This is a genomic window from Labrys sp. Lb11 (assembly GCF_057554225.1).
This window is the reverse complement of sequence record NZ_BAAJOT010000010.1, coordinates 114064-226803: the sequence shown is the minus strand read 5'-3', so window position 1 is coordinate 226803 and position 112740 is coordinate 114064. Positions and strand designations below refer to the sequence as shown.

Here is a 112740-nt window from a genome sequence, read left to right as displayed (position 1 = left end):
CCGGCTGACCGCGCCGGTCGACGGCACGATCGGCATCCGCGCCGCCGAGCCCGGCGAGATCATCGGTCCGGGCAAGCCGGTGATGACGCTCGATGTCGAGGGCCGGCGCTGGTTCACCTTCACCCTGCGCGAGGACGGGCTGCGCGGCCTGGCGATCGGCGCGGTCGTGCCGCTGGAGACCCAGGACGGGCGGCGCATCGACGCCCGCCTGACCGAGCTGCGCCCGCTCGGCGAGTTCGCGACCTGGCGGGCGGCCCGCGCCGTCGGCGACCACGACCTCAACGCCTTCCGCCTGCGCTTCGAGCCCGATGGTGCGGCGGAGGGCCTCGAGCCGGGAATGACGGTCTGGCTGTCGAAGCGGACATGACCCGCCCCGCGCGCCCCGCACCCGCCCGCCGGAGGCCGCGATGATCGGCGACGGCGGCATGACGGCCATCATCCTCGATCCCTTCGTCCAGACCGGCGTGCTGGCCGTCGTCGGCGCCCTGGTGACGCGCGTGGCGTTGCGCCATCATCCGACCCGCCGGCTGGCCGGGCAGTTCGTGTTCTTCATGGCGCTGACCGGCCTCCTGCTGTTCCACGGCATCGTGCCCTACGAGACCAGCCCGGACGCATCCAGCCTGCAGCGCGTCTTCATCGGACTGGCGAAGATCATCTGGTGGATCAACGCGGCCTGGTTCCTGATCAGCATCGTGCGCGTCTTCCTGATCTTCGAGCGCACGCCGCGCGAGGGACGGCTGCTGCAGGATCTGGTCGTCGGCGTCATCTATGTCGGGGCGCTGCTCTCGGTCATCGCCTATGTCTTCAATGCCCCGGTCGGCACGCTGATCGCGACGTCGGGCGTCTTCGCCATCATCCTGGGCCTGGCCCTGCAGAGCACGCTGAGCGACGTGTTCTCGGGGATAGCCCTCAATCTCGGCCGTCCCTACGCGATCGGCGACTGGCTGGTGCTCGCCAGCGGCATCGAGGGCCGCGTCGTCGAGACCAACTGGCGTGCGACCCATCTGCTCAACGGCGCCAACGACCTGATCGTCGTCCCCAACAGCGACCTGGCCAAGGCGCGCCTGACCAACCTCAGCAGCCCCGAGCGCAGCCATGGCGTGACGCTGACGGTGCGTTTCCGGCCGACCACCGCGCCGTCGGCGATGGTGGAGGTGATGCGGGCGGTGCTGCTCAGCAGCGACACGATCCTCGCGAGCCCGGAACCGGGCGTGCTGGTGACCGACCTCGACGCGAACGCGGTCACGCTGGAGCTGTCCTTCCGCGTCGTCGACATCGGAGCGGCCGGCCGGGCCAGGAGCGAGATCCTCGACCTGATCTACCGCCACGCCAAGGCGGCCGGGCTGGCGCTCTCGCCGCCCAAGGGCGTGGCCTCGGCGGCGCCGAAGGCCGAGGACGCGGCGCAGCAGGGGCGCACGACGCCGCTGCGCCTGCTCGACGCCATCGCTCTCTTCGCCTCCCTGACCGAGGACGAGAAGGAGACCCTGGCCGCGACCATGACCCCGCGCACCTTCCGAAAGGACGAGGTGCTGGTCGAGCAGGGCGTGGTGCTGGCCTCGCTGATGATCGTGCGCAGCGGCGTCGCCGTCGTCACGCGGCGCGAGGACGCACGGGAGATCGAGCTCGGCCGCCTGGCTCCCGGCAGCTTCTTCGGCGAGAGCGGCCTGCTGACCGGGGCCGGCGAGTCCGGCACCGTCCGGGCCCTGACCTTCGTCGTCGTGTACGAGGTGACCCAGGAGGGCCTGGCGCCGCTGCTGCGCAACCGGCCCGCCATCGCCGAGGAACTCGGCATGCTGCTGGCGCGGCGCACCGCCCGCGAGCAGCACCTGCAGGACCAGGGCGGTCGGCGGGCGGCCATCGAGACGGTGCCGGGCCTGGTCGCCCGCATCCGGCATCTGTTCGACGTCTGACCGCGGGGCCGCCCGCCGTGTCCGGCGCGGCCGGGACGAGGCCGTGCGCGACATCGCGGCGACGCGCAACGGCTATCGGATCGGATTGCGTCCGGGACGGCAGCCGCCGAGAATCCCGCTGATTCTCGGCGGGAGCAGGTGATGGCGCGACAGGCAGGAAAATCCGCGAAATCCGGCCGCAAGGCCAGGCAGGTGCAGGAGAGCAATCCCGGCTTCGTCGGCTGGATCACCACGGATGCGGAGGAGGTCGAGCGGCGGCGCTGGCGCGGCCTCACCGATATCGTCGCCTTCGAATCCCTGGAACCGGACCAGCCTGTCTTCGGCGCCTTCAGCGTCCGCTCCACCAGCGGCGGCAGCTACGAGGTCGAGATCCGCTCGCTGCGGCAGCGGGAGAATTCCTGCGGCTGCGCCGACTGGCGGGTCAACGGCCTGGGCACCTGCAAGCACATCGAGGGCGTGCTGGAAGCGCTGCGCCGCAAGGGCAAGCGCGCCTTCGCCGCGGCGGCGGAGGCCGGCAGCCCGCGGCTCGAGCTGTTTCCCTCCGTCGACGGCACGCCCCGGGTGCAGGTGCGCCTGCCCCGCGGCGGCAGCGCCGCCGAGGCCGCCATCGCCCGCCATGGCGTCGTCGACGGCGTGTTGCCGGGCGATCCGCTGGCGGTGGTGCCGGCGCTGCGCCGCGAACTCGCCGACCTGCCGCCGGGCGCCGTCCGCTTCTCGCGCCACCTCGACCGCCTGCTGGAGGAGGAGGGACGCCGGCGCCGGCGGGTCGAGGACCGGGCCCGGTTCGAGGCGGAGGTCGAGGCCGGCGCCGCCTCGCTCGACATCGTCAAGCATCCGCTGCTGCCCTACCAGGTGGAGGGCATGCTGCACCTCGCCTTCGGCGAGCGGGCGCTGCTGGCCGACGAGATGGGCCTGGGCAAGACGGTGCAGGCGATCGCCGCCTGCGAGTTGCTGCGACGCCTGCGCGGCATCGAGCGCGTCCTGGTGGTGCTGCCGGCCTCGCTCAAGGCCGAGTGGGAGGACCAGATCGCGCGCTTCGTCGACCACACGGTCACCGTGGTGTCCGGCCCGCGCGCCGAGCGGCTGCGGCTCTACCAGGCCGACAGCTTCTTCATCCTGGTCAATTACGAGCAGGTGCTGATCGACCGCGACGACATCAACCGCCTGGTCGGCGCCGACGTCGTCATCCTGGACGAGGCGCAGCGCATCAAGAACTGGCAGACCAAGACGGCGCAGGCGGTCAAGGGCCTGCGCAGCCCCTATGCCTTCGTGCTCACCGGCACGCCGCTCGAGAACCGCATCGACGAGGTCTACTCCATCGTCCAGTACCTCGACCCGCGGCTGCTCGGACCGCTGTTCCGCTTCAACCGCGACTTCTACGTCCTCGACGAGCGCGGCCGCCCGACCGACTACAAGAACCTGGCGGAGCTGCGCCGCCGCCTGGAGCCGGTGATGCTGCGCCGGCGCAAGGACGACGTGGAGGGCCAGCTCCCCGGACGCACGGTCGACACCTATTACGTGGCGATGGCGGAGGAGCAGCGCCTGCGCTACGCCGACTACGAGGCCCAGGCTTCGCGCCTGGCCCATGTGGCCGAGCGACGCCCGCTGACCAGGGAAGAGTCGGACCGCCTGCAGCTGCTGCTCGCCTGCATGCGCATGATCTGCGACACGCCCTACATCCTCGATCCCGGCTGCCGGGTTTCGCCCAAGCTCGACGAGCTGGAGACCATCCTGTCGGACCTGATGGCCGACCCCGAGCGCAAGGTCATCATCTTTTCCGAGTGGGAGCGCATGCTGGAGCTGGTGCGCGAGCTGGCCCAGGCGCTCGGCCTCGAATTCGCCTGGCACACCGGCTCGGTGCCGCAGGACAAGCGGCGGATCGAGATCCGCCGCTTCAAAAACGACCCCGGCTGCCGCCTGTTCCTGTCGACCGATTCCGGCAGCGTCGGCCTCAACCTCCAGGCCGCGAGCGCCGTCGTCAACGTCGACCTGCCGTGGAACCCGGCCAAGCTGGAGCAGCGCATCGCCCGGGCCTGGCGCAAGCACCAGACCCGGGCCGTGACGGTGATCAACCTGGTCTGCGAGAATTCGATCGAGCATCGCATCGAGCACCTCTTGTCGCTGAAGCAGGGCCTGGCCGACGGCGTGCTCGACGGGCGCGGCGAGATCGAGGCGCTGCGGATGCCATCCGGCCGGGTCGCCATGGCCGAGCGGCTGGCGGCGCTGCTGCAGCCGGTCGAGACGGTCGCCCCGCCCGCGCCGGCGGCCGAGGATCCCGGCCGGCGCTTCGCCGCCGAACTGGTGGACCGCCTGTCCGATGCGGTGCTGCTGGTCGAGCGCCATCGCGGCGCCGATGGCGGCGAGACCCTGATGATCGTCATCGACGGCACGCCGGCGGAGCTGGAAGAGGAACGCCGGCGCGCCGCAGGGCAAGCCGGCGCCGTCGCGGTGGAGGTCGTCGACCGCGCCGCCTGGGAGACCATGCGCCGCCTGGCAGCCGCCGGCATCCTGCGCCTGGGCGAGGCGGGCGAGGCGCTGCACCGCTCGGCGCGCCTGGAGGAGGCGCCCGAGCCGGCCGAGCAGGCGGCGCTGCGCCGCAACCGCCGGGCGGCGCAGGACTGGCTGGGCCAGGCCGAGCGCAAGCTGCGCATGGCGATGCTGCTGGTCGAGGGCGGCTTCCACGTCGAGGCGCTGCCGCCGCTCGCCGAGGTCGCCGCGCTCTCCGTCCGGGGCATCGCCGTCGCCGCCGACCCGACGCTGGATCCGGACATGGCGCGGGGCATCGGCGAGGCCGAGCTGGCCGAGCGCGACACGGTCCGCACCCGGCTGCCGCCGGGCAGCATCGCCGAGCTCGCCATGCTTCTCGGCGCCGACGGCGCAGCCGATGTCGAAGCCGGCCGGGTCGCGGCCCAGGGCCTGCTCGCCGCGGCGCGGAGCGCCATCGGCGCGGCGTGAGCGACGGCCGCGGACGGGCAGAAGGCGCAAACAAGGCGGCCTGTCGTCCGGCCGGCCTCAGAGCAGCGCGACCTTGCCGCTGGCGAGGTCGTACTGTGCGCCGACCACCTTCACCGTCCCGGCCCTGACGACCTGGGCCAGGATCGGCTTGGCCGTTTCGAGACGATGCACACCCAGGCGGACGTTCTCGGTGATCGAGGCGGCCAGGAGATCCTCGGGCTTTTCCTTCTTGGCCGCCTGGACGGCCGGCTTGATGTCGCGGATCATCTCCTGCAGATGGCCCGGCAGCTTCGCGCCGTCCTTCAGCACCTTGATGGCGGCGTCGACCGCGCCGCAGTTGGAATGGCCGAGCACCATGATCAGCGGTGTGTTCAGCACCTTGACCGCATATTCCAGGCTCGCCAGGCCGTCGTCGTTGACGAAATTGCCGGCGACCCGCACCACGAACAGGTCGCCGGGCGCCTGGTCGAAGGCGAGCTCCGGGGCGACGCGCGAGTCGGCGCAGCTGAGAACCGCGGCGATCGGATGCTGGGCGCCGACCAGCGCGGCGCGGCCGGCCGAATAGTCCTGGCAGGTCGGGGTGTTCGCGGCATAGCGGGCATTGCCGTCCATCAGCCGCTTCAGCGCCTCCTCCGGCGGGACCGCGTTCTGCGGCGCCGCGGCCTCCGCGTAGGCCCCGCGCATCGGCAGCGCCATGGCGCCGGCGAGGGCGGCACCGCCCCACAGCAGGCTGCGGCGGGATAGCCCCGCTCCGGATTGAGAACAACGATCGCACATGATGGAGCCCCTCGACCTTGCAGGCCTGCCACCTCATGCGAGGACTGCCCCGGTTGCCGTAGACATCGGCGCACAACCAGTCCGGCCATTTCCCGCACCTGGCAGGCCGACGATTATTGCCGCGCCGGCCGGGCGGCTGCAAAGTCCAAACTTTGCAGGGATTCGCATGAGCAACGGGACAGGGGCGGATGAGGGCACGACCGGGCTCCTGCATCCGGCCGTCGGCGCCTACGCGCAGACGCAGACCTGGATGCTTGCCGCGCAATTGATTCAATTGCCCGCCTTCGCCCAGGCCCTCGCCTTTTACTGCGAGGCGATGACGCGGCCGTCGCAGATTTCCTGGCCCGCCGACAAAATATTCGCGCAGAAGCTGCGTTACATCGTCTGCTACACCCTGATCGGGAACGAGGCCCGCTGGCGCCGCGATGGGACGGAGCCGCCGACCCTGGCCGCCCTGCAGCGCCGGGCTCCGGCCAGCGCCCGGCAGGTCGCGGGCTTCGTCCACGGCCTGCGGCTCGGCGGCTATGTCCTCGCCACGCGCGCCGAGGGCGACCGCCGCGCCCTGCACCTCAAGCCGGCGCCGGCCCTGCTGCAGGAGATCGGCCGCTCGCCCCTCGCCTTTCTCGCCGCCTGCGAGCACCTCCAGCCTGCGCCGGCGCCCCTCTCCTCCGGCATCGCCGCCGATCCCGGCCGGCTCGCCGACTGGCTCGGCCGCTCCACCGACCGCTTCCACGGCGGCGACATCCTGTTCGCGCCCTTCCCGACCGTCGTGCATTTCACCGCGCACGACTGCGGCTATCCCCTCCTCACGGCCGTGATGGGCGCGCGCTACGCCGCCCTCGTGCCCGGCGCCGCCCCGGCACCGCCGCTGACCTATGCGGCTCTGGCCGAACGCTTCCGGGTGTCGCGCCAGCACATCGGCAACATGCTGACCGAGGCCGAGCGCCACGGCTGGTTCGCGGTCGCCCAGGGCGGCCGCTCCCTCGAGGTCTCCGCGGCGCTGGTCCGCGAGTTCGAGACCTGGGCGGCCGGCCAGATGGCGCATTACCGGCTGCTTGCCGAGGAGCTCTTGCCCTTCTGCGGCACCGTCGCCTGAAAGCCCGGAAACGGCGTCCGCCGATGCTCGCCGCCGCCCGGCGGCGCAAGCTGGCGGCGGCTGCCGCATCGGTTGACAGAATTGTTCTATATGGTACTAATTTTCTGTCTGCAGTCGCTCTAAAGAAGCGTCGGGAGCGGCCTTGGGCCAGCGGGAGCGCACCGCTGCGCCGGCACGGCGCCCATACAAAATTCGTCATCCGGAAGAGGGAGTTAACGTGGTCAACAGTATCATCAAGCCGGCGCGCCGTGACCGGCGCGGCTTCCTTGCGGGCGCAGCCCTTGCTCTCGCTGTCGCCTGGTCCGGACTTCAGCCTGCCGCCGCCCAGGACAAGGAGCCCGTCGTCCTCGGCTTCGTCACCGGCCTCTCCGGCCCGCAGGCCCAGTACGGGCGCGACAACGTCAAGATCGGCGAGTTGTTCGCCGAGCAGATGAACAGCCAGGGCGGCATCGACGGCCGCAAGGTCTCGGTCGTCTCCGGCGATACCCAGGACCAGCCCGACATCGCCATCTCGCTCGGACGCCGCCTCATCCGCGAGAACGGCGCCACCGCGCTGTTCGGCCATGGCGGCTCCGGCCTGACGCTGGCGCTGTCGCAGGCGCTCAAGAGCACCAAGGTGCCGCTGCTGCTCAGCTACATCTGGGGCAACACCAACACCGGCCCGTCCCTGCCCTCCGTCTACCGCATCGGCCCGTACAATGCCTACGTCGCGGCCCTGATGGCGAACTACCTCAAGCAGTCGCCCTACAAGAACGTGGTCATCCTGGCCGAGGATACGGCCTACGGCACCGACTTCGCCAAGGACCTCGCCGAGAAGGTCGGCGGCGCCATCAAGATCGAGACCATTCCCTTCCAGGCCAAGACCCAGGATCTCAGTCCGGTGCTCGGCAAGCTCGCATCCGGCACCCAGCCCGACGCCATCGTCGTGGCCGGCAACTACCAGATCATCTACAGCCTGCAGAACCAGATCCCGGCCGCGGGCCTGAAGAGCCAGATCATCGGCGCCTGGGACTATCCGACCACGCCGGAATACTGGGAGACCGCCGGCAAGAACGGCGTCGGCATCATCTACGCCACCTTCACCGGCCCCTCCGTGAAGCTCACGCCGACCGGCGAGGCCTTCCGCGCCAGCTACGCCGCCAAGTTCGGCCGCGACCCGCTCTTCTACGAATACTTCCTGTGGGACTGCCTCAACGCCCTGCGCCAGGCCGTGACCGACGCCAAGAGCGTCGATCCCGCCACCCTGACCGAAACCCTCGCCAAGGTCTCGTTCGAGGGCAGCACCGGGCCGATCCAGTTCAAGCAGGAAGAGGGCACCACGGTGTGGAACCAGGCGCTCAGCGGCACGCTGTTCATGAAGCAGTACACGGCGGTCAACCAGAAGGACGCCGAAGCCAAGGTCGTCGGCGAGATCGCCCCCTGACATGCAGGCCGCGGTCCAGACACTCATCCTCGGCACGGCCATCGGCGGCGTCTATGCGCTGATGGGTGTCGGACTGAACCTCATCTTCGGGGTGATGCGGGTGGCGAACTTCGCCCACGGCGCGCTCTACATGGTCGGCGGCTATGCCGCCTACTACCTGACCCGGGCCACCGGCGCGCCCATGCCGGTGGCGATCCTCGGAGCGATGGCCGCCGGCGCCGCCGGCGGCTATCTCATCAACGCCGTGCTGCTGCGTCCGGTCTACCGCTCGCGGATCGAGCGCCCGTCGGAATTCACGCTGATCGTCACCTTCGCCCTCAGCCTGATGGCGACCTCGGCGGCGGCGGTCTTCCTGACGCCCAACTATCGCAAGTTCGACGGCATGTGGCCGGACACCCTGACGCTCTTCGGCGTCGTCAGCCTGTCGGGCGACCGCGTGGTGGCCTTCGCCGCCGCGCTGTTGCTGCTGGCCGGCCTGCTCTGGCTCGTGCACTACACCGATCTCGGGCGCGGCTGGCGGGCGCTGACCCAGAACCGCACCGGCGCCGACGTGGTCGGCGTCGACGTCTTCCGCCTCGCCAATCTCGCCTTCGCCACCTCCGGCGCGCTGGCCGCCGCCGCCGGGGCTGTGCTGGTTCCCCTCTACCTCGCCTATCCCACCATGGGCGAGAGCGTCGTCATCAAGAGCTTCGTCATCGTCGTGCTGGGCGGCCTGGGCTCGATCGCCGGCAGCCTCGCCGGCGGCTTCGTCCTCGGCTGGGCGGAGGCGTTCGGCTCGGTCTATCTCGGCTCGGGCTACACCGACATCTACGGGCTGGTGATCATGCTGCTGGTTCTGCTGGTCCGGCCGCGCGGCCTGTTCGGCTCGGCGGAGCGGGACGTATGACCATGGCGGCACCGCCCCCGTCTTCCGCCGCCCCGCCCCTGCTGGCGGCCGAGGATCTGCACAAGGCCTTCGGCGGCCACAAGGTCGTCAATGGCGTCAGCTTCCGCGTGGCGCGCGGCGAGATGCTGGCGCTGATCGGCCCCAACGGCGCCGGCAAGACCACGCTGCTCAACCTGCTCGGCGGCCAGCACAAGCCGACGAGCGGCCGCATCCTGTTCGCCGGCGCCGACATCACCGGCAAGGGCGAGGCCGCGGCCGGCAAGGCCATGCTCCGCGCCTACCAGGACGGCGGCACGTTCCTGAAGCTGACCGCGCTCGAGAACGTCATGGTGCCGCTGCTCGCCCGCGGCGGCGGCGTGCGCGAGGCGCGCGAGCGGGCCATGGCGGCCCTGTGCAGCGTCGGGCTGGAGCCGGTGGCGCACGAGCGCGGCGAGCGCCTCTCCGGCGGCCAGCGCAAGCTCGCCGACTTCTCGCGCTGCCTGGCCGCCGAGCCGAGCCTCGTGCTGCTGGACGAGCCCACCGCCGGCGTCCATCCGCACGTGGCCGAGGCCATGGTCGGCCATATCCGGCAGCGCCAGGCCGCCGACGTCGCCTTCATCATCATCAGCCACGACCTGCCCTGGGTCTTCGACCTCTGCCCGAGGGTGATCTGCCTGGCCGCCGGCGAGATCCTCTGCGAAGGCCCGCCGGAGGTGGTCGGCAACGACCCGCGCGTCCACGAGGCCTATCTGTGACCGGTTCCCCCAGCCCCCAGGACGCCGCGACGGCCGCCCGGCCGGCCGTCGACCTCGTCGCCTCCGGCCTGCGCGTCGCCTATGAGCGTGACGTGGAGATCCTGCGCGGCGTCGACATCACCGCCGCGGCGCGGCGCGTCACCCTGGTCATCGGCCCGAACGGGGCCGGCAAGTCGACCATGCTAAAGGCCATCGCCGGCCTGGCGCCGGTGACGGGCGGACGCGTCGCCCTCGGCGGAACGGACGTCACCGGCTGGAGCCCGCGCAACCTCCTGGCGCACGGCGTCGCCATCGTTCCGCAGAGCGGCACGCTCTTCCCGGCCATGACGGTGCGCGAGAACCTGCAGATGGGCGGCTGGCTGCGCCGCCGCGAGAAGGCCTGGCTGGCGCAGCGCATCGAGGCGGTGCTCGATCGCTTCAGCCTGCCGCGCCATCTGGTGGAAAGGCGGGCCGGCGACCTCTCCGGCGGCCAGCAGAAGCTGGTGGAGATCATGCGCAGCATGATCCTGCTGCCGACCACGCTGCTGCTGGACGAGCCGACCGCCGGGCTGTCGCCCAAGATGGCCGATCAGGTCTACGCCCAGATCGCCGTGCTGCCGCGCGAGCTCGGCGTCACCGTGCTGCTCGTCGACCAGAACGTGCGCTCCTCGCTCGCCGTTTCCGACGACGTCTATGTCCTGGCCATGGGCCTCAACAACGACCAGGGGTCGGCCCGCGACATCGCCGGGCGCCTGGGCGAGATCACCGCGAGCTGGATGCGGCAGGGAGTGTCTGGTGCCGTCAAGTCCTGAAAAGCAGAAGGCCGCGCTGGCGGCGCTCGCCGTGGCGGCCGCGGCCTGGCTGGCCTACGCCATCCGCTCGCCGACCGTGCTCGATGCGGTCGTCTATTTCTTCTACTTCCTGATGCTCGCCGCCTCGTGGAACCTGCTGGCCGGCTTCTGCGGCCAGATGTCGTTCGCGCACATGGCCTTCGCCGTCGCCGGCGCCTATGTCGCCGCGTCCACCGCCAACGCCTTCGACCTGCCCATGGCGCTGGCCATCCTGGCGGGCGCTGCGGCCGCCGGAGCCGGCGGCGTGCTCGTCGGCCTCTTCACGCTGCGCTTCCGCGACATCACCTTCTCGCTGGCGACCTTCGCCTTCGCCGGCGTGCTGACCAGCTGGCTGATCGGCGCCAGCGACATCACCGGCGGCAGCAACGGCATGCCGGCGCCGCCGCTCTTCCCCGGCGACCAGACCCGCGCCTTCGTCTGGCTCGGCCTCGGGCTCAGCGTGGTCTTCTTCGTCCTGCAATGGCTGATCCTCTCCAGCCGCTGGGGCATCCTGATGCGGGCGGTGCGCGACCGCGAGCCGGTGGCGCGAGGGCTGGGCGTCAAGGCGACCCATCTCAAGATCGCCGTCTTCGCCTACACGGCCTTCTGGGCCGGCCTGGCCGGGGGCTACTTCGCCGCCTACACCGAATACGTCACCCCGACCATGGCGGGGCTGGAGAACATGGGGCTCGTGCTCGGCATGGCGATCGTCGGCGGCATCGGCACCGCCGCCGGGCCCGTGCTCGGCACCCTCGTCTTCCGCTTCATCGACTTCTTCACGCGCGGCTATGGCGGGGAATACACGGTCTTCGCCTTCGCCCTGATCCTGCTGGCGACCATGCTGTTCCTGCGCGACGGCGTCTCGGGCCTGGCCGCCCGGCTGCTGCAGCGCATCCGGGCGCCGCAGCAGCGCTGGGCCGCGCCGCGGCCGGAGGCGGCGCCGAAAGCCTCGGCGGACCGCTAGGACTGTTCAGACCAAGCAGGCCGTCCGGATCCGCCGCGAGCGGAGCGCGCGACGCCTGCCCAGGAGGCTCGTTTGTCCCTTCCCAACCCGATCGGGCTGCTGCTCCTGGCCACGGGCCTCGGCCTCATGGCCGTGATCGGCCTGCTGGCGCGGCGCTGGGCGGCCGGCGCCCCGGCCCGCATCGCCTGGGTCCCCGCGCTGCTCGGCCTGCCTCGCGGCTATCTCCACACGGTGCATGGCGTCGTCGCCCGCGATCCCGGCGCCGCCCGCATGCACGCCCTGGCTGCCGGCGGCTTCCTCGCCGCCCTGGCCCTGTCCCTGCCGCTGCATTTCGGCCTCTGGCCGCCTGTCCTGGCGGCCGGCGTGTTCGCCGGCATCGCCGCGAGCCTGGCGGGTGTCGGCCTGGCGATCCGTCGCCGGCGACCGGGCCGCGTGCCGCGGCTCAAGCCGTCGCGCAACGCCGCCCTGCCTGCCCTGCTGCTCGCCGTGCTGGCGCTGCTCGGCGCCGCCGCCGTCCTCCAGCTCGTCGGCGCCGGCGGGGCGGCCTTCATCGCGCTCGCGCTGCCCGGAGCGGCGATCATGGCCGCCGTGCTGCGCGCCGCCCATGGCGGGCCCCTGCGCCACGCCCTCGCCGGCGCGATCCACCTCGTCGTGCATCCGCGCTCGCGCCGGGTGCGCGGCGAGCCGGACACCGCGCTCATGCCGGTCGACCTCGCCGCCGATCCGCTCGGAGCCGGGCGGATCGGCGATTTCGCCTGGAACCGTCTGGTGGCGTTCGACGCCTGCGTACAATGCGGGCGCTGCGAGGAGGCCTGCCCTGCCCACGCCGCCGGGCAGCCGCTCAACCCCAAGGCGCTGATCGGCCAGCTCTCTGCGGCCGTCGCCGAGCCGGATGCCCCGGTGGCGGCGGTGATCGGCCCCGAGGCGCTCTGGGCCTGCACGACGTGCCGGGCCTGCGTCCATGAATGTCCGATGTTGATCGAGCACGTCGACGCCGTGGTCGCCGTCCGCCGGCACGAGGTCATGGAGCGCGGCGCGCTGCCGTCCCATTCGGCCGACGCCCTCGTCAACCTGCGCGAGACCGACACGCAGTCGGGCCGCATCCCGGACGAGCGCATCGACTGGGCCGTGGACCTCGCCCTGCCCGTCCTCGCCGAGGGCGGCCATTGCGACGTGCTGCTCTGGCTCGGCGAGCAGGCCTTCGATGCCCGCCACCAGCGCACGCTGCGGTCGCTGGTGGCGCTGCTGCGCCGGGCGCAGGTCGACTTCGCCGTGCTGGGCGCGGCCGAGCTCGACTGCGGCGATATCGCCCGGCGCCTGGGCGACGAGGCGACCTTCGTCGATCTGGCCACCCGCAACATCGCCGCTCTCGCCCGCCGCAGCTTCCGCCGGATCGTCACGGCCGACCCGCACGCCTTCAACATTCTCGGCCAGGAATACCCCTCGCTCGGCGGACGCTACGCGGTGATGCATCACAGCCAGTTGCTGGCCGAGCTGATCGCGGCAGGGCGACTGGCTCCCGCCCCGCTGGCCGGCGAGAGCGTGACCTACCATGATCCCTGCTATCTCGGCCGCTACAACGGCGAGACGCAGGCTCCGCGGACGGTCTTGGCGGCGCTCGGCGTGCAGCTGGTGGAGATGGAGCGCTCGGGCCTCCGGTCGAGCTGCTGCGGCGGCGGCGGCGGCGCCCCGCTCGCCGGCGTGCCCGGGCGGCGGCAGATCGCCGAGAACCGGATGGACCATGCCCGTGCCACCGGCGCGCCGACCCTGGTCGCGGCCTGCCCGCAATGCACGCAGATGCTCGAGGGCGTGCCGGGCAGCCGGCTCGCCGTGCTCGACCTCGCCGAGCTGGTCCATCGCGCGACGGAGATCCCGTCGTGAACGAGGAAAGTGACGACATCCGGCGCACGGACCCCCGCCGCGACCGCGACAGGCGGCGAGCCCGCATGGCCGACGGAGCGGTCGCCGGGACACCGGCGGATCCGGACCTGCCGCGGGTCGATCCCCGCGCCCGCCGGGCTGCGAGGGCAACTCCTCCGGCAGCCCCGCCTCCCGCCGACGCCGGGCCGGCGCGGGTCGATCCGCGGTCCCGCCGGCGGGACCGCGCGCCTCCGGCTGCGGCGCCGTCCCCGGACGCCGGTGGACGCCTCACCATCGAAGCTCCCGCCTTCCATGTGCTGGTCGTGCCGGACCTGGAGCGCGGCCGCCTGTCGCCGGCCGACCATATCGCTCTCGGCGCCGCACGGGTGCTGGCCGGTGCCGGCGGCGGCGTCGTCCTCGCCTTGCTGCTGCCGCCCGGCGGGACCCTCGACGACGACGCCGGCGCGGCCGGCGCCGATCGGACGGTCTTGCTCCACCACCCCGCCTTCGGCCGCTACGATCCCGACGCCCGCGCCGATGCCGCCGCGGCCATGGCAGCGTCGGTCTCGGCCCGCCATGTCGTGCTGTCCGAAACCCCGCTCCAGGGGGCGGACCTCGCCCGCCGCCTCGCCGCCCGGCTCGGCGGCGGCCTGGCGGCCGGGGTGGTGCGCATCGCCGACGGCGCCGCGACCTGCGTCATCGACGCCGGGCGGCGGGAGGCCACCGGCCCGGCGCCTCGGGTCCTGGTGATCGACGCCGCCATCTTCCCCGCGCCCGGCTCCATGCGGGCGCGGGAGGCGCGGGCCCTGCCTGCGCCGCCTTTCGAGCCTCGATCGGCGCTGCAGGATGAAGGCCTGCTGCCGGTCGATCCGCGCAGCCTGCCGCTGGCCGAAGCCGAGCTGGTGCTCGGCGCCGGCGACGGCGTGACGGACTGGGAGGCCTTCCATGCGCTGGCCGATGCCCTGCAGGCGGCCGAGGCCGGCAGCCGCGTGGTCTGCGACGCCGGGCACCTGCCCCGGTCCCGCCAGGTCGGCGCCTCCGGCACCCTGATATCGGCCCAATGCTATCTCGCCGCCGGCATCTCCGGCTCGCCCCAGCACCTGCACGGCATCGCCGAGTGCCGCACGGTGATCGCCGTCAACACCGATCTTCACGCCGCCATGGTCGCGCGCGCCGACCTCGCCATCATCGCCGATGCCCAGGCGGTGATGCCGGCGCTGGCGCGGCTCATCGAAGACAGACGCCATGACCGCTAGCATCGCCGTCCTCGTCTCCGTCGGTCGAAACCCGGTGTCGGGACGGGCGCGCCGGGCCTCCGACGATGCGCGCGCCCTGGCCATGGCGCTCGCCGTCGCGGGCGATGCCGCGAGCCTCGACGTGGTGCATGCCGGCGATCCCGCGGCGACCGTGCTGCGCGACTATCTCGGCAACGGCCTCTCCCGCCTCACCGTGCTGCCCGTTCCGGACGGGGCGGACCCGGCCCCGTGCCTGCTCGCCCATCTCCGGCGGACGCGGCCGGGCCTCATCCTCGCGGGAACGCGGGCGGAGGCCGGCGAGGCGGCCGGCTTCCTGCCCTATTGGCTGGCCGCCGGGCTCTCGCTGCCGCTCTTGCCGGAGGCCGTCGGACTCGAGCGCGACGGGGAGGGATGGCGCGCGCTGCTGGCAGCTCCCGGCGGCAGGCGGCGGCAGGCGCGCACCAGCGGCCCAGCCTTGGTCACCGTCGGCCGCGGCGCACCGGCCGCCCCGCTCGCCGCCCTCGGCCCGGCGCGGCGCGGGACGATCCTGCCGGGCGCGGTCGACGTGCCCGCGCGCCCTTCACCCGATGATCGCAGCATCGTGCCGGCGCGCCGGCGCCCGAAGCGGTTGTCGGCCGCAGCCGCCGCGCAGACCTGCGCCGGGCCGCGGCTCGGCCTGACGCCCGAGGACGCCGCGCGGGCGATCGCCGACTTCCTCGCTCAGCGCGGCTTCCTGGATCGCTGATCGTGAGCGGCGCGGGCCGCCCGGTGGCAGCGCCGCCTCGCCTTGGCCGGTTCCGGCCCGGCTGCGACGAGCCGACGCGGACGGGCCAGCGGCCGGGGGCTCAGCGACCGGCGGCCGGCAGGTTGAACTCGCGTGCGACGAAGTCGCGATAATCCTCCGCCTGCCGGCCTGCCTCCGCCGCAGACCACCCCATCGCGTCGCGGACGCCGTGGGCCACCTCCTCGGCAGCGTCTGCCCCGAGCCGATCGCCCCATCCTGTCCTGACGCGGCGGAACATCAGGTCCGCCAGGGTACGGGCATCCTCCTTCTCGGCGCCATGGCGCAGGGCGGCCATGGGCAGGCCGCCATCCGCCTCCGCCGGCGCGGGCCGCGCGGCATAGGCCACCGGCCGCGACGCGCCTGAGGGACGCACCGAGCGGCCCACCGCCTCGGCGATGGCCCGGCCGGCATGGCGATGCGTCATGATCAGGCCGCCGGAATAGGTCACGTAACCCGGCAGGCCCCTGCGGCTGAAGTCGTGGAGCGCGCTCGCCATGCCGCCGATCGGGAAGCCCGGATCGTAGGTGCGCGGCCGCACGCCCGACCAGGTGTACAGCACGTCCCTGCGGCCGAGACGAAGGCGGGGGAAGAGGTGGTTCATCTCGGCCAGCAGGTGGTCGATCTCCTCGTCCCTGGTCCGGAAATTCTCCGGCGTCGGTTCCACGGCCGCATCCATCGGCCCGAAATAATGCAGGTCGTCCCACGGGATGACATAGAACGGGTCCCCGTCGCGCATGATGGTCTCGAAGCCCTGGCCGCGGAACTCGGGCGGCAGGCGGACCATCACGTTCGTGCCCTTTGCGCCCTGGTTCAGCCGCGGCGTCGGCAGCTTGCAGGCCCGGGCGACATGGTCGATCCAGGCGCCCGCGGCATTGACGAAGGTCCTGGCCTTGACGGTCAGCGCCTGGCCGGTCCTGACGTCGACCGCCTCGACCACCCACATGTCGCCGACGCGCTCGACCGTGTCGACACGGACATAGTTGCGGGCCTCGGCGCCGGCGTCGCGGGCGTGCATCACCGTGTCCAGGCAGATGCGCTCGGGCCAGTCGAACTGATGCTCGGTAAAGCTCAGCACGCCGTAGAGGCCGTCGACGTCGCGCAGGTGCGCCAGGGCCGGATGATGGCGCACCTCGCCCGGCGGGATATGCCGGATGTCGAGAGGAACGCCGCCGGGATCGAGCCTCTCCAGCAGTTTGAGGCCGAGCCTCGCCTTCCACACCGGGATTGATCCGTCCCTGTAGAGCGGCGCGAAGAAGGTCAGCGGCCGCACCCGTTCTGGCGTGGCGCGGATGAACGCCGACCGGTCGCGCATCGCCCGCCCCGCATGGTCGATGGCCTGGGCGGCAAGCCGCGGGTTCAGCAGGAAGTTGGCGAGGGACCGGCCCGGCGAGAAATAGGTCAGGCCGCAATGCTGCAGGCGGCTGGATCGCCCGGAGGTGGCGCCCGCGAAGTCGCCGCGCTCGAGCAGGGCGGTCGAGAAGCCGGCCGCCGCCAGGTGGTTGGCCGCGCTGGCGCCGATGATGCCGCCGCCGACGACGACGGTGTCGAACGCTTGCATGGATCGGTCTCCCAGGCTGGTGTTTCGATAATTCGTACCATATGGAACAATTTCGTCAACGTGCAGGGCTGGCGCCGGAAGAAGCCGCTTGAACCGCCGACGGCCGCCCGCTAGTCGGGAAATATCCCTCAACCACGCAGGCCAGCCTATGGGTGCCCCCCTTCCAGACCAGCCGCCGAGCGATATCGATCCGGGTTTCGCCGACCTGCTCGACCGGATGATGGAAAAGACCAGCACCCGTGACAGCTACCGTTTGAGCCTGTGGACCAACTTCTTCAACGACCCCGTGTTCGCCCATGTCGAGCGCGAGCACGGGCTGCTGCGCGACGAGTTCAACATCCTCGCCTGCCTCGTGACCTATGGGCCGCTCACGGCGAGCCATGTCTGCATGGTGACGGGACGCCCCCGCAACACGGTCGGGCGCGGCGTCGACCGGCTGCTGCGCCGCGGCATGATCTCGCGCCGGATCGACAGGACCGACCGCCGCCGCCTCATCCTCAGCATCGGGCCGGAGGGGCAGCAGGCCTACGAGACGATCATACCGCTGTTCATCGAGCGCGAGCAGTTGATGCTCGGCGCCCTCGACCAGCGCGACCGCAAGGCGCTCCGGCGCATCCTCGACAAGCTGATGGCTTCGCACGAGGCCTGGGCCAAGGAATTCTGACCCGGCGGCGCGCCATCTCGGATCGTTGACAATTAGTACCAATTGGAACAATCTGCAGCCGTGCAGCGCTGGCTCCTGCCAGCCTGTCCCGTGCGTGCAGGTCCGACATGAGCCAATATGACGCCCTTCTGAAGCCGCTTCGCCTGAAGCATCTGACGCTGCGCAACCGGATCATGAGCACGGCGCATGCGCCGCGCTATGCCGAGGACGGCATGCCCGCCGAACGCTACCAGCTCTACCATGAGGAGAAGGCCCGGGGCGGCATCGCCCTGACCATGTTCGGCGGCTCCTCGACGGTCGCGGTCGACTCGCCGCTGTCCTTCAAGCAGGTCGACCTCAGCAGCGACCGCGTCATCCCGCATATCGAGAAGATGGCGGCCGGCGTCCACAGGCACGGCGCCGCCGTGTTCTGCCAGATGACCCATCTGGGGCGTCGCGGCAGCTGGGACGGGCGCGAGTGGCTGCCGCTGATCGGCCCGTCCTCCAACCGCGAGATCCTGCACCGCTCCTTCGCCAAGGAGATGGAGGACTGGGACTTCCGCCGCGTGATCAAGGCCTTCGCCGACGCGGCCGAGCGGTGCCGCAAGGGCGGCCTCGACGGCATCGAGATCATCGCCTCGGCCCATCACCTCATCGACAGCTTCCTGTCGCCGGCCGTCAACCAGCGCACGGACCGCTATGGCGGCTCGCTGGAGAACCGCATGCGCTTCGGCATGGAGGTGATGGAGGCCATCCGCGACCGGGTCGGCTCCGACTTCATCGTCGGCATGCGCCTGGCCGGCGACGAGTTGCTGGAGGGCGGCCTCGACGCGGCCGAATGCCTGAAGATCACCTCCGGCTTCGCCCAGTCCGGCCTGATCGACTATCTCAACATCTACCAGTCGCACGGCGACACGTTCCGCGGGCTGGTGACGCTGATGCCCGACATGGCCTTCGCGCCGGCGCCCTATCTCTATCTGGCGAGCGCCGTGAAGAGCGAGGTCGACATCCCCGTCTTCCACGCCTCGGCGATCCGCGACCTTGCCACCGCCGCCCGCGCCGTCGAGGAAGGGCATGTGGACATGGTGGCGATGACGCGCGCCCACATCGCCGATCCCCACATCGCGCGCAAGCTGATGGAGGGCCGGGCCGACGACATCCGCCAATGCGTCGGCGCCAACCTGTGCGTCGACAGCGAGAACGGCGCTGTCTGCATCCAGAATGTGGCGACGGGCCGCGAGAAGACCATCCCGCACATCGTTCCGAAGGCCTCGGCGCGCAAGCGCGTCCTGGTCGCCGGCGGCGGGCCGGGCGGCCTGGAGGCGGCCCGTGTCGCCGCGCAGCGCGGGCATGAGGTGATCCTGTTCGAACGCGCGCCCAGGCTCGGCGGACAGATCAACCTCGCCAAGAACGTCGCCTGGCGCGAGGGCCTGTCCGGCATCGTGCGCTGGCTGGAGATGCAGCTCGGCCGCAACGGCGTCGAGATCCGCCTCGGCACCCCGGCTACCGCCGAGGCCGTGCGGGCCGCCGCGCCGGACATCGTGGTGGTCGCAACCGGCGGTACCGCCCGGCGGCCGGGCTTCGAGGGCGCCGAATTCGCGACCTCCGCCTGGAACGTGCTGTCCGGCGAGACCGGCCCGGGCACCAACGTGCTGGTCTATGACGAGATCGGCGCCCAGGTCGGCGTCGGCTGCGCCGACTATCTCGGCACCCGCGGCGCCCTGGTCGAGCTGGCGACCCCCGACCGCCTGGTCGGCGAGCAGGTCGGCAGCACCGCCCAGGTGCATCATCTCAGGCGCCTCTACGAGAACGACGTCGTGCTGACGCCGAACACGCGGCTGGTCCGCGCCTACAAGGAGAACAACGGGCTGGTGGCGGTGCTGCGCAACGAATACACCGACAGCCAGGAAGAGCGCGCCGTCGACCAGATCGTCTACGAACTCGGCAGCCAGCCGGCGGACGAGCTCTACCAGGCGCTGCGCCCGGAATCCTCGAACCTCGGCGAGGTCGACTACGACGACCTGATCGCCGGGCGGCCGCAGGCCCTGCGCAGCAATCCGGAGGGGCGGTTCCAGCTCTTCCGGATCGGCGACGCCGTGCATGGCCGCAACGTCCACGCCGCGATGTATGATGCCATGCGCCTGCTGAAGGACCTCTGATCCCGCGGCGGCACCAGCGGAGCCCCCAATGAAGTTCCTGTCGGCCGGCGACCTCCAGCGCCTCCTCGCCTTCCCGGACCTGGTCGAGGCGCTGCGCCGGGGCCATCGCGACGTGCCGCCCCTGACGACGGCGACCCTGCTGCAGGATCCGACGCCCGGCTCGGAGAACCGCTTCAACGCCCTCAATGCCTGGGCGGGCGGGCGGCACATCGGCACCAAGCTGGTGTCGATCTTCCCCGGCAACGACGCCGCAGGCTCCGGCCTGCCTTCGGTCCAGGGCGTCTATGTGCTGTTCGAGGCGGCCGGCGGAGCGCCGGTTCTGGTTGCCGACGGCACGGCCCTGACCCTGTGGAAGACGGCGGCGGATTCGGCGCTCGGCGCCTCCTATCTCGCCCGCGACGATGCGCAGACGCTGCTGATGGTCGGCGCCGGCGCGCTGGCGCCCTATGTCGTCGCGGCTCATCGGGCGGTCCGCCCCTCGATCCGGCGGGTGGCGATCTGGAACCGGCGGCCGGAGCGGGCGGCGGCTCTGGCCGGGCGCCTCGCCGGCGAGGGTGTCGCGGCCGCCGCCGTGGCCGACCTCGAGGCCGCGGCCCGCGAGGCCGACGTCATCGCCTGCGCCACCATGTCGTCGGAGCCGCTGGTCCATGGCGCCTGGCTGCGTCCGGGCACGCATGTGGACCTGATCGGCGGCTGGCGGCCCGACATGCGCGAGGTCGACGACGAGGCGGTGCGGCGGGCCGAGGTCTATGTCAACGCCCGGGAGCTGGCGGCGGCCTGCGGCGACCTGATGCATCCGATCGAGACCGGCGCGTTCGCCTGGTCACGCGTGCGGGGAGACCTCTACGACCTGTGCACCGGCCGCGTCGCCGGCCGGGAGGGCGAGGAAATCACCCTGTACAAGAATGCCGGCGGCGGCCATCTCGACCTCTTCACCGCCGAGCATCTGGCCAGCCTGGCCGGCTGAGCGCGCCCTTCTCCGCCGGGCCTCAATCCGGCAGCGCCAGCGGCTTCAGCTCCTCGAAGCGGTCGCCCGGGCCGGGATTGTCGCGGGCCGTGCCGCCGCCGAGGTGGCGGACGATGCCCCAGACAGCGTTGAGGGCGGTCTGGGTCGCGCCCTCGACCCAGCCCGGGATCCAGCCGACATCGTCTCCGGCGAGGAACAGGCCGCGCTCGTGCGGCGGCAGCTGGTCCTGCATGAAGTGGCAGTACATGCGTCTGTTGTAGCGGTAGTGGCCGGGCAAGGCGCCCTTGAAGGCGCCGAGGAAGTTGGGATCGGCCTCCCAGGACACGGTGATGGGATCGCCGATGATGTGGGCCTTGAGGTCGAGCCCGGGATAGATCTTGCCGAGCGCGTCGAGCGCCAGGTGCACCCGCTGGTCGACGTCCAGCGGCAGCATCTTCAGGGCGTCGCTCATCCAGGAATAGGACAGGCAGATCACGCCGGGCTTGTCGTCGCCGAGATCGAACAGATAGGTGCCGCGCGTCAGCCGGTCGGTCAGCGTCATGCTCATGCGGTCGCGACCGGTGGCCGGATCCTTCTCCTTCCAGAACGGCCGGTCGACCATGACGAAGGTCTTGGCCGACTGCATGTAGCGCGTGCGGTCCATCGCCATCCACATCGCCGGCGAGAACAGGCGCTCCTCGGTCGAGACCTCGGTGGTGAGGATCCAGCTCTGGCAGGTCAGCAGGACCGCCGGATAGGTGCGCCGGTCGCCCCAGCGGTCGGTGACGGCGATGGAGCCGTCGGCCGTGCGCTCCAGCCGCGTCACGCCCGAGCGCGGCGCCCCGGCGTGCAGCGTCTTCAGCGAGGTGCCGGCCGGCCAGTGCACCATCGCCGCCGGCACGTCGCTCCACAGCCGGCGCGGCACCTGCTCGACGCCGCCGACGACGAAATGCTGGTCCTCGTCGCAGTTGCAGTAGACGACCCGCAGGATCTCCAGCATCGAGTTGGGGAAATCGGTGTCCCAGCCGCCGGTGCCGAAGCCGACCTGGCCGAACACCTCGCGATGGCGGAAGCTCAGGCGCGAAAACGCCTTCGACGTGGCGATGAAGCCGTAGAAGGTCCGGTCGTCCCACAGCGGCACCAGGGCGTTCCAGATCTCCTTGATCCGCCCGACGTCGCGGCGGCGGATGGCGTCCTGCATGGCGCCGAAGCTGGCCTCCTGCTCCAGCGCCTGGTGCCAGGCGGCGCCGACCTCGCGCAGCAGCGGCGGCAGGTCCTCGACCCGCTCGACATAGATCGGCTTGCCGTCGAGGTCGATCACCGTGCTCGGCGTGTCCGGCGCCAGCGGATTGGGGAAGGGCCGCGTCTTCAGCCCGAACCGGTCGACATAATGGTAGAAGGAGGTCGAGGACCGCGGAAAGCGCATGCCGCCGAGCTCGGCGACGATGCCCTCCGCGCCCTGGAACGGCTCGGAATGCAGCCGGCCGCCGATGCGGCGGGATTCGTAGACCACCGGCTTGAGGCCGAGGCGCATCAGCTCGTAGGCCGCCGTCATCCCGGCCATGCCCGCCCCGAGGATCGCCACCTCGGTGCCGTGCCGCTCCGCCGGCACGGAGCCGAGGCCGGCCCGGTGCGCCAGCCAGTCGTCGTAGGGGAAGGGAAAGTCGGGACCGAAGACGGTGACCGGTCGCGTGTCCTCCCCCGGGCCGGTGATCGGATTGTGCGGCGCTGACATGACGGGCGTCCTGATGATCGGAGATGGCGATGGGGACGGTGTCGCACCGTTGCGAGCGGGCACGGAGCGACGAAAGCGCCGTGGCGCGGCCGAAACGCGGCATCGCGCCATCGCGATGGTGACGGCAGGGTGTCGGGCTGTTGCAGTTGCTGGGCCGTCGCGCCTCCATGGGTCGCCGGCGCCGCGCCCGCCGCCGGAACGCGGGTGCCGGCGACGGTCGGGCGGACAGGTCGTCGATTGTCGTCGCCGCTCCGGCAGCGTGCGGGAAAGCTGCGCGAAGAGCAAGGCTCCGGCGGGCCGTCCGCCCCGCCTCGAGGCGCGAACACGCGCCGGAGCAAAGAGCGTCCCCCCGGCAAGGCGCCCTGCCCTATGCGTCGCCGGGCTTCTTCCTGCCCGACAGCAGCGCATAGATCGCCATGGCATGGCCATGGCCGAGGGCGAACTCGTCGCGCAGCCATTCGACGATCTGGCCGGCCTTGACGCCGGGCTTGAGGCGGCCCTGCTGCGAAAAGCCCCTGGCGTCGGCGAGGGCCAGAAAATCCTCCGGCCCCTTGCCGGTCTTGCGTCTGATCGTATCGAGATAGGCCTGGAAACTCACCGGATTCCTCCTGTCGAGACGGGATGCGCGGTCAGCCGGCCATGCCCTCGTCGAGCCAATCCTGGACGATCCTGTCGCTGGCGTGGATGCAGACGAGCTCGAGCCGGCCGGAGCCGACATTGCGGAACTTGTGCGGGATGCCGGCGGCGCCGACGAGGATGTCGCCCGCCTGGGCGCGCGTCCGCGTCCCGCCCACGGTGAACTCCGCCTCGCCCGACCGCACGATCCAGGTTTCGGCATAGGGGTGGACGTGCAGGCCCGGCCCCTGGCCGGGCTCGTTGTCGACGAGGAAGAAGGAGACGGCCGCCCCGTGCTCGACGCCGTCGAATTGCACGGTGCGGCCGGTCCCGCGCCTGAGGTCGGTGCTGCGGATCACATCGGGCACGGCCGTCTCCTCCGGCAATTTATCTTCACGAGAAGATATTTATCCGAAACTATCTTCCTGTCAAGATATATGGCATGCGACGGCCGACAGCGCAGGAGAACGCCGAATGCCGCAGACCAGGACCGATCACGTCGCGCGGCTGCGCGCGCAGTGGGCGCGCGAGCTGCCGGATCTCGACACCGAGCCGATGACCATCCTCGGACGCGCCTACCGGCTGTCGAACCTGGTGCGGCCGAGCATCGAGGCGGGCTTCGCCGCCTTCGGCCTCGACCGCGGCGAGTTCGACGTGATCAGCACCCTGCGCCGGGCCGGGCCGCCCCATTGCCTGACGCCGACCGAGCTCTACCGCTCGCTGATGATTTCCTCCGGCGGCCTCAGCCACCGGCTGGCGCGGCTGGAAAAGTCCGGGCTGGTCCGGCGCGAGAAGTCGGCGGAGGACGGCCGCAGCCTGCTCGTCGCCCTGACCGAGGCGGGCCGCCGGCTGGCCGAGCAGGCCTTCCGCGCCGACATGGCCAACGAGCAGCGCTTCCTGGAGGGGCTCGCCCCGGACAGGCGGGTCGCGCTCGCCGGGCTGCTGCAGGAGCTGCTGGCGGCGATCGAGGCCGGTGCCGACGGCTGCGGGCCTCAGGCCGCGCAGGCCGGGGCGGCGAGCGGCACCGGGAAGACCCGGTCATAGGCCAGGTTGAAGACGAAGGCGTAGACCACGTAGAAGACGACGATGGCGATGTCCATCGCCAGGGCCTGCATCAGGCTGACGCCGACATACCAGGCGATCAGCGGCAGCAGCATGGTCAGGAGCCCGATCTCGAACAGGGCGACATGCAGGATGCGCGTGCCCCAGCCCTTGCGGGTGTGGCCGACGACGCCCAGCATCGCATGGTCGAAGCCGAGGTTGAACAGGAAGGTCCAGATCGTGGCGATGGTCGCGCTGGCGACGCTGACGACGCCCATATGCATGGGCTGCAGGCCGAACAGTTGGGCCCCGACGGGAATGACGATCGCCAGGCCGATGGCTTCGAACATCAGGGCATGGCGGATGCGGTCGGGAAGGGAACGCAGGGACATGGGAATGATCCTTGTTCTTGTTGTTGACGGTGGCGTTTCTATCTACCCTGCAGATCGCTTCAAGTTAGATACCATCTCGAAACCAGATAGATGACCGTCTCGCTCGACCAGCTCGAAGCCTTCGTCGCGGCCGCCGACCATGGCTCCTTCTCCGGCGCGGCGCGGGCGCTGCGCAAGGCGCAGTCGGCCGTCAGCACCCAGATCGCCAATCTGGAGGAGGATCTCGGCCTCTCCCTGTTCAGCCGCGAGGGGCGCAATCCCGTGCTGACGCCGGCCGGAGAGCGGCTGCTGGCGGAGGCGCGGGTGATGCTGGACCGGCGCGAGCACCTGATCGGCGTCGCCCGCAGCTTCAAGGCGCATGTGGAGACGCGGCTGGTCGTGGCCATCGACGAGCTCTACCCCGAGCCGGCTCTCGGCACGCTGTTCGCCGATTTCGCCCGGCACTTCCCGCATGTGGAGCTGGAGCTCCTGTTCCCGCTGATGCAGGACGTCGGCCGCCTGGTGCTGGCCGGCAAGGCCGATATCGGCGTGATGTGGCGCCAGGAGGTGCTGCCGGCCGAGCTCGGCTTCCGGACCATCGGCTGGGTGCCAATCAAGATGGTGTGCGGCAGGACCCATCCCCTCGCCGGCACCCGCGTCGACTGGGAGGATCTCAAGCGCTACCGGCAGATCCTGGTGGCGGCGCGCAGCGACGGGCCGGAGAAGCAGCGCCTCAGGGTCGCGGCCGAGGTCTGGTGGGTCGAGAGCCACTGGATCATCCTGCAGATGGTGAAGCAGGGCATCGGCTGGGCCTTCGTCTCCAGCCACGTCATCGCCAATTCGCCGGCCGCCCCCGACCTGGCGACGCCGGACCTGCAGTTCGACGACTTCGACCTGCCGATCGCCCTGGAGCTGGTCTGGCACAAGCAGCGCCCCTGCGGCCCGGCCGCCCGCTGGCTGCGCGAGCGCTTCGCCGCGACCCGGATCGACGCCGTCGCGACTTAGGGGCCGTTCGCCGGAGAGGCCCCGTCCCCGGCGGTGCGCAGCCGCCGCGGCGGATCAGTAGTCGCCGAGCTTCTTCATGTAGCGCCGCCCCGACAGCATCGGCTGCCCGCGCAGGTCGGCGAGCCTGTAGGCGAACGTCCACAACGCGTCGAAGAAGATCAGCGGCACCAGGCAGCCCTTGAAGCGGTCGTCGATGCCGGCGAGGTCGAGGTCGGCGGCGTCGAGGACCAGCACGGTCTCCTCCGAGCCGAAGCGGCGCAGGAAATCGCGGGCGCGCTCGGCGAGCGGACGCGTCTCGTCGAGGCCGATCATGGCGATGAAGCTGGCATCGCGGTCGACCACCTCGAAGGGGCCGTGGAAGAACTCGTTGGCGTGGATGGCCTGCGAGCCGATCCACTGCATCTCCATCAGCACGCAGATGGCGAAGGAATAGGCGGCGCCGTAGACCGGGCCGCTCGCCAGCGTGTAGATCGTCGTCTTGTCGGCGAGGCGGGGCGCATAGGCCGCGAAGGTGTCGGCGTAGCGGAGCTGGGCCTTGTCGATGGCCGGCTGCAGGTGGCTCAGGCTCGCCAGCAGCGCCGGCACATGGTCCCCGTCCCCGGCCCGGCGCACCAGCGCGGCCAGCAGCATCAGGAGCACGGCATAGTTGCTGTCGGCGGCGTCGATCGGGATGCCGGTGGTGTAGGAGGCCTGGTAGCGCAGCACGAAGTCGGACGCCTCGGCCAGCGGCGAGGCCAGATCGAGCGTCATGCCGATCGTCGCCGCCCCGCGCGAGCGCGCGTGCCGGGCGGCGCGCACCGTCTCGCGCGTCGTCCCGGTCTGCGAGCACAGGATGACCAGGGCGTTCGCGTCGAGCTTGCGCGGATCGCGGCAGACGAACTCGTCGGCATTGAGGAGGTCCGAGGCGAGGCCGGCGGCATGGCGGTCGAGGAAATACTTGCCCGCATGCATGATCGACAGGGAGCCGCCGCAGGCGACGAAAAAGACGTGCCGGATGGAGCGGTCCCCCAGGCCGCGCAGGGCGGCTTCGATGTCCTCGTTCAAGGCGGTCTTCATGATGCTCGTCCTCCGAAATCCGATTGCCGGCATCCGGGCGGCCGGCGATGGGCAGGCCCGGTTGCGTTGACAGGTCACCGCCCATGTGCGAACGTTCTCACATCATCGTAGACGGAAAGAACCGAGATGGTCAAGATTGCCGCGATCGGCGACAATGTCGTCGATTGCTACCTCTCCAGCGGCCGGATGTTTCCGGGCGGCAACTGCCTCAACCTCTCGGTCTTCATCCGGCGGTTCGGCGGGCAGTCCGCCTATGTCGGGACGATCGGCCGCGATCCGGCCGGCGCGGTGATCGCCGAGGCGCTGGCGGCGGAAGGCGTCGACACCGCGCGCCTGCATGTCCTCGACGGGCCGACCGCCTATTGCGTGATCGGCCACCGCGACGGCGACCGCGTCTTCGTCGACTTCGACCTCGGCGTGTCGATGTTCACGCCCTCGGCCGAGGACATCGCCTTTCTCGGCGGCTTCGATGCCGTGCATGTCGGCCAGTCGAGCGGGCTTGACGCGCACCTGCCGGCGATCGCCGCCCGGGCGCCGCTGTCCTACGACTTCTCGACCCGGCGCGACCATGCGCATCGCCGCGCCGTCGCCCCGCTCTGCCTGCTGGCGTCGGTCTCCGGCGGCGGCCTTGCGCCGGACGCGGCGGACGAGATCGTCGGCGAGCTTCTGGACGGCGGCGCCCGCTGGGTGCTGGTGACCAAGGGCCGCGACGGCGCCTCGCTCCACGCCCGCAGCGGGCGCTTCGACGTCGCCGCCGCGCCGGTGGAGGTGGTCGACACGCTCGGCGCCGGCGACACCTTCATCGCCCGCGTCCTCTACGGCCTCGTCGTCGGCGAGGCCCCCGACACCTTCCTGGCAGCCGCGGCGGCGCGGGCCGCCGAGACCTGCCGCACCTTCGGCGCCGTCGGCCACGGCGCCCCGATCGCGCTGCAGGTCGACCTCGCGGCGCTGCGCGAGCGGCTGGGGTGACACGACGGCGGCCGGGGCAGCCTGGAGCAAAGCGCGTTTTGGTGGAAACGCGCTTTACTCTAACTCCTTGTTTCGACGCGTCCTTGCGACTTGACGCGATTCCGTCAAATCGCAAAAACGCTTTGGGCCCGCCTCGATGCCTCAGGAGATGGCCGCCCAGCCGGTCACGACAACAAGAGCCAGGGTGACCAACGCGCCCGAGACATAGAGGATCGTTCTGACGCTGCCGCCTTTCGCCGCGTCGCCCCCGCGCAGGTAGATCACGACGTGAGCAAGCCGGATCACGACGTGGGCCCAGACCAGCACCCCCAGCAAAACCGGCCGGACGCCCACCATCATCGCCAGGACGGCCGGTACGACAAAGGGTGCCAGCGCTTCCACGCTGTTCAGGTGCGCGCGGTCGATGCGGTAGAGCAGGTTCCCGTCGTCGGGCGGCAGCACGGGGCCGGAAAGAACCCCGGCACGGCCTTTGGAATAGCCCGAATTGATCGCCAGAACGACGGACATCAGGCAGAGCGCGAGCACCCCGACGATGCTGAACGTGTATGCTTCCATGGGACCTCCGCTGTTGGGCACGCTGTGACAACCGGTCCCGGCAATTCGGCAGCCGGGGCATGCCCGCTACGCCAGTCGCGAAGCGTGCGGCGCTCGGGCGGTTCACCCCCGGAGTTGGGCGCGCTGCCGCGCAGGGCCCTCGACCTTCAGCAGATTGTGCGCCGTATTGATCAGCCCGATATGGGAAAATGCCTGGGGAAAATTGCCGAGCATCCGCCCGCTCGCTCCGTCATACTCCTCCGACAACAAGCCCAGATCGTTGCGCAAGGCCAGCAGCCGCTCGAATATGGCGACGGCCTTCTCACGCTGGCCGCACAGGACGTAGGCATCGGCAAGCCAGAAGCTGCAGACGAGAAACGCGCCTTCAGCGCCGTCCACGCCGTCGTCCGTGCAGTCGGTCGAGTAGCGCAGCACAAGGCCATCCCTGACCAACTCGCGTTCGATCGCAGCAATGGTTCCCGCGACGCGCGGATCGTCCGGCGGCAGAAAGCCCGTCTGCGGTATCAGCAACAGGCTGGCATCGAGCGCGCCGCCGCCATAATACTGGACGAAGCTGTTCTTGCGCCTGTCGAATGCGTTCTCGCAGATCTCGTCGTGAATCGTGGCGCGGAGTTGCTTCCAGTCATCGACCGGCCCGTCGAGGCAGAACGTCTCCGCCGCAGTGACGGCCCGATCAAACGCCAGCCAGACCATCATCCTCGAATGCGTGAATGCACGCACCGGCCCCCTGACTTCCCAGATACCGCGATCGAGGGTCCGCCACTTCCTGGCCAAGGTTGCGAGCAGCACCTTCTGCAGGGGCCAGGCTTCGTCGTGCTGCTGCAATTCAGCGAACCGCGCCGCATGCAGCGTGTCGAACAATTCGCCATAGACGTCGAGTTGCACCTGGTTTGCCGCGGCATTGCCGACACGAACCGGCTTGCTTTGCTCAAATCCCGGCAGCCAGGGGACGTCGACTTCAGGCAGCCATCGCTCGCCTGCGATGCCGTACATGATCTGGAGCTGGTCGGGATCGCCTGCAACGGCGCGAAGCAGCCATTGCCGCCAGGCTTCCGCTTCCTGGCGATAGCCCGCATGAAGCAGCGCCAGAAAGGTGAGCGCGGAATCCCTCAGCCAGCAGTAGCGATAGTCCCAGTTCCTGCGCCCGCCGATCCACTCGGGCAGCGATGTCGTGGGTGCGGCGATGACGGCGCCCGTCGGCTCGAAGGTCAGCAATTTCAGGGTGATGAGGGACCGCATCATGGCCTGCCGCCAAGGCTCCGGCCCGTCGGGGCGACGTCCCCGCTTCGTCCATTCACGCCACCAATTTGCGGTCTGCTGCAAGCTCTCCTGGCTGTCCGCCACAAAGCTCGGGGCAACGGCGGACGCATGGTAGGACAGTGTCGCGGAGATACGCTCGCCTTCCCGAATCCGGAAACGGGAGCGGGTTGTCTTGCCTTCTCCCTTCAGCGGCAACCTGGTGTGCAGGTGAACGGAGTCGGGGCCGGCGACGGCACTCAAGCCATATTCTCGACGCTGCACCCATGGCACGGCCTGTCCATAGGAAAAACGCAAAACCAGCTCCATCTCCATGTCGACATGGCCGGCCTCGCCGCGGACGATGCGGACGAGGTTGGTCTTCCCGGCCTCCGCCGACAGCGGCATGAAATCCGTTATTGCGACCGCGCCCGTGGCGGTCTCGAACCGGGTCTCCAGAATTGTGGTGTCGTCGACATATCGCCGGGAGCAACCGACGGTTTCATCGCCCGGCGCGATCTTCCACCGGCCGTTTTCGGGCGTACCGATCAAGGACGCGAAGCAGGCCGGCGAATCAAAGCGCGGCAGGCACAGCCAGTCGATCGAACCGTCCTTCCCGACCAGGGCCGCGGTCCGCATGTTCCCGATGATGCCGTAATCCGCGATGTTGCGACGGCGTGAGGCGTCCGTAACGGAAGGATGCAGGTCCCCGGCCACCTTATCCGCCATGGGCAAAGCCTGGACAGTCGGTCATGCCGTCTCCGCGACGATCGCCGTGCCCCCGTCGCCACTTGAACTTTTGGGGAAGCCGGTTCGTTCCCTCGTGGCCGGCCCGGCTCTCGGCCACGAGGGCGCACGACGCGTCCGAAGGAAGAGCATCATGGCAATGTCCTGGGGCGAGCACCCGGCCGCCCCTTCCCGGCCATGGGCCCGGTGCCGACGCCCCAAGGGCAGCGCGGGCGCCTGCAAGCCCTCCCCTTTCACCCCGCCGGCGCGGCCACCGAGCCGCGGCGGGCAAGCGAGGGCTCCAGCGCCAGGTGGCGCGGCGGGCCGCCCTCGCCCCGCAGCCGCTCCAGCATCAGCCGGGCCGCCGTCTCGCCCATGGCGGTCAGCGGCTGCACGATGGCGGTGATGCCGGGCCGGACGAAGCTCATCCAGTCGAGGTCGTCGAAGCAGACCATCGACAGGTCCGCGGGCAGTCGCAGCTGCGAGCGCGTGATCGCGTCCATCGCGCCGGCCGACATCAGGCCGTCCGCGGTGAAGATCGCCGTCGGACGATCGGGCCGCGACAGCACCGCCTGCGTCTGCTGCTTGGCGGCAGCCACCGAATAGGTGCCGACGCGCACGATCATGCCGCGGTCGATCTCGAGCCCGGCGGCGAGATGGGCCTCGACATAGCCGTAGAGGCGCTGCCAGCTCGGATAGAGGCTGGCGGGATCGACCCCGCCGGCGGCCACGACGGCGATGAAGGCCTCGACGTCGCCGGCTTCCCAGCGCTCGAGCTCGGCGATCAGCGCGATCCTGCGATGGCCGAGGTCGATCAGCTCCGCCACGCATTGGCGCGCCGCCTGGCGGTTGCCGACGGTGACGCTGTCGGCGGCGAGCGAGCGCACGACGCGGTCGATCTGCACGATCGGGCAGCCGCCCTTCAGCGCGGCGTGCAGGTGCCTGGCGCCCGTCGTGTCGCAGGGCGCCAGGATCAGTCCGTCGACCTGCTTCTCCAGGAGGAGCTGCACCGCCTCCAGCTCCCGCTCCAGCATCTCGTCGCTGTTGGTCAGCAGCACGCCGAAGCCCTCGGCCCGGGCGATGTCGGCGATGCCCCGCAGGATCGAGGCATAGAACGGGCTCTGGATGTCGCCGGCGATCACGCCGATCGTCTTGGTCTTGCCGGTGATCAGGCCGCGGGCGAGCAGGTTCGGGCGATAGCCCAGTTCCTCGGCCGCCCGGCGCACCTTCTCCTTGTTCTCCTCGCTCGTATAGCCGTAGGCGCCGAGCACGCGGCCGGCGGTGGCGGTGCTGACGCCGGCCCGCTTGGCCACCTCGGTGATCGTCACTTTGCCGGCCATGTCCGGAACACCCCTGCTGCAGCGCCGCGTTGCCGGGAACCGGCCGTCCCCGGCGCCATGTCCGTCGACGGGACGCGGCCGCAGCTCGCCATCTGTCTCACCTTGCCGCGGCGCCGTCGACCCGCTTCCCGCAGCTCTCCCAGAGCTTTGCGCTTGACGGCAAGGGCGGCGGACCCGTAATGTGAGAACGTTCGCACATACAAGAGGCCGGACGCAACCCCGTTGGCGACCGGGCAGCGAGAAGGCGGATCGGAGGAAGCAATGACAGGACATGCGAAGAGGACGGCAGGGCTCCTCGGCGCCCTGCTCGCGGGCGCGGCGCTGGCGGCCGCAGCGGCGGCCCAAGCCGAGGCGGCGGGCGTCGACCAGAAGCTGCACGACGCCGTGCCGGCGCAGTACCGGCAGAACGGCCTCAAGGTGGCGGCGTTCAACGACTGGCCGCCGGACGAGTTCGTCGAGAACGGCGAGCTGAAGGGGTGGAGCATCGACATGGCCAAGGCGATGTCGGAGAAGCTCGGCATCGCCTTCGAGTTCACCCCGACCAGCTTCGACGCCATCATTCCGGGCCTGGCCGGCAAGCGCTTCGACGTCGGCTTCTCCTCCTTCGGCGTCACCCCCGAGCGCCTGGAGGTGCTGGACTTCGTGGCGCAGCGCCGGGAAGGCACGGCCTATGCCTATCTCAAGGGCAAGCCGTACAACATCGAGGCCGAGAAGGACCTGTGCGGCCACTCCGTCGCCGTCCTCACCGGCGCCTGGGACTACCAGTACCTGCAGAAGGTGAGCGAGGAGGCCTGCGTCAAGGCCGGCGCCAAGCCGATCGACCTGCAGCAGTTCACCACGCAGAACGCCGCGGAGCTGGCGGTCTCCTCCGGCCGGGTCGAGATCGTGGCCGCCGGCTCGGCCAAGCTGCAGTACCTCGCCAAGGTGACCGGGCGCTTCGACGTCTCCAAGCTGGTCAGCAACGCGGTCTACAACGGCATCGGCCTGCGCCACGACGACCCGATCGGCCCGGTGCTGCGCGACGCGCTGCAACAGATGATCGACGACGGCAGCTACAAGGCGCTGATGGCCAAGTGGGGCATCGACAGCGGCCTGATCGACAAGGCGGTGCTGGTCAACAAGGCCAATCCGGCCGACAGATAGCCGGGCAGCGGGCCCGCGAAGCCTGAGAGCCTGAGCCCGGCGGCTGCCCCCGCCGGGTCGCGGCGCCCGCCATCAGACCGAGGTGCGCATGGCTGAACACCACGATAGCGCGGCGCCGGGCCGTCCCGACATCCATGCGGTGACGCCGGTGCCGCTCCGCCATCCCTCCCGCTGGATCGGCGGCGCGGCGCTGCTCTTGTTCGTCGCCGCCTTCGTCCAGTTGCTGGTCACCAACGAGAACCTGCACTGGGACGTGGTCGGCGCCTACTTGTTCAGCCCGGAGATCCTCGCCGGGCTCGGGCGCACGCTGCTGCTCACCTTCCTGGCCATGATCTTCGGCCTCGCCATCGGCGTGATCCTGGCCATCATGCGCCTGTCGAGCAATCCGGTGTTCCAGGCGGCGAGCTGGGCCTGGATCTGGTTCTTCCGCGGCGTGCCGCCGCTGGTCCAGCTGGTGTTCTGGTACAACCTCGCCCTGCTGATCCCGGACGTCTCGATCGGCGTGCCCTTCGGCCCGACACTGTGGTCGCAGAGCACCAACGTGCTGATCACGCCGCTCAGCGCCGCCCTGCTCGGCCTGTCGCTGACCGAGAGCGCCTATGCCGCCGAGATGATCCGGGCCGGCATCCAGGCGGTCAGCACCGGCCAGACCGAGGCGGCGGCGACGCTCGGCATGACCCGCGGCCAGACGCTGCGCCGCATCGTGCTGCCGCAGGCGCTGCGCATCGTCATCCCGCCGATCGGCAACGACACCATCTCGATGCTGAAGTTCACGTCCCTCGTCAGCGTGCTCGCCCTGCCGGACCTGCTCTACTCCGCGCAGATGATCTATTCGCGCACCTACCAGACCATCCCGCTGCTGATCGTGGCGACGATCTGGTACCTCGTGCTCTCCACTGTCCTGACCATCCTCGAGCACTGGATCGAGCACCGCCTCAACGACGGCAGGCCCCTGGCCGCCGGCTCCGTCCTCGCCTCCCTGTTCAAGAGCAAATTCTGGACCCGGCGCGGCATGGGAACCCCGGCATGACCCCCGCCATGCCGCTGCTGACCGTCGAGAGGCTGACCAAGAGCTTCGGCGCCCACAGGGTGCTGGACGGCATCGACATGAGCGTCGAGGCCGGCGACGTCACCTGCATCGTCGGCCCCTCGGGCTCCGGCAAGAGCACGCTGCTGCGCTGCCTCAACCAGCTGGAGGTGCCCGATTCCGGCGTCGTCTACCTGCAGGGCGAGCCGGTCGGGCTGCGCTGGCGCGGCAACCGGCTCTACCGCATGTCCTTCAACGAGATGGCGGCGCAGCGCCAGAAGATGGGCATGGTGTTCCAGAGCTTCAATCTCTTCCCGCACAAGACGGCGCTGGAGAACGTCATCGAGGCGCCGATGATCGTCAAGCGCGTGGGGAAGGCCGAGGCCGTCGAGCAGGCCATGGCGCTGCTGGACAAGGTGGGCCTCGGCGAGCGCGCCCACTACTACCCGCGCCAGCTCTCCGGCGGCCAGCAGCAGCGCGTCGCCATCGCCCGCTCGCTGGCCATGCAGCCGGCGCTGATGCTGTTCGACGAGCCGACCTCGGCGCTCGACCCGGAACTGGTCGGCGAGGTGCTCGCCGTCATGCGCCAGCTCGCCGAGGACGGCATGACCATGGTGGTCGTCACCCATGAGATGAGCTTCGCCCGCGACGTCGCCGACCATCTCATCTTCATGGACGGCGGCGTCATCGTCGAATCCGGCCCGCCGAGGCAGGTGCTGACGGCGCCGCAGCACCCCCGCACCAAGGCGTTCCTCGCCCGGGTGCTGTAAGGGCAGGATCAAGGCACTTCGACAGGATTCCAGGAGGTGATGCCATGCGCCACGCCGACGCCCAGGCCATCGAACGGCTGCTCGACTATCCCGGCCTCGTCGAGGCCCTGCGCGCCGCCCATCGCGCCGGCCGCATGCCCGACACCCGCGTCCAGGTGATGAGCGACACCGGCGACGACGCCAACAAGTTCGTCTCCCTCCTCGCCTGGGCTTCGGGCGACATGATCGCGGTCAAGCTGGTCGGCGTCTTCCCGGCCAACGCCGCCCTCACGCCGCCGCAGCCCTCGGTCCAGGGCATGGTGGCCCTGTTCAGCGCCGCGACCGGGCAGGCCCTGCTGACGGCCGACGGGGCCGAGATGACCTTCCGCAAGACCGCGGCCGATTCCGCCCTCGGCGCCGACCTCCTGGCCCGCCCCGACACGCGGACCCTGCTGGTGCTCGGCGCCGGCGGCCTCGCTCCCCACGTCATCGCCGCGCACCGGGCCGTGCGCCCGTCGATCGACCGCGTGCTGGTCTGGAACCGCAACCCCGCCCGCGCGCAGGCGCTGGCGGCCCGGCTGCCGCAGCCCTCCGTCGAGGCCGCCGGCGATCTGGACGAGGCCCTGGGCGAAGCCGACATCGTCTCCTGCGTCACCATGGCGACGGAGCCGCTGGTGCGCGGCGCCTTGCTCAAGCCCGGCGCCCACGTCGACCTGATCGGCGCCTATCTGCCGCAGATGCGCGAGGCGGACGACGAGGTGGTGCGACGCGCCGGCAAGGTCTTCGTCGACACCCGCGCCGGCTGCGACAATTCCGGCGAGATCGCCGTGCCGCTGGCCAAGGGCCTGATCACCCGCGAGGGCATCGTCGCCGACCTGTTCGACCTCGTCGGCGGCCGCCACCCCGGCCGCACCGCGCCGGACGAGATCACCATGTACAAGAATGTCGGCGGCGGTCATCTCGACCTGTTCACGGCGCGGCACCTGCTGGCGCGGATGGTGGGCCGAAGCGTCTCGTGATCTGACGGAATCGCCCAAAGCCGCGAGGACACGTTGAAACGAGGCGTTGGAGCAAGGCGCGTTTGCGCCAAAGCGCGCCTTGCTCACATCTAGCGCTGCCCGCCCGAGGCGGTGATGCGCTCGCCGGTCAGCCAGGCGGACTGGTCCGACGCCAGGAACACGGCGATGCGCGCGATGTCCTCAGGCCGCCCGAGCCGGCCCATCGGCAGGCCTGCGCCGATGGTCCTGGCCGTCTCCCCGGCGATGCCCGCGACCGCCAGCCCCTCGGTCTCGGTCATGCCCGGCGCGATGGCGTTGACGCGGATCCGGCGACCGGCGAGCTCGCCGGCCAGGGCCTTCGTCACCGTGTCCACGGCCGCCTTGGACGCGGAATAGACCAGGGAGTTCGGCACCGGATTGACACTGGAAATGGTGCTGAGATTGATGATGCTGCCGCCCTGGGGTCCGAAGGCGCCGGCAGCTTCCTGCGCGGCGAGGATGGTGCCCAGCACATTGGTGTCGAACTGGCGGCGGAACTCAGCCTCCGTCACCTCCTCCAGCGCCCCGAAGCGGTAGACGCCGGCATTGTTGACCAGGATGCTCGGCGGGCCGAACGCCGCCCGGGTCTCGGCGAAGAGCCGCCTGACCTCGTCGCGCCGGGTGACATCGGCCTGGACGGCCACCGCCCGGCCGCCCTCGCGCAGGATGTCGCCGACCACGGCGTCGGCTCCCTCGCGACTCGAGGCGTAGTTGACCACGACCGCCGCCCCGGCCCCGGCAAGCTGCCGGGCGATCTCCGCGCCGATGCCCTTCGATGCGCCGGTGACGATCGCCACCTTGTCCTTGAGGTCGTCCATGACGTCTCTCCTTCGCTGCGCCGCGTGGCGGCGTCCTGGGCAAGGAGGTAAGTCATGCGCGGAAACGCGGGTAGCGCCGGAAACCTTATAGGATATATACAATATCCGCATGAATGATCGGCTTCACCAGCTGGCGGTCTTCGTCCGCGCCGTCGAGACCGGCAGCTTCTCGAAGGTGGCGCGCGAGTTCGGCCTGTCCCAGCCCTCGGTGTCACGCACGATGGCGGCGCTGGAGGAACGGCTGGGCGTCAAGCTGCTGACCCGCACCACCCGCCAGCTCGCGCCGACCGACGCCGGAGAGGCGCTGCTTGCCCGCGCCCGCGACGCGCTCGCCGGCGTGGAGGAGGCCGAGGCGGCGGCGCGCGGCGCGGATCGGCTGTCCGGCACCCTGCGCGTGGCGATGCCGGCGACCTTCGGCGCGCGGCAGGTCGTGCCGGTGCTGCCGGCCTTCCTCGAACGGCATCCGCAGCTCAAGATCGACCTGATGATGTCGGATCGCTACGAGAACCTCGTGGCCGAGGGCGCCGACATGGCGCTGCGCCTCGGCGACCTCAAGGATTCCAGCTTCGTCATCCGCCGGCTCGCCACGGCCCGCCGCCTGTTCGTCGCCGCGCCCGACTATCTCGCCCGCCGCGGCACGCCGGTGCGCCTGGCCGAGCTCGACCAGCACCATCTCATCGGCGGCCCGAGCGACGGCGGGGGGCAAAGCTGGACGGCCCGGCGCGACGGCGTCGGCGAGGTCCAGCCGGTCGAGCCGCGCCTGCGCACCCGCTCGGCCGCCGGCGCGGTCGCCTGCGCCTCGGCCGGCCTCGGCATCGCCATCGTCTCGACCTGGATGAGCGCGGCGGAGCTCGCTTCCGGCGCGCTGGTGGAGATCCTGGCCGAATACAGGCTCGATCCCGCCACGGTCCATGTGGTCTTCCCGGGCGGGCGCCGCCCGTCCCAACGGGCGCGCGCCTTCAGCGACCATCTGCAGCGGGCCCTGGCGGCCGGTGGATAGCCGGCCGATCGATCCCTGCGACGGTTGAACGCTTCCAAGGCGGCTGTCCGACAGGCAAGATGCGGCGGCGCCCGATGTGCGCCGCTGCATCCCCCGGCCACTGCGACCCCGGCGGCGGCGACCACGACGTCCGAAGGCGAGGCGACGGCCCCGGCGAACCGCGTCCGGCCGGGCGCGGCCCGCAGGCGGGATCGCGCTCCACCTCGCCCACGCGGGCGTGAATGGCGCTCGCCGCCGTTGCGTCGTAGCCTGCCGCCAACTTCCCTCGAATCCGAGTGACCCTTGAAAAAGATCGGCTTTCTCTCCTTCGGACACTGGACCCCCTCGCCCCGTTCCGAGACCCGCTCGGCCGCCGACGCGCTCCTGCAATCCATCGACCTCGCCGTGGCCGCCGAGGAACTGGGCGCGGACGGCGCCTATTTCCGCGTGCATCACTTCGCCCGCCAGCTCGCCTCCCCCTTCCCGCTGCTGGCGGCGGTGGGCGCCAGGACGCGCCGCATCGAGATCGGCACCGCCGTCATCGACATGCGCTACGAGAACCCGCTCTACATGGTGGAGGACGCCGGTGCGGCCGACCTGATCGCCGGCGGGCGCCTGCAGCTCGGCATCAGCCGCGGCTCGCCCGAGCAGGTGATCGACGGCTGGCGCTATTTCGGCTATCGGCCGGCCGAGGGCCAGAGCGACGCCGACATGGCCCGGCGCCATGCCGAGGTGCTGCTCGACCTCCTGCGCGGCGAGGGCTTCGCCGAGCCCAATCCCCAGCCGATGTTCCCCAACCCGCCCGGGCTGCTGCGCGTGGAGCCGCATGCCGAGGGCCTGCGCGAGCGCATCTGGTGGGGCGCCTCCTCCAACGCCACCGCGGTTTGGGCGGCCGAGCACGGCATGAACCTGCAGAGCTCGACGCTCAAGAACGACGAGACGGGCCAGCCCTTCCACATCCAGCAGGCCGAGCAGATCCGCGCCTTCCGCGCCGCCTGGAAGGCCGCCGGCCATGCCCGCGAGCCGCGCGTCTCGGTCAGCCGCAGCATCTTCGCCCTGGTGGACGACCGTGACCGCGCCTATTTCGGGCACGGCGACGAGGGCAAGGACCAGATCGGCTTTATCGATGCCAACACCCGCGCCATCTTCGGCCGCAGCTACGCCGCGGAGCCGGACGCGCTGGTCGAGGAGTTGAAGCGGGACGAGGCCATCGCCGAGGCCGACACCCTGCTCCTCACCGTGCCCAACCAGCTCGGCGTCGCCTACAACGCCCATGTCATCGAGGCGATCCTGAAGTTCGTGGCCCCTGCGATGGGGTGGCGGTGAGGCTGTTCCCCTCGGGGCAGGCGATCGCGCCGCTCCCGCGGCGAGAGCTCGGGAGCGGCAGTCGGCCTGGCCGCGGAAGAGATCGTCCCTTGGTTCAGGATTGCGATCGAAGGCGAAGCATAAGCGTCATCGGGTTGATCGACGACGTCTGGAATCCATAGTGTTCGTAGAATTGTCTGGCCCGGTCATTCAAGGCATGAACCAGCAGTGCGCGAACGCCGGCACTTTCCGACACCGGACAGGCGCGGGAGGTGGCGTCCCGGAGCAGCGCGCCTCCGAGTTTCATGCCTTGGGCTCGGAGATCGACAGCCAGCCGGGCCAGCACGATGGAGGAAGCCGGTCCGGCCTGTCGCCTGCCGAGGAGCGACGGCTCCAGCGGCGAGAGCGTAATAACCGATGATATGCTTGTCGGCATCGATCGCGACGAAGACCCGGCTGGCTCCGGCAAGATGGTTGGCCATGGCCCTGCGTTTAAGCCGGTCGTCGAGCGAGGACTCGCCGCAGTCGAACCTGTCCGTCAGAGGCTCCGCCGTCATGGGCTGCGGAGGCGAAAGCATCTTCATGCTCCGGCATCGTCCCAGGGAGCCTTCACGGCCATCAGCCGCTCAAGACCTGGATTGGGTGCGGGCGGGGGCGTCGAGAATGCGCATGAATTCTTCGAATTTCTCGGAATCCAGCTCGAAGTAGACCTGATCGAGAACGACTGCCCGGGCTCGCTCGCACGCAGCCTCGAGCATGAAGTCGGAGCGATTTTTGCCGAGCAGGCTGGCGCCGGAGCGCGAGACCCGCGCACTGCGGCAGGCCAATGAGATCCCGCGCAGGGCGTCGGCCTATTTTGCGATGGCGGAGCTCGACCGCCCGTTCAAGCGATGATCGCCTTCATCGACGATCACCGTGGGAAATACGGGGTCGAGCCGATCTGCCGGGTGCTGCCGATCGCCCCCGTCCACCTATCATGACCATGTCGCCAAGCGTGCCGATCCCTCCCGGCTGTCGCCGCGGGCGAAGCGGGACGCGGCCTTGAAGGGAGAACTGCGGCGGGTGTTCGCGGCGAACTTCCGGGTCTGCGGGGGGCGCAAGGTGTGGCGGCAGCTCAGGCGGGAAGGCTTCAACGTCGCTCGCTGCACCGTCTCCCGGCTGATGTGGGAAATGGGCTCCGAGGGGGCGATCCGCGGCAAGCCGGTGAAGACGACGAAGAGCGACATAGCGGCGCCTGGCCCGCTCGATCGCGTCGCCCGCCTCTTCCAAGCCCGGCGCCAAACAGGCTGTGGGTCTCCGACTTCACCGATGTCGCCACCTGGGCCGGCTTCGTCCATGTCGCTCTTCGTCGTCGACGCCGACGCCCGCCGGATCGTCGGCGGGCGGGCGGGCAGGACGGCGCATGCGGGCTTCGTCCTCGATGCTCTCGAGCCGGCGCTCCATGACCGTCGTCCCGTGCGCGGCGGCGGCCTCATCCATCACAGCGATCGCGCACCAGCCGGTACCTCGCGATCAACCACACTGAGCGCCTGGCCGAGGCCGGGCCGAGGTCATCCATCGGCGTGGACCCTGGCGCTCCTTCGAGGCGGTCGAGTTCACGACGCTGGAATGGGTCGGCTGATCCAACAAGCGCCGGCTCCCGGAGCCCATCGGCAACATCCCGCCGGCCGAAGCCGAGGCGCGTTACTACGCCACGCTGGAACAGCCCGCCATGGCCGCGTGGCTCAAACCAAATCGCCTCCGGCAATCCCGGCGCGGTTCAAGATGGCGCAATCCGCGCCAGAATGAGGCGACGGAAATGCGCCGCCATTGCAGCATCGTTGCAAGGGTTCGGTAGAAAATTCGCGCGCCAGAGTTCTGGATCATCTTGTTCTCGGCGCCAAACAGATGCAGGCAGAGCGTTCCGTCAAAAGTTACATGTTCGAGCGAAACTTTCGCGGTCCGCTGCCGGTCACCCTTCGGAAAGCGCACGCGAAATTGGCTGGGGATGAGTATCCCAGTTCGGCCGACACGCGGGTAATCGAGCCATTCGTATGACGGAGCAGTTCAGCGGCCCGCTGAATCCTTGCGGCGCTCGCCAAGCTGCGAAAGTCGATGCCGGCGCGATTCAACTCACGCTGCAATTTTCGGACGCTGGTATCCATCGATTGCGCGGCACTGTCGATCGACACGCGGCCGGTGAGAACCTGCGCGCGGATCTGCTCCGAGAGAACATTGATCAAACCCCGTGGCGCGCTGCCTCCCCGGTCCCGCGCCACATCCTCGATCGTGACGATCGACCGGAAAGGGGCCTTCGCGGCGGCGGACAGATGATGGCGTTCCGCGACAATGGTCAGCGCTGGTGCGTTGAAAAGGACCGGACACTGGAAGACATCTTCAAAAATGCCAGTCTGGGCTGGCCCGTCGATATCGAGTTCGACACGTAGCGGTCGCCAAGAAGAAGGCAGATAGGCCCTGAAGACGCTCAGCAGGACGCCTGCCGCGGCGCACACTGTGTTGGCATAGCCGGGTCGGCCGGCAAGCGCAAAGATATAGCTATACCGCACCTCGTCGCCGACGATCGCGACCCACATCTTGTCATTCGAGCTATGAAAGCAAAGGCCGCGAATGGTGCGATCGAGGGCCTGCCCCAAGGTGTCGGCTCCAAACACAAAGCGGCCGTAGCTGCCGTAGTTGGCGCCGTTCATCATCGGAGCGATCAGTGCCCCGAAGTTGGCCTCGCCGGCGGCGCGTCCTGTTGCGTCAAGGAAACCGATCACCGCCGCGTGCGGAATAAAGCAATTCCCGCCTTCGATCATTTCGAGATCGAGGCCGATGGCGCGTTTTGCCCGCAACAGTGTCTTCTCCCCCATTTCACGGCGTATGAAGGCCGGGAGCCCATCCAGGATATGGCTGGATATGACCGGGATATCAGCCATTGGTGCAGCGCTCCCGAACGACGTAAGCCTTGTCGCAAAATGAGTGGTTTCAAGTTCCGAATTCAGCCTATTGTAGTACGATATGGGTCTCGAGCGAGCAAGGAGAACGGCCGATTTCGGGCGGGCGGTTCTTTGCGGGCGCTTGCCTGAAACGTTGTCACCGGCTTCGTGACAAATTTGGACATAGCCGCTTTTCAGCTCTTGCTGAGACAAGCCGGCAGAGAAGAAGGAGTATGGTTAATGTTGACGAAGCGGGAACTACTTTGCTCGGCGGGGGCGATCGCCGCTAGCGCCGCGATCGCGAGGCCGAGCCTCCTGATGGCGCAGACGACCCCCGGCATCATCGAGGCCAAGGACATCGCCGAGGCAGGGTTCGTCTACGGCCTGCCTATCGTGATGAACTATGCCGTGATGTACGAGTACGCGGTAGATCGCAATTCTGGGCAGTTCAAGGCGCCGTTCAACCAGATCAAGAACGAACCCAACGTCTTCACCTACAAGGATACGGCAATCGTCACGCCGAACAGCGACACGCCCTATTCCTTTGCCTGGCTGGATTTGCGGGCGGAGCCGGTGGTGCTCTCGGTGCCGGCAATCGACCCGAAGCGCTACTACTCGGTCATGCTCTGCGACGGCAATACCTATAATTTCGGCTATATCGGCACCCGTGCCACAGGGAGCGAGGCCGGCGACTACCTGGTGGTCGGCCCCGACTGGAAGGGCGATACCCCCGCGGGCATCAAGCAGGTGTTTCGTTCGAGCACACAGTTTTCCCTCGCTGGCTATCGCACCCAGCTTTTCGGCCCGGATGACCTTGACAACGTCAAGAAGGTGCAGGCCGGCTACAAGGTGCAGATGCTCTCGGCCTATTTGAAGCAGACGCCGCCGCCAGCCGCGCCAAGCATCGTCTTCCCGAAGATCGACAAGGAACTCGTGAAGACCAACTTCTTCGATTATCTCGACTTCGCGCTACAATTCGCACCCGCTCAACAAAACGAGAAAGAGATTCGCGCCAAGCTAGCACGCATCGGCGTCGGGCCGGACAAGACCTTCAACTTCAAAGACCTCTCTCTGGAGAAGAAACTGGAGTTCGGCCTTGGCATGAAGGAAGGCCAGCGGACGGTCGACGAGGCTGTCGCCAAGGTCGGCAAGACGATCAATGGCTGGCGGGTCAGCGGTCTTCCAGGCGATAGCGCCCACTACAACGGCGACTGGATGAAGCGTGCTGTCGCCGCTCAGGCCGGCATTTATGGCAACGACCCGGAGGAAGCGACCTATCCGTTCACGCGCGTCGACAGCGACGGCCAGATGCTCGACGGCAGCAAGCACAATTACACGCTGACGTTCCCACCCGGTCAGCAGCCGCCCGTGAACGCTTTCTGGTCGCTGACCATGTATGACGGCAAAACCCAGCTCCTGATCGAAAACCCGATCAACCGCTATCTGATCAACTCACCGATGCTGCCTGCCATGAAGACCAACGCGGATGGGTCGCTGACACTCTACATCCAGAACAAATCTCCGGGCGCCGACAAGGAAGCCAACTGGCTGCCGGCTCCGGGCGGCCCGATTTATCTGGTGATGCGGCTTTACTGGCCGAAGACGACGTCGCCTTCGATCCTGCCGGCGGGCGAGGGCACATGGCAGCCGCCTGGACTGAAACGAGTTTCATAACGCACCGAGGATACGGCGCCCGCGGAGAAGCGTAGCCGCGCGAAAGGGCCTCATTGGTTGTGCTCAGTCTGATCTCCGTCAACATTCGAGACGAAAACCGGGGAGCCGCTGGGATTTCAGCGGCTTCCGTTCTGCCCTTGACTGTCATTTTTAGAGGGCTATGGCGTAGGCGAATTGCCCTCCTTCATCGTTCTCGGTCCGTCACGTCTCGGCGCCGTGCCGCCGCCCGGCCGCTGCACTGAATGTCCAGCCCGCTTCGCTCATCAGATCGCCACCGCCTCGCCTGCGGCCCAGCCGCCGGTGGCGTTCTACACCACGCCTCGTGGCGCCCGGTTGCGTTCATGGCCGGAATTCTGGAAAATTCGGCATGGATGATCAATCGTGACGCTTGGAGTGATGCCCAATGCCAATGACACTGGGCTCGATCGACCGAGCGATCCTGCGGACGCTGCAGCACAATGGCCGGATCCAGAACATCGAGCTGGCCGACCGCGTCGGCCTCTCGCCCTCGCCCTGCCTCAGGCGCGTGCGCCGCGTCACATAGGTGGGAGAAAGCGCCATGGAGACGATCCGGATCGGCGGGATCACGCTCGAGTTCATGCACAGCGCCGCCGACACCGCCGGCAGCCTCGACATGTTCGCGATGACCGTCCAGCCCGGGGCGCGGGTGCCGGTGCCGCATTATCACGAGAGCTGGGACGAGGCGGTCTACGGGCTGTCGGGCACGCTGACGTTCACGGTGGACGGCGAGCCGGTCGGGATCGGCCCCGGCCGGTCCGTCTTCATCCCGCGCGGCGTCGTGCATGGCTTCGTCAACGACGGCCCGGAGCCGGCCTCGTGCCTGTGCGTCCTGACGCCGGCCGTGCTCGGTCCCGCCTATTTCCGCGAGATGGCGGCCCTCCTCGCCACGGGCGGCCCGCCCGATCCGGCCAGGGCGGCCGACGTCATGCGCCGCTACGGGCTGGTTCCGGTGCCGCCGGCCGGCTGATCGTGTCGCCGAGATCCCGCCCCTTTCATTCGAAGCGCAGCGCCGTGAGCGGGTCGAGGCCCGCGGCGCGATGGGCTGGGTAGAGGCCGAACGCGATGCCGATCGCGCCGGCGAAGCCGCAGGCCAGCAGGATCGCCAGCGGGCTGATCAGCACCGGCCAGCCGGCCTCCACGGCGATGGCCGTGGCCGCGGCCGCGCCGAGGAGCGCGCCGATCAGCCCGCCGGCCAGCGCCAGGATCAAGGCTTCGATCAGGAACTGCCGGCGGATGTCGCGGCGGCGCGCGCCCACCGCCATGCGCAGGCCGATCTCCCGCGTCCGCTCGGTCACCGAGACGATCATGATGTTCATGATGCTGATGCCGCCGACCAGCAGGGACACGGACGCGACCGCGATCAGCAGATCGTCGAGCGTGCGCACCGCCGCCTCCCGGGTCGCCAGCACGTCCATCGGGTTCTCGATCCGGAAATCGCTGGGCGCATCGGCGCGGACGCGATGGCGCTGGCGCAGCAGCGCCTCGATGTCGCTCCTGGCCTGCGGCAGCGCCGCGGCGTCCGAGACCTTGATCGAGATGAAGTCGACCGCGCCGGGCGTGGCGCCGCGCACCGCGCCGAGCACCCGCGTCCTGGCGGCGGCCAGCGGGATGAAGACGACGTCGTCCTGGCTGCGGCCGGCGGAGCCCGGCCCCTTCCGGTCCAGCACGGCGGCGACGGTAAACGGCGCGGCGCCGATCCTGAAGGTTTCGCCGACGGCCGCCCGCCCGGGGAACAAGACCTCCGCCACATCGGCCCCGACGATCGCGACCTTGGCGCCGGCCTGCAGGTCGCCCGCGGAGAACGGACGGCCGGAGGCGATGCGCCATTCGCGCGCCACCAGATAGTCGGTGTTGACGCCGGCGACCATGCTCACCGCGTTCCTGTCGCCCGCGACGAGCGGCACCGGGCGCGACAGCAAGGGCGCGGCGACCTGCACCTCGGGGATCTCGCGCAGGATCGTCGCGGCGTCGTCCTCGGTGAGGGTGGCGAGCGTCCCCTCCTCGAGCCGCGCCCCGCCGGCGCTGGCCGCGCCGGGCACGACCAGGAGGAGGTTGGCGCCGAGCGTGCGGATCCTTTCCGCGACCTCCGCCTGCGCCCCGGCGCCGACCGATATCACGCACACCACCGCCGCCACCCCGACGATAATGCCGAGGACGGTCAGGCCGCTGCGCAGCAGGTTGGCGCCGAGGGCCCTGAGCGCGATCCGCAGGCTTTCGAGGCCCGTCATCGCCCCGGCTCCCCGGGCGCGCCGTCGGCCGGGAGCGCGTCGGCCGCCGTCCCGCCCTCCGTCACCCGGCCGTCGAGCAGGGTGATGCGGCGCCCGGCGCGCTCGGCGACATCGGCGGCATGGGTGACCACGACGATGGTCCGGCCGTCCCGATGCAGGGCCTCGAACAGGGCCAGGATCGCGCCGCTCGTCCGGCTGTCCAGCGCCCCGGTCGGCTCGTCGGCGAGGATGAGCAGGGGATCGTTGACGATGGCGCGGGCGATGGCGACCCGCTGCTGCTCGCCGCCCGACAACTGGTTGGGCGCGTGGTGGCCGCGATGGGCGAGGCCGACGCGCTCGAGCGCGAGGCCTGCCCGGCGCCGCCGCTCGGCGCCGCGGATGCCGGCATAGGCCAGCGGCAAGGCGACGTTCTCCAGCGCGGTCGCGCGCGGCAGCAGCGCCGGCCACTGGAACACGAAGCCGATGTCCCGGCTCCTGGCGGCCGCGCGCTCATCCTCGCGCAAGGCGCCGACATCGCGCCCGTCGAGCCGGTAGCGCCCGGCATCGGGCCGCTCCAGGAGGCCGAGGAGGCTCATCAGGGTCGACTTGCCCGAGCCGGAGCGCCCGCAGATCGCCACGAACTCGCCGCGCCCGATGGCGAGCGACACCTCGGACACGGCGAGGACGAAGGTCGCGCCCGAGGGGTAGCGCTTCGAGAGGGCGAGGGCCTGCACCAGCGGCGCCATCTCAGAACCCCAGGCGAAGGCCGAACAGGCCGGAGCGGTCCGGCGCACGGGCAACGCCGACGATCACCGGCTGGTTCCGGACGAGGGAGCCTTCCGTCATCTGCGTGCCCTGGTCGTCGCTGGCGCCGAGCTTCACCGCGAACGGAACCGGCGCGCCGTCCCGGCCGACGGCCCAGACCGTCGCCTCCGTCCGGGCAGCGGCAGCGGCCTCGTCCCCGCGCGGCCGGCCGGGGGCCGGACCGGCGCCCTCCGGCCGGAAGCGCAGCGCCTGGTTCGGGATCTTCAGCGTCTCGCCGGTGTCGCTGGTGACGATGCGCAGCGCCGCCGTCATCCCCGGCAGCAGCAGCAGGTCGGGATTGGGCGCCGAGACGATCGCCGTGTAGGTCACCACGTTCTGCACGACCTCGGGGGACTTGCGCACCTGCAGCACGCGGCCGGCGAAGGTCCGGTCGGGAAACGCGTCGACGGTGAAGAGCACGGCTTGGCCGGGCTTGAGCCCGCCGACATCCGCCTCGTCGATCTGGCCGTGCACCTGCATCTCGCGCAGGTCGTTGGCGATGCGGAACAGCGTCCTGGCTTCCAGGCTCACCGCGACGGTCTGCCCCGGATTGACGTCCCGCTTGATGATCGTGCCGTCGATCGGCGCGCGCAGCACGGTGTGGTCGAGGTCGAGCCGGGCCTGGTCGAGGGAGGCCTGCCTCTGCTCGATGATGGCCTCGGCGTTCTGGATGTCGGCCTCGGCCATGCGCTGCTCCGCTTCCGCGATGGCGATGGCCTCGTCCCTCATGGTCACCTGGTCGCCGGCGGCCCTGAGGGCGGCGGCTCCGGCGTCGCGCTGGGCCCGGGCCTGGGTCAGGTCCCGCTCGGTGATGCTGCCGCTGCCGGCGAGCTCGAGCCTGCGCCGGTATTCGCGCTCGACCTCGTCCTGCGTCGCCCTGGCCGCGGCTGCCTGGGCCTCGGCCAGTTGCCGGGCGGTCCGCGCATTGGCCACCGCGGCGGCGGCCCGCTCCAGCGCCGCCTTCTGCACCAGCGCGGTCGCGGCGGCCACCTTCAGGGCCGCCCCGGCCTCCTTGACCCGGGCGAGGACGATGTCTTGGTCGAGCCGGGCCAGCGGCTGCCCGGCCTTCACCGGATCGTTGAAGGTGACGAAGACGTCCGCGATCCGGCCGGAGAGCTGCGAGCCGACGTCGACGGTCAGCACCGCCTCGATCGTGCCGGTGGCCTTGACCTGGACCGTGATCGAGCCGCGCTCGACGGGAGCGGTGATGAAGGTGGCGCCCTGCTCGCCGCGGCCGCGCGCGTAGCCGAGCCCCGCGATCGCCAGGACGAGCACGACGGCCGCAAGGGCGAGGCGCATCCGCTGCCTCCTGCTCCTTGTCCTGTCGCGCCCACGGGGCGCCGGCAGGGGCGCTGTGTCCCCCGTCGGCGCCCCGCCCGCGACGGGGCCTGCCTATCGGACAGCGGCGGGTCCGGACAGGCGTCCGGCCCCGTCGGACTTGGGAGCCGGCCTCACGGCTGCTGGAAGCACGCGACGTCGTACTGGGAGACGGCGTGGACGCTGTTGCTGTGGAGGGCCGACGCGGAACCTGGCGCTCCGGCATAGACGGCGCCCGAATGCCCGCCCGGGTTGAAGGGCGAGCCCGGCGCTGCAACGGCATTGCCGGGCGTGTTCGGGATCTCCTCGCAGGATTTGTCGGGCTGGCCCGTCGAGCCGCCGCCATGGGGATCGGCGGCGAGGACGGGGGCCGGCGCGAGCGCCAGGAGGCACGCGCCGACGAGGAGGGATGCACCGAGCTTCATCTTTCCAGTCCTTCCCTGTTTCCAGTCCTTCCCTGGAGCAAAGCGCGTTTTGGTGGAAACGCGCTTTGTTCTAACTCATTGTTTCGACGCGTCTTTGCGACTTGACGCGAGTCCGTCAAAACGCAAAACGCCTTAGAGCCGTGATGACCGTTCGAGGGCTCCGCGAAAACGAGCCAGCCCCATCGTTTCCGGGCCGAAGCGTCACGGCAGCGCTCCCGGCACGCCCGATCCTGTTCACGCACTCCGGATCAACGCCCCGCAGCGGGTCCCCCCACCCGCCGCTTCGCCTCCCCGCATCGGCGCGGGACGGCTCGCGCCCCGGGGCCTGCCGGGGCGTTCTGCGGGAGAACACCGGAGCGCGCGGATTATTCGGAAGGCGCGAAAATTTTTTTCGGACGATCCGGAAGGGCACGCGCACGGGGCCTTCACGGGCACCGGCGGGCCGGCCGATCATCCGAATTCGGGAGTGCACGGCGCTGTTGTCGCCGACGGCAACCCGACGGACATTGAGGCCTGCGGCACGCGAGCCCGGCTTCGATCTGCCGCCGCAGGAAATCGCGCTGCGCCAGGCGAACTCTGCCGATCCCGTGCCGAGAGTGGCTGCGGCTGTCGCAAGGACCTGGCTTCACGCCCGAAGGAGCGTTTCACGATCATGGAGAGACCGCCCTTTCCCGGCAGCAAGCCCGAGTGGCCGGCCTTCGACTGCTACGGCACCGTGATCCAGTGGGACGAGGGACTGCTCGCCGCAGTCGAGCAAATCCTCGCGCATCGATCGCAGCGGCCCGGAGGGGGCGTCGACGCGGCAACGCTCATCCGCGTCCATGACCGCCACGAGCACGTCCTGGAAGCGGAGCGGCCGCACCGCTCCTTCCGGACGCGACCACGTGCCGGACCGGGTCTTCGACCATCTCGGCAAGGTCCCGGCCTTCCTGGCTTCGGGCGAATGAGCCTGAGGCGGGCCGGTCTCCGGCCGGCGTGCCGCTCCCGGCTCCCAATGACCGCCTCCGGGGGATCGGTGCTGCCCCCTCACCCCTCCGTCCTGTACTCCGTCGTGAAATGGTGGTGCCACTGGCTCCCGCCCGCCTTGCCGGCGTAGAGCTGCTCCTCGACGAACAGCGAGGTCGGCAGGATCTCCACCGTCACCTTGCCGCGGTTGAACCAGGAGACGGCGAATTCGATGGCGCCGCCGCTGTGGTCGTAGGCGGTGCGCTCCACGCGGAAGATCGGGGTGCCTTCGGTGAGGTCCAGCGCCGCCGCGGTCTCGCCGGCGGCGGCCTCGGGGGTGTAACTGTCCTTGGCGCGGAAGGGCGTGGCGCCGAACTCCTGGCGCAGGATCTTATAGAGGCTCTCGTCCGGCGCGCTGATCTGAAGGCCCGGGAAGCGCCAGGCCGGGATGTAGGAGACGGTGAGGACGATCGGCACGCCGTCGATCAGCACCACGCGCGAATAGAAGAAGACGTCCTGGCCGGGCTCGAGCTGCAGGGTGGCGGCGATGTCGGCGGGCGGCACGTCGCGGCTGAAGCGCAGCAGCTGCACCGAGGGCTTCAGGCCCTGCGACTTCATCGCGCCGGTGAAGCTGGAGATCTCGCGGTAATAGCTCTCCACCCGGTCGAGGTCGACGAAGGTGCCGAGCCCGCGATGGCGGTGCAGCAGCCCCTCCTGCACCAGGCCGCTGATCGCCTGCTGCACCGTGCCGCGGCTGGTGCCGAGCTGCTGGGCGAGCTCGATCTCGCTGGTCAGGCGGTCGCGGATCTCGCCGGACAGGATGCGCCGGCGCAGCTGCTCCATGATCTGGACGTAGACCGGCCGCGGGTCGCGCGGATCGTCCGGCCTGCTCAGGGGCATGACGGGCTCGCTCATGGCCGGCTGCGGCGCGGCGCGGTGTCGTCGAAGTCGCGCAGCATGTTGAACCGCCCCCACCAGTCCTCCCGCAGATGCAGGTGGATCGCCCGGTACACCTCATGAAGCCGGGCATAGCGCTCCGTCAAGCGCGGGTCGGGCACGAAGCGCCGGCGCACCCGCCGCACCGCGCTCGCCGCCTCGGCGAGGTCGGCATAGACCCCGGTGGCGGCCCCGGCCAGCATGGCGACGCCGCGTGCGCCGAACTCCTCGCCCTCGGGCACCAGGATCTCCTTGCCGGTGCAGTCGGCGAACATCTGGCACCAGAAGGCGCTGCGGCTGCCGCCGCCGGCGATGAACCACTCGTCCAGGGCCGAGGGGATCGCCTGCGCGCAGTCGCGCATCGACAGCGCCACGCCCTCATAGACCGCGCGCAGCATGTGGGCCCGGGTGTGGCCCATGCTCAGGCCGAAGAACTGGGCCCGCGCCGCCGGGTGGAAGAAGGGCGAGACCACGCCGGCATCGCTGAGATAGGGGTGGTAGATCAGGCCGTCGGCCCCGAGCGGCACGGCCGCCGCCTGCGCCTCGGCCCAGTCGTAGAGGGCTCGGCCGGCCAGATCCGGCCGGGCGCGCTCGGCCGGGCAGAGCTGGTCGAGGAACCAGTCGAGGTTGACCGTGCCGGCGGTGTTGACCATGGCGCGCAGCCAGCAATCGCCGACGGTGCGCATCTGCACGCCGATGCCGGGCGGCTCGAAGGCGGGAGCCTCGAGCAGGAAGCAGTTGAGGAAGGAGGTGCCGACGATCGAGCAGGCCTGGCCGGGCCGCAGCGCCCCGGCGCCGAGGGTGGTGGCCGCCACGTCCATCATGCCGGCCACCACCGGCAGGCCGGCGGGCAGGCCGACGGCGGCGGCGACCTCCGGCAGGAGATGGCCGGCGACCGCGCCGGGGTCGCTCGGTGCGGGCAGCAGGGCCATCGCCTCCCGCACGCCGCAGGCCTCGAACACGTCCTCGGAGAAGCGCCCTTCGCGGATGTCGTAGGGCACGGCCGAGGCGTCGGTATGGTCGGTGGCGATCGCGCCGGTGAGGCGCAGGCGGATCCAGTCCTTGCAGAACACGGAGTGGCGGGCCTTCTCCAGCGCCCGCGGGTCGTGCTCCTTGAGCCAGCGCAGCACGGCGACGGTGTAGCCGGGGAAGACGACATTGCCGGAGACGGCGAAGAGCTCGTCCATCAGGCCGCTCTCCTGCCAGCGCCGGACGATGCCGGCGGCGCGACCGTCGTTCCACAGGATGGCGCTGCGCACCGGCCGGCCCTCGGCGTCGAGCAGCCAGCTCGAGCAGCAGGTGCCGCTGACGCCGATGCCGCGCACCGCCGCCGGCACGACGCCGGGCGCGCGCACGACGTCGCCGACCACGGCGAGCACGTCCTGCCAGAGCGCCTCCATGTCGGCCTCGGACCAGCCGATCTCGGGGTGCTCGAGGCGCGGCACGCGGTGGGCGGCGGCGAGAGCGGCGCCGGCGCGGTCGAACACCACGGCCTTGACGATCGAGGTGCCGACGTCGATTCCGAGGAGCAGCGGATCCATTCAAGCCTCGCGGGACGGTGGGCGGGGCGCCATGACGGCAGGACGAGGCGTCGGGCCGCCCTCTCCCGGCCGGGAGAAGGGCGAGGGGTCGGGCGATCTTCGAACGAGACGGGACGGATCGAGCCCCGGCGAGAGGACACCGCTCCGTTGCCGGAAGGCGCAGTCCCTCGCCGCTGCCCCACTCCCGGCCGGGCGCGAAATTCCTCGCGCCCTCGTCGGCCACCGGTCCATCGCGTCTCGCTCGCCCTCGTTCCCCCTCATCGCCGGAAGGCCCGCGCCTGCGCCACCACGGCGAAAGCCAGGATCGCGCCCTGCACGAACAATTGCCCGCTGTAGGACAGGCCGAGGAACCGCAGGAAGCTGCCGAGCAGGGCCAGGAAGAACACGCCCGCCACGCCGCCGACCACGGATCCCGAGCCGCCCGAGAGGGCGTTGCCGCCGATCACGGCCCCGGTGATGGAGTCGAGATTGTAGCCCTCGCCGAGCGACAGGCTGCCGACGCCGGTATAGCCGACCGCGAGCAGCCCGGCAAAGGCGGCCGACAGGCCGGAGAACACGTAGGCGAGGATGACGATGCGCGCCACCGGCACGCCGGAGAGCCGCGCCGCGCCGGCATTGGCGCCGAGATAGGCGAGCTGCCGCCCGAACATGGTCCGGTTGAGCAGGACGGCGCCGAGGGCGACGAAGGCGAGCGCGCACAGCACCGAGATCGGCAGGCCGGCGAAGCTGCCGTTGCCGAGGGTGCGCAGCGAGTCGGGAATGCCGCCCTTGGGCGCGCCGCCGGTCAGCACATAGGCGGCGCCCTTGAGCATGCCGAAGGTGCCGAGCGTGCCGATCAGCGGCGGGATGCCGAGCTTGGCGACGATCAGCCCGTTGAACAGACCGACCAGGCCGCCGATGGCCAGGCACAGCAGCACCGCCATGACGAGGTGCTCCTCGCTGCCGTTCAGCACATGGGCGGCGACGACGCTGACCAGGGTGATGACGGCGCCGTTCGACAGGTCGAGGCCGCCGGTCATCACCACCAGCACCTGGCCGACCGTGGCAACCGCCAGCGCCGAGGCCTGGCGTGCCACGTTGACGAGGTGGGTCGTCTCCACGAAGCTGTCCGAGACCACGGCGGCGACGGCGAGCAGCGCGGCGATGGCGATCCACACCGCCCCGGTCGGAGCGGTCAGGAACCGCAGGATCTGCCGGGCAGGCCCGGCGTCGCGGGCTGGGGAGGCGGTCGTCATGGTCAGGCCCTCCGCCGTCTCAGGAAGTCGAGCGACAGCGCGCCGATCAGGATCGCGCCCTTCAGGATCCACTGGTAGAAGGGCGAGACGTCGCGCAGGTTGAGCACGGTGTTGAGCATGGTCACCACCACGGCGGCCAGGCTGGTGCCGGCGATGCTGATCGCCCCGCCCAGGAAGCTGCCGCCGCCGAGCACCGCCACGGTGATGCTGTCCAGCGTCACCGGCTCGCCCACCAGCGGGTCGCCGGAGCTGATCCGGGCGGCGAGGAACAGGCCGGCCGCGGCCGAGACCAGGCCGGAGAGGACATAGAGCAGCACCTTCTGGCGTCGGACCGCGATGCCGGAGAGGCGGGCCGAGGCCTCGTTGCCGCCGATGGCGGTGAGCGACACGCCCCAGGCCGTGCGCCGCAGCGCCACGGCGAGCAGCGCCGCCAGCGCCAGCACGGCCAGCGTCGCCCACGGCAAGGCGCCGAGCGCCGCGCGGGCGAGCTGGCGGAAGCCCGGCGTCACCGAGCCGCCCGGCTGGTACATCACCTCCAGCGCCGCGCCCTGCAGGGCGATGCCGACCGCCAGGGTGATGATGAAGGGGCTGGCGCCCGACCAGGCGCAGAGGACGCCGTTGAGGAGGCCCGCGGCCATGCCGATCAGCAGCACCAGGGCGACGATCCCGGCCGCCTGGTCGGGATAGGCAGCCATCAGCACCGCGGCGACGACGTTGGTCAGGCTGATCACCGAGCCGATGGACAAGTCGATGCCGCCGACCAGCATGATCAGCGCCTGGGCGATGCCGGCCAGGATCAGCGGCGTCGCCGAGGTCAGGATGTTGCGGATCGCCCGCTCGCTGAGCAGGTTGGGCTCGATCGCCACGCCCAGCACGAGGATGAGGCCGAGCAGGACGATCGGCGCGCCGACGATCTGCCGCAGCCGGCCGGGATGGGCGAGGCTCGTCATGCCGCGCGGTCCATGCGGCCGGCCTCGGGTGCGGCGGCGGTCGCGGCCGTCATGATCGCCTCCTCGCTGGCCGCGTCGCCGCTCATCTCCGCGACGATGCGGCCATGGGCCATCACCAGCACGCGGTCGCTCATGCCGATGACCTCGGGCAGCTCGCCCGAGAGCAGGATGACGCCGACGCCCGAGCGGGTCAGCCGGCGGATGATGTCGTAGATCTCGCGCTTGGCGCCGACGTCGACGCCGCGGGTCGGCTCGGCCAGCACCAGCACCTTGGGCTCGGTGCCGAGCACCTTGCCGAGCACGAGCTTCTGCTGGTTGCCGCCGGAGAGGTCGGCCGCCTTCTGCCCGGCATGGGCGAGCTTGATGCGCAGCGCCGCCACGAGGTCGGCGACGAAGCGGGCCTCGGCGCGGCCTGCGACCATGAGGCCGGCCCGCAGCCGCCGGCCGAGGCTGGCGATGGCGAGATTCTCGCCGCAGCCGCGGATCAGGGCGAGCCCGTCGCGCTTGCGGTCGTCCGGGACATAGCCGATGCCGGCCGCGATCGCCTCGCGCGGCGAGCGGATCCGCGCCGGCCGGCCCGCCACCGCCAGTTCCGCCGCCCGGAACGGCACGGCGCCGGCCAGCGCCTGGACCAGCTCGCGCTGCCCCTGCCCTTCCAGGCCGGCGATGCCGACGACCTCGCCGGCCCGCACCTCCAGCCGTTCGACCCGCACCGCGGCGCCGACGGAAAGGCCGCGCACCGACAGCACCGGCTCGCCGAAGGCCCCGTCCCTGGCCGGGTAGAACTCGCCGAGCGGCCGGCCGATCATCATGCGCACGAGGTCGTCGGGCGTCACTTCCGGGATCGCCCGCGTGCCGACATGGCGCCCGTCCTTGAGCACGGTGACGCTGTCGGCGATGGCGAAGATCTCGGCCATGCGATGCGAGACGTAGAGGATGCACACGCCGTCGGCGCGCAGGGACCGGATGAGGCGGAACAGCACCTCGATCTCGGCGTCGTTGAGCGCCGCGGTCGGCTCGTCCATCAGGAGCACCTTGACGTCGCGGCTGAGCGCCTTGGCGATCTCGACCATCTGCTGGCCGGCGACGTTGAGGTCGCCGACCCGGTCGTCGGGCGAGAAGGCGGCGCCGATGCGATCGAGAATGGCGGCGGTACGGCGGCGCAGGGCCGCCCGGTCGATCCAGCCGGCATGCGTCGGCAGCCAGCCCAGAAACATGTTCTCGGCGACGGTGAGCTGCGGCACCAGGTTGAACTCCTGGTAGATCGTCACCACCCCGGCCTCGAGCGCCGCGAGCGGCGTGGCGAACTGACCTTCCCGGCCGCCGCAGACGATCGTGCCGGCGTCGGCGGCGACGGTGCCGGCCAGCACCCGGATCAACGTCGACTTGCCGGCGCCGTTCTCGCCGAGCAGGGCCCGGACATGGCCGGCCGGCACGGCGAAGGACACGTCGTCCAGCGCCCGCGTGCCGCCATAGGCTTTGGAGATGCCCCGGAACTGGAGAAAATCTTGCGTCATGCCCATCGCGGCTCGTTGAAGGGGACAGCGCCCCCCGTGGAGGGGCGACGAGAAGGAAAGCGCGACGCACGCGGACGCAGGACCTCGGCCCCCGGCACGCGCCCGCCCCTGCCCCTCTCCCGGCCGGGAGAGGGGGTCCGTCGCGACCTACGCCGTCACTGCGAGCACTTGTACAGGCCCTTGATCGTGTCGTAGTCCATCTTGGTGTTGGCCCAGACGTCGTCGGGGCAGTGCGGCTTGACGTAGTCGCCGAGGTTCTGCTCGGTGATCAGCGAGATCGGGATCTCGTGCCACTTCTCCACGCTCTCGCCGCTGAGGCAGGCGACGAGTTGGTTGAGGGCCTCCACGCTCTGCCAGGTCGGCTCGTCCGGCCCGACCGAGGAGAAGCCGTCGCCCTTCTTGGCGGCCCAGGTCTTCAGGAAGCCGTTATAGCCCTCGCCGGTGACCGGGATCAGCGGCTTCTTGGCCGTGGCCAGGGCGTCGATCGCCGCCTGCGACATCGCCCCGCCCTGGGAATAGACGCCGTCGATCTGCGGATAGGCGGAGATGAAGTCCTGCATCGCCGCCTTGCCCTTGTCATAGGCCCAGTCGCCGGGCTGGCGGGCGAGTATCTTCACATCCGCGCCGAGCGCGTCGAGGGCGCCGCGGGTGCGCAGGTCGCTGGTCGAGGTGCCGGCCATGCCCTCCAGCACCACGACATTGCCCTTGCCGCCCAGCTTCTCGCGCAGCCAGTTGCCGCCGATCCAGCCGAACTTGTACTCGTCGGCCCAGACGATCGAGGTGAATTTGTCGGTGGCGATCTCGTTGTTGAAGATCACGGTCGGGATGCCGTCGGCCACCGCTTCCTCCACCGTCGGCGCCATCGCTTCGGCCGAGAGCGGCGTGATCAGGAGGCCGTGCACGCCGCGGGTGAGCAGGTCCTCGACGTCGGAAAGCTGCTTGGGCCCGTTGCCGTCGGCATTGGTCAGGACCAGCTCCTTGATCCGCTTGTCCTTGGCCGCGGCGAACTTCAGCTCCTCGAACATCTGGACGCGGAAGGAGTTGCCGAGGCTGTAGTTGGACACACCGATGGTCCAGGGCGGGTCCTTCTTCATGGCGCTGCAATCGGTCTTGGCGTCGGTCCAGGCGGCCGGGCGCATGGGCTTGGGCTCTGCCGCCGGCGCCGGCGGCACGACGGACTGGGCGGCGAGCGCCCCGAGCAGGACGGCCGACGCCGCCGACTTCAACCTGGTAGTGATACCCATGTTTCCCCTCTCGAGAGCGAGCGTTCCGCCGGCGTTTTGTCAGTCGGTTCGGCAGCCGCCGGCCTGGCTGTTGCCGCATATGATCAAATGACTAGTCATCTAGTCAATAGGTGCTATGCTCTTTCGATCCGCGGCCGGCGAGACGGCGGCGCGGCGAGGGACAAGGAGCGCGGCCCATGCCGTTCATCAGGACAGTGCGCGGCGACATCGCGCCGGCCGATCTCGGCACAACCTATTGCCACGACCATATTTTCTGCACGCCGCCGCTCTGGCGCGAGAAGGGCGACGACGACCTCCTGCTCGACGATTTCGACAGTTCCCTGCGCGAGGTCGTCTCCTTCCGCGAGTCGGGCGGCCGGACGATCTACGACGCCACGGCGATCGACTACGGCCGCGACCTCGGCGCGGTCGCGCGCATCTCCGAGCTTGCGGGCGTTCACGTCATCGGCACCGCCGGGCTGAACAAGCAGATCATGTGGGCCGGCCGGATGCCCGGGCAGGAGCGGACGTTCGCCGCCTGGCTGGAGGCCCTTTCCGTCGACGCGCTGCGCCAGAGCGTGGTCGACGACGTCGTCGCCGGCCAGGACGGCATCCGCTGCGGCGTCGTCAAGTTCGGCACCGGCTACAACACCCTGTCCGCCCTGGAGGAGAAGGTGATCGTCGCCGTGCTGGCGGCCCACAAGGACACGGGCGCGCCGGTCCATTCCCACACCGAGCTCGGTACCATGGCGCTGGAGCAGCTCGACATCGTCCGGCGCGAGGGGGTCGACCCGGCGCGCCTGACCATCGCCCATCTCGACCGCAACCCGGACCCGTGGCTGCTGCGCAAGGTCGCCGAGACGGGCGCCTTCCTGTCCTTCGATGGCCTCACCCGGGTGAAGTACTACCCTGAATCGGTGCGCATCGGCCTGATCCTCGACCTGGTGCGCCGCGGCCACGCCGGCCAGATCATGATCGGCGGCGACATCGCCCGGAAGACCATGTTCCGTCACTACGGCAAGGGCGGCCTCGGCATGGCCTTCATCCTCGACAAATGGTGCCCCCGCTTCGTCGAGGAGGCCGGGGAAGCCGGCTTCGACGGCGCGGCGCTGCTCGATCTCTTCCTGGTCCGCAACCCGCAGAGGGCCTTCGCCTTCGCCTGAGGCGCCGCCGGCGCTCCCCCGCATCCTTCAACTCGGCAACGGTTCCCATGGCTGGCTTGCGCTACGACGTCGATCTCCCCCTCATCGCCGAATGCGACGTGCTCGTGGTCGGCGGCGGCAGCGCCGGCGCAGCGGCGGCCGTCGCCGCCGCCCGGCAGGGCGCCGACGTGATGCTGATCGAAAGATACGGCTTCCTCGGGGGCACCGGCGCCATGGTGCTCGACACCTTCTACGGCTTCTTCACGCCCGGCGCGGTCGAGCACAAGGTGGTCGGCGGCGTCGGCGACGACGTCGTCGAGGGCCTGGCGCGCCACGGTGCGCTGATCAAGCGGCCGAACAGCTACGGGGCCGGCGCCGGCTACACCTACGATCCCGACATCCTCAAGGTGGTCTGGGACGACCTTGCCGCCGCGGCCGGCGTCCGCCTCTACCTGCACACCGGCTTCGTCGACGTGGTGACGGAGGGCGCTCGCATCGGCGCCGTGGTCGTCTCCGGCCCGCGCGGCCCGGGCGCGATCCGCGCCGGCCTCGTCGTCGACGCCTCGGGCGACGCCCATGTCGCCTTCCGCGCCGGGGCGCCGTTCGAGGACGCCGGCGCGCTCGGCATCGCCCAGTCGCTCACCACCACCTTCCGCATGATCAATGTCGACGTCGTCCGCGCCACCGCCTTCCCCAAGAGCCGGATGTGGGCACTGATGCAGGACAAGGACGGGCTCTACCGCCTGCCGCGCAAGGAGGGCAGCGCTCATATCAGCCCGACGCCGCACGTCATGGTCACCAACATGACCCGGGTCGGCGGGGTCGACGCCACCGACGTCGTCGCCCTCGGCGCCGCCGAGCGCGAGGGCCGGGCGCAGGCGCTCGAATATGCCCGCTTCCTCAGGGACGCCGTCCCCGGCTACGAGCAGGCCAGCCTCGGCGGCCTGTCCACCCAGATCGGCGTGCGCGAGACCCGGCGCATCCGCGGCGACTACTGGCTGACCCGCGAGGACGTGATGGCCGCCCGCAAGTTCCCGGATGCGATCGCCCGCTGCGGCGCGCCGATCGAGGTGCACCATGCCGGCGGCGACACGCGCTGGGAGTACCTGCCCGACGGCGAGACCTACGACATCCCCTACCGCGCCCTCCTGCCCGCAGCGGTCGACAACCTGCTGGTCGCCGGGCGCTGCCTCAGCGCCTCGCACGACGCGCATGCCAGCGTGCGCTCGATCGGCCAATGCCTCGCCATGGGCCAGGCTGCCGGCACCGCCGCCGCCCTCGCCGCGCGCGACGGGCTGGCGCCGCGGGCGGTCGCGGTCGAGGAGCTGCGCAGCCAGCTTCGCCGGGACGGAGCGGTGCTGTGATCGTCCGCACCGTCCTCGGCGACATCGCGCCCGAAGCGCTCGGCCGCGTCCTGACGCACGAGCACGTCTATGCCGACCCGCCGCCCGACGTCGCCGACGCGGATCTGCGCCTCGACGACGAGACCCGTGCCGCGGCCGAGCTCGCCGCCTTCCGGGCCGTCGGCGGCGGCGCCGTGGTCGACATGACCACGGTCGACTATGGCCGCGACGTCGGCGCCCTCGCCCGGATCGCCCGGGCGGCCGGCGTCCACGTCGTCGCCGCCACCGGCTTCAACAAGGGCCGCTTCGCCGGCCGCCTGACCGCCGGTGTCGCCACGGCGGACCTCGCCGCGCGCATGATCGCCGACGTGCGCGCCGACGCCGACGGCTCCGCCGGCCGGGCCGGCGTGATCAAGGCCGCCTCCGGCCTGGACGGGCCGGACGCCGACGAGCGGCGCGTGTTCGAAGCGGCGGCCGAGGCCCATGCCGCGACGGGCGCGCCGGTCAGCACCCACACCGAGAAGGGCACCTGGGCCGACGGCCAGGTCGCCCTGCTCACCGGCCTCGGCGTCGCGCCGGACCGCATCCTCATCGGCCATCTCGACCTCAAGCCTGACCTCGGCTATCTCCGCGCGATCGCCGAGACCGGCGTGTTCCTCGGCTTCGACCAGTTCACCAAGGCCAAGTACCTCGCCGACGCCGCCCGCATCGCCCTGATCGGCAAGCTTGCGCTCGAAGGCCACGCCGGCCGCATCCTGGTCAGCGGCGACCTCGCCCGCCGCTCCTATCTCACGGCCTGGGGCGGCGGTCCCGGCTACCCCTACTTCGCCGGCGATCTGGAGCAGGCCTTCGCCGCGGCGGGGCTGCCCGGCGAGTTCCACCGGCGAATCGTCGTCGACAATCCCCGCCGCTTCCTGGCCTTCGAGCCCCGGCCGTAGAGAGCCGGCCCCGTTTGGTTGGACGGCGCCCCGCGGAATTCAAGCGGCTTCCTGCCGGGTTGTGCCGAACGCGGGGCTTTGCGCTTTTGCCGGTGTGCCGGGAGGGCGTGGCCCGGCCAGAGCAGCGGCAAAAGCGCGGACGACGATGATGCGGCCGTCGCCATGGCCCGGTTGCCGAAACAGGCCTTGTCGGGCGTGCGACCGGCAAGGCTCGAATGCGTCCGGGTCCGCAACCCGCTTGCCGACCACGATTATGGCGAAATCCTGCTGCGAGGAATGCGAAAACTTGTGGTAGAGGACAATGACGGGTTCAAGATTCCTGAGAATCCTGCTTTTCACGGCGGATGAATATCTCCTCGCCTTGTCTTTCGGCGATCGCGGAGTAAGTCAGCCAGATTCGAACCCTTGAAAGACATCGAGAGAACCGTGTCCGACAACGCGGAAACGAATGGGCGAACCGTCGGCGACCGCCCCGCCCGGCTCATAGATGTAGCACGGCGTGCCAACGTCTCGCGCGCGACGGCGGCGCGCGCGCTGGGCGGCTATGGGCTTGTCGGCGAAGATACCCGCGAACGGATCATGGCCGCCGCCCGGGACCTGAACTACAGCGCCAACGTCCTTGCCCGTGCCATGCGCGCCGGCACGACGCAGACGATCGGCGTGGTCGTCGCCGATATCAGCAACTCGTTCTTCTCCTCGGCGATCCGCGCCATCATCGATACCGCGACGCTCGCCGGATACCAGACCCTCGTGCTCAACACCGACGACAACGTCCGCAAGGAAATCGACGCCGTCAGGGTGCTCCTGGAAAACAGGGTCGACGGCTTGATCGTCGTCCCTTCGTCCGTCTCGGTCTACGACCATCTCATCCTGGGCGATGAGCTTGCGAAACCGGTGGTGCTGCTCGATCGCCGCGTCGAGGCGCTGGATGTGACGAGCGCCTGCACGGACGACCGCGCCGGGGCGAGAGAAGCCGTGGAGCTGTTCCTCGAATACGGGCACCGAAATATCGGGCTGCTCCTGGCGACGGCGGCGGCGAACGGGCCGAAGATTGCCCAGCCGGAGGGTGTCGTCTCCACCGTGAAGGAACGGCGGGCCGGCGCCCTCGAAGCGCTGTCCGCCATGGATGCTCCGAACCCGGCCATTCGCTACAGCCGCAGCAATCTGGATGAAAGCACCCAGGCGGCGCGCGAACTCCTGACGCTCGACCCCCGGCCGACCGCCATCCTTGCCACCAACGAGGAGATGGCGCTCGGTGTTCTGACCGCCTGCAACGAGCTGGGTCTTTCGGTCGGCGGCGACGTGTCGCTCATCAGCTTCGACGATTCTCCCTGGGCGAAGGTCGTCGCACCGGCGATCTCGGTGGTCAAAAGGCCGGTCTACGATCTCGGGAGCGCCGCCGTCGCCGCCTTGATCAGGGAGATCAGGGGAGAGGGGCGGATCGGGCGCATCGAGCTTCCGACGGAATTGATCGATCGCGGCTCGGTCGGCCCCGTCCGCTGAATCATACGGATATTTTCATGGTCTTGACAGGCGGCGCCCGCTCGCTGCCCGCGGTGGTTCGCGCCCTCGCCTAGCATGTTCGAATCCCCGTTGACAAACACGCAGACTTGAGGAATTCATAAATTGAGATCGATCTCATTGGAAGTGAGATCGATCTCACTAGGGAGAAAACGATCTCGTGAGGAGGTTCTGCAATGAAAATTGGTCAGGCTCTGTCCAAGGCTCTTCTGCCCGGCGCAGCGGCAGTCGCAATGTCCGTCGCGCCGTCATTGGCCAAGGATGTCAAGTCCGTCGGCATTTCGGTCGGCTCGCTGGGCAATCCCGGCTTCGTCATCATTAGCAACACGGCGACGCGCCTGATCAAGAAGGCCAGCCCGTCCGCCCAGGTGACCACGGTCGGCTACGACTACGATATCGGCAGGCAAGTCAATCAGATCGACAACTTCATCGCCGCAGGCGTCGACTTCATCCTGCTCAACCCCGGCGACCCCAAGGCGATTACGCCGGCGATCAGGAAGGCGCAGGCGGCCGGCATCCCGGTCGTCGCCTTCGACACGTCGGCCGAAGGTGCCGACGCAGCGATCACGACCGACAACGTCATGGCAGGTCGTGTCGCGTGCCAGTACATCGTCGACAAGCTTCAGGGCAGGGGCAACGTGATCATCCAGAACGGCCCGCAAGTGTCGTCCGTGATCGACCGCGTCAATGGCTGCAAGGAAGCGCTAGGCAAGGCTTCCGGCATCAAGATCCTGTCCGACGACCAGGACGGCAAGGGCTCGCGTGACGGTGGAATGGCTGTGGCCCAGGGCTACTTGACCCGCTTCCCGAAGATCGACGCCATCTTCACCATCAACGATCCGCAGGCGATCGGCACGGCGCTTGCCGCAAAGCAGGCAGGCCGCAGCGAGTTCTTCATCACCTCCGTCGATGGCTCGCCCGACATCGAGGCTGCCCTCAAGGATCCCGCATTCGAGATGATCAAGGCCTCGGCAAGTCAGGATTTCTACGCCATTCCCAAGGTGTCGGTGGAAACCGCGATTGGCATCATCGACGGCAAGAAGCCTGCAGACCCGCTGATCCTGATCCCGTCGGCGCTCGTCACCCGTGAAAACGTCGGTGAATACAAGGGCTGGAATTACAAGCACGAAGACTAGGCTCCCAGGCGATGGGCGGCGGTCCTTTTCTTTCCAGACGGGACCGCCGTCCGGTCCAGCGATCGGCAACGCCCCGGAGCGAGTGCCAGGCGTTGCCTCGAAATAAAAGCATCGGGCATCCGCCATTTGAGAAGAAGCGGACATGCCCCCAACGAGGCCTGTGCGACCATGCTTCAACTCAACGCCGTCAATCTCGACGCCTTCGACGCCAACGTCGCCAAGCCGGCCTACGAACGAAGCCGGCTCCGGCCGGGTATCGTCCATTTCGGCGTCGGCAATTTCCATCGCGTCCATCAAGCGGTCGCTATCGACGCCTGCCTGCACCATGCCGGCAACGAAGGCTGGGCGATCTGCGGCATCGGCCTGACCGACGGTCCCGCCGCCCGTGAAAAGGCGGAGGCCTATCGCCGGCAGGACAATCTCTACACCGTCACCACCCTCACCTCCCCCGAGCCGAGAGAAACGCGGATCGTCGGCGCCATGGTCGACTATATCCACGCCCCAAGCGATCCCGCACGGGTACTGGAGCGTCTTGCGGACGGCGCGACGCGGATCGTCTCGCTGACGATCACCGAGGGCGGCTACAATATCGACGAAGCGACGGGCGAGTTTCAGCTCGACGCCCCGTCGGTCCGGCAGGATCTCGCCGGCGGTACGCCGAGAACCGTCTTCGGCTATATCGTCCAGGCGCTTGCGCGCCGCTGCGACGCCGGGCTGCCGCCCTTCACGGTCCTCTCCTGCGACAACCTTCAACGCAATGGAGACGTCATCCGCAAAAGTATCGTGACCTTCGCCCGCGCCGTCGATCCCGCATTGGCGAATTGGATCGACGAGCACGGCGCTTTCCCCAATTCCATGGTCGATCGCATCGCCCCGCAGGTGCCGGAGGCGGAGCGCCGGCGCGTGACGCGACTGATCGGCGTCGACGATCTCGTCGCGGCCACGTGCGAGGCCTATACGAGCTGGGTGGTGGAAGACCGCTTCTCGGCTGGACGGCCGCCGCTCGAACGCGCCGGCGTAGTCTTCAGCGACGACGTCGCGGCCTATGTGGCGGTCAAGGGCCGGCTTTCCAATGCAGCCCATATGCTGATGTGCTACCCGTCGCTGCTGATGGGCTCGCGCTATGTCGACGAAGGCATGCGCCGGCCGGAAATCCCTCACCTCCTCCGGAACTTTTGGGATCTCGACGGCAAACCGCGGGTGGAACCCCCGGCCGGCTACTCCGTCGATACATTCACCTCCCAGGTGATCGAGCGCTTCGCCAATCCTGCGATCAAAGATCAGCTGCTGCGCGTTGCCGGCGACGGTGCTTCGAAGATTGTGGCGTTCCTCGGCAAGACGATTGCCCAGCTCCTCGAAGACGGCGGCGACGTTTCCCGCATCGCTTTCCTTTCGGCTTGCTTCTGGCGCTATCTGCAGGGTGTCGATGATGCCGGAACGCGTTTCGAAGTTTTCGAACCGCACCTGGCCGAACGCGACTGGAACCAGGTCCGCACGGGCGATCCGCTGGCATTGCTCGACATCGAGGCCTTCCGCGGCCTGAACCTGCGGCAGAGCCCGCGCTTCCTCGAGGCCTATCTGCGCCTCGTCACCCAGCTCGAAGCCACGGGAACGGCCGCAACGCTGGCTCGGCTCCTGGTCTAGGGAGGTTTTCATGACCGCAGACACGCATCCCCCATTCCTCGCGGTGCGCAATGTCTCGAAGACATTCGGGCGCAACCGGGCGCTTTCCAACGTGTCCCTCGACATCCGGCTGGGAGAGATTCATGCCTTGATGGGCGAGAACGGCGCCGGCAAATCGACGCTGATGAAAATCCTCTCCGGCGCCTACGTGCCGGATGAGGGATCGGAAATCCTGATCGACGGCCGGAAGGTCGCGATATCCGGGCCGATGGCGGCGATGCAGCTCGGCATCGCGATCATCTACCAGGAGCTGGCGCTCGCCCCGAACCTCACCGTCGCCGAGAACATCCATCTCGGCCGCGAGCTTGGCCGGTACGGCCTGATCGACCGCGAGGCCATGGTCGGCGGCGCGGAACGCGTGCTGAAGCGTCTCGGGGCAAGCTTTACGGCCCGCCACAAGGTCGCGGACCTGTCCATCGCCGAGCGCCAGCTCGTCGAGATCGCCCGCGCCGTCCATGCCCAATCGCGCGTGCTGATCATGGACGAGCCGACGACCACGCTTTCGGAACGGGAGACCGACCGTCTCTTCGCGCTGGTCCGCCAGTTGAAGTCCGAGGGACTGGCCATCGTCTATATCAGCCACCGCATGAAAGAGGTCTATGAGCTCTCCGATCGCGTCTCGGTGCTGCGCGACGGAACCTATGTCGGCACGCTGGAGCGCGGGGACATCACGCCCGCCGCCGTGGTCCGGATGATGGTCGGCCGCGACCTCTCCTCCTTCTACAAGAAGGAGCATGACGCCCATGGCAGCCGCGGCCGGGCCATCCTTTCGGTCCGCGATCTCTCGGACGGACGCCGCGTCCGGCCCTGTTCCTTCGACATCCACGAAGGCGAGGTTCTGGGCATTTCTGGTCTTGTCGGCGCGGGGCGCACGGAGCTGGCGCGCCTCGTCTACGGCGCCGATCCGAAGGTGTCCGGAACGGTCTCGGTCGACGAGCGCGAGGTGACCATCCGCACCCCGCTCGACGCGATCGACGCCGGCATCGCCTATCTCACCGAGGACCGGAAACTGCTCGGCCTGATGCTGGACATGTCGGTCTCGGAGAACATCAATCTCGGCGTCCTCGCCCGCGACGCCCGGCCCGGCGGCTTCCTCAACCGCGTGAAGGGCCGCCTGCGCACCGCCGAGGCGATCAAGGCAACCGGCATCCGCACCGCCTCGCCCGACGCGCCGGTCGGGGGCCTGTCGGGAGGCAACCAGCAGAAAGTCCTGCTGTCGCGCCTTTTGGAAACGAAACCGCGCGTGCTCATCCTCGACGAGCCGACCCGAGGGGTCGATATCGGCGCCAAGTCCGAGATCTACCGGCTGATCGACCACCTCGCGCGCAGCGGCGTCGGCGTCGCGGTCATCTCGTCGGAGCTGCCCGAGATCGTCGGCATCTGCGACAGGGTCGTCGTCATGCGCGAAGGCCATATCGCCGGCGAACTCGGTGGCGGCGGTTCCGCCGAAATCACCCAGGAAGCCATCATGGCGCTCGCAACATCGGATGCCGGCGAGGCGGCCTGACGCGCCCGGCCTCACGAACAAGCCTGATTTGGGAGGAGACAATGACAAGCAAAGCGAGCCCCGCCGCCGCGACCGCAAGACACAGGACCGCACTTGCGGGCACGATTCGCACGCTCGGCATGCTGCCGGCCCTGGTGCTGATCTCGATCCTGTTCCAGGTCCTGTCCGGCTATGTCGAGACCGGCGCGCTGAGCTGGTCGGACGGCCGGTTCATGTCCTGGAACAACCTGTCCATCGTCGCCCAGCAGGCCTCGATCAACACGGTCCTCGCCGCCGGAATGACCTTCGTCATCCTGACGGGCGGCATCGATCTTTCGGTCGGTTCCGTTCTGGCGGCCTCCGCCATGGTCGCAATGATGGCATCGCTCGTACCCGGCTTGAGCGTGTTGAGCATTCCTGCGGCTCTCGCAGTGGGGACCGGGTTCGGCCTGGTCAACGGCGCACTTATCGCCGCGATCCGCCTGCCGCCCTTTATCGTCACCCTCGGCACCATGACCTCGGTGCGCGGCCTTGCCCGCCTCTTCGGCAATGACAACACGATCTTCAACGCCAGCCTCGATTTCGCCTTCATCGGCAATGGGACATTCCTCGGCATTCCGTGGCTGATCATCATCGCGCTTGCAACCGTCGTCGTTTCCTGGCTGGTCCTGCGACGCACCGTGCTTGGCATGCGCATCTACGCCATCGGCGGCAACCCGGAAGCTTCGCGCCTCGCCGGCGTCAAGGTCTGGCTGATCACGCTCTTCGTCTATGGCGTTTCCGGCCTGCTGGCCGGGCTCGGCGGCGTGATGTCGGCGGCGAAGCTCTACGCCGCCAACGGCCTGCAGCTCGGCCAATCCTACGAACTCGACGCCATCGCGGCCGTCATCCTCGGCGGCACCAGCTTCGTCGGCGGCATCGGCTCCATCTGGGGTACGCTGGTCGGCGCGCTGATCATTGCGGTTCTGTCGAACGGGCTGATCCTTACCGGCGTCTCCGATATCTGGCAGTTCATCATCAAGGGCCTCGTCATCATCGGTGCCGTCGCCCTCGATCGCCTGCGCACCTCTGGCGGCGCGCGGACCTGACCGCATAACCTGAATTCGACGCACGGAGCAATGTCCGTACGCCCTGCCTGCGAAGACGATTTCTGAAGGGTTTCCCGATGGCGCATGCACTCTCCCTCTCCACGCTTGACGCGATATCCAGAACCGCATCGGTCCCCGGCTACGAGCGCGACGCGATCATCGCCGGCATCCTCCACTTCGGCGTCGGAAATTTTCACCGCGCCCACCAGGCGGTTTATTTCGACCGCCTGCTCAACCTCGGCGAGGACAGGGACTGGGCCCTGGTCGGCGCCGGCGTCACCGAGCACGACCGCGCGATGCGTGAGAAACTGAAGGCGCAAGACTATCTGACGACCGTCGTCGAACAGACCGCAGGCGTGTCCCGTGCGCGCGTTACCGGAGCGATGATCGATTTCCTTGATTCCGGCGACCGAAGCAGCATCGTCGACCGGCTTGCCGATCCCGCAATTCGCATCGTATCGCTGACCATCACCGAAGGTGGCTACTTCATCAACCCATCCTCCGGCAGCTTTGATTCGGGCAACGACGCGATCCGCGCCGACGCTGCCGACCCCGAAAACCCGAAGACGATTTTCGGCCTCATTCTCGCGGGCCTCCGGCGCAGACGGGAGGCCGACATTGCGCCCTTCACCGTCATGTCCTGCGACAACATCCAGGGCAATGGTCATGTCGCGATGGAAACGCTTTGCGGCCTCGCCCGGCTTTCCGACCCTGACTTCGCGGACTGGATCGCCGCGAACGTCGCCTTCCCGAACAGCATGGTCGACCGCATCACGCCCATCACGACCGCACGCGAGATCGAGGACTGCCGGCAGCGCTTCGGCATCTCCGACGCCGCGCCGGTCTATTGCGAGGACTTCACTCAATGGGTGCTCGAAGACAAGTTTTCCGCAGGCCGGCCCGCCCTGGAAAAGGTCGGCGTGACCTTCGTCGCCGATGTCGCGCCCTACGAGCTGATGAAATTGCGTATCCTCAATGGCGGTCACGCATCGATCGCCTATGCCGGTGAATTGCTCGACATCCATTTCGTGCATGAGGCGATGGCGGACCCGGATATCGGGGCATTCCTTTCGAGGATGATGCGAGAGGAAATCATACCGATGGTACCTCCTGTCCCCGATATCGATCTCACGCAGTATTTTGGACGCGTCCGCGAGCGCTTCGCAAACCCCAGGATCGCCGACACGATCCCACGGCTTGCCTATGACGGCTCGAACAGGCAACCGAAGTTCATTCTGCCGGCGATCCGCGACCGGCTCGCCGCCGGCGGAACCATCACGGGCCTTGCGCTCGTTTCGGCTCTCTGGTGCCGCCACTGCTTCGGCACGACGGAGTCCGGCCGGCAGATCGCACCAAGCGACCCGATTTGGTCGAGATTGCAGGAAACCGCGAAGGCAGCCCGAGCCAACCCCAATGCCTGGATAGCCATGCGCGACATCTACGGCGATCTTCACGATGCTCCGGCTTTCGTCGAGGCGTTTGCCCGGAATCTCCAGTCACTCTGGGCGCGCGGCACAAGAGCCACCCTCGCCTGCTACGGAAGCGGACAAGCGGAGAATCCGGCATGAGCCCATCGCGGAGAACGCCCGCAAGATCGCCGCGGCCGCCGCCGATATCCATGACATGGAGGGCGGCGAGCGCGTCCTGATTGCGGTCGCCGGAGAATTGCGGGGATGGTTTACTTTTTTCGCGATTGTGGAGTGCCACCTTGGAGACGCAGGCCTGGATGCGTTCGCTGGAACACGCGGAACCACGACATGGAAGGATTTCCCTGATAAGATGAATTGGAAACCAAGCGTTGTTGAAAAGCTGGCGGATCCAAGCACGCAAGTGCGTTTCAATCTAGATCAAGTTAATGTTTGGGACGGCATATCGCCCTCATCTGCGGGATGCGGCGACGCAATCGATTGGGATTTTCTGCAAATCGGGCAGAATCCGCGATGGCGACCTACTATCAAATTCTTAGATAATGAAATTGAGGTTCAAAATCCATTTAATCAAGGGAACGAAACATGTGTGATCTTATTAAAGAGCGCAGTTTCCAATTGTGGGAATATCGTGTTAGCCACGGATCTCTGTTGACACGAAGTCCGCACAGCAGGGTTTTCAATGAGAATTATAGATATAATATTTTCGGTATTGAATATATTTCTGTTACTCGCATGATTGGCGAGATAGTTATTTTGGAAGGAAGCAACAAAGATGTGCAAAATGTAGAACTAATTTTGAATCGTAAGCTAATTTCATCGAAGGCGTGGGCTTTACAAGGAGAGCGACAGCGATCTCTCGTGGCTGCTGCCGGCATGGAAGTTCGGAAACATTTCGGGGACATGTTTGACAGCCCCTTCTCGTAGAGTCTGACCGTAATTACCCATGTGGTATCGTCCGGCGGCGCCGCGGTCGGCCTGCCTAGAGCGGACCGAGGCCGAGAATTGAGTAAACTGCCACCGCAATGCCCGGGACGGAGAATAGGTGAATGATGAGTCCCCGCCTACGAAATGGTTTGCGTTTAATCTCGATTCTGGCTGTCGTGGGATTCGGATTATACTCCTCATTGCGGTACTATTATGGAGTGCCAAATCAATGGACAGACCCGTCGCTGCGTGGCCGCACAGCCCTTCAGATATACGAAAAGCTTGGAGAGCCCTCAGCGTCCGGCTTGGTTAAAGGATTTGATGAGTGGTGGATGGACGGCTTTCCGGATTGGACTTTAATTATTCATTATCGCCCAACAAATCCCAAACTAAGCGACGCAGATCCGAATAATGTTCGCGCTGATTACGCTGAAATTATGCGAGTGCACAATTTATATGTAACAACAAGGAAAGAAAGACATCGCATATGGTAATGAATTATTAGGAATTTTATTTTCTTATTATTGCGGATAAGCCTTATTTTATTCGCGATTGGGATAGATAATTGCTCACGATGTGCAGTGAGTTGACTCGCAGCCGCCGGAACCCCGCCTCGTCCAGGAAGTGGCCGGCCGCGCGCCACCACTCGGCGCGCAACCGGCCCGTCCCGAAGCGCCTCAGCGCTTGCGCACGAACTCCGTCCGCAGCACCAGGCCCTTGATGCCCTCGTAGCGGCAGTCGATCTCCTCCGGATCGTCGGTGAGGCGGATCGACTTGATGACGGTGCCCTGCTTCAGTGTCTGGTTCGCGCCCTTGACCTTCAGGTCCTTGATGAGCGCGACGGAATCGCCATCGGCGAGGACGTTGCCGGCGGCGTCGCGCACCGCGACGCGCTCGGCGGCGGCGGCCCTGGCCAGTTGCGAAGCCGGCACCCATTCGCCGCTCGCCTCGTCATAGACATACTCGTCGTCGTCGGCCATGCCGGTCCCCGTCGCAGGATTGATCGGTTTCCCCCGCCATAGCGAAGTTCGGGGCGGGATGCCATCCGCCCCGGGTCGCGCGGCATCGCAAACGCCCTCAGCCGCCGTTCCGCCATTCGACGGGCGTGCGGCCCATCTCCCGGCGGAACATGAAGCTGAACGCCGAAGGCGAGGCATAGCCCAGATCCATCGCGATCGCCGTGACGCCCCGTCCCGCGCCGAGCCACTCCAGCGCCCGGAATAGGCGCAGCCGCCGGCGCCACTCCCGCAAGGTCATGCCGAGTTCCGCATCGAAGCGGCGGGCGAGCGTGCGCGGCGCCAGCCCCAGTTGGCGGCACCAGGCCGCCAGGGTGCGCGCATCCCCGGGATCGTCGTAGAGGGCCTCGCAAAGCCGGCGTAGCGGCTCGCTCCGCGGCCATGGCAGGCAGACGTCATGCGGCCTGGCCCGCCGGAGCTGGCCGAGAATGAGCGCCTCGACATGCGCGACATAGGCCTCGTCCTCGGTCCGGCCGCCGATCGCGTCCAGCTCGGCGATCAGGGCGCGCAGGAACGGCGACACCGCCAGCACGACGCATCGGTCCGGCATCTTGAGATCGGGGGCGTCCGCGACATAAAGGCTGCGAAAGGCCGCGCCGCCCAGCGAGCCGGACGCATGCGCCGTGCCGGTCGGCAGCCAGACCGCCTGGTCCGGCGTGATGACGGTGCGCATCGCCTCCAGGGTGACGACCAGCGAGCCGGACATGGCATAGGCGAACTGGTTCCAGGGGTGGGCGTGAACGGTGAAGGCCTGTCCGGCCAGGAGCTCCTGCGAGCGCAGATGAACGGCGCGCGGCAGCCGGTCGATCCCGGCGGGCGGAATGAGCTGCATGCGAGCGCCGGCGTTCGGCATGGATCCTCGGAATGGCATGTCGTCGACACAATGTGACAATCTATCGAAGGCAGGCCACCTCCGCAAACGCTAGGGTCTTGCGGCAGGAAAAACAGGCAGCGGGCCGGTGGAACCAATGTCTTCGTCGATCGATGCGCAGCGGCTGCGCGTGACGGCCGCGGGCATCAGCGCGCTCGTCCTGACGGTGGGCCTGGCGCGCTTCGCCTACACGCCGCTGCTGCCGGTGATGCGCGCCGAGGCCGGCCTCGGCGCTCAGGCCGGCGGCTGGCTGGCGACGATCAACTATGCCGGCTACATCGCCGGCGCGCTCGTCGCCGCCACGGTTCCGCGGCTCGAAAGCAAGTTCGCCCTCTATCGCTGGGGGCTGGTCGTGGCGGTCGTCACCACCGCCGCAACCGGCCTGACCGCCAATGTCCATCTCTGGGCCATTCTGCGGTTCGCGTCGGGCTTTTCGAGCACGGCCGGCCTGCTCCTGGCCTCGGGCCTCGTGCTCAACTGGCTGGTCCGTCACCATCGGCAGCCGCAGCTCGGGCTGCATTTCCTCGGCCTGGGCCTCGGCGTCGCCCTCTCCGGCATCGCGGCGGCGGCGATGGCCGGGCGCCTCGCCTGGGACGGCCAATGGCTGGCGCTCGGCCTGATCGGACTGGTCTTCTTCCTTCCGGCCTGGTTCTGGATGCCGGAGCCCCGCAGCGTCGCGCCCGGACATGCGGGAGCAGAGGCGCCGCCCCCGGGACGCGGATGGATGACGCTGCTCCATGTCGCCTATTTCTGCGCCGGCTTCGGCTATGTCGTCAGCGCCACCTTCATCGTCGCCATCGTCGACCGGCTGCCGGCCCTGGCCGGGTTCGGCAACTGGGTCTGGGTGATCGTCGGCATCGCGGCGGCGCCCTCCACCTTCCTCTGGGATCGGCTCGCCCGGCGCATCGGCGAAAGCCCGGCGCTGATGCTGGCTTACGGCCTGCAGATCGTCTCGATCCTGCTGCCGGCCGTCAGCGGCGGCATCGCCGCGAACATCGCGGCTGCCGTGCTCTTCGGCGGGACCTTCGCCGGCATCGTCGGCCTCACCCTGGCGCTCATCGGCCGCCTCTTCCCCGGCAATCCGGCCAAGGCGATGGCGCGGTTGACCTTGAGCTACGGCGCCGCCCAGATCATCGCGCCGGCGATCGCGGGGGTCATGGCCAGAACATCAGGCGATTATCGCGCGGCGCTGTTCATCGCCGCCGGCGTGATGGCCGTCGGGATCGGGGTCCTCGCCTGCCTGCACGGCCGGGCCAAGCCGTTCGCGGCGACGGCGACCGGCCTCGGCCGGGCGTGACGCTCACTCGCCCGGCCGATGCAGGCTCCGCGGCAGGGGGCGGTCGCCGAAGTCCACGACCGAGCGGCTGAGGATGCGCCCATCCGCGTCGACGCTGAGCCGCGCCCGGCGACTCAAGTGGAAGAAGCTGAGGCGGAACGCACCCTGATGCTCGCCGACGCCGCGCTCGCAACGGCTGGTGATCGCCCCCGACCGCATCAGGGTGGGGACGTCGGCGGCTGGCACGCCGAGCAGACCGGCCAGCAACGCCGCGTCGACCTCGAACGCTCCGTCGCTGATCCGGACCTGCCCGGCGGTGTCCTCACATGGCGTGATCATGGCCTGCTCGCCTCCGCCGCCTCCCGCGCACCTTGCCCGAGCGGTCAGTAAGAAATATTTCAAATATATCTTATTCTCCTTCATGGAGCACGACAATGGCCGAGGTCCGATCCGCCGATGCGCGAGGCCGGGAGGCCGGCCTCCTGGCCCTCGCCGCCGTCTGGCTCGGCCTGCTGATCGGCGTCTCCTTCCTGGCGACGCCGGCCAAGTTCCTGGCGCCGAGCCTGGCGCTGCCGGTGGCGCTCGACGTCGGCCGCCACACCTCCGCGGTCTTCGACAAGGCCGAGTGGTTCCTGGCCGCCGGCCTGATGCTGCTGGTGGCGGTGACGCGGCCGCGCCTCGCCGCCGCCCTGGTCGTGCTCGCGCTGCTGGCCCCAGAGGCGGCCTGGCTGCTGCCCGCCCTCGACCAGCGGGTCGGCCTGATCATCGCCGGCGGACAGCCGCCGCCCTCCGGCCTGCACGACCTCTATATCATCTTCGAAGCGGCCAAGCTCGTCGTCCTGCTGGCGATCGCCGGCGAGGCGGCGCGGCGTCTCGCCCGGCCGGCGGCCCCGCAACTCCCGCTTGCGGAGCCTCGCGGTTAGGCTCATCTTGCGCCGCCCGTTCGACCCCGATCCGTCGGACACACGATGCGCCTGACCGATTTCACCGACTATTCCATGCGGCTCCTGATGTATGCGGCCATGCAGCAGGAAGGCCGGCTGGTTACGATCGAGGAGACCGCCGGCGTCTACGGCATCTCCCGCGCGCATCTGATGAAGGTCGCCAATCATCTGACCCGGGCCGGCTTCCTGCGGGCCGTGCGCGGCCGGTCGGGCGGCCTCGCCCTGGCCAGGCCGGCCGACAGCATCAGCCTCGGCGATGTCCTGCGCGCCACGGAGCCGGACTTTGCCCTGGTCGAGTGCTTCACGTCCGACAATGGCTGCCGGATCACGCCGCGCTGCCGCCTGCGCGGCATCCTCGCCGAGGCGCTCGAGGCCTTCATCGGCACGCTCGACCGCCACACCCTGGCCGACCTGGCGCTGAGCCCGGAGGATTTCGGCATCCAGCCGGTGGCCTGAGCGGACGACCGGCCCGGCCGAAACCGTCGGCCCGGCGACCGCAGCCGCTCAGCCGGGAGCGGACGGCTGCCTCCGCGCCTCGGCGAAGCGCCGGTCGAAATCGCGAGCGAGATCGGCCAGGGTGATGCTGCCGAACCGCGCCAGCAGCAGCGCCTCCGCCTCCTTCAGCGCATCGTCGAGCGCGGCATTGACCGCCTGCTCGATGAGGCAGTCGGGGTGATCGACCGTCGATCCGACCGCGAACAGCCCGGGCTCGCCGATGGCGCGGTGCACGTCCAGCAGGGTGATCTCGTCCAGCCGGCGCGCCAGCGCCCAGCCGCCGCCATGGCCGCGTTCCGAGCGGACATAGCCCTGCCGCCGCAGGCCGGCCATGGTGCGGCGCACGACCACCGGGTTGGTGTTCAGCATGCGCGCGATCACCTCGGACGTGGCGCTGCCGTCGAGCCGGTCCATGTGGATCAGCACATGCAGCATGCGCGAAAGCCGGCTGTCGGGTCTCATCGCTGCGGGCCGCCCCCTCGGATGTCTGTCCGTGCGCCGGGACCGGCCCGGAAGCCTTGCGCGCCCGGCGCGGATGGTTCCCTCAATAGCGGCCCGCGCAATCCGCAACAAGGAAAGTTACGAAGCCTTGACGCACTCACAATTCGTAACTTATGAAGATTCGAATTCGAATGCCAACCGTGCATCCAGGAATCCGCCATGTCCCATGATGTGATCGTCGTCGGCGGCAGCTTTGCCGGCCTGTCCGCCGCCCTGCAGCTGGCCCGCGCCCGCCGGCGGGTGCTGGTGATCGACGCCGGCAAGCCGCGCAACCGTTTCGCCGCCGCCTCGCACGGCTTCCTCGGCCAGGACGGCAAGCCGCCCCGGGCCATCCTTGACGAGGCCACCCGCCAGCTCCTGGCTTATCCGACGGTCGCATTCGTGCCGGGCGAGGCCGTGTCGGCCCGAGCAGCCGGCGGTGGCTTCGCCGTCGCCCTGGCCGACGGCCGGGAGGAGCAGGCCCGGCGCCTCGTGCTGGCAACCGGGCTTGCGGATGAGCTGCCGCTGCCGGGCATGGCCGAGCGCTGGGGCAGGACGGTGCTGCACTGTCCCTATTGCCATGGCTACGAGATGCGCGACCGGCCCCTCGGCGTCATCGCCGGCAACGCCCATTCGGTCCAGCAGGCGGCGCTGCTGCCGGATTGGGGCCCCGCCACCTATTTCACCCAGGGCCTGTTCGAACCCGACGCGGAGGCGGCGGCGCTGCTGGCAGCCCGCGGCGTGCGGATCGAGCGCAGCCCCGTGGTGGAGCTGCTCGGCAATGGGCCCGGCCTCGATGCGGTCCGCCTCGGCGACGGCCGGACCGTGGCCGTCGAGGCCCTGTTCGTCGCGCCGAAGACGCGGATGGCCAGCCCGCTCGCCGGCCAGCTCGGCTGCGTGTTCGACGACGGGCCGACCGGCCCCTATCTGCGCGTCGACGACTGGAAGGCCACCACCGTCCCCGGCATCCATGCCGCCGGCGACGCGACGAGCCCGATGCACAACGCCACCCTGGCCGCGGCCTCGGGCGTCATCGCCGCCGGCGGCGTGCACCAGTCGCTCGTGAGGGAAAGCACCGCGCGGGCCCGGGCGAGCGCCGGAACGTGACGGCGCGGCGCGGCATCTCGTCGGCGCGCCGCCGACAGGGTGCATCCGGCCGCCGCCATGAGGCTTCGCAGGCCCACCGCCCCTCGGGCGGGAAGGGCTTGCGCACGCGCTGGCGCCGCCCCGGGGCGGCTTGTCGGCCGTCGCGGACCTCACGAGCCGGGACGTCGACTCCCGACCCGTAGGGCGGGCGCGTCGGTCAGGCCGCGGACTTCAAGGCCTTCTCGAACCGCGCCTTGACCGGGGCGGCCGACTCGGCGGCCACCTTGCGGGCGAGTTCGCGGAACTCCCGGCCCTGAAGCGTCAGCGTCTCGGCCTGCTTGCGGACGAAGGCCGTGTTGAGCTCGATCGCATCCGCCAGGGTCTTCACCCCGAGCAGGGCCACGGCGTGGTCGAAGGCCGCGTTGGTGCTGGCACGAACCGTCTCCAGGGTCTTGAGGCCGAGGGCCGAAACGCCCTTCGAGGCGGTGGCGTAGGTGCCCTCCACCACGTCCGAAGCCTCCTCGACCTCCGTCTTCAGCTTGGCAAAGGCATCCTGTGCCTCGGCGACGGTCTTCCCGGCGAAGTCGCGCACGGTCTCGGGACCGTCGGCGAGGACCGCGGAAACGGCAGCGGCCGCGGCTTCCACCGGCGTGTCGCGCCCGGCCTCCGGCGCAAAGGCCGCGGAGTCGAGCGTGGTCTCGGCTGGTGCGGCGTCGGCCGCCGGTGCGGCAATGGTTTCGACTTTGGTCTTTGGCTGGGCCATCGTGATCTCCCTGGGAGAGGCGTCCGGAAGTCGCGTCGAGCATCCGAGGCGACCGGGGCCATTACCGGAACCGCACACGACAGCAGTATGACCTTGCGACGACGGAACGACGATCAGCCGGCTGCCATGAGCAGACACCCGGCCAGCCCGTCGCCCGATCCCGGCCTCCCAGGCCGCATCGCATGGCTCTCGCCACGATTGATTTTGCATTTCTCGATGCAAGATCAATGCTGCTCTCGGCGTTCCGCATGGGAGAGGGCCTGCTTGGCGCGCGCGAGTACGACTGCTCCAAACGCGGCGTCAGCAATTCCCCCCCTTGCGGGGGTAAGGGGTGGGGGTCGCGTAGGATAAGACGCGACCAGTTCCCTACGCCCCCTATCCCTCCCCGCCGTCTCGGGTGTTCCCGAGATGGGCAGACAAGGAGGGTAAGTCGGAAACATCCGACTTGCCGGGAGAGGGAAGGCGCGAACGTCGCTCTTGCCTGAGATTGCCGGTCTCGCCCGGCCCAAGACGTATCCGCGGTTCCCTCAAAGCATCGATCCCCTCCGCGCCGGCACCGCATCGAGCGCCTCTACGCCGCCAGGCAGGGCGCCCTGGTCGCCTGCCTGCTGGCACGGCTCGGCCCCGGCAGGCCCCCCACGCCACCGGCGGACCCTGCCGGCGCTACCCGGCGGGATATCGCGCAGGCCGCTTTTCGCACCACCCTCCTCGATCGCGGTGATCGGCAGGCGTCGTGCGCTCGCCATGCTATCAAAATCCTGCCAAAAAAACGCTCGCGCAACGATCGCCGGCAGCCATCGCGCGCTCCTTTGCCGCCACGGGCGAAGCTATAGTGCTATCGAAAGACAACAGCCCCTGCGGAAGGCCGCTCATGAACGAGACGACATCAAGACCCGAACATCCGGCTCGCCGCACCCGCCGCATGGGTGGGCGGGACCCGCAGGAAGCGCATCGCGCCGCCACGCCGCTCGAGGCCTTGTTCGACCTGACCTTCGCGACGACCTTCGGTTTCGCCGCGGCTCAGCTCGCATCCGCGCTGGCCGCCGGCCATTATGGCGTGGCCTTGATCGGATTTGGCTTCGCGACCTTCGCCATCTGCTGGGCGTGGATCAATTTCTCCTGGTTCGCGTCGGCCTACGACACCGACGACTGGGTGTTCCGGATCGTCACCATGGTGCAGATGATCGGCGTTCTGGTGCTGGCCATCGGGCTGCGCCCCATGTTCGCCTCGCTCGAGCAGGGCGCGCATCTCGACAATTCGGTGATGGTGCTCGGCTATGTCATCATGCGTTTGACGATGATCTTCCAATGGCTGCGGGCGGCCAGGCAGGACCCCAAGCGGCGGCGCGTCTGTCTCACCTACGTCACCGCCATCGCAATCGCGCAGATCGGCTGGATCATGCAGATCGTCCTGGATTTTTCCGTCGGGGCCAGCATCGGCCTCGCCATCGTCCTGGCGCTCATCGAGTTCTCCGGACCGATGATCGCCGAGGGCAAGGGGGGCGGCACGCCCTGGCACGCCCACCATATCGCCGAGCGCTACAGCCTGTTCGCCCTGATCGCGCTCGGCGAGGGCGTGGTCGGCACCGTCGCGTCGCTGTCCGCCGTGGTGGAGGAACACGGCTGGACCCTGGATGCCGCATTGGTGTGCATCGCCGGCATGGGACTGACCTTCGGCATCTGGTGGGTCTACAGCTTCCTGCCCTCGGCGCAGGTCCTGCAGGCCCACCGCGACCGCTCCTTCGGCTGGGGCTACGGCCAGATCGTCATCATCGCCGCGATCGTCGCCACCGGCGCGGGGTTGCATGTCGCGGCCATCTTCATCGAGCATGAGGCGGCGATCGGGCCGCTGGCGACCGTGCTCAGCGTGGCGATCCCGGTCAGCCTGTTTCTCGGCTCGGCCTATGCGCTGCATTGCTATCTGCTGCGCCGCTTCGACGTCAGGCATATGGGCCTGCTGGCCGCGACCGCCGCGGTGGTCGTGCTGGCCGTCGGCGCGGCGCTCGCCGGCGTCGACATGGCGGTGTGCCTCGTCATCGTCATGCTGGCGCCGGCGATCACGGTGATCGGCCACGAAGCCTTCGGCGGTCGCCGCCAGGATGCGGTGCTGGCGCGCGAGGGACAGACGGCGCTGCATTGAACGCGACCGGCCGAGCGCCGGCCGGCTTCCATCGATCGGGGCGGCGCGCCGGCCGCGCTCGGCCGCCGGGAGGGAAGGCTCGTGCGCCCTCAGGCCCCCCGCAACCGCCAGCCTGCCCTTGACTTCGGGGACGATCGCCCCTCTAGCATCGTACCATGTCAACGCGTGCACCGCCGATGTCGAACGTTCATCCCCTCAACACCGCACACGCCGCGATCCCCCGCAACGAGGGGCATGCGCTGGAACTGGACTGGGTCGACGAGATTCGCGTCAACCTCTCCGCCGCCGAGCGCCGCGTCGCCACCCTGCCCGGCCGGCGCACCGTGAAGAAGGATGCCCAGGCCGCCTGGCTCCTCAAGGCGCTCACCTGCATCGACCTCACCACCCTCGCCGGCGACGACACCACCGAGCGGGTGAAGCGCCTGTGCGCCAAGGCGAGGTCGCCGCTGCGGCGCGACCTCCTGGAGGCTCTCGGCATGGGCGACCGGGTGGTGCAGACCGGCGCGGTCTGCGTCTATCACCGCTTCGTCGCCACGGCGGCCGAGGCGCTGAAGGACACCCGCATCCCGGTCGCGGCCGTCTCCACCGGCTTTCCCGCCGGCCTGGTGCCGCACGACGTCAAGCTGCGCGAGATCGAGGCCTCGGTGAAGGACGGCGCCGGCGAGATCGACATCGTCATCACCCGCGAGCACGTGCTCACCGGCAACTGGCGGGCGCTCTACCGCGAGATGCAGGATTTCCGCGCCGCCTGCGGCAAGGCGCATGTCAAGGCGATCCTGGCCACCGGCGACCTCAAGACCCTGCGCAACGTCGCCCGGGCCTCGATGGTCTGCATGATGGCCGGCGCCGACTTCATCAAGACCTCGACCGGCAAGGAAGGCGTCAACGCCACGCCGCTGGTGACGCTCGTCATGCTGCGCATGATCCGCGCCTATCAGGAGCGCACCGGCTTCAAGATCGGCTACAAGCCGGCCGGCGGCATCTCCACCGCCAAGGACGTGCTCACCTACCAGTTCCTGATGAAGGAGGAGCTCGGCCGCGAATGGCTGGAGCCGAACCTGTTCCGCATCGGCGCCTCCAGCCTCCTCGCCGACATCGAGCGCCAGCTCGAACATCACGTCACCGGCCGCTATTCGGCCTTCAACCGGCATGCAGTGGGCTGATATGAGCGTCGCGCAGTATTTCGACACCATGGATTACGGCTCCGCCCCAGAAGCCGATACCGAGGCGCGCGCCTGGCTGAAGACCCACGCCGCCGGCTTCGGCCATTTCATCGCCGGGCGCTTCACCGCCGCGGACAGCCATTTCGACACGGTCGAGCCGGCCACCGGCAAGCTCCTGGCCCGGGTCGCCCAGGGCTCGGCCGCCGATGTCGACACCGCCGTCGCCGCGGCGCGCAAGGCGCAGGCGCCGTGGGCCAGGCTCGGCGGCCCCGGCCGGGCCCGCCACCTCTACGCCCTCGCCCGCATGGTGCAGCGCCATGCCCGCCTCTTCGCCGTGATCGAGGCGCTCGACAACGGCAAGCCGATCCGCGAGACGCGCGACCTCGACGTGCCGCTGGCCGCCCGGCATTTCTATCATCATGCCGGCTGGGCCCAGCTGCAGGAGCGCGAATTCCCCGACCATGTGCCGGTCGGCGTCGTCGGCCAGGTCATCCCCTGGAACTTCCCGCTCCTGATGCTGGCCTGGAAGGTCGCCCCGGCCCTGGCGCTCGGCAACACCGTGGTGCTGAAGCCGGCCGAGTTCACGCCGCTGACCGCCCTGCTCTTCGCCGAGCTGGCGGCGCAGGCCGGCCTGCCGGCCGGCGTGCTCAATGTCGTCACCGGCGACGGGACGACCGGCGCCGCCCTGGTCGAGCATCCGAACGTCGACAAGATCGCCTTCACCGGCTCCACCGAGGTCGGCCGCCTGATCCGCGAGAAGACCGCCGGCACCGGCAAGTCGCTGACCCTGGAGCTCGGCGGCAAGTCGCCCTTCATCGTCTTCGACGACGCCGACCTCGACGGCGCCGTCGAGGGCGTGGTCGACGCCATCTGGTTCAACCAGGGCCAGGTGTGCTGCGCCGGCTCGCGCCTCCTGGTGCAGGAGGGCATCGCCGAGACCTTCCACGCCCGGCTCCGGCGCCGCATGGCGAGCCTGCGCGTCGGCCACCCGCTCGACAAGACCATCGACATGGGCGCCATCGTCGCGCCGGTGCAGCTCAAGCGCATCGAGGCGCTGGTCGAGACCGGCGTGCGCGAGGGCGCGCAGAAGTACCAGCCCGACATCGTCCTGCCGAAGGGCGGCTCCTACTATCCGCCGACCCTGCTCAGCGGCGTGCACAGCGCCTCCACCGTGGCGACCGAGGAGATCTTCGGCCCGGTGCTGGTGTCGATGACCTTCCGCACCCCGGACGAGGCGGTGATGCTGGCCAACAACAGCCGCTACGGCCTGGCCGCCAGCGTCTGGAGCGAGACCATCGGCCTGGCGCTCGACGTGGCGCCGAAGCTGCAGGCGGGCGTGGTCTGGGTCAACGCCACCAACCTGTTCGACGCCGCCGTCGGCTTCGGCGGCTATCGCGAAAGCGGCTTCGGCCGCGAGGGCGGGCGCGAGGGCGCCTATGAATATCTCAAGCCCAAGGCCTGGGCCGCCCGCAAGGCGCGCCCGTCCGCCCCGGCGCTGCCGGCGCTCACCGTCGCCTCCGACTTCGAGATGCCGGCGCTCGACCGCACCGCCAAGCTGTTCGTCGGCGGCAAGCAGGCCCGGCCGGACGGCAATTATTCACGGCCCGTGCTCTCGCCCAAGGGCCGGCTGATCGGCGAGGTCGGCGAGGGCAACCGCAAGGACATCCGCAACGCCGTCGCCGCCGCCCGCGGCGCCGAGGCCTGGTCCAAGGCCAGCACCCACAACCGGGCGCAGATCCTCTACTACCTCGCCGAGAACCTCTCGGCCCGCGCCGCTGAGTTCGCCGGCCGCATCGCCGCCATGACCGGCGCCGCGCCGGCCAAGGCCGCGGCCGAGGTGGAGGCCTCGATCGACCGCCTGTTCACCTACGGCGCCTGGGCCGACAAGTACGAGGGCGCCGTGCACACGCCGCCGCTGCGCGGCGTGGCGCTGGCCGTGCACGAGCCGATCGGCGTGGTTGGCGTGGTCTGCCCCGACGAGGCGCCGCTGCTGGCCTTCGTCAGCCTGGCGGCGCCGCTGGTCGCCATGGGCAACCGCGTCGTCGTGGTGCCGAGCGAACGCCACCCGCTCGCCGTCACCGACTTCTACCAGGTGCTGGAGACCTCGGACGTGCCGGCCGGCGTGATCAACATCGTCACCGGCGAGCGCGAGGCCCTGACCAGGACGCTGGCCCAACACGACGACGTCGATGCGCTCTGGGCCTTCGGCTCCAGGCAGGCTTCGACCGAGGCCGAGCGGCTCTCCACCGGCAACCTCAAGCGCACCCTGGTCGACCACGGTCTCCTGACCGACTGGTTCGACCCGGCTCAGGCCGAGGGACCGATCCTGCTGCGCCACGCCGTGCAGGTGAAGAACATCTGGATCCCCTTCGGGGAGTGAGGCCCGTCATGCTCCCGTGACGCAATCGCGGGAGCTTCGGGTTCGTCCGGCCGTCCTGCGCGGCCGCAAGCCGTGAGGATGCCATGCTCAAGAGACTCGACCCCCTGCTCAACGCCGACGTGCTCTACGCCCTGCGCGCCATGGGGCACGGCGACGAACTGGTCCTGGTCGACACCAACTTCCCCGCCGACAGCGTCGCCCGCGAGACCGTGCTCGGCGACCTCCTGCGCATCGACGGCGTCAGCGCCGCCCGCGTGGCCCGTGCCGTGCTCTCGGTGATGCCGCTCGACACCTTCGTCGACGACGCGGCCATGCGCATGGAGATCGTCGGCAATCCCGGCGAGATCCCGCCGGTCCAGGCCGAGGTGCAGCGCGAGATCGACCGCGCCGAGGGCAAGCCCTGGCCGATGGGCTCGATCGAGCGCATGGCCTTCTACGAGCGTGCCAAGAAGGCCTACTGCGTCATCGCCACAGGCGAGACCCGCTTCTACGGCTGCTTCGTCTTCAAGAAGGGCGTGATCCCGCCGCGCCGGCCCTGAGCCGGCTCCCCCCTCGAACATCGCCTGCTGCCGGGACAGCCCGGCAAGAACCTCCGCCGCGCCGGATCTGCGGCACGCCGACGACGTCGCGGCGGGCCGGCAGCCACATTCCGCACGGCGGTCGGCCCATGGCCGGCCGGCCGCCATGCGAAAAGCCGCGCCCCGAGCGCCGCCTTTCAGGTCCACGACCCGCCGGGCCACCGTGGCGTGGTCGGCGCCGGGTGCACGCACCGCGAAGAAGCGGATATCCTCCCGGTCGAGCCCCGTGCGAAAACGATCAGCCGTCGCGCAGATGGGCGGATTTTCGATCAAGGCCACGCGTCCCATATCTCCGTCATCCCGAGCGGAGACGCGCCCATGACCGCCCTCGACACGACGCTGACCCTGATCGGCGGCCCGACCGTGCTGGTCGAGCTCGCCGGGTTCCGGTTGCTCACCGATCCCACCTTCGACGACCCCGGCCGCTACCAGTCCGGCCCCGTCACCCTGGAGAAGACGGGCACGCCCGCTCTCGACGCCGAGGCGGTGGGCGCCATCGACGCGGTGCTGCTCAGCCATGACCAGCACTTCGACAATCTCGACCACGCCGGCCGGGCCTTCCTGCCCAGGGCCGGCACGACCTTCACCACGCCGGCCGGCGCCGGACGGCTCGGCGGCAATGCCCGCGGGCTGGCGGACTGGGAAACGGTGCAGCTCGAAGGCGCCGGCGGGCGCCGGCTGCACGTCACCGCCACGCCGGCCCGCCACGGCCCAGCCGGCATCGAGCCGATCGCCGGCGACGTCGTCGGCTTCGCCCTCGGCGTCGAGACGCCCGGCGACGCCGTCTACATCAGCGGAGATACGGTCTGGTACGAGGGCGTGGCCGAGGTCGCGCGGCGCTACGACCCGAAGCTGGTCATCCTGTTTGCCGGCTCGGCCAAGCCGCGCGGCCCCTTCCACGTCACCATGGACAACAACGACGCGATCGAGGCCGCCCATGCCTTCCCGCGGGCGCGGATCCTCGCCGTGCACAATGAAGGCTGGGCCCATTTCACCGAAAGCCGCGACGATCTCGTTCGTGCCTTCACGGCGCTGGCGCTCGCCGGGCGGCTGGAGCTGCCGGAGGCGGGGGTGCCGCTCAGGCTCGCGCTCTGACGCTTTGGCACGCCGCGGATTGCGGTCGCCTGCCCTGCCGTGGCAATACTCCTCCAGTCCAAGGGGCTGCCGGCCGGTCCGACGACCCCGGACATATCGGTTTCAGGTGAGGATGACGGTCATGGCCAACGACAAGATGATGGCGCAAATCTCCGGGAAGGGCGGCTTCATCGCCGCGTTGGACCAGAGCGGCGGCTCGACGCCGGGCGCGCTGCGGCTCTACGGCATCCCGGAGACGGCCTATTCCGGCGACGCCGAGATGTTCCGGCTGGTGCACGAGATGCGGGTGCGCATCATGTCCGCGCCGGCTTTCTCGGGCGACAAGGTCATCGGCGCGATCCTGTTCGAGGCCACCATGGACGGGGAAGCCAAGGGCAAGCCGGTGCCGGCCTATCTGTGGGAGGACCGCGGCGTGGTTCCCTTCCTGAAGGTCGACAAGGGCCTCGAAGCGGAGAAGGACGGTGTCAGCCTGATGAAGCCGATGCCCACCCTCGACGCCCTGCTCGAGCGGGCGGTGAAGGCCGGCATCTTCGGCACCAAGATGCGCTCGGTCGTCAACCTGGCCTCGCCGGCGGGCATCGCCGCCGTCGTCGCCCAGCAGTTCGAGGTCGGCGAGCAGATCGCGCGGCATGGCCTCATGCCGATCATCGAGCCGGAAGTCTCGATCAAGAGCCCGGACAAGGCCGGCGCCGAGGCCATCCTGCTCAAGGAGATCACGGCGCATCTCGACGCCCTGCCCGCGGGCCGCAAGGTCATGCTCAAGCTGACCATCCCGGACGTGCCCGACCTCTACCTGCCGCTGGTCAACCACAAGAACGTCGCCCGGGTGGTGGCGCTCTCCGGCGGCTACACCCGCGCCGACTCCTGCCGGCGCCTGGCCGCCAACCACGGCATGATCGCCAGCTTCTCGCGCGCCCTGGTCGAGGAGCTCAAGCACGGCATGAGCGATGCCGAGTTCGACGCGGCGCTGGCCCGCTCGATCGACGAGATCTACCAGGCCTCGACCGTCAAGTCCTGACGCGCCGTGCGGGGCCGGGCCGCGAAGGCGGGCCCGGCCCTGTCGCCGCCGGAGCGGCGACGACGGGGCTCCGAACGCTTTTGCGCGCCGGGCGCGCTATCGCCCTCCGGCCAGGTCCGGAACATCCGTTTCCGCCCCCAACACCGTCAGCCGCTCGATGAACCGCCCCTTGGCGGCGTGCCGGGTGCGGATCATCTTGAGCTTGCGCAAAAAGACATCGGTCGTGCCGCGTTCCCGGGCGAGGACCTGCAGGTCCGCCAGCAGGCTCGCTGCCCGATCATAGGCGACGGCGTTGCGGCGCTCGATTTCGGTCTCGATCTCCTTCCAGACGCTCTCGCCGCGCCGCGCGACCGCCTGGATCCGGGCGCGGTGGATCTTTTCCGCTTCCGCCTCCTGTCGCCTGCGCTCCGCGGCCGCTTTCTCAAGCTCCGCCTGCTTGCGCAGGCCGCGGAGCACGCCGGCGCGTTCGCGCAGTTCCCCGACGGTCCGCCTGGTCACCGACAAGGTGCCCGCCTCCGCCATCAGGCGCCTGCGAATTTCGCCGCGCAACTCGGCCGCGACGTGGGGATCGCCGTCGTGTAGCCGGGCCAGAAGGCCCGTCTTCTCCGGATCGGCCATCGCTGCAATCGCCGTCCGCACGGCTTCCGGCGCCGCCGCCGGCACGCAAGAGCGCTCGGCCGCGGCCGCCACGAGGCCCGGATCGATGCCAAAGAAGCGGGCGAAGGCGTCGAGCGCGCCGGTGATCGGTCCGATACCCGGCATCGGCTCGGGCGCGTCCGCCTCGAATGTCTCGGTCTCGACCGCCATCAGCCACAGGAGGTAGAACAGCCGCAGATCGCCGGCGAGGATGTCCGCCCGCAACGGCGCCAGCGCCGCGAGCCAGCCCGATCCGTCGTCCCATTCTCCGTCATACTGCCTTTCGTCGTCGGAGCTGATATTCAGGATGAGGTTCTCGCCGGCCGTGCGAATGGTGACCCAGTCGACCTCGCACAGGAATGGTCCGAGGTCAGCACTGTCGACCAGGCGCTTCGGCAGCCGGATCATCAGCCGGCGCTGTCCCCAATTGGCGAGATAGAGATGCAGGTCGAACCAAGACTCCATGAGCCTGGCTGGATCGCCCCTGAAGTCGCCGTACTCATAGGAATTCGCGAATGTGGTGGCGGTAATCCGCGCCCGCGTCGACAGGGCCCGCAGCGCTTCCTGGTCGGCGGGTCCGAGCGGATGATCGACGGCCTGGAATTCGTAATACTGGTATTCGCTCAAGGCGGCCTCCGCGACTCGCTGGCGTGCGCGGCCAGCATATCAGCCGACGGCCGCCCGCGATGCGGAGCGATCGGAAGCCGAGCGGTCGACTTCGTCCCGCATGTCCCCATACGCCCGTGTTCTTGGGTCCCGGACGCGGCGTGCCGCCGACCTGCCGGTTCGACAGCGCCAGCTCTCGCTTCGGCACGCTCTATGTCGGCCGCAGCCTCGCTGGCGCCATGGCGGAGACCGTTCTGCGCAACCCGCAACGGTTGATGATCGCCATTTCCGATATCGCGGATCGTGCCGCAACCCAGTTGACCTGCCGCCGCCCACTTCGACTGGTCAAGCTCCATGCCGCCGGCTTGCACGCGGTCGGAACGGACAACGCCATCTCGACCGGCCCCTATGAGCCATGCGGGCGATGGGCCGACGCCCTTTGGGATCATCCCGACAGGCCGGACGGGATTGCCTATCAATCCCACGACTCAGGCGAGCTCTGCTTCGCCCTGTTCGAGCGCCCCGACATGGCGCTCGACCCCCGTTCGACCACGGCGCTGACCGCCATGCTGCCCGAGGTCGCCCGCCTGCTGGACTCCCATGGCAAGTCGCTCGCGCCCGGCTGACCAAGCCCCTCACCCGCCCGCGGCCGGCGCCTCTGTCACCGGGAACGCCGCGCCGGGCCGATAGAGCAGGATCGGACGGATCTCGTAGACCGCGGTGGGATTGGCGCGGCGCAGGTCGCGGGCCGCCGCCACCGCTGCCTCGCGATCGGCGCAGTCGACGACATAGAAGCCGAGCAGTTGTTCCTTGGTCTCGGCGAAGGGACCGTCGATCACCATGCCGGCGCCCGGGCCGCGCAGGGTGCACGCCCGCTCCGTCGCCCCGAGCCGGGCGGCCGGGCCGAGCCGGCCCTGCTCGTTCAGCCGGCCATGGACCTTTTGCAACTCGGCCATCAGGGCCGCGTCCTCCTCGGGTGTCCAGGACGAGACCACGCCCTCGGCGTGATAGGCCAGGATGGCGTAGAGCATGGCAAGTCGCCTTTCTGCTGGCTGGCGGGATGCGGCAGCCAAGCCGATCGCGTCCGCTTGCGCAAGCCCGCGGGCGCACCCTATCGCTCGTAGCTCGACCGGCTGATGCCGTAGCGCTGCAGCTTGTCGTAGAAGGTCTTGCGCGGGATGCCGAGTTCCTCCAGCGTGGCGCGGACATCGCCCCTGTGCCGGGTCAGCGCCGCGCGGATCAGCCGTGCCTCGTAGAGCTCGACCCGCTCGGGCAGGGTCGAGGCCACCGGTGCCGGCGATGCGTCGCCGCCGACCTCCGCCAGGCCGAGCACCACCCGCTCGGCGAAATGCACGATCTCGCGCACATTGCCCGGCCAGTCATGGTCGAGGAGATGGCGGCGGACGGGCTCGGAGAGACCCGGCGGCTCGCGCCGGAAGCGACGCGCCGCCAGGCCGAGGAAATGCGCGAACAGCAGCGGCACGTCCTCGCGCCGCTCGCGCACCGGCGGCACCCGGAGCGTCACCACGTTGAGGCGATGGAACAGGTCCTCGCGGAAGCCGGCCCGCCGCTCCGGCTCGCCGAGATCGTACTTGGCCGCGGCCACCACCCGCAGATCGACCGGCCGCAACACGTTGGCGCCGAGCGGCATGACCTCGCGCCGCTCCAGCACGCGCAGCAGCCGGGCCTGCGTGCCGAGCGGCATGCTCTCGATCTCGTCGAGGAACAGCGTGCCGCCGCTCGAATGCTCGATCAGGCCGATGCGCTTCTTCTGCGCACCGGTGAAGGCGCCGGGCTCGTGGCCGAACAATTCGCTCTCGATCACGCTTTCGGGCAGCGCCGCGCAGTTGAGGGCGACGAACCGGCCGTCGCGCCGACGCCCGAGCCGGTGCAGCTGGCTTGCCACCACCTCCTTGCCGCTGCCGGTCTCGCCGACGACCAGCACGTCGACATCCGCGTCGGCGATGGCGCGCAGCGTCTCGCGCAGCCGCCGGATCGCCGGCGCGTCGCCGATCAGCGGCGCATCGGCCTCGGCCGCCTCCGCCGCCTGGCGCAGGCGCCGGTTCTCCATCACCAGCCGGCGCTTTTCCGCCGCATGCCGGACGCTCTGGACCATCCGGTCGGCGGCGAAGGGCTTGGCCAGGAAATCGTAGGCCCCCTCCCGCATCGCCTCGACCGCCATGGCGATGTCGCCATGGCCGGTGATGAGAATGACCGGCAGGTCCGGATCGACGGCGGCGAGGCAGCGGAAGAGCTGCATGCCGTCGATGCGCGGCATGCGCAGGTCCGTGACGACCACGCCGGCAAAGCCGGCATCGACCGCCTCCAGGGCCTCGGCGGCCGAAGCGAAGGGCAGCGGCCGGAAACCGGCGAGCTGCAGCGTCTGCGCGTTGGCGCGGCGCAGGTCGGCGTCGTCGTCGACGAAGGCAACCGGGATCGGCGGCTCGGCGGTCATGGCGCCCTCGGCAGCGACAGGGTGAAGCGGGTGCCGCTCCCGGCGGCGCTGGCGACGTCGAGGCTGCCGCCGAACTCCTCGACGATATCCTTGGAGATCACCAGCCCGAGGCCGAGGCCGCGCGGCTTCGTGGTGGTGAACGGGGTGAAGAGAGCCGCCATCACGTCCTCGGCGATGCCGGGGCCGTTGTCGGCGACGCCGAGGCGGACCGTGTCGGCCGCGACGGCGAGGCCGAGATGGATCGCTGCGTCCTCGCGCCCCTCCAGCGCCTCCAGGGCGTTCTGGATCAGGTTGACCAGCACCTGCTCCAGCCGCACCCGGTTGGCGAGGACGCGCAGTCCCGCCTCCGGCCGGTCGGCGGTCAGCGCCACGCCCTGGCGGCGGACGCGGATGCCGACCAGCAGCAGGGCGCCGTCGATCGCCTCCAGCACGCCGGTCGGCCCGATCTCGCCGGTGCCCTTGCGCGAGAAGCCGCGCAGCTCGCCGGTGATGGCGCCGATGCGTTCGGTCAGCCCGGCGATGGTGGCGAGGTTGCCGCGCACCGCGCCGCGATCGTCGTGCTCGAGGAAGGCGACGGCATTGTCGGCATAGCTGCGGATCGCCGCGACCGGCTGGTTGACCTCGTGCGCCAGCCCGGCGGTGATCTGGCCGAGCAGGGCGAGGCGGTTGGCCTGGGCCAGTTCGTCCCGCGCCGCCTGCAGCTTGGCCTCGATGCGCTGGCGCTCGTCGATCTCGGCGGTCAGCCGCTCATTGGCCGAGCGCAGGTCGACGGTGCGCGCGGCGACCCGGCGCTCCAGTTCGGCCCGCGCCTCGACGTCCTCGGCCGCGCGGGCCTGGGCGCGCTGGCGCCGGTGCACCAGCAGCCCGGCCAGCGCCAGCACCGGCGCCACCACGCCGAGGGCGCTGACCCGCCAGGTGTAGGCGCCGGCGGCGAGCGCCGTCCCCACCGGCCGCAGCAGGTGCAGGCGCCAGGGGGTCGAGGGCACGTCGCCGCCGCTGGCGAGATAGAGCCGCCCGTCCGGCCGGCGGACGCGGAGATCCTCGTCCGACGTCCCTTCCTCGCGACGGGCGAAGGGCAGCGGCGCCAGTGGCGCGTCGCCGAACTGCAGGCTGGCGCGGATCAGGTCGGCCTCGGCCAAGGCGATCGGCGCCTGTGTCCGGAAGCGCAGCTCCGGCACGCTGGTGAGGAGCACGATGCCGCGCGGATCGGTGACGTAGACCACGGCGCCGGACTGGTGCCAGTCCGCTTCGACCTGGTCGAATTCGACCTTGACCACGATCACGCCCTTGAACACGCCGCCTTCGTCGATCCGCCGCGAGATGTAGAGTCCGGGTCGGCGGCTGACCGTGCCGAGGGCGAAGTACTCGGCCTGCCCGTCGGCCACGGCACCGGTGAAATAGGGCCTGAACCCGTAGTCGCTGCCGACGAAGCTGGTCGGCTCGCGCCAGTTGCTCGCCACCAGCCCGATCCCTGCGGTGTCGAGCAGATAGATCACCGCCGAGCGGGTCTCCCGGTTCAGCGTCTCGAACTTGGCGTTGAGCGCCGCGATCACCGCGGGGTCGCGGCGCAGCAGGGCGGCGCGCACGTCCGGGTCCTGCGACAGGACGAAGGGCAGCGCCCGCTGCTTCTCCAGCTCGCTGCGCAGGACGGCAATGTCGAGCGCGACGCCGCCGCTCGCCTGGTCCCTCAGCGCCGCGGCAGCGCGCGAGCGGCCGATATCGCCGGCGAGCCAGGCGCTCAGCGCCAGGATCGCCAGGGCGGCCACGGCGAAGACCAGCCATTCCAGGCGCCGCCGCCGTGCCGGCGCGACCGTGTCCGCCATGGGCCTCTCCCGCGCGCCAGGCGCTTCCAACTGGCATGCTGTGCGAAAATCCGCACGGCATCAAGGGACGTGAGCGGAAATCCGCTCGCCGTCAACGCCACCCCGCCGCGGGCCCCTTCGGAAAATTCAAATGAATCAATTCGTTATATGCACGGCTCAGATTGGCATCCCGCTTGCGTAGGGGTTGGCGAAGTCGCGGAGCAACACGCGGCTTGTAGGAAACGCAACCCGGTCCGGAGCCCGGCTCCGCGACCCCGCAACGGAGGACGCCATGGCTCCCCTCGCCGCACTCAGCCCGCCGGATGCGTCGCGCAAGCGGCCGCTCTACGCCACGCTCTACGTCCAGGTGATCGTCGCCATCATCGCCGGCATCCTGCTCGGCCATTTCTGGCCCGAGTTCGGCGCCAGCCTGAAGCCGCTGGGCGATGCCTTCATCAAGCTGATCAAGCTGGTGATCGCGCCGGTGATCTTCCTCACCGTCGTCACCGGCATCGCCGGCGTCAGCGACCTGAAGAAGGTCGGGCGGGTCTTCGTCAAGGCGATGGTCTATTTCCTCGTCTTCTCGACGCTCGCCCTGATCGTCGGCCTGATCGTCGGCAACGTCATCCAGCCGGGCGCCGGCCTCAACATCGACCCCGCCCAGCTCGATCCCAAGTCGGTGGCCGAGTTCACCACCAAGGCGCATGACCAGACCATCGTCGGCTTCCTGATGAACATCATCCCGACGACGCCGGTCAGCGCCCTCGCCTCCGGCGACGTGCTGCAGGTGCTGTTCTTCTCCGTGCTGTTCGGCATCGCCCTGGTGCTGATCGGCGAGCGGGCCGAGCCGGTCATGACCGTGCTGAACTCGCTGTCGGCGGCGATGTTCCGCATGGTCGCCTTCCTGATGCGGGCCGCCCCGATCGGCGCCTTCGGCGCCATGGCCTTCACCATCGGCAAGTTCGGCATCGGCGCCGTGACCAAGCTGCTCCTGCTGATCGGCACCTTCTACATCACCTCGATCCTGTTCGTCGTGCTGGTGCTCGGTGCCGTGTGCATGGCCAACGGCTTCTCGATCTTCGCCCTGGTGCGCTACATCAAGGAAGAGCTCCTGCTGGTGCTGGGCACGAGTTCGTCCGAAGCCGCCCTGCCCAGCCTGATGCAGAAGATGGAGCGGGCCGGCTGCAAGGCCTCCGTCGTCGGCCTGGTGGTGCCCACCGGCTACTCGTTCAACCTTGACGGCACCAACATCTACATGACGCTGGCCGCCCTGTTCATCGCCCAGGCGACCGGCATCCATCTGTCCATGGGCGAGCAGATCCTGCTGCTGCTGGTGGCCATGCTCAGCTCCAAGGGCGCGGCCGGCATCACCGGCGCCGGCTTCATCACCCTGGCGGCGACGCTCTCGGTCGTTCCCTCCGTGCCGGTCGCCGGCATGGCGCTGATCCTTGGCATCGACCGCTTCATGTCGGAATGCCGCGCCCTCACCAACCTGGTCGGCAATGCCGTGGCCACGATCGTCGTCGCCCGCTGGGAGGGCGAGCTCGACCGCAGCAAGCTCGCCGCCGCGCTCAGCGGCACCGACGAGCCCGAGCCGGCGCCGAGCCTGGTGCCGGCCGAGTGACGGACCGGGCCGGCGCCGGGCGCCGGCCCCTCCGCGTCGGCCCACGCACGCCAGGCAAGCCGACGCGTCGGACGCGCCCCCCTACGCGTCGTCCCAGCGCCGCTTGCCCTTGCCGCCGCGATGGGCCTTGCTGATGCGGGCCCATCTGCGGCGCTCCTCGGCCCGCGCCACCGGATCCTCCTTGCGGTCGAGATGCGCCAGCTCGCGGCGCAGCTTGCCGTAGCCGCGCCAGCGCCCCTCGTCGAGCCGGCCCTCCTCGAGCGCGGCGCGGACGGCGCATCCCGGCTCACCGTCATGGGTGCAGTCGCGGAACCGGCAATCCCCCGCCAGGGCCTCGATATCGGCGAAGGTCGCCGACACGCCGCCGTCGGCATCCCACAGGCCGAGCTCGCGCATGCCGGGCGTGTCGAGCACCAGGCCGCCCCCCGGCAGCACGACCAGCTCGCGATGGGTGGTGGTGTGGCGGCCGCGCGCATCCTGTTCGCGGATCGCCTGGGTCGCCATCAGCTCGCCGCCGGCCAGGGCGTTGAGAAGCGTCGACTTGCCGACGCCGGAGCTGCCCAGCAGCGCCGCCGTGCAGCCCGGCCGGACCAGGCCGCGCACGGCCTCGAGGCCCTGCCCGGTCAGGGACGAGATCGCCATGACGGGTGCGCCCGCGGCCACCTCCAGCGCCGCCGCGACCTGAACGGCGGCATCGGCACGCATGTCCGCCTTGGTCAGCACGATCGCCGGCTCCGCGCCGCTCTCGCGGGCGATGGCGAGGTAGCGCTCCAGCCGCCGCGGGTTGAAGTCGGCGTTGAGCGAGGCGAGGAGCAGGGCGACGTCGATATTGGCCGCCAGCACCTGCACGACATCGGCGCGTCCGGCCGCCTTGCGCCGGAACACGGTGCTGCGCGGCAGGAGATGGTGGATGGTCGCCGTGCCCTCGGCGGGCCGCGCCGCGGCCGCGACCCAGTCGCCGGCAACCGGCAGGCCTTCCGCCGGCGCCTCGAAAGCGAGGCGGCCGGAAAGGCCGGCGGCAAGCTCCCCGAGCGGGGTGACGAGGCGGTAGAGCCCGCGTTGCTGGACGATCACGCGGCCAGGGACGAGCCCTGCCGCGGCATGATGCGCGAAGTCGTTCCGGAGCCTGTCGCTCCAGCCATAGGTTTCAAGCACTTGGAAATGTCTTTCGGTCGGATGGCCATGTCAGGCGCCGGCCGAAGGCAGGTCTCCCCGTTGATCAGGGCAGCCGGACGGCGGCGCAGCGGAGCGCGTCGAAGGTCACAATCATCTTCCGGCTCCTTTCCTGCTGGCGTTGCCGACTCCGGATGCAATAGCAGAAGCGGGCGGCCGGGGATAGCCTGGACGCGCCAATGGCCGGCGGACGGCCCGCGGAGGCCCGGCTCAATGCAGTTGCGGCTTCTTCAGATAGCTGCCGCGATCGGCCGACTTGACGCGCAGCCACAGGCTGCGGTTGTCGCGCACGACCTCGATCGGGATTTCGGTGCCCGCCGGACCGCTGCTCCAGACCTTGCGGTAGAAATCGGCGAGGCCGACGACGCTGGAATCGCGGACGCCCGAGACGATGTCGCCCTCGCGCAGGCCCGCGGCCGCGGCCGGGCCGCGCTCGACCACGTCGGCGATCACGATCCTGCCGTCGCTCTCGGCCGAATACACGCCGAGCCAGGGGCGCGGCGGCTTGTTGACCTGGCCGAAGGCGAGCAGGTCGTCGAGGATCGGCGGCAGCAGGTCGATCGGCACGCTCATGTTGATGTCCTGCATCCCCGCGCCGGTGACCTGCTGCAGCAGCAGCGAGCCCACGCCGAGCAGCCGGCCGTCCGCGCCGATCAGTCCCGCGCCGCCCCAGGCGGGATGCGCCGGCGCGGTGAAGATGGCCTCGTCGAGCAGATATTCCCAGTAGCCCGCGAACTCCTGCTTGGCGACGACGGTCGAGCGGACATATTGGCCCTTGCCGGTGCCGCCGCCGGCCAGGATGACGGGGTCGCCAAGCTTCGCCTGGCTCGCCCGGCCGAACGCCAGCGCCGGCAGGTCGAGCCGGTCGAGGGCCTGCAGCAGCCCGAAGCCGGTCTCCTGGTCATAGGCCAGGGCATGGGCCGGCGTGACGCGCCCGTCGGCGCCGGTCAGCCAGACGTCGCCGGCCTCGGCGATGAGATAGCCGATGGTGAGCACCAGGCCGCTCTCGCGGATGACCACGCCGCTCCCGCCGCGTTCCGTGCCGAGGACGGACGCGGTGAAGCCGTCCTCCGGGATCCGGGAGTGGACGGCGACGATGGATCGGAGGGCGTGATCGATGTCCAATCCTGGCTCCTGTTGCCGATCCTGCAGGGGTGGTCCGGTCGGCATCGTACTTACGTAAAGCGCAATCGCCGGCGCGCAAGTCCCGGTCGTCGCCCACATCCCGGGCCGGGCCCGGACCGGCCGGCGCGGGAATGCGGAGAACCGCGCCCCGGCGGCTCCCGGACGCGGGGCCGGTCTTTCGCTTTGCTTCGCATGGCGGCAGAAACGAAAGCCGTGCGCCTGCCGCCGCACCGGCGTATAGAGGGCCCCTGCCGATTGCAGGAGGCCCGCATGCTCGCCGCCAATGAGCGCCAGGACGACATCGTCACCCTGGCCCGCGCCGTCGGGCGCGTCAGCGTCGAGGATCTGGCGGCGCGGTTCGACGTCTCGCCGCAGACCATCCGCAAAGACCTCAACGACCTGTGCGAGAAGCGCATCCTCACCCGCATCCATGGCGGGGCTATCATCGCCTCCTCGATCGAGAACGTGTCCTACGAGGCCCGCCGGCTGATCGGCGCCGAGGAGAAGCGCAAGATCGGCCTCGCCGCGGCGGCGCTGATTCCCAACAAGTCGTCGCTGTTCATCAATATCGGCACCACCACCGAGGAGGTCGCCGCCGGCCTGCACGCCCACGAGGATCTCCTGGTCATCACCAACAATCTCAACGTCGCCACCGGCCTCTACCGCAATCCCAAGATCGACGTGATCGTGGTCGGCGGCCCCGTGCGCTCGGACGGAGCGGTGATCGGCTCGGTCGCGGTCGACCTGATCCACAAGTTCAAGGTCGACGCCGCGGTGATCGGCGCCTCGGCCATCGACGAGGACGGCGCCCTGCTCGACTTCGACTACGAGGAGGTGAAGGTGGCGCAGGCGATCATCCAGAACGCCCGCCGGGTGATCCTGGTCGCCGACCGGCTGAAGTTCGAGCGCGCCGCGCCGATCCGCATCGCCAACCTGTCCGACGTCGACGCCTTCGTCACCGACCGGCTGCCCAACGAGGAGATGCGGGCCCTGTGCCAGGCGCACGGCGTCTCGGTGGTCGAGACCGCGGTGGAGGCGACGGCAAGCCCGAAGGCCCGTCCCCGCCCGGACGGCGAGCGGGCCTGAGGCCCCCCGCCGCCGCGGCCGGCTCGGCGCGGCGCCGCCCCCACGGCGGGGCGCCGAAGCGGCGGCGCCCCGCCGTCCCGCTTTCGTTTCGACGCGTGGATCGCTCATTTGCGGCGGCGACGCCGCCGTGTCGCCGTTCCATCGCCGCATTTGATTTCGAATTTCATATAACGAAATAGCATTTTCTCACATGAGCCGCACTTGCGTTCAAACGGGCTTCTGTTTATCGTCAATCGCAACAGGAAACGAAAGCGCCGGATTTTCGGCCCACAGGGACTGGAGACGACCGTGAACGGATCGTACGACCTCGCCATCATCGGCGGCGGCATCAACGGCTGCGGCATCGCGCGCGACGCCAGCGGCCGCGGGCTGTCGGTGTATCTGTGCGAGCAGAACGACCTCGCGAGCGGCACCTCGTCGGCGGCCACCAAGCTGATCCATGGCGGCCTGCGCTATCTCGAATATTACGAGTTCCGCCTGGTGCGCGAAGCGCTGATGGAGCGCGAGGTGCTGTGGAAGATGGCGCCCCACATCATCTGGCCGCTGCGCTTCGTGCTGCCGCACCACAAGGGCCTGCGCCCGGCCTGGCTGCTGCGCCTCGGCCTGTTCCTCTACGACCATCTCGGCGGACGCAAGCTCCTGCCGGCGACCCGCACTCTCGACCTTTCCACCGACGTCACCGGCAAGCCGCTGAAGCCGGGCGAGTATGCCCGCGGCTTCGAATATTCCGACGCCTGGGTCGAGGACGCCCGGCTCGTCGCCCTCAACGCCCGCGACGCCGCCAATCGCGGCGCCACCATCCGCACCCGCACCCGCGCCGTCTCGGCCGAGCGCGACGCCCAGGGCTGGACGCTGACCACCCAGGACACCCTCACGGGCCGCACCGAGACCATCCGCGCCAAGATCCTGATCAACGCCGCCGGCCCCTGGGTCGCCGACGTGCTGACCTCGAAGCTGCGCGTCAACACCGAAGCCAAGGTGCGCATGGTCCAGGGCTCGCACATCGTGGTGAAGAAGCTCTACGACCACGACCGCTGCTACATTTTCCAGAACGCCGACAACCGCATCATCTTCGCCATCCCCTATGAGCGCGACTTCACCCTGATCGGCACCACCGACCGCGACTATGTCGGCGACCCCGCCGACGTGAAGGCGACACCCGAGGAGATCGACTACCTGTGCAAGGCGGCCAGCGAATACTTCGCCAGGCCGGTCACCGAAGCCGACATCGTCTGGACCTATTCGGGCGTGCGTCCGCTCTACGACGACGGCGCCACCGCCGCCCAGGCCGCCACCCGCGACTATGTGCTGGTGCTGGACGACAAGGGCGGCGCGCCGCTGCTCTCGATCTTCGGTGGCAAGATCACCACCTATCGGCGCCTGGCCGAGCACGCCATCGAGAAGCTCGAGCCGTTGCTGCCGGAGACGGTCAAGGCCAAGCGCGGCTGGTCGGGCACCGTCCCCCTGCCCGGCGGCGACTTCCCGGTCCAGGGCTTCGACGCGCTCCGCGCCGAGATCGCCAAGGCCCATCCCTGGATCTCGGCCGAGCATGCCCGGCGCCTGGTGCGCGCCTACGGCACCAAGGCGCGCGACATCCTCAAGGGCGCCACCTCGCTGGCCTCGCTCGGCCGCGACTTCGGCGCCACGCTGACCGAGGCCGAGGTCAACCACCTCATGGCCGAGGAATGGGCCCGGACCGCCGCCGACGTCCTCTGGCGCCGCTCCAAGCTCGGCCTGCGGCTGACCCGCGAGCAGGCGGCCGACCTCGATGCCTATATGAGCGGCCGCCTGGCAGTCGCTCCACAGGGGAGCATCGCCAAGTGAGCCTCGTCCTCGACAAGATCGGCAAGACCGTCGGCGGCCAGACCCACATTCACGACGTCTCGCTGACGCTCGAGCGCGGCTCCCTCAACGTGCTGCTCGGCCCGACCCTGTCGGGCAAGACCTCGCTGATGCGGCTGATGGCGGGCCTGGACAAGCCGACCTCCGGCCGCCTCTTCGTCGACGGCACCGACGTCACCGGCGCCCATGTGCGCAGCCGCTCAGTCGCCATGGTCTACCAGCAGTTCATCAACTACCCCTCCCTGACCGTCTACGAGAACATCGCCTCGCCCCTGCGCGTCGCCGGCCATCCGCGCGAGCAGATCGACCGCGAGGTGCGCGAGGCCGCCCGCCTGATGAAGCTGGAGCCGATGCTGGACCGCACGCCGGCCCAGCTCTCCGGCGGCCAGCAGCAGCGCACCGCCCTCGCCCGCGCCATCGTCAAGCGGGCCGCGCTGGTGCTGCTCGACGAGCCGCTGGCCAATCTCGACTACAAGCTGCGCGAGGAGCTGCGCGAGGAACTGCCGAAGATCTTCGAGGCCTCCGGCGCGGTCTTCGTCTACGCCACGACCGAGCCGCACGAGGCGCTGCTGCTCGGCGGCAACACCGCGACGCTGTGGGAAGGGCGGGTCACCCAGTTCGGCCCGACGCCGCAGGTCTATCGCCGCCCGCACGACCTCACCACGGCGCAGGTCTTCTCCGACCCGCCGATGAACATGCTGGCGGTCGAGAAGCAGGGCGCGTCGGTTCGGCTGCCCTCCGGCGAGGCCGTGGCCGCCGCCGGCGTCCTCGGTTCCGTCCCGGACGGGCGCTATAGCGTCGGCTTCCGGCCGAACCAGCTCTATCTCGCGCGCCCGGCCGCGGACGCGATCGCGCTGCCGGCGACCGTGTCGGTCAGCGAGATCTCGGGCTCGGAGAGTTTCATCCATGTGGCGTACGGCGACCACCGCTTCGTGGCGCTGACCCCCGGCGTGCGCGACATCGCCCCCGGCACCGGCATCGAGACCTTCATCGATCCCGCCCGCCTCTTCGTCTTCGCCACCGACGGCCGCCTCGCCGCCGCCCCGACGCACGCCTCCTAGGAGCCCGTCATGGCCGAGATCACGCTGAAGGGCCTCGCCCATTCCTACAGGCCCAACCCGAAGACGCCGTCCGACTATCAGCTCAAGCGCATCGACCACGTCTGGCGCCAGGGCGGCGCCTATGCGCTGCTCGGGCCGTCCGGCTGCGGCAAGACCACCCTGCTCAACATCATTTCCGGGCTGGTGACGCCGAGCGAGGGCTCGGTGCTGTTCGACGGCCGCGACGTCACCCGCCTGCCGACCGAGAGGCGCAACATCGCCCAGGTGTTCCAGTTCCCGGTGATCTACGACACCATGACGGTGGCCGAGAACCTCGCCTTCCCGCTGAAGAACCGCGGCATGGAGCGCGGCAGGATCGAGGAGCGCGTCAGGGAGATCGCCGGCCTCCTCGACCTCGAGCGCGACCTCGGCCGCCGCGCCCGCGGCCTCACCGCCGACGCCAAGCAGAAGATCTCGCTGGGGCGCGGGCTGGTCAGGCCCGACGTCGCCGCCGTGCTGTTCGACGAGCCGCTGACGGTGATCGATCCCGGCCTGAAGTGGGAGCTGCGCTCCAAGCTCAAAGCGCTGCACAAGCGCCTCGACATCACCATGATCTATGTCACACACGACCAGACCGAGGCGCTCACCTTCGCCGACACGGTGGTGGTGATGCATGACGGCGGCGTGGTGCAGATGGGCACGCCCGCCGACCTGTTCGAGCGGCCGGCGCACACCTTCGTCGGCTACTTCATCGGCTCGCCCGGCATGAACCTGTTCAAGGCCGAGGTCGAGGGCCGGCAGGCCAGGGTCGGCGGCAGCGTCGTCGCGCTGGAGCGGGCCTATCGCAGCCTGCCCGGCGGCCGCGTCGAGATCGGCGTGCGGCCGGAATTCGCCACCCTCACCGCGCCCGGCCAGGGCCTGCCGGTGACGGTGCGCCGCATCGAGGATCTGGGCGCCCGCCGCATCGCCCGGGCCGATCTCGCCGGCACGCCGATGGCTGCGACCGCGCCCGAGGATCTGGCCCTCGCCGGCACCGAGGCCGGCGTCATGTTCGACCCGGGCCAGGTCCACGTCTATGTCGACGGCGTGCGGATCGAGGGGGAGGCCGCCTGATGGACAAGCCCTTCAACAACCGGGCCTGGTTCTTCGTCCTGCCGGTGCTGCTGATCGTCGCCTTCTCCGCCGTCATCCCGCTGATGACGGTGGTGAACTATTCGGTGCAGGACACCTTCGGCAACAACCAGTTCTTCTGGAACGGCATCGGCTGGTTCCAGGAACTGCTCGACGGCTCCACCGACCTCGGCGGTCGCTTCCGCGACAGCCTGCTGCGCAACCTGCTGTTCTCGGCCATCATCCTGGCCATCGAGGTGCCGCTCGGCATCCTGGTGGCGCTGTGCATGCCGCGCAAGGGCTGGACGGTGGCGCTTTGCCTGGTGCTGATGGCACTGCCGCTGCTGATCCCGTGGAACGTGGTCGGCACGATCTGGCAGATCTTCGGCCGCGGCGACATCGGCCTGCTCGGCTATGCCCTCAACAGCCTCGGCATTCCCTACAACTACGTCTCCGATCCGATCTCGGCCTGGGCCACGGTGGTGATCATGGACGTCTGGCACTGGACCTCGCTGGTGGCGCTGCTGTGCTATGCCGGCCTGGTCTCGATCCCCGACGCCTTCTACCAGGCGGCCCGGATCGACGGTGCCTCGCGCTGGGCGGTGTTCGCCAAGATCCAGTTGCCGAAGATGCGCCGCGTGCTGCTGATCGCCGTGCTGCTGCGCTTCATGGACAGCTTCATGATCTACACCGAGCCCTTCGTCGTCACCGGCGGCGGTCCCGGCAACTCCACCACCTTCATCTCCATCGAGTTGGTCAAGTTCGCCCTCGGTCAGTTCGACCTCGGCAAGGCCGCCGCCCTGTCGCTGGTCTACAACCTGATCGTCCTCGCAGTGTGCTGGGTGTTCTACACCGTCATGGTCAATGTCGACGCCGACAGGAGGCCGTCATGAAGGAGCGCTCCACCGGGGTGAACGGCCGCGCCGTGATCATGGTTCTGTACTTGATCTTCCTGATGCTGCCGATCTACTGGCTCATCAACATGAGTCTCAAGACCAACACGGAGATCGTCAGCACCATGACGATCTACCCCCACACGCTGACATTCGACAACTACACCAAGATCTTCACCGACCCCTCCTGGTACAACGGCTACATCAACTCGATCAAATACGTGGTGATCAACACCATCCTGTCGATCGGGCTGGCGCTGCCGGCGGCCTACGCCTTCTCGCGCTACCGCTTCCTCGGCGACAAGCACCTGTTCTTCTGGCTCCTGTCGAACCGCATGGCCCCGCCGGCGGTGTTCGCCCTGCCCTTCTTCAATCTCTACTCGGCCATCGGCCTGTTCGACACGCCCTGGGCCGTGGCGCTGGCGCACTGCCTGTTCAATGTGCCGCTGGCGGTGTGGATCCTGGAGGGCTTCATGTCCGGCGTGCCGCGCGAGATCGACGAGACCGCCTATCTCGACGGCTACTCCTTCCCCAGGTTCTTCGTGAAGATCTTCGTGCCGCTGATCGCCTCCGGCATCGGCGTCACCGCCTTCTTCTGCTTCATGTTCTCCTGGGTCGAGCTGCTCCTGGCCCGCACCCTGACCTCGGTCGACGCCAAGCCGATCTCGGCGATCATGACGCGCACGGTCTCCGCCTCGGGCATGGACTGGGGCCTGCTCGCCGCCGCCGGCGTGCTCACCATCATCCCCGGCGCGCTCGTGATCTGGTTCGTCCGCAACTACATCGCCAAGGGCTTCGCCCTGGGGAGGGTGTGATCATGGCCTTCTGGACCAATCTCACCGATCCCGAGACCTATGCCTGGATGGCGTGGACCTGGCAGGTGGCCCTGTTCTTCGGGGCGATCGCCTTGCTCCTGGTGATCTTCACCCTGCTCGGCGTCTACCGCCCGGAGACCGAGCGGGTCGGCATCCTGTCGATCCCGACCACGCGCGGCGACCGGCTCTTCATCAGTCTTCTCGGTTCGGCCTTCATCCACGTCTTCTGGCTGGCGCTGGCGCCCGCCGGCCTCGAGCTGTGGTGGGCCTCCCTGCTCTCCCTCGTCTATGCCGCGGCGGTGTTCCGCTGGGTCTGAACGGGGCTGGGAATGCCTCGGGCGGGTTTCCCGCCCTGGGCCAAACGTCGCACAACGGGATGGAGGAAACCCAACATGCGTCGCACCTGTCGAAATGCGAGCCTGGCCGCCACGGCGATCGCCCTGGTCCTGGCCGCCGCTCCGGCCTTCGCGGACGAAGCCGCCGCGAAGAAATGGATCGAAAGCGAGTTCCAGCCATCGACCCTGTCGAAGGAGGATCAGCTGAAGGAATTGCAGTGGTTCATCAAGGCCGCTGAACCGTTCAAGGGCATGGAGATCAACGTCGTCTCCGAGACCATCGCCACGCATGAATATGAGTCGAAGGTGCTGGCGAAGGCGTTCTCCGAGATCACCGGCATCAAGCTCACCCACGACATCATCCAGGAAGGTGACGTGGTGGAGAAGATCCAGACCCAGATGCAATCGGGCAAGAACATCTATGACGGCTGGATCAACGACTCCGACCTGATCGGCACGCATTTCCGCTACAAGCAGGCCGTCGACCTCACCGACTGGATGGCCGGCGAGGGCAAGGACGTCACCAATCCCGGCCTCGACGTCGACGACTTCATCGGCAAGTCGTTCGGCACCGCGCCCGACGGCCACCTCTACCAGCTCCCCGACCAGCAGTTCGCCAACCTCTACTGGTTCCGCTACGACTGGTTCACCAATCCCGACTACAAGGCCAAGTTCAAGGCCAAGTACGGCTACGATCTCGGCGTGCCGGTGAACTGGTCGGCCTATGAGGACATCGCCGAGTTCTTCACCAACGACATCGGCACCATCGACGGCGTCAAGGTCTACGGCCATATGGACTATGGCAAGAAGGATCCCTCGCTCGGCTGGCGCTTCACCGATGCCTGGCTGTCGATGGCCGGCAACGGCGACAAGGGCATCCCGAACGGCCTGCCCGTCGACGAGTGGGGCATCCGCATGGAGGGTTGCCGGCCCGTCGGCTCCGACATCGCCCGCGGCGGCGACACCAACGGTCCGGCGGCGGTCTACGCCATCACCAAGTACCTCGACTGGCTGAAGAAGTACGCCCCGCCGAACGCCCAGGGCATGACCTTCAGCGAGTCCGGCCCGGTGCCGGCGCAGGGCAACATCGCCCAGCAGATCTTCTGGTACACCGCCTTCACCGCCGACATGGTCAAGCCGGGCATCGCGGTGATGAAGGCCGACGGCACGCCGAAATGGCGCATGGCCCCCTCGCCGCACGGCTCCTACTGGAAGGACGGCATGAAGCTCGGCTACCAGGACGCCGGCTCGCTGACCCTGCTCAAGTCCACCCCGGTCGACCGCCGCAAGGCGGCCTGGCTCTATCAGCAGTTCATCGTCTCCAAGACCGTGTCGCTGAAGAAGAGCCATGTCGGCCTGACCTTCATCCGCGAGAGCGACATCTGGGACAAGAGCTTCACCGAGCGGGCGCCCCAGCTCGGCGGCCTGATCGAGTTCTACCGCTCGCCGGCCCGCGTGCAGTGGACCCCGACCGGCAACAACGTGCCGGACTACCCCAAGCTCGCGCAGCTGTGGTGGCAGAACATCGGCGACGCCTCCTCCGGCGCCAAGACGGCGCAGGAGGCGATGGACTCGCTGGCCGCCGCGCAGGACTCGGTGATGGCCCGCATCGAGAAATCGGGCGTGCAGGGCGACTGCGGCCCGAAGCTCAACCCGAAGACCTCGGCCGAGGACTGGTACAAGAAGGCCGAGGCCGCCGGCACCATCGCGCCCCAGCGCAAGCTGGAGAACGAGAAGCCGAAGGGCGAGACCATCGACTACGACACCCTGATCAAGTCCTGGCCGGCGACCCCGCCGAAGAAGGGCTGATCACCGGCGCAGCCGGACGACATGACGGGAGGAGGCCGGGGGAAACCCCGGCCTTTTCTTTCCCGACGTTGGGTTAGCGGCAGCCTCTTCCAGTGCATTCCTTGTCCGGCGCCGCCGGTGGGCACGTCGTTGCCGCCCCCGCCGGCGAGCGTATCGTCGCCTGTGCCGCCGCTGAGCGTGTTGGCGCCGGTGCTGCCGGCAATGGTGTCGGCCACCGCCGAGCCCGTGACGTTCTCGATGCCGACCAGGGTGTCCGCGCCCTGGCCGGTGGCCGTGCCGTCGGCAAGGCCACCAGGGAGAAGGGCGGCCGCCGCTGGCGCGGGGGCACCTCCTGCGCGCCCGTGAGCGATTGCGCCGATCCGCGAGAACATTTGATCATTTGCTCTCACTTTCGACATATGCTCCAATGACGGTCGGCCAACGAGGTTTCCAAGAACAATGAGCACCAGCGGCGGCCAGACCCTTTCCACCCTGTCTGAGAGCGAGCGGTCCCGGCTCGACGACGCCGCACGGGCCGGCTGGCTCTACTACATCGCCGGCAACACCCAGGACGAGATCGCGCGCAGGCTCAACGTCTCGCGGGCGACGGCGCAGCGGCTGGTGTCGCTGTCGCTGCAGGAACGGCTGATCACCGTCCGGCTCGAGCATCCGATCGCCGCCTGCATGGAGCTGGCGACCCGGCTGCGCGAGCGCTTCGCGCTCAGCCTGTGCGAGGTGGTGCCCGACACCGGCACCTCGCAGAGCACCACCGTCGGGGTAGCCGAGGCGGCCGCCGCCCTGCTGGAAGCGAAGCTGCGCGACGCCCGCCCGACCATTATCGCCCTCGGCACCGGGCGCACGCTGCGCGCGGCGGTCGAGCAGGTGCCGCCGATGGATTGCCCCGGCCACCAGCTCGTCTCCCTGGTCGGCAACATCTCGCCGGACGGGTCGGCCAGTTCGTTCAACGCCGTGTCGCGCCTGACCGACATCACCAGGGCGCGGCATTTTCCCATGCCTCTGCCGACCTTCGTCGCCTCCCCGGCGGAACGCGAGCAGTTCTTCGGCATCGACGCCGTCCGCCGCCTGCACGCCGTGGCGGCACTGGCCGACATCCGCCTCGTCGGCGTCGGCCAGATCGACCTGCAGGCGCCGCTGCACGTCGACGGCTTCCTGCTGCACGACGAGGTCATCGACCTGATGCGCCGCGGCGCCGTCGGCGAGATCACCGCCTGGGCGATCGACGCAGAGGGCAACGTGATCGAAGGCGGCACGAACGAGCGCGTCACCAGCGTGCGCCTGACGGTGCCCGCCGACGGCCTCGCCATCGGCGTCGCCACCGGCATGGCCAAGGTCCCCGCCATCCGCGCCGCCCTGCGCGGCCGCCACCTCAACGGCCTGATCACCAACGAGGTGACGGCCAGGGCCCTGCTCGGCAGCTAGAGCCCGGCCCGAACGCCGGCGGCCGAGGATCAGCCCGAGCAGTCTCCCGCGGCCGTCGCCACGGGAGACTGCTCGGCTTCTACAGCGCAAGCAGGTCGAGGAGAACCTGCCTGGGGATTTTCGTCCATCCGGCAGGAGCCGATCGCCGCCAAGATCAAGATGCGGCGACGCACCGGGCGGCGAAAAGACCCGGCGATTTTCGGGCCAGGCTCTGAAGGCGGCAGGGTGCGGACCGAAACGGGATACGGCGCGCAAGGCCTTGCCGATATCGTCCGCCTTGCGCCCGCAGCTTGCGCGGAACCGCGCCCGATATCCGCCCGTTCCACCACGCACACCCCGCGATTTCGCGGCGCAGCGACGATTCCGCGTTGACAGTCCGAACAAAGGATGTGAGCATTCGCTCAACTAAAGAGCATATGCTCAATCAGCGGGAGGACCCTATGAAGCACCTGATCGGCGCCCTGATGGGCGCGGCCTGCCTTGTCACGGCCACGTCGGCCCTGGCCGAGACCCTGACCATCGCCACCGTCAACAATGGCGACATGATCCGCATGCAGGGCCTGACCGAAGACTTCACCAAGGCCAATCCCGGCATCGAGCTGAAATGGGTGACGCTGGAGGAGAACGTCCTGCGCCAGAAGGTCACCACCGACATCGCCACCAAGGGCGGCCAGTTCGACATCCTGACCATCGGCACCTACGAGGTGCCGATCTGGGCCAAGAAGGGCTGGCTGGTGCCGCTCGACAATCTCGGCGCCAGCTACGACGTCGACGACCTGCTGCCGGCCATCCGCTCGGGCCTGTCGCTCGACGGCAAGCTCTACGCCGCGCCGTTCTACGGCGAGAGCTCGATGACCATGTACCGCAAGGACCTGTTCGAGAAGGCCGGGCTGACCATGCCCGAGAAGCCGAAATGGGACTTCATCGTCGACGCGGCCAAGAAGCTGAACGACAAGGCCAACGGCGTCTACGGCATCTGCCTGCGCGGCAAGCCGGGCTGGGGCGAGAACATGGCCATCCTCGGCGTCATGGGCAACTCGTTCGGCACGCGCTGGTTCGACGAGAACTGGCATCCGACCTTCGACGGGCCGGAATGGAAGGAGATGCTGACCACCTACGTCAACCTGATGAAGGAGGCCGGCCCGCCCGGCGCCACCTCCAACGGCTTCAACGAGAACCTGGCCCTGTTCAACTCCGGCAAGTGCGCGATGTGGATCGACGCCACCGTCGCCGCCGGCTTCGTCACCGACCCCAAGGAGTCGAAGGTCGCCGACAAGGTCGGCTTCGCCCTCGCGCCGGACAAGGGCCTGGGCAAGAGCGCGAACTGGCTGTGGGCCTGGTCCCTGGCCATCCCGGCCAGCACGAAGAAGGTCGAGGCCGCCGAGAAGTTCGTCGCCTGGGCGACCAGCAAGCACTACACCGAGCTGGTGGCCGAGAAGGAAGGCTGGGCGCACGTGCCCCCGGGCACCCGCAAGTCGCTCTATGAGAACCCGAAATATCTGGAAGCCGCGCCCTTCGCCAAGCTGGTGCTGGAATCCATCAACATCGCCGACCCGAAGAACCCGACGGTCAAGCCGGTTCCCTATGTCGGCGTGCAGTTCGTCGCCATTCCCGAGTTCCAGGGCATCGGCACCCAGGTCGGCCAGCAGTTCGCCGCGGCGCTCTCCGGCGCCTCCACGGTCGATGCCGCCCTGCAGACGGCGCAGCGCTCGACCGAGCGCGAGATGAAGCGCGCCGGCTACATCAAGTAGACGAACCTCCCGTCGGGCGGCGACTGCCGCCCCACCTGCCACCCGGCCCGCCAGAGCCGGGTGGCCCTTCCGCACGGGCCTCCCGGCCACCTCTCCGCGGGACAGCGACCTGCGGCCGGTCTCGGAGGGAGCGATCCCGGGCAGCATCCGACGACTTGTTTCAAAGCGCCTCCGCCCGAGCGGCGGGTCGAGTCCAAGGAGGACGAGGGCATGGCGACGCAGCAGACCCGTACGCTCGGGCGCATCCTGATCTCGCCATCGGTCGGGCTGCTCCTGTTCATCTCGCTCGTGCCGCTGGCCGCGACGATCTACTTCTCCTTCCTCAACTACAACCTGCTCGACCCTACCACGCAGAGCTGGGCGGGCTTCGAGAACTACACCTATTTCCTTACGGACCCCGCCTTCCTCACCTCGCTCTACAACACCCTGGTGCTGGTGGGCTCGGTGCTGGTGATCACCACCGTGCTCGGCACGCTGGTCGCCCTGCTGATGGACCAGCAGATCGTCGGCCTCAACCTCGTCCGCCTGCTGGTGATCGCTCCCTTCTTCATCATGCCGACCGTGAGCGCGCTGGTGTGGAAGAACCTGATGATGCACCCGGTGTCCGGCATGTTCGCCTGGATCGCCACCTCGCTCGGGCTCCAGCCGATCGACTGGTTCGCCGAGGCGCCGATGACCGCGATCATCATCATCGTCTCCTGGCAATGGCTGCCCTTCGCCTCGCTGATCCTGCTCACCGCCCTGCAGTCGCTCGACGGCGAGCAGAAGGAAGCGGCCGAGATGGACGGGGCCGGCGCGCTGTCGACCTTCTTCCACATCACGCTGCCGCACCTGGCCCGGCCGATCACCGTGGTGATCCTGATCGAATCCATCTTCCTCCTGACGGTGTTCGCCGAGATCTTCGTCACCACCAATGGCGGCCCGGGCCTGCAGACCACCAACCTCGCCTACCTCATCTATTCGAGGGCGCTGCAGCAATACGATATCGGCGGCGCATCGGCCGGCGGCCTGGTCGCGGTGGTGCTGGCCAACATCGTCTCGATCTTCCTCGTCCGCCTCGTCGGCAAGAACCTGGACGCCTGAGCCATGGCCCGCGCAATCAGCCCCACCCGCAAGGCGATCACCACGGCCGCGGCCTGGATCGTCGCCCTGATCATCGCCTTCCCGATCATCTGGATGGTGATCACCAGCTTCAAGACCGAGCTCGAGGCCTTCTCGCTGCCGCCGAAGTTCCTGTTCTTCGAGTGGACGACGGAGAACTATGCGCTGGTGCAGCAGCGCAGCGACTATGTCCACCATGCGCTGAACTCGCTGATCATCGCCGGCGGCTCTGTGCTGCTCGCCCTGGTCATCGCCGTCCCCGCCGCCTGGTCGATGGCCTTCGCGCCCAGCGAGCGCACCCGCGGCACCCTGTTGTGGATGCTCTCCACCAAGATGATGCCGCCGGTCGGCGTGCTGGTGCCGATCTACCTGTTCTTCCGCGACTGGGGCCTGCTCGACAGCCGCGTCGGCCTGATCGGCCTCCTGTGCCTGGGCAACCTGCCGATCGTGGTGTGGATGCTGTACACCTACTTCAAGGAGATCCCCAAGGACATCCTGGAAGCCGCCCGCATGGACGGGGCGACCATCGGCAAGGAATTGATCTACGTGCTGACGCCGATGGCCGTGCCCGGGATTGCTTCGACCTTGCTGCTCAACTTCATCCTGGCCTGGAACGAAGCCTTCTGGACCCTGGCGCTCACCACCTCGGAGGCGGCGCCGCTCACCGTGTTCATCGCCTCCTATTCCAGCCCCGAGGGTCTGTTCTGGGCCAAGCTCTCGGCTGCTTCCACCCTCGCAATCGCGCCGATCCTGGTCCTCGGCTGGTTCAGTCAGCGCCAGCTCGTGCGCGGCCTCACATTCGGCGCCGTCAAGTAGGAGCTTTCGACATGGGCAGCATCACCCTCAAGGCCGTGCGCAAATCCTTCGGCTCCGTCGACATCATCAAGGGCGTCGACCTTGTCATCGAGGACAAGTCCTTCGTGGTGTTCGTCGGCCCGTCGGGCTGCGGCAAGTCCACCCTGCTGCGGTTGATCGCCGGGCTGGAGGACATGACTTCCGGCGCCATCGCCATCGACGGCGCCGACGTCTCCGCCCTGCCGCCGGCCAGGCGCGGCCTGTCCATGGTGTTCCAGTCCTATGCGCTCTACCCGCACATGACGGTACGCTCCAACATCGGCTTCGGCCTGAAGATGGCCAACATGCCCAAGGACAAGATCAAGCAGAAGGTCGAGGCGGCCGCGGCCAAGCTGAACCTGACCAGCTATCTCGACCGCCGGCCCGGCCAGCTCTCCGGCGGCCAGCGCCAGCGCGTCGCCATCGGCCGCGCCATCGTGCGCGAGCCCAAGGCCTTCCTGTTCGACGAGCCGCTCTCCAACCTCGACGCGGCGCTGCGCGTGCAGATGCGCCTGGAGATCGCCAGCCTGCAGAAGACGCTCGGCACCACGGCGATCTACGTCACCCACGACCAGGTCGAGGCCATGACCATGGCCGACAAGATCGTGGTGCTGAGCGCCGGCACGGTCGAGCAGTACGGCTCGCCGCTTGAGCTCTACGAGCGCCCCGCCAACATCTTCGTCGCCGGCTTCATCGGCTCGCCGAAGATGAACTTCATCGACCAGCCGGCCGTCACCGCGCAGCACGGCGCCGCCACCATCGGCGTGCGCCCCGAGCATATCGCCGTCAGCGCCAACGGCCAGACCGGCTGGCCGGGCAAGATCGCCATCGCCGAGCATCTGGGCAGCGACACCTTCCTGTATGTCGACAGCGATGTCGGCCGGATCACGGTGCGCACCACCGGCGAGCTCGGGCTGCGCACGGGCGACATGGTGCGCCTCGTGCCCGACCCCGCCCGCATCCACCGATTCGATGCCGCCGGCAAGGCGATCCGGACGTGAGGACGCCGCCGCCGGGTCCGGCGCGGACCAGTTGCGGCGCCGGGCATTCCTCCCTCCGGGGAGGGGTTGGGGGTGGGGACCATCGGCGGAAGGCGCCCTCCGTTCACCATGGCCCCCACCCCACATCGTCCACGATCCGCGATGAGCTGTTGCCAACGCCCCATGCTTCGCGCCAAACACATGTCGTGAAGGGTCGCAATCGGTTGCGCTGATCGTTTCGCCCGTGGGGAAAGGGAAAAGGAGGTTTCTGATGTATCTGAACAAGTTCAAGCTCGACGGTCGCGTCGCCCTGGTGACCGGTGGCGGTCGCGGCATCGGCGCGGCTTGCGTCGAAGCCCTGGCCGAGGCCGGCGCCAAGCTGATCATCGCCGATTTCGACGCGAAGGTCGCCGAGGAAGGCCGCGACGCCCTGCGGAGCAAGGGCTTCGAGGCGGAGATCGCCCTGATGGACGTGACCAACCCCACCCAGGTCACCCAGGTGGCGGACGCCGTCGTCGCCAAGCACGGCAAGATCGACGTCCTCGTCAACAATGCCGGCATCGCCCGCTCCGAGACGCCGGCCGAGACCGTCACCGACGAGCACTGGCTCAACGTCATCGACGTCAACCTCAATGGCGTGTTCTGGTGCTGCCGCGCCTTCGGCAAGCACATGCTGGCGCAAAAGTCCGGCTCGATCGTCAATATCGGCTCGATGTCCGGCTTCATCGTCAACAAGCCGCAGGAGCAGAGCTACTACAACGCCTCCAAGGCGGCGGTGCACCACCTCACCAAGTCGCTGGCGGCCGAGTGGGGCGCGCGCGGCGTTCGCGTCAATGCCGTGGCACCGACCTACATCAACACGCCGCTGACCGCCTTCGCCAAGTCGAAGAAGGAGATGTTCGACGTGTGGATGGACTACACGCCGATGCATCGCATGGGCGAGGTCGACGAGATTGCCTCGGTCGTGCTGTTCCTCGCCTCCGACGCCGCCAGCCTGCTGACCGGCTCGATCGTCCTGGCCGACGGCGGCTATACCTGCTGGTGAGAACGCCACCCCGCCCCTCTCCTGACCGGGAGCGGGGCGGGGGCGGCTCTGTCCTCGGAGCGGACGCCGCCACCGCTCCCCGCCGGTCTCCGGCGCCGGCGGGGTAAATGGAAACAGTCCATACAATTCAAGCGCTTGCCGTGGCGAGCGCATCAATTCAGTGCACTGTCACCGGAATCCCGATTGCCTGGGAATTCCAGCCCGAGCCAGAAATGACAGCAGGCCATCCGAAAAGCGTCGCCGATTGCCTCGCCCCCCAATTCCGGGATCGCCGCAATCCCACCGCGCGCCTCACCCGCCGTCGAGCACGCTCGAGGCGATCGCCAGGGCCTCGGCATAGCCCTCGGCCAGCGTGCCGAAGCCGATGCGCATGTGCTCGGGCGCGTCGAAGCAGTCGCCGGGCGCCACCAGCACACCGGCGCGGGCCAGGGCCTCGCACCAGGGCCGGCTGTCGCGGCCGTCCCTGAACCAGGGGAAGGCGACCGTTCCGCCGGCCGGCTTCACCCAGGCGAGGCTGTCGGCGTGGCGATGCATGAAGCCTTCGAGCAGGGCGAGGTTGGCCGTCGCCACCTTGGCCAGCCGCGACAGGATCGCCTGGCGGTGCCGCAGCGCCACGACCGCCACCGCCTCCAGGATCGGCGAGCCGCTGATGGTGAAGTAGCTGCGCGCGTCGATGATGCGCTTGCGCCGCTCGGCATCGGCGTCGATGATCCAGCCGATGCGCAGGCCGGCCAGCGACAGCGCCTTCGACATGTCGCCGATGACGATGACATTGCTCGCCCCGGCAGCCGATATCGCCGCCTCGCCGAAGGAGAGAGGGTGGTAGACCTCGTCGACGACCAGCGGCGCGCCGCGGCTGGCGAGCGCATCCGCCAGGACCTCGATCTCCGCTCGCGGCATGGCCGATCCGGCCGGATTGTGCGGCGTGTTGACCAGGACGAGGCCGGTGTCGGCATCTGCCGCCTCCAGCACCTGCCGCGCGGTCTGGACGAAGCCGTCCTCGCGCCGGAGCCGGCAGGATCGCGGGACGAGGCCCCAGGCCTTCGCCATGGCATCGAAGCCGGGAAAGGCCGGCACCGGCGTGACGATGCTGGCGCCCGGCCTCGCCGCCAGGCAGAACAGGATCGACAGCGCCTCCGAGGCGCCGGTGGTCGCCACCACCCAGTCCGGGTCGACCCCGGCGAAGGTGCCGATCGCCTCGCGCAGGGCGCGGCTGCCCTCGGCGGGCGCGTAGCCGATCTTGACGCCCTCCAGTTCCGCCAGCGCGTGACGCCCTTCCAGGGCCAGGACCTCGCCCAGGCTCCATTTCGGCCCGGTGCTCGAGGCGAGGTCGTAGCGGATCGGTGGCGTCGCGAAGGCGTAGGCGGCGAGCCAGCGGTCGAGCAGGAACGGCGGCAGATCCATGACGGGCTCCTTGGCTGGAAAGGCAGCGGACCGGCTCAGCCGGCCGCGTCGGCGAGGGCGTAGTCCAGCACCAGGATGCCGTCGACCCCGCCGGTTGCCGCGCCCACCAGCATGGCGCCGACCTTGGCATGATCCGGGTCGGCGAGATAGCGGTCCCGCGCCGCGGCATCGACGAAGTCGACCGCGAAGCCATGGGTGTAGCCGCGCCCCAGGCCCTCGGGCGAGAGATCGGCTCCGGCCGAGATCGACTCGATGCCCGGGATGGCCGTCTTCAGGGCATGGAGGGCGGCGAAGATCTCGGCGATCCTCGCAGCCGTCACGTCGGGACGGAAGCGGACCAGGACGATATGACGGATCATGCAGCTTCTCCCGAACGCAGATTGGCCGCCGGCAGCGGCGGCTTGCCGAGGATGATATCCGATCCCTTCTCGCCGATCATGATGGTCGGCGCGTTGGTGTTGGAAGAATTGACCCGCGGCATGATCGAGGAGTCGCACACGCGCAGCCCCTCCAGCCCGCGCACCTTCAGCTCCGGCGTCACCACCGCCATCGCGTCGGTGCCCATCTTGCAGGTGCCGGCCGGGTGGTGGTCGGTCTTGCAGCTGGCGAAGGTGTACTCGGCCAGGTCCTGCTCCGTCACCGCCGCCGGCCCCGGCATGCGCTCGGCCAGGATGAACGGCTCCAGGGCCTTCTGGCGCATGATCTCGCGGCCGATCCTCAGGCCCTCGATCGACATGGCCCGGTCGTGCGGGTCGGCCCAGTAGTTCGGATCGATCAGCGGGGCGTCGGCCGGGTCCACCGATTTCAGCCGCACCGTGCCGCGCGAGCGCGGCCTGAGATAGGCGGTGTTGAGCGTCACCCCGGCGTTCCTGAGCTTCGCCACGCCGGCCTCGATGCCGGAGCCCGAGCCGAGATGGAACTGGATGTCGGGATTGGGATCGCTGCGGTCGGCGTGCCAGAATCCGCCGGTCTCGAACAGGGTCGAGGCCACCGGCCCCTTCTTGAACAGGATGTACTGCATGCCCGCCCACAGGGTGCGGTGCAGCTTGGCGACATTGTCGTAAGTGTGGTCGCCGGTGCACTCGCAGATCACGTAGAGGTCGAGATGGTCCTGCAGGTTGCCGCCGACGCCGGGAAGGTCGTGCACCACCGGCACGCCGGCGGCGGCGAGGTGGTCGGCCGGCCCGATGCCCGACAGCAGCAGCAGCCGCGGCGAGCCGATCGCGCCGGAGCTGACCACCACCTCGCGCTCGCAGCGCAGCACCGTCCGGCCGGAGCCCTCGGCGATCTCGACGCCGACCGCCCTGCCCTGCTCGACGACGATGCGCAGCACCGCCGCGCCGGTCCTGACCGTCAGGTTCGGGCGATGCCGCACCGGCTTGAGATAGCCGCTCGCCGCCGAGGAGCGCCGGGCGTCGCGCACGGTCACCTGGTAGTGGCCGATGCCGGCCTGGCGCGCGCCGTTGAAATCGGGATTATAGGGGATGCCGTATTCCTGCGCCGCCCGGATGAAGGCTTCGTTGATCGGCAGCGGGTTGACCGGCACCGACACGCCGATCGGCCCGCCCGAGGCGTGATAGGCGTCGGCGAAGCGCTGGTTGTCCTCGGCCCGCCGGAAATAGGGCAGGACGTCGGCGTAGGACCAGCCGGGACAGCCCTCCTCATAGGCCCAGGCGTCGTAGTCGGCCGGGTTGCCGCGG

103 protein-coding genes, 3 pseudogenes and 1 other annotated feature (2 of these 107 cut by a window edge) are annotated in these 112740 nt (G+C 69.3%); of the genes and pseudogenes, 66 read left to right on the top strand and 40 right to left on the bottom strand.

Annotated features, from left to right (window positions below; all coding sequences use genetic code 11):
• The 3 genes from AC27L4_RS31405 to AC27L4_RS31395 all read left to right on the top strand — a co-directional run.
• On the top strand, nt 1-367 hold the end of the coding sequence (locus AC27L4_RS31405; protein WP_487146617.1) for an HlyD family secretion protein. Its footprint begins 611 nt before the window's first position; the window shows 367 of its 978 coding nt (coding positions 612-978); its start codon lies beyond the left edge, outside the window; its stop codon occupies nt 365-367.
• A 40-nt stretch (nt 368-407) separates the two neighbouring features.
• A complete protein-coding gene (locus AC27L4_RS31400) occupies nt 408-1910 on the top strand; it encodes a cyclic nucleotide-binding domain-containing protein (RefSeq protein WP_487146615.1) in 1503 nt (500 codons plus the stop codon).
• Nucleotides 1911-2051: 141 nt separating this feature from the next.
• Nucleotides 2052-4865 carry a DEAD/DEAH box helicase gene (locus AC27L4_RS31395; protein ID WP_487146612.1) on the top strand — a complete coding sequence of 938 codons (2814 nt, stop codon included), beginning with the start codon at nt 2052-2054 and terminating at the stop codon, nt 4863-4865.
• A gap of 57 nt (nt 4866-4922) precedes the next feature.
• On the opposite strand, the gene AC27L4_RS31390 is transcribed toward AC27L4_RS31395, so the two are convergent.
• Entirely contained in the window at nt 4923-5642 is a 720-nt protein-coding gene (locus AC27L4_RS31390) for a carbonic anhydrase (RefSeq protein WP_487146611.1), read from the bottom strand.
• A 166-nt stretch (nt 5643-5808) separates the two neighbouring features.
• On the opposite strand from AC27L4_RS31390, the gene AC27L4_RS31385 reads away from it, so the two are divergent.
• From AC27L4_RS31385 to AC27L4_RS31345, 9 genes are all read left to right on the top strand, one after another.
• Nucleotides 5809-6738, top strand: a complete 930-nt coding sequence (locus tag AC27L4_RS31385) for a MarR family transcriptional regulator (RefSeq protein ID WP_487146610.1) — start codon at nt 5809-5811, stop codon at nt 6736-6738.
• Between the two features lie 217 nt (nt 6739-6955).
• The gene (locus tag AC27L4_RS31380; RefSeq protein WP_487146608.1) at nt 6956-8161 is read left to right on the top strand and encodes a branched-chain amino acid ABC transporter substrate-binding protein; all 1206 of its coding nucleotides are present in this window, start codon (nt 6956-6958) and stop codon (nt 8159-8161) included.
• Between the two features lies 1 nt (nt 8162).
• On the top strand, nt 8163-9047 hold the full coding sequence (locus AC27L4_RS31375) for a branched-chain amino acid ABC transporter permease (RefSeq protein ID WP_487146607.1): 885 nt from the start codon (nt 8163-8165) through the stop codon (nt 9045-9047).
• A 2-nt stretch (nt 9048-9049) separates the two neighbouring features.
• Nucleotides 9050-9781 (top strand): ABC transporter ATP-binding protein, encoded by a 732-nt coding sequence (locus AC27L4_RS31370; protein ID WP_487146606.1) that lies wholly within the window; start codon nt 9050-9052, stop codon nt 9779-9781.
• Nucleotides 9778-10572: an ATP-binding cassette domain-containing protein gene (locus AC27L4_RS31365; protein WP_487146605.1), complete on the top strand. Its 795-nt coding sequence runs from the start codon at nt 9778-9780 to the stop codon at nt 10570-10572. The genes AC27L4_RS31370 and AC27L4_RS31365 overlap by 4 nt, the downstream gene beginning before the upstream one ends.
• Nucleotides 10556-11554, top strand: a complete 999-nt coding sequence (locus AC27L4_RS31360; protein WP_487146604.1) for a branched-chain amino acid ABC transporter permease — start codon at nt 10556-10558, stop codon at nt 11552-11554. The genes AC27L4_RS31365 and AC27L4_RS31360 overlap by 17 nt, the downstream gene beginning before the upstream one ends.
• 72 nt (nt 11555-11626) lie before the next feature.
• Nucleotides 11627-13435 (top strand): DUF3483 domain-containing protein, encoded by a 1809-nt coding sequence (locus tag AC27L4_RS31355; protein ID WP_487146603.1) that lies wholly within the window; start codon nt 11627-11629, stop codon nt 13433-13435.
• The gene (locus tag AC27L4_RS31350; RefSeq protein ID WP_487146602.1) at nt 13432-14670 is read left to right on the top strand and encodes an electron transfer flavoprotein subunit alpha/FixB family protein; all 1239 of its coding nucleotides are present in this window, start codon (nt 13432-13434) and stop codon (nt 14668-14670) included. The genes AC27L4_RS31355 and AC27L4_RS31350 overlap by 4 nt, the downstream gene beginning before the upstream one ends.
• Nucleotides 14660-15394, top strand: a complete 735-nt coding sequence (locus tag AC27L4_RS31345) for an electron transfer flavoprotein subunit beta (protein WP_487146601.1) — start codon at nt 14660-14662, stop codon at nt 15392-15394. The genes AC27L4_RS31350 and AC27L4_RS31345 overlap by 11 nt, the downstream gene beginning before the upstream one ends.
• A 100-nt stretch (nt 15395-15494) precedes the next feature.
• Here AC27L4_RS31345 and AC27L4_RS31340 read toward each other — a convergent pair whose 3' ends face one another.
• Nucleotides 15495-16991 carry an FAD-dependent oxidoreductase gene (locus tag AC27L4_RS31340; protein ID WP_487146600.1) on the bottom strand — a complete coding sequence of 499 codons (1497 nt, stop codon included), beginning with the start codon at nt 16989-16991 and terminating at the stop codon, nt 15495-15497.
• Between the two features lie 148 nt (nt 16992-17139).
• Here AC27L4_RS31340 and AC27L4_RS31335 point away from each other — a divergent pair, with 148 nt between their 5' ends.
• The 3 genes from AC27L4_RS31335 (at nt 17140) to AC27L4_RS31325 (ending at nt 20760) form a co-directional block, all read left to right on the top strand.
• Entirely contained in the window at nt 17140-17655 is a 516-nt protein-coding gene (locus AC27L4_RS31335; protein WP_487146599.1) for a MarR family winged helix-turn-helix transcriptional regulator, read from the top strand.
• A gap of 107 nt (nt 17656-17762) precedes the next feature.
• Nucleotides 17763-19793, top strand: a complete 2031-nt coding sequence (locus AC27L4_RS31330) for an oxidoreductase (protein ID WP_487146598.1) — start codon at nt 17763-17765, stop codon at nt 19791-19793.
• 28 nt (nt 19794-19821) lie between these two features.
• Nucleotides 19822-20760, top strand: coding sequence for an ornithine cyclodeaminase (locus AC27L4_RS31325; protein ID WP_487146596.1), 939 nt, complete (start codon nt 19822-19824; stop codon nt 20758-20760).
• A 22-nt stretch (nt 20761-20782) separates the two neighbouring features.
• On the opposite strand, the gene AC27L4_RS31320 is transcribed toward AC27L4_RS31325, so the two are convergent.
• From AC27L4_RS31320 to AC27L4_RS31310, 3 genes are all read right to left on the bottom strand, one after another.
• Nucleotides 20783-22474: a flavin monoamine oxidase family protein gene (locus tag AC27L4_RS31320; protein WP_487146595.1), complete on the bottom strand. Its 1692-nt coding sequence runs from the start codon at nt 22472-22474 to the stop codon at nt 20783-20785.
• 367 nt (nt 22475-22841) lie between these two features.
• Complete coding sequence (locus tag AC27L4_RS31315; protein ID WP_487146594.1) at nt 22842-23072, bottom strand: DUF4287 domain-containing protein; 231 nt, start codon at nt 23070-23072, stop codon at nt 22842-22844.
• A 31-nt stretch (nt 23073-23103) separates the two neighbouring features.
• Nucleotides 23104-23457, bottom strand: a complete 354-nt coding sequence (locus AC27L4_RS31310) for a cupin domain-containing protein (protein ID WP_487146593.1) — start codon at nt 23455-23457, stop codon at nt 23104-23106.
• 106 nt (nt 23458-23563) lie between these two features.
• Here AC27L4_RS31310 and AC27L4_RS31305 point away from each other — a divergent pair, with 106 nt between their 5' ends.
• On the top strand, nt 23564-24133 hold the full coding sequence (locus AC27L4_RS31305; RefSeq protein WP_487146592.1) for a MarR family winged helix-turn-helix transcriptional regulator: 570 nt from the start codon (nt 23564-23566) through the stop codon (nt 24131-24133).
• Here the strand turns inward: AC27L4_RS31305 and AC27L4_RS31300 are convergent.
• Nucleotides 24082-24522: a PACE efflux transporter gene (locus AC27L4_RS31300; RefSeq protein WP_487146591.1), complete on the bottom strand. Its 441-nt coding sequence runs from the start codon at nt 24520-24522 to the stop codon at nt 24082-24084. The genes AC27L4_RS31305 and AC27L4_RS31300 overlap by 52 nt on opposite strands.
• 90 nt (nt 24523-24612) lie before the next feature.
• On the opposite strand from AC27L4_RS31300, the gene AC27L4_RS31295 reads away from it, so the two are divergent.
• Nucleotides 24613-25506, top strand: coding sequence for a LysR family transcriptional regulator (locus AC27L4_RS31295; protein WP_487146589.1), 894 nt, complete (start codon nt 24613-24615; stop codon nt 25504-25506).
• Nucleotides 25507-25560: 54 nt separating this feature from the next.
• Here the strand turns inward: AC27L4_RS31295 and AC27L4_RS31290 are convergent, their stop codons facing one another.
• The gene (locus AC27L4_RS31290; protein WP_487146588.1) at nt 25561-26562 is read right to left on the bottom strand and encodes an SIS domain-containing protein; all 1002 of its coding nucleotides are present in this window, start codon (nt 26560-26562) and stop codon (nt 25561-25563) included.
• 126 nt (nt 26563-26688) lie between these two features.
• On the opposite strand from AC27L4_RS31290, the gene AC27L4_RS31285 reads away from it, so the two are divergent.
• Nucleotides 26689-27531, top strand: a complete 843-nt coding sequence (locus AC27L4_RS31285; RefSeq protein ID WP_487146587.1) for a PfkB family carbohydrate kinase — start codon at nt 26689-26691, stop codon at nt 27529-27531.
• Nucleotides 27532-27672: 141 nt separating this feature from the next.
• Here AC27L4_RS31285 and AC27L4_RS31280 read toward each other — a convergent pair whose 3' ends face one another.
• The 3 genes from AC27L4_RS31280 to AC27L4_RS31270 all read right to left on the bottom strand — a co-directional run bounded on the left by AC27L4_RS31280 (nt 27673) and on the right by AC27L4_RS31270 (nt 31388).
• The gene (locus AC27L4_RS31280; RefSeq protein WP_487146586.1) at nt 27673-28086 is read right to left on the bottom strand and encodes an MAPEG family protein; all 414 of its coding nucleotides are present in this window, start codon (nt 28084-28086) and stop codon (nt 27673-27675) included.
• Nucleotides 28087-28188: 102 nt separating this feature from the next.
• Nucleotides 28189-30051, bottom strand: a complete 1863-nt coding sequence (locus AC27L4_RS31275) for a glycoside hydrolase family 15 protein (RefSeq protein ID WP_487146585.1) — start codon at nt 30049-30051, stop codon at nt 28189-28191.
• A gap of 251 nt (nt 30052-30302) precedes the next feature.
• Nucleotides 30303-31388 carry a LacI family DNA-binding transcriptional regulator gene (locus AC27L4_RS31270; protein ID WP_487146584.1) on the bottom strand — a complete coding sequence of 362 codons (1086 nt, stop codon included), beginning with the start codon at nt 31386-31388 and terminating at the stop codon, nt 30303-30305.
• 261 nt (nt 31389-31649) lie between these two features.
• Between AC27L4_RS31270 and AC27L4_RS31265 the strand changes: the two genes are divergently transcribed.
• From AC27L4_RS31265 to AC27L4_RS31250, 4 genes are all read left to right on the top strand, one after another.
• Nucleotides 31650-32531 (top strand): ABC transporter substrate-binding protein, encoded by an 882-nt coding sequence (locus AC27L4_RS31265; RefSeq protein ID WP_487146583.1) that lies wholly within the window; start codon nt 31650-31652, stop codon nt 32529-32531.
• 88 nt (nt 32532-32619) lie between these two features.
• The gene (locus AC27L4_RS31260; RefSeq protein WP_487146582.1) at nt 32620-33561 is read left to right on the top strand and encodes an amino acid ABC transporter permease; all 942 of its coding nucleotides are present in this window, start codon (nt 32620-32622) and stop codon (nt 33559-33561) included.
• Entirely contained in the window at nt 33558-34328 is a 771-nt protein-coding gene (locus tag AC27L4_RS31255; protein WP_487146581.1) for an amino acid ABC transporter ATP-binding protein, read from the top strand. Before AC27L4_RS31260 ends, AC27L4_RS31255 begins: the two co-directional genes overlap by 4 nt.
• Before the next feature lie 44 nt (nt 34329-34372).
• Complete coding sequence (locus AC27L4_RS31250) at nt 34373-35326, top strand: ornithine cyclodeaminase family protein (RefSeq protein WP_487146580.1); 954 nt, start codon at nt 34373-34375, stop codon at nt 35324-35326.
• Nucleotides 35327-35415: 89 nt separating this feature from the next.
• Here AC27L4_RS31250 and AC27L4_RS31245 read toward each other — a convergent pair whose 3' ends face one another.
• Entirely contained in the window at nt 35416-36162 is a 747-nt protein-coding gene (locus AC27L4_RS31245; RefSeq protein WP_487146579.1) for an SDR family NAD(P)-dependent oxidoreductase, read from the bottom strand.
• A gap of 109 nt (nt 36163-36271) precedes the next feature.
• Here AC27L4_RS31245 and AC27L4_RS31240 point away from each other — a divergent pair, with 109 nt between their 5' ends.
• Both AC27L4_RS31240 and AC27L4_RS31235 read left to right on the top strand, forming a co-directional pair.
• Complete coding sequence (locus AC27L4_RS31240) at nt 36272-37162, top strand: LysR family transcriptional regulator (protein ID WP_487146578.1); 891 nt, start codon at nt 36272-36274, stop codon at nt 37160-37162.
• Between the two features lie 282 nt (nt 37163-37444).
• A complete protein-coding gene (locus tag AC27L4_RS31235; protein WP_487146577.1) occupies nt 37445-38467 on the top strand; it encodes an LLM class flavin-dependent oxidoreductase in 1023 nt (340 codons plus the stop codon).
• Between the two features lie 94 nt (nt 38468-38561).
• On the opposite strand, the gene AC27L4_RS31230 is transcribed toward AC27L4_RS31235, so the two are convergent.
• The gene (locus tag AC27L4_RS31230; protein ID WP_487146576.1) at nt 38562-38882 is read right to left on the bottom strand and encodes a GNAT family N-acetyltransferase; all 321 of its coding nucleotides are present in this window, start codon (nt 38880-38882) and stop codon (nt 38562-38564) included.
• A gap of 190 nt (nt 38883-39072) precedes the next feature.
• Nucleotides 39073-39204, bottom strand: a complete 132-nt coding sequence (locus tag AC27L4_RS31225; RefSeq protein ID WP_487146575.1) for a type II toxin -antitoxin system TacA 1-like antitoxin — start codon at nt 39202-39204, stop codon at nt 39073-39075.
• 31 nt (nt 39205-39235) lie between these two features.
• On the opposite strand from AC27L4_RS31225, the pseudogene AC27L4_RS31220 reads away from it, so the two are divergent.
• Nucleotides 39236-40283: pseudogene (locus AC27L4_RS31220) on the top strand (IS3 family transposase); the annotation flags it as partial.
• Nucleotides 39295-39411: a sequence feature (AL1L pseudoknot), on the top strand. It overlaps the preceding pseudogene by 117 nt.
• A 76-nt stretch (nt 40284-40359) precedes the next feature.
• Here the strand turns inward: AC27L4_RS31220 and AC27L4_RS31215 are convergent.
• Nucleotides 40360-41364, bottom strand: coding sequence for an AraC family transcriptional regulator (locus AC27L4_RS31215; RefSeq protein ID WP_487146574.1), 1005 nt, complete (start codon nt 41362-41364; stop codon nt 40360-40362).
• A gap of 240 nt (nt 41365-41604) precedes the next feature.
• Between AC27L4_RS31215 and AC27L4_RS31210 the strand changes: the two genes are divergently transcribed.
• From AC27L4_RS31210 to AC27L4_RS31200, 3 genes and pseudogenes are all read left to right on the top strand, one after another.
• On the top strand, nt 41605-43038 hold the full coding sequence (locus tag AC27L4_RS31210) for a DUF1254 domain-containing protein (protein WP_487146572.1): 1434 nt from the start codon (nt 41605-41607) through the stop codon (nt 43036-43038).
• Nucleotides 43039-43441: 403 nt separating this feature from the next.
• A pseudogene (locus tag AC27L4_RS31205) lies at nt 43442-43570 on the top strand (winged helix-turn-helix transcriptional regulator); the annotation flags it as partial.
• A 27-nt stretch (nt 43571-43597) separates the two neighbouring features.
• The gene (locus AC27L4_RS31200) at nt 43598-44026 is read left to right on the top strand and encodes a cupin domain-containing protein (protein ID WP_487146570.1); all 429 of its coding nucleotides are present in this window, start codon (nt 43598-43600) and stop codon (nt 44024-44026) included.
• 25 nt (nt 44027-44051) lie between these two features.
• On the opposite strand, the gene AC27L4_RS31195 is transcribed toward AC27L4_RS31200, so the two are convergent.
• From AC27L4_RS31195 to AC27L4_RS31180, 4 genes are all read right to left on the bottom strand, one after another.
• Nucleotides 44052-45287: an ABC transporter permease gene (locus AC27L4_RS31195; RefSeq protein ID WP_487146568.1), complete on the bottom strand. Its 1236-nt coding sequence runs from the start codon at nt 45285-45287 to the stop codon at nt 44052-44054.
• Nucleotides 45284-46012: an ABC transporter ATP-binding protein gene (locus tag AC27L4_RS31190; protein WP_487146567.1), complete on the bottom strand. Its 729-nt coding sequence runs from the start codon at nt 46010-46012 to the stop codon at nt 45284-45286. The genes AC27L4_RS31195 and AC27L4_RS31190 overlap by 4 nt, the downstream gene beginning before the upstream one ends.
• A 1-nt stretch (nt 46013) precedes the next feature.
• Entirely contained in the window at nt 46014-47369 is a 1356-nt protein-coding gene (locus tag AC27L4_RS31185) for an efflux RND transporter periplasmic adaptor subunit (protein WP_487146565.1), read from the bottom strand.
• A gap of 152 nt (nt 47370-47521) precedes the next feature.
• On the bottom strand, nt 47522-47812 hold the full coding sequence (locus AC27L4_RS31180; RefSeq protein ID WP_487146564.1) for an adenylate cyclase: 291 nt from the start codon (nt 47810-47812) through the stop codon (nt 47522-47524).
• Between the two features lie 652 nt (nt 47813-48464).
• Here AC27L4_RS31180 and AC27L4_RS31175 point away from each other — a divergent pair.
• A pseudogene (locus tag AC27L4_RS31175) lies at nt 48465-48686 on the top strand (hypothetical protein); the annotation flags it as partial.
• The gene (locus AC27L4_RS31170) at nt 48634-48759 is read left to right on the top strand and encodes a hypothetical protein (RefSeq protein ID WP_487146668.1); all 126 of its coding nucleotides are present in this window, start codon (nt 48634-48636) and stop codon (nt 48757-48759) included. The pseudogene AC27L4_RS31175 and the gene AC27L4_RS31170, both read left to right, overlap by 53 nt.
• Before the next feature lie 79 nt (nt 48760-48838).
• Here AC27L4_RS31170 and AC27L4_RS31165 read toward each other — a convergent pair whose 3' ends face one another.
• The 6 genes from AC27L4_RS31165 to AC27L4_RS31140 all read right to left on the bottom strand — a co-directional run bounded on the left by AC27L4_RS31165 (nt 48839) and on the right by AC27L4_RS31140 (nt 56180).
• Entirely contained in the window at nt 48839-49672 is an 834-nt protein-coding gene (locus tag AC27L4_RS31165; protein ID WP_487146562.1) for a GntR family transcriptional regulator, read from the bottom strand.
• Complete coding sequence (locus AC27L4_RS31160) at nt 49669-51234, bottom strand: FGGY-family carbohydrate kinase (protein WP_487146561.1); 1566 nt, start codon at nt 51232-51234, stop codon at nt 49669-49671. Before AC27L4_RS31160 ends, AC27L4_RS31165 begins: the two co-directional genes overlap by 4 nt.
• A 257-nt stretch (nt 51235-51491) precedes the next feature.
• A complete protein-coding gene (locus AC27L4_RS31155; protein WP_487146560.1) occupies nt 51492-52469 on the bottom strand; it encodes an ABC transporter permease in 978 nt (325 codons plus the stop codon).
• 2 nt (nt 52470-52471) lie between these two features.
• Nucleotides 52472-53419, bottom strand: coding sequence for an ABC transporter permease (locus AC27L4_RS31150; protein ID WP_487146559.1), 948 nt, complete (start codon nt 53417-53419; stop codon nt 52472-52474).
• The gene (locus tag AC27L4_RS31145; RefSeq protein ID WP_487146557.1) at nt 53416-54942 is read right to left on the bottom strand and encodes a sugar ABC transporter ATP-binding protein; all 1527 of its coding nucleotides are present in this window, start codon (nt 54940-54942) and stop codon (nt 53416-53418) included. Before AC27L4_RS31145 ends, AC27L4_RS31150 begins: the two co-directional genes overlap by 4 nt.
• A 149-nt stretch (nt 54943-55091) precedes the next feature.
• Complete coding sequence (locus AC27L4_RS31140) at nt 55092-56180, bottom strand: substrate-binding domain-containing protein (RefSeq protein ID WP_487146556.1); 1089 nt, start codon at nt 56178-56180, stop codon at nt 55092-55094.
• Nucleotides 56181-56356: 176 nt separating this feature from the next.
• Here AC27L4_RS31140 and AC27L4_RS31135 point away from each other — a divergent pair, with 176 nt between their 5' ends.
• Genes AC27L4_RS31135 through AC27L4_RS31125 form a run of 3 tightly spaced genes read left to right on the top strand, consistent with a single transcriptional unit; the run spans nt 56357 to nt 59582 of the window.
• The gene (locus AC27L4_RS31135; protein ID WP_487146555.1) at nt 56357-57322 is read left to right on the top strand and encodes a phosphotriesterase family protein; all 966 of its coding nucleotides are present in this window, start codon (nt 56357-56359) and stop codon (nt 57320-57322) included.
• A gap of 47 nt (nt 57323-57369) precedes the next feature.
• Entirely contained in the window at nt 57370-58665 is a 1296-nt protein-coding gene (locus AC27L4_RS31130) for an FAD-dependent oxidoreductase (protein ID WP_487146554.1), read from the top strand.
• Nucleotides 58662-59582 (top strand): phosphotriesterase family protein, encoded by a 921-nt coding sequence (locus tag AC27L4_RS31125; protein ID WP_487146552.1) that lies wholly within the window; start codon nt 58662-58664, stop codon nt 59580-59582. The genes AC27L4_RS31130 and AC27L4_RS31125 overlap by 4 nt, the downstream gene beginning before the upstream one ends.
• Before the next feature lie 39 nt (nt 59583-59621).
• Here AC27L4_RS31125 and AC27L4_RS31120 read toward each other — a convergent pair whose 3' ends face one another.
• Nucleotides 59622-59921, bottom strand: coding sequence for a hypothetical protein (locus AC27L4_RS31120; protein WP_487146550.1), 300 nt, complete (start codon nt 59919-59921; stop codon nt 59622-59624).
• Nucleotides 59922-59987: 66 nt separating this feature from the next.
• Between AC27L4_RS31120 and AC27L4_RS31115 the strand changes: the two genes are divergently transcribed.
• The 7 genes from AC27L4_RS31115 to AC27L4_RS31085 all read left to right on the top strand — a co-directional run bounded on the left by AC27L4_RS31115 (nt 59988) and on the right by AC27L4_RS31085 (nt 68578).
• Nucleotides 59988-61085 (top strand): LacI family DNA-binding transcriptional regulator, encoded by a 1098-nt coding sequence (locus AC27L4_RS31115; RefSeq protein ID WP_487146549.1) that lies wholly within the window; start codon nt 59988-59990, stop codon nt 61083-61085.
• 194 nt (nt 61086-61279) lie between these two features.
• Complete coding sequence (locus AC27L4_RS31110; protein WP_487146548.1) at nt 61280-62239, top strand: ABC transporter substrate-binding protein; 960 nt, start codon at nt 61280-61282, stop codon at nt 62237-62239.
• A 168-nt stretch (nt 62240-62407) separates the two neighbouring features.
• Nucleotides 62408-63883: a mannitol dehydrogenase family protein gene (locus AC27L4_RS31105; RefSeq protein WP_487146547.1), complete on the top strand. Its 1476-nt coding sequence runs from the start codon at nt 62408-62410 to the stop codon at nt 63881-63883.
• A gap of 10 nt (nt 63884-63893) precedes the next feature.
• Nucleotides 63894-65429: a sugar ABC transporter ATP-binding protein gene (locus AC27L4_RS31100; protein ID WP_487146546.1), complete on the top strand. Its 1536-nt coding sequence runs from the start codon at nt 63894-63896 to the stop codon at nt 65427-65429.
• A gap of 41 nt (nt 65430-65470) precedes the next feature.
• Complete coding sequence (locus tag AC27L4_RS31095; protein ID WP_487146545.1) at nt 65471-66496, top strand: ABC transporter permease subunit; 1026 nt, start codon at nt 65471-65473, stop codon at nt 66494-66496.
• A 77-nt stretch (nt 66497-66573) separates the two neighbouring features.
• Entirely contained in the window at nt 66574-68064 is a 1491-nt protein-coding gene (locus tag AC27L4_RS31090) for a mannitol dehydrogenase family protein (RefSeq protein ID WP_487146544.1), read from the top strand.
• 55 nt (nt 68065-68119) lie between these two features.
• On the top strand, nt 68120-68578 hold the full coding sequence (locus AC27L4_RS31085; RefSeq protein ID WP_487146543.1) for a hypothetical protein: 459 nt from the start codon (nt 68120-68122) through the stop codon (nt 68576-68578).
• Nucleotides 68579-69527: 949 nt separating this feature from the next.
• On the opposite strand, the gene AC27L4_RS31080 is transcribed toward AC27L4_RS31085, so the two are convergent.
• Nucleotides 69528-69830 carry an alkylphosphonate utilization protein gene (locus AC27L4_RS31080; protein ID WP_487146542.1) on the bottom strand — a complete coding sequence of 101 codons (303 nt, stop codon included), beginning with the start codon at nt 69828-69830 and terminating at the stop codon, nt 69528-69530.
• 97 nt (nt 69831-69927) lie between these two features.
• On the bottom strand, nt 69928-70698 hold the full coding sequence (locus tag AC27L4_RS31075; RefSeq protein WP_487146541.1) for an AraC family transcriptional regulator: 771 nt from the start codon (nt 70696-70698) through the stop codon (nt 69928-69930).
• A gap of 136 nt (nt 70699-70834) precedes the next feature.
• On the opposite strand from AC27L4_RS31075, the gene AC27L4_RS31070 reads away from it, so the two are divergent.
• Nucleotides 70835-72034 (top strand): YbfB/YjiJ family MFS transporter, encoded by a 1200-nt coding sequence (locus AC27L4_RS31070; RefSeq protein ID WP_487146540.1) that lies wholly within the window; start codon nt 70835-70837, stop codon nt 72032-72034.
• A gap of 3 nt (nt 72035-72037) precedes the next feature.
• On the opposite strand, the gene AC27L4_RS31065 is transcribed toward AC27L4_RS31070, so the two are convergent.
• Complete coding sequence (locus tag AC27L4_RS31065) at nt 72038-72352, bottom strand: DUF6522 family protein (protein WP_487146538.1); 315 nt, start codon at nt 72350-72352, stop codon at nt 72038-72040.
• A gap of 95 nt (nt 72353-72447) precedes the next feature.
• Between AC27L4_RS31065 and AC27L4_RS31060 the strand changes: the two genes are divergently transcribed.
• Complete coding sequence (locus AC27L4_RS31060) at nt 72448-72936, top strand: hypothetical protein (protein ID WP_487146537.1); 489 nt, start codon at nt 72448-72450, stop codon at nt 72934-72936.
• Nucleotides 72937-72981: 45 nt separating this feature from the next.
• A complete protein-coding gene (locus AC27L4_RS31055; RefSeq protein WP_487146536.1) occupies nt 72982-73413 on the top strand; it encodes an Rrf2 family transcriptional regulator in 432 nt (143 codons plus the stop codon).
• Nucleotides 73414-73461: 48 nt separating this feature from the next.
• On the opposite strand, the gene AC27L4_RS31050 is transcribed toward AC27L4_RS31055, so the two are convergent.
• Nucleotides 73462-73914 (bottom strand): Rrf2 family transcriptional regulator, encoded by a 453-nt coding sequence (locus tag AC27L4_RS31050; protein WP_487146535.1) that lies wholly within the window; start codon nt 73912-73914, stop codon nt 73462-73464.
• A gap of 198 nt (nt 73915-74112) precedes the next feature.
• On the opposite strand from AC27L4_RS31050, the gene AC27L4_RS31045 reads away from it, so the two are divergent.
• On the top strand, nt 74113-75039 hold the full coding sequence (locus AC27L4_RS31045; protein WP_487146534.1) for an NAD(P)/FAD-dependent oxidoreductase: 927 nt from the start codon (nt 74113-74115) through the stop codon (nt 75037-75039).
• 196 nt (nt 75040-75235) lie between these two features.
• Here the strand turns inward: AC27L4_RS31045 and AC27L4_RS31040 are convergent, their stop codons facing one another.
• Nucleotides 75236-75781 carry a phasin gene (locus AC27L4_RS31040; protein WP_487146533.1) on the bottom strand — a complete coding sequence of 182 codons (546 nt, stop codon included), beginning with the start codon at nt 75779-75781 and terminating at the stop codon, nt 75236-75238.
• Between the two features lie 871 nt (nt 75782-76652).
• Here AC27L4_RS31040 and AC27L4_RS31035 point away from each other — a divergent pair.
• The 6 genes from AC27L4_RS31035 (at nt 76653) to AC27L4_RS31010 (ending at nt 84155) form a co-directional block, all read left to right on the top strand.
• Entirely contained in the window at nt 76653-77921 is a 1269-nt protein-coding gene (locus AC27L4_RS31035) for a low temperature requirement protein A (protein WP_487146532.1), read from the top strand.
• 176 nt (nt 77922-78097) lie between these two features.
• Entirely contained in the window at nt 78098-79084 is a 987-nt protein-coding gene (gene deoC, locus AC27L4_RS31030; RefSeq protein WP_487146664.1) for a deoxyribose-phosphate aldolase, read from the top strand.
• A 1-nt stretch (nt 79085) separates the two neighbouring features.
• Entirely contained in the window at nt 79086-81464 is a 2379-nt protein-coding gene (locus AC27L4_RS31025) for an aldehyde dehydrogenase family protein (protein ID WP_487146531.1), read from the top strand.
• Nucleotides 81465-81547: 83 nt separating this feature from the next.
• Nucleotides 81548-82003, top strand: a complete 456-nt coding sequence (locus AC27L4_RS31020; protein WP_487146530.1) for an RbsD/FucU family protein — start codon at nt 81548-81550, stop codon at nt 82001-82003.
• Between the two features lie 357 nt (nt 82004-82360).
• On the top strand, nt 82361-83137 hold the full coding sequence (locus tag AC27L4_RS31015; RefSeq protein ID WP_487146528.1) for an MBL fold metallo-hydrolase: 777 nt from the start codon (nt 82361-82363) through the stop codon (nt 83135-83137).
• A gap of 121 nt (nt 83138-83258) precedes the next feature.
• On the top strand, nt 83259-84155 hold the full coding sequence (locus AC27L4_RS31010; protein ID WP_487146526.1) for a fructose bisphosphate aldolase: 897 nt from the start codon (nt 83259-83261) through the stop codon (nt 84153-84155).
• 96 nt (nt 84156-84251) lie between these two features.
• Here the strand turns inward: AC27L4_RS31010 and AC27L4_RS31005 are convergent, their stop codons facing one another.
• Nucleotides 84252-85418: a hypothetical protein gene (locus AC27L4_RS31005; RefSeq protein WP_487146525.1), complete on the bottom strand. Its 1167-nt coding sequence runs from the start codon at nt 85416-85418 to the stop codon at nt 84252-84254.
• 116 nt (nt 85419-85534) lie between these two features.
• On the opposite strand from AC27L4_RS31005, the gene AC27L4_RS31000 reads away from it, so the two are divergent.
• The gene (locus AC27L4_RS31000; protein WP_487146524.1) at nt 85535-86023 is read left to right on the top strand and encodes an RES family NAD+ phosphorylase; all 489 of its coding nucleotides are present in this window, start codon (nt 85535-85537) and stop codon (nt 86021-86023) included.
• Nucleotides 86024-86032: 9 nt separating this feature from the next.
• On the opposite strand, the gene AC27L4_RS30995 is transcribed toward AC27L4_RS31000, so the two are convergent.
• The 3 genes from AC27L4_RS30995 to AC27L4_RS30985 form a co-directional block, all read right to left on the bottom strand.
• Nucleotides 86033-86428 (bottom strand): YciI family protein, encoded by a 396-nt coding sequence (locus tag AC27L4_RS30995; protein ID WP_487146523.1) that lies wholly within the window; start codon nt 86426-86428, stop codon nt 86033-86035.
• An 80-nt stretch (nt 86429-86508) separates the two neighbouring features.
• Entirely contained in the window at nt 86509-87852 is a 1344-nt protein-coding gene (locus AC27L4_RS30990) for a sigma-54-dependent transcriptional regulator (RefSeq protein WP_487146522.1), read from the bottom strand.
• On the bottom strand, nt 87849-89675 hold the full coding sequence (locus tag AC27L4_RS30985) for a sensor histidine kinase (protein WP_487146521.1): 1827 nt from the start codon (nt 89673-89675) through the stop codon (nt 87849-87851). The genes AC27L4_RS30990 and AC27L4_RS30985 overlap by 4 nt, the downstream gene beginning before the upstream one ends.
• Nucleotides 89676-89946: 271 nt before the next feature.
• On the opposite strand from AC27L4_RS30985, the gene AC27L4_RS30980 reads away from it, so the two are divergent.
• A complete protein-coding gene (locus tag AC27L4_RS30980; RefSeq protein ID WP_487146520.1) occupies nt 89947-91278 on the top strand; it encodes a dicarboxylate/amino acid:cation symporter in 1332 nt (443 codons plus the stop codon).
• 81 nt (nt 91279-91359) lie between these two features.
• On the opposite strand, the gene rsgA is transcribed toward AC27L4_RS30980, so the two are convergent.
• Entirely contained in the window at nt 91360-92433 is a 1074-nt protein-coding gene (gene rsgA, locus AC27L4_RS30975; RefSeq protein WP_487146519.1) for a ribosome small subunit-dependent GTPase A, read from the bottom strand.
• Nucleotides 92434-92661: 228 nt separating this feature from the next.
• On the bottom strand, nt 92662-93576 hold the full coding sequence (locus AC27L4_RS30970; RefSeq protein ID WP_487146518.1) for a S1C family serine protease: 915 nt from the start codon (nt 93574-93576) through the stop codon (nt 92662-92664).
• A 270-nt stretch (nt 93577-93846) separates the two neighbouring features.
• On the opposite strand from AC27L4_RS30970, the gene AC27L4_RS30965 reads away from it, so the two are divergent.
• From AC27L4_RS30965 to AC27L4_RS30930, 8 genes are all read left to right on the top strand, one after another.
• The gene (locus AC27L4_RS30965) at nt 93847-94662 is read left to right on the top strand and encodes a DeoR/GlpR family DNA-binding transcription regulator (RefSeq protein WP_487146517.1); all 816 of its coding nucleotides are present in this window, start codon (nt 93847-93849) and stop codon (nt 94660-94662) included.
• Between the two features lie 288 nt (nt 94663-94950).
• A complete protein-coding gene (gene glpD, locus AC27L4_RS30960) occupies nt 94951-96486 on the top strand; it encodes a glycerol-3-phosphate dehydrogenase (protein WP_487146516.1) in 1536 nt (511 codons plus the stop codon).
• Nucleotides 96483-97565 carry an ABC transporter ATP-binding protein gene (locus AC27L4_RS30955; protein ID WP_487146515.1) on the top strand — a complete coding sequence of 361 codons (1083 nt, stop codon included), beginning with the start codon at nt 96483-96485 and terminating at the stop codon, nt 97563-97565. The genes glpD and AC27L4_RS30955 overlap by 4 nt, the downstream gene beginning before the upstream one ends.
• Nucleotides 97566-97574: 9 nt before the next feature.
• Nucleotides 97575-98657: an ABC transporter ATP-binding protein gene (locus AC27L4_RS30950; RefSeq protein ID WP_487146514.1), complete on the top strand. Its 1083-nt coding sequence runs from the start codon at nt 97575-97577 to the stop codon at nt 98655-98657.
• Nucleotides 98657-99547 (top strand): carbohydrate ABC transporter permease, encoded by an 891-nt coding sequence (locus AC27L4_RS30945; protein WP_487146513.1) that lies wholly within the window; start codon nt 98657-98659, stop codon nt 99545-99547. Before AC27L4_RS30950 ends, AC27L4_RS30945 begins: the two co-directional genes overlap by 1 nt.
• Nucleotides 99544-100362 carry a carbohydrate ABC transporter permease gene (locus AC27L4_RS30940; protein WP_487146512.1) on the top strand — a complete coding sequence of 273 codons (819 nt, stop codon included), beginning with the start codon at nt 99544-99546 and terminating at the stop codon, nt 100360-100362. Before AC27L4_RS30945 ends, AC27L4_RS30940 begins: the two co-directional genes overlap by 4 nt.
• 2 nt (nt 100363-100364) lie before the next feature.
• A complete protein-coding gene (locus tag AC27L4_RS30935; RefSeq protein ID WP_487146511.1) occupies nt 100365-100679 on the top strand; it encodes a DUF2160 domain-containing protein in 315 nt (104 codons plus the stop codon).
• A gap of 75 nt (nt 100680-100754) precedes the next feature.
• The gene (locus AC27L4_RS30930) at nt 100755-102506 is read left to right on the top strand and encodes an ABC transporter substrate-binding protein (protein ID WP_487146510.1); all 1752 of its coding nucleotides are present in this window, start codon (nt 100755-100757) and stop codon (nt 102504-102506) included.
• Here AC27L4_RS30930 and AC27L4_RS30925 read toward each other — a convergent pair.
• Nucleotides 102455-102877, bottom strand: a complete 423-nt coding sequence (locus AC27L4_RS30925; protein ID WP_487146509.1) for a hypothetical protein — start codon at nt 102875-102877, stop codon at nt 102455-102457. The genes AC27L4_RS30930 and AC27L4_RS30925 overlap by 52 nt on opposite strands.
• A 67-nt stretch (nt 102878-102944) precedes the next feature.
• Here AC27L4_RS30925 and AC27L4_RS30920 point away from each other — a divergent pair, with 67 nt between their 5' ends.
• The 6 genes from AC27L4_RS30920 (at nt 102945) to AC27L4_RS30895 (ending at nt 109636) form a co-directional block, all read left to right on the top strand.
• A complete protein-coding gene (locus AC27L4_RS30920) occupies nt 102945-103925 on the top strand; it encodes a sugar-binding transcriptional regulator (protein ID WP_487146508.1) in 981 nt (326 codons plus the stop codon).
• Between the two features lie 440 nt (nt 103926-104365).
• On the top strand, nt 104366-105676 hold the full coding sequence (locus tag AC27L4_RS30915) for an ABC transporter substrate-binding protein (protein WP_487146507.1): 1311 nt from the start codon (nt 104366-104368) through the stop codon (nt 105674-105676).
• Nucleotides 105677-105886: 210 nt separating this feature from the next.
• Nucleotides 105887-106759, top strand: coding sequence for a carbohydrate ABC transporter permease (locus AC27L4_RS30910; protein ID WP_487146506.1), 873 nt, complete (start codon nt 105887-105889; stop codon nt 106757-106759).
• A 3-nt stretch (nt 106760-106762) separates the two neighbouring features.
• The gene (locus AC27L4_RS30905) at nt 106763-107593 is read left to right on the top strand and encodes a carbohydrate ABC transporter permease (RefSeq protein WP_487146505.1); all 831 of its coding nucleotides are present in this window, start codon (nt 106763-106765) and stop codon (nt 107591-107593) included.
• An 11-nt stretch (nt 107594-107604) separates the two neighbouring features.
• Nucleotides 107605-108612 carry an ABC transporter ATP-binding protein gene (locus AC27L4_RS30900; protein WP_487146504.1) on the top strand — a complete coding sequence of 336 codons (1008 nt, stop codon included), beginning with the start codon at nt 107605-107607 and terminating at the stop codon, nt 108610-108612.
• A 250-nt stretch (nt 108613-108862) separates the two neighbouring features.
• Complete coding sequence (locus tag AC27L4_RS30895) at nt 108863-109636, top strand: SDR family NAD(P)-dependent oxidoreductase (RefSeq protein ID WP_487146503.1); 774 nt, start codon at nt 108863-108865, stop codon at nt 109634-109636.
• Between the two features lie 291 nt (nt 109637-109927).
• On the opposite strand, the gene AC27L4_RS30890 is transcribed toward AC27L4_RS30895, so the two are convergent.
• The 3 genes in view from AC27L4_RS30890 to AC27L4_RS30880 are tightly spaced (at most 35 nt apart) and all read right to left on the bottom strand, a layout consistent with a single transcriptional unit that may run on beyond the window.
• Nucleotides 109928-111040 carry a pyridoxal phosphate-dependent aminotransferase gene (locus tag AC27L4_RS30890; RefSeq protein ID WP_487146502.1) on the bottom strand — a complete coding sequence of 371 codons (1113 nt, stop codon included), beginning with the start codon at nt 111038-111040 and terminating at the stop codon, nt 109928-109930.
• 35 nt (nt 111041-111075) lie between these two features.
• Complete coding sequence (locus tag AC27L4_RS30885) at nt 111076-111399, bottom strand: Dabb family protein (protein WP_487146501.1); 324 nt, start codon at nt 111397-111399, stop codon at nt 111076-111078.
• On the bottom strand, nt 111396-112740 hold the 3' portion of the coding sequence (locus AC27L4_RS30880; RefSeq protein WP_487146500.1) for a GMC family oxidoreductase. 278 nt of this gene lie beyond the right edge of the window; only the last 1345 of its 1623 coding nucleotides appear in the window; the start codon falls outside the window, past its right edge; the stop codon is at nt 111396-111398. Before AC27L4_RS30880 ends, AC27L4_RS30885 begins: the two co-directional genes overlap by 4 nt.

Excerpts from the sequence above, each read along its gene's own strand:
- AC27L4_RS31400 (WP_487146615.1), top strand. The coding sequence starts at position 408 with ATGATCGGCGACGGCGGCATGACGGCCATCATCCTCGATCCCTTCGTC.
- AC27L4_RS31395 (WP_487146612.1), top strand. The coding sequence starts at position 2,052 with ATGGCGCGACAGGCAGGAAAATCCGCGAAATCCGGCCGCAAGGCCAGG.
- AC27L4_RS31390 (WP_487146611.1), bottom strand. The coding sequence starts at position 5,642 with ATGTGCGATCGTTGTTCTCAATCCGGAGCGGGGCTATCCCGCCGCAGC.
- AC27L4_RS31385 (WP_487146610.1), top strand. The coding sequence starts at position 5,809 with ATGAGCAACGGGACAGGGGCGGATGAGGGCACGACCGGGCTCCTGCAT.
- AC27L4_RS31375 (WP_487146607.1), top strand. The coding sequence starts at position 8,163 with ATGCAGGCCGCGGTCCAGACACTCATCCTCGGCACGGCCATCGGCGGC.
- AC27L4_RS31370 (WP_487146606.1), top strand. The coding sequence starts at position 9,050 with ATGGCGGCACCGCCCCCGTCTTCCGCCGCCCCGCCCCTGCTGGCGGCC.
- AC27L4_RS31345 (WP_487146601.1), top strand. The coding sequence starts at position 14,660 with ATGACCGCTAGCATCGCCGTCCTCGTCTCCGTCGGTCGAAACCCGGTG.
- AC27L4_RS31340 (WP_487146600.1), bottom strand. The coding sequence starts at position 16,991 with ATGCAAGCGTTCGACACCGTCGTCGTCGGCGGCGGCATCATCGGCGCC.
- AC27L4_RS31335 (WP_487146599.1), top strand. The coding sequence starts at position 17,140 with ATGGGTGCCCCCCTTCCAGACCAGCCGCCGAGCGATATCGATCCGGGT.
- AC27L4_RS31330 (WP_487146598.1), top strand. The coding sequence starts at position 17,763 with ATGAGCCAATATGACGCCCTTCTGAAGCCGCTTCGCCTGAAGCATCTG.
- AC27L4_RS31325 (WP_487146596.1), top strand. The coding sequence starts at position 19,822 with ATGAAGTTCCTGTCGGCCGGCGACCTCCAGCGCCTCCTCGCCTTCCCG.
- AC27L4_RS31320 (WP_487146595.1), bottom strand. The coding sequence starts at position 22,474 with ATGTCAGCGCCGCACAATCCGATCACCGGCCCGGGGGAGGACACGCGA.
- AC27L4_RS31305 (WP_487146592.1), top strand. The coding sequence starts at position 23,564 with ATGCCGCAGACCAGGACCGATCACGTCGCGCGGCTGCGCGCGCAGTGG.
- AC27L4_RS31300 (WP_487146591.1), bottom strand. The coding sequence starts at position 24,522 with ATGTCCCTGCGTTCCCTTCCCGACCGCATCCGCCATGCCCTGATGTTC.
- AC27L4_RS31295 (WP_487146589.1), top strand. The coding sequence starts at position 24,613 with ATGACCGTCTCGCTCGACCAGCTCGAAGCCTTCGTCGCGGCCGCCGAC.
- AC27L4_RS31290 (WP_487146588.1), bottom strand. The coding sequence starts at position 26,562 with ATGAAGACCGCCTTGAACGAGGACATCGAAGCCGCCCTGCGCGGCCTG.
- AC27L4_RS31285 (WP_487146587.1), top strand. The coding sequence starts at position 26,689 with ATGGTCAAGATTGCCGCGATCGGCGACAATGTCGTCGATTGCTACCTC.
- AC27L4_RS31280 (WP_487146586.1), bottom strand. The coding sequence starts at position 28,086 with ATGGAAGCATACACGTTCAGCATCGTCGGGGTGCTCGCGCTCTGCCTG.
- AC27L4_RS31275 (WP_487146585.1), bottom strand. The coding sequence starts at position 30,051 with ATGGCGGATAAGGTGGCCGGGGACCTGCATCCTTCCGTTACGGACGCC.
- AC27L4_RS31270 (WP_487146584.1), bottom strand. The coding sequence starts at position 31,388 with ATGGCCGGCAAAGTGACGATCACCGAGGTGGCCAAGCGGGCCGGCGTC.
- AC27L4_RS31265 (WP_487146583.1), top strand. The coding sequence starts at position 31,650 with ATGACAGGACATGCGAAGAGGACGGCAGGGCTCCTCGGCGCCCTGCTC.
- AC27L4_RS31260 (WP_487146582.1), top strand. The coding sequence starts at position 32,620 with ATGGCTGAACACCACGATAGCGCGGCGCCGGGCCGTCCCGACATCCAT.
- AC27L4_RS31255 (WP_487146581.1), top strand. The coding sequence starts at position 33,558 with ATGACCCCCGCCATGCCGCTGCTGACCGTCGAGAGGCTGACCAAGAGC.
- AC27L4_RS31250 (WP_487146580.1), top strand. The coding sequence starts at position 34,373 with ATGCGCCACGCCGACGCCCAGGCCATCGAACGGCTGCTCGACTATCCC.
- AC27L4_RS31245 (WP_487146579.1), bottom strand. The coding sequence starts at position 36,162 with ATGGACGACCTCAAGGACAAGGTGGCGATCGTCACCGGCGCATCGAAG.
- AC27L4_RS31240 (WP_487146578.1), top strand. The coding sequence starts at position 36,272 with ATGAATGATCGGCTTCACCAGCTGGCGGTCTTCGTCCGCGCCGTCGAG.
- AC27L4_RS31230 (WP_487146576.1), bottom strand. The coding sequence starts at position 38,882 with ATGCCGACAAGCATATCATCGGTTATTACGCTCTCGCCGCTGGAGCCG.
- AC27L4_RS31225 (WP_487146575.1), bottom strand. The coding sequence starts at position 39,204 with ATGCTCGAGGCTGCGTGCGAGCGAGCCCGGGCAGTCGTTCTCGATCAG.
- AC27L4_RS31215 (WP_487146574.1), bottom strand. The coding sequence starts at position 41,364 with ATGGCTGATATCCCGGTCATATCCAGCCATATCCTGGATGGGCTCCCG.
- AC27L4_RS31210 (WP_487146572.1), top strand. The coding sequence starts at position 41,605 with ATGTTGACGAAGCGGGAACTACTTTGCTCGGCGGGGGCGATCGCCGCT.
- AC27L4_RS31200 (WP_487146570.1), top strand. The coding sequence starts at position 43,598 with ATGGAGACGATCCGGATCGGCGGGATCACGCTCGAGTTCATGCACAGC.
- AC27L4_RS31195 (WP_487146568.1), bottom strand. The coding sequence starts at position 45,287 with ATGACGGGCCTCGAAAGCCTGCGGATCGCGCTCAGGGCCCTCGGCGCC.
- AC27L4_RS31190 (WP_487146567.1), bottom strand. The coding sequence starts at position 46,012 with ATGGCGCCGCTGGTGCAGGCCCTCGCCCTCTCGAAGCGCTACCCCTCG.
- AC27L4_RS31185 (WP_487146565.1), bottom strand. The coding sequence starts at position 47,369 with ATGCGCCTCGCCCTTGCGGCCGTCGTGCTCGTCCTGGCGATCGCGGGG.
- AC27L4_RS31180 (WP_487146564.1), bottom strand. The coding sequence starts at position 47,812 with ATGAAGCTCGGTGCATCCCTCCTCGTCGGCGCGTGCCTCCTGGCGCTC.
- AC27L4_RS31170 (WP_487146668.1), top strand. The coding sequence starts at position 48,634 with ATGACCGCCACGAGCACGTCCTGGAAGCGGAGCGGCCGCACCGCTCCT.
- AC27L4_RS31165 (WP_487146562.1), bottom strand. The coding sequence starts at position 49,672 with ATGAGCGAGCCCGTCATGCCCCTGAGCAGGCCGGACGATCCGCGCGAC.
- AC27L4_RS31160 (WP_487146561.1), bottom strand. The coding sequence starts at position 51,234 with ATGGATCCGCTGCTCCTCGGAATCGACGTCGGCACCTCGATCGTCAAG.
- AC27L4_RS31155 (WP_487146560.1), bottom strand. The coding sequence starts at position 52,469 with ATGACGACCGCCTCCCCAGCCCGCGACGCCGGGCCTGCCCGGCAGATC.
- AC27L4_RS31150 (WP_487146559.1), bottom strand. The coding sequence starts at position 53,419 with ATGACGAGCCTCGCCCATCCCGGCCGGCTGCGGCAGATCGTCGGCGCG.
- AC27L4_RS31145 (WP_487146557.1), bottom strand. The coding sequence starts at position 54,942 with ATGGGCATGACGCAAGATTTTCTCCAGTTCCGGGGCATCTCCAAAGCC.
- AC27L4_RS31140 (WP_487146556.1), bottom strand. The coding sequence starts at position 56,180 with ATGGGTATCACTACCAGGTTGAAGTCGGCGGCGTCGGCCGTCCTGCTC.
- AC27L4_RS31135 (WP_487146555.1), top strand. The coding sequence starts at position 56,357 with ATGCCGTTCATCAGGACAGTGCGCGGCGACATCGCGCCGGCCGATCTC.
- AC27L4_RS31130 (WP_487146554.1), top strand. The coding sequence starts at position 57,370 with ATGGCTGGCTTGCGCTACGACGTCGATCTCCCCCTCATCGCCGAATGC.
- AC27L4_RS31110 (WP_487146548.1), top strand. The coding sequence starts at position 61,280 with ATGAAAATTGGTCAGGCTCTGTCCAAGGCTCTTCTGCCCGGCGCAGCG.
- AC27L4_RS31105 (WP_487146547.1), top strand. The coding sequence starts at position 62,408 with ATGCTTCAACTCAACGCCGTCAATCTCGACGCCTTCGACGCCAACGTC.
- AC27L4_RS31100 (WP_487146546.1), top strand. The coding sequence starts at position 63,894 with ATGACCGCAGACACGCATCCCCCATTCCTCGCGGTGCGCAATGTCTCG.
- AC27L4_RS31095 (WP_487146545.1), top strand. The coding sequence starts at position 65,471 with ATGACAAGCAAAGCGAGCCCCGCCGCCGCGACCGCAAGACACAGGACC.
- AC27L4_RS31090 (WP_487146544.1), top strand. The coding sequence starts at position 66,574 with ATGGCGCATGCACTCTCCCTCTCCACGCTTGACGCGATATCCAGAACC.
- AC27L4_RS31085 (WP_487146543.1), top strand. The coding sequence starts at position 68,120 with ATGGAGGGCGGCGAGCGCGTCCTGATTGCGGTCGCCGGAGAATTGCGG.
- AC27L4_RS31080 (WP_487146542.1), bottom strand. The coding sequence starts at position 69,830 with ATGGCCGACGACGACGAGTATGTCTATGACGAGGCGAGCGGCGAATGG.
- AC27L4_RS31075 (WP_487146541.1), bottom strand. The coding sequence starts at position 70,698 with ATGCAGCTCATTCCGCCCGCCGGGATCGACCGGCTGCCGCGCGCCGTT.
- AC27L4_RS31070 (WP_487146540.1), top strand. The coding sequence starts at position 70,835 with ATGTCTTCGTCGATCGATGCGCAGCGGCTGCGCGTGACGGCCGCGGGC.
- AC27L4_RS31065 (WP_487146538.1), bottom strand. The coding sequence starts at position 72,352 with ATGATCACGCCATGTGAGGACACCGCCGGGCAGGTCCGGATCAGCGAC.
- AC27L4_RS31060 (WP_487146537.1), top strand. The coding sequence starts at position 72,448 with ATGGCCGAGGTCCGATCCGCCGATGCGCGAGGCCGGGAGGCCGGCCTC.
- AC27L4_RS31055 (WP_487146536.1), top strand. The coding sequence starts at position 72,982 with ATGCGCCTGACCGATTTCACCGACTATTCCATGCGGCTCCTGATGTAT.
- AC27L4_RS31050 (WP_487146535.1), bottom strand. The coding sequence starts at position 73,914 with ATGAGACCCGACAGCCGGCTTTCGCGCATGCTGCATGTGCTGATCCAC.
- AC27L4_RS31045 (WP_487146534.1), top strand. The coding sequence starts at position 74,113 with ATGTCCCATGATGTGATCGTCGTCGGCGGCAGCTTTGCCGGCCTGTCC.
- AC27L4_RS31040 (WP_487146533.1), bottom strand. The coding sequence starts at position 75,781 with ATGGCCCAGCCAAAGACCAAAGTCGAAACCATTGCCGCACCGGCGGCC.
- AC27L4_RS31035 (WP_487146532.1), top strand. The coding sequence starts at position 76,653 with ATGAACGAGACGACATCAAGACCCGAACATCCGGCTCGCCGCACCCGC.
- deoC (WP_487146664.1), top strand. The coding sequence starts at position 78,098 with ATGTCGAACGTTCATCCCCTCAACACCGCACACGCCGCGATCCCCCGC.
- AC27L4_RS31025 (WP_487146531.1), top strand. The coding sequence starts at position 79,086 with ATGAGCGTCGCGCAGTATTTCGACACCATGGATTACGGCTCCGCCCCA.
- AC27L4_RS31020 (WP_487146530.1), top strand. The coding sequence starts at position 81,548 with ATGCTCAAGAGACTCGACCCCCTGCTCAACGCCGACGTGCTCTACGCC.
- AC27L4_RS31015 (WP_487146528.1), top strand. The coding sequence starts at position 82,361 with ATGACCGCCCTCGACACGACGCTGACCCTGATCGGCGGCCCGACCGTG.
- AC27L4_RS31010 (WP_487146526.1), top strand. The coding sequence starts at position 83,259 with ATGGCCAACGACAAGATGATGGCGCAAATCTCCGGGAAGGGCGGCTTC.
- AC27L4_RS30995 (WP_487146523.1), bottom strand. The coding sequence starts at position 86,428 with ATGCTCTACGCCATCCTGGCCTATCACGCCGAGGGCGTGGTCTCGTCC.
- AC27L4_RS30990 (WP_487146522.1), bottom strand. The coding sequence starts at position 87,852 with ATGACCGCCGAGCCGCCGATCCCGGTTGCCTTCGTCGACGACGACGCC.
- AC27L4_RS30985 (WP_487146521.1), bottom strand. The coding sequence starts at position 89,675 with ATGGCGGACACGGTCGCGCCGGCACGGCGGCGGCGCCTGGAATGGCTG.
- AC27L4_RS30980 (WP_487146520.1), top strand. The coding sequence starts at position 89,947 with ATGGCTCCCCTCGCCGCACTCAGCCCGCCGGATGCGTCGCGCAAGCGG.
- AC27L4_RS30965 (WP_487146517.1), top strand. The coding sequence starts at position 93,847 with ATGCTCGCCGCCAATGAGCGCCAGGACGACATCGTCACCCTGGCCCGC.
- AC27L4_RS30950 (WP_487146514.1), top strand. The coding sequence starts at position 97,575 with ATGGCCGAGATCACGCTGAAGGGCCTCGCCCATTCCTACAGGCCCAAC.
- AC27L4_RS30945 (WP_487146513.1), top strand. The coding sequence starts at position 98,657 with ATGGACAAGCCCTTCAACAACCGGGCCTGGTTCTTCGTCCTGCCGGTG.
- AC27L4_RS30940 (WP_487146512.1), top strand. The coding sequence starts at position 99,544 with ATGAAGGAGCGCTCCACCGGGGTGAACGGCCGCGCCGTGATCATGGTT.
- AC27L4_RS30935 (WP_487146511.1), top strand. The coding sequence starts at position 100,365 with ATGGCCTTCTGGACCAATCTCACCGATCCCGAGACCTATGCCTGGATG.
- AC27L4_RS30930 (WP_487146510.1), top strand. The coding sequence starts at position 100,755 with ATGCGTCGCACCTGTCGAAATGCGAGCCTGGCCGCCACGGCGATCGCC.
- AC27L4_RS30925 (WP_487146509.1), bottom strand. The coding sequence starts at position 102,877 with ATGTTCTCGCGGATCGGCGCAATCGCTCACGGGCGCGCAGGAGGTGCC.
- AC27L4_RS30920 (WP_487146508.1), top strand. The coding sequence starts at position 102,945 with ATGAGCACCAGCGGCGGCCAGACCCTTTCCACCCTGTCTGAGAGCGAG.
- AC27L4_RS30915 (WP_487146507.1), top strand. The coding sequence starts at position 104,366 with ATGAAGCACCTGATCGGCGCCCTGATGGGCGCGGCCTGCCTTGTCACG.
- AC27L4_RS30910 (WP_487146506.1), top strand. The coding sequence starts at position 105,887 with ATGGCGACGCAGCAGACCCGTACGCTCGGGCGCATCCTGATCTCGCCA.
- AC27L4_RS30905 (WP_487146505.1), top strand. The coding sequence starts at position 106,763 with ATGGCCCGCGCAATCAGCCCCACCCGCAAGGCGATCACCACGGCCGCG.
- AC27L4_RS30900 (WP_487146504.1), top strand. The coding sequence starts at position 107,605 with ATGGGCAGCATCACCCTCAAGGCCGTGCGCAAATCCTTCGGCTCCGTC.
- AC27L4_RS30895 (WP_487146503.1), top strand. The coding sequence starts at position 108,863 with ATGTATCTGAACAAGTTCAAGCTCGACGGTCGCGTCGCCCTGGTGACC.
- AC27L4_RS30890 (WP_487146502.1), bottom strand. The coding sequence starts at position 111,040 with ATGGATCTGCCGCCGTTCCTGCTCGACCGCTGGCTCGCCGCCTACGCC.
- AC27L4_RS30885 (WP_487146501.1), bottom strand. The coding sequence starts at position 111,399 with ATGATCCGTCATATCGTCCTGGTCCGCTTCCGTCCCGACGTGACGGCT.